Source organism: Alteromonas profundi (assembly GCF_010500865.1).
Classification (GTDB): Bacteria; Pseudomonadota; Gammaproteobacteria; order Enterobacterales; family Alteromonadaceae; genus Alteromonas; species Alteromonas profundi.
On the sequence record NZ_JAAAWN010000006.1, the window covers coordinates 57,513 to 172,855 of the forward strand.

Sequence of the window (115,343 nt, forward strand, 5' to 3'; positions counted from 1 at the left end):
ATCGAGATCAGGAGGCGCAATATATAATGCGCCAATCACGCCTAAAATTAATGCGATAACAGCAACAACACCAACAACAACTCTTTGATTCATAAACTTAGTGGTACATAGTGATCTAAAAGTAATACCACAAACAATAGCATGAGATGGAGAATTGAAAACTTAAAAGTTTGCATAGCCGTTTGCGCTTTTGCTGCAAATTTTAGTTTAATCGCGTAATACAAGAACCCGGCATTTAACACACTTGAGCCTATTAGATAAATGATGTCACTCATACCTATTAGGTAAGGTAGTAAACACACTAAGCTTAACAGCACGGTATAGAGCAATACCGAGGTTTTTGTAAAGGCCACACCGTGGGTAACGGGCAGCATAGGCACTTTTGCCTTGGCATAGTCTTTTTCTCTATGGATAGCCAACGCCCAAAAATGCGGGGGGGTCCAGGTGAAAATGATCAGCACCAATAACAATGCATGGGCGTGAATCTCGCCTGTCACAGCTGTCCAGCCAAGTAGCGGAGGTGCTGCGCCCGCAAGACCTCCGATAACAATGTTCTGTGGGGTCGCACGCTTTAGGTACACTGTGTACACCACGGCATAGCCCACCAAACTGGCTAAGGTTAACCAGGCCGTGAGCATATTTACAAACAAACATAAAATAGCAAACCCTACTACGCCCAGTACGCCAGAGAACCATAACGCCCGGCTAATGCTTACCTTACCCTTTGCTACTGGGCGGTTAAACGTACGTGCCATCACGCTATCAATTTGATGATCGACCACATGGTTTATCACCGCCGCCGAGGCGGACAACATGCCAATACCCAACATGCCACTTATTAATACAGTGGCATCTACCCAACCAGGGGTGGCCAGACACATGCCCACCAGCGCAGTAAGTAACAGTAACATCACTACATTGGGTTTGGTTAATTCATAGTAGTCACGCCATGTGGAATTTTTACCCTGACGAACGCTTGAAGAAATAGACAAAGATTTAGCCATAGTGGCCTCCGTGGGTAGTAGAGTGAGATACCCGTTGTTGAGCGTATAAAAGTGACCAAGTTAACCAGACGAGTGTAAGTAATAGTGCTGCAGCAACGCCATTGTGTGCGACGGCAACCAGCAAGGGTAAACTCAACACCACATTGCTAATGCCAAGAGCTACTTGCAGACTTAGCACTGCAAGCATAACCATAACGCCCCTTTTTACTCGCTTGGTCAGCGAATGCGTACGTAAACAATAGACTGCGACAAACACTAAGTATAAACAGGTAATTACAGCGCCTGCTCTATGCATAATGTGCATTGTCATGCGTTCATTATAATCGTGCGCCCCATACTCGTAGTTTTCTGCTTCAGGTACACTGTAGGCGCCAGAGAAATCAAGCCGTTGCTGCCACCCCTCTTCGCAAATCGGCATCTCGGTACACGCTAGCGCGGCATAATTGGCAGAAGTCCACCCTCCAAGGGCAATTTGCCCCACCAGCACTACAATACCTATTGCGGCAATAGGCAAAATGCGGGAGTGAGGTTTCGCTAAGGTACTGCGAGGCAACGAACGCTCACCCGTTAACTTTAGATATAATAAGAATAGACAGGCAAGGACACTAAATCCACCTAATAGGTGCCCCATCACCACCACCGGCAGTAAATTCAACGTAACCGTCCACATGCCCAGCGCCGCTTGAAATATCACTAACCCTAATAGCAATATGGGTAGCTTTACCGGCGTACCTTTATGTCTATTGCGCAGTGCAATAATGGCAATGGCAAGAATGCACAAGCCCAAAGCGCCTGCAAAGTACCGGTGGATCATTTCATTCCACGCTTTACCTGCTTCAACTGGCCGGTCTGGATAGGCCTCATTGGCGGCCAGCACTTTTCCTTCTGACGTTGGTACTGTTAGGTTACCATAACAGCCCGGCCAATCAGGGCAGCCAAGACCTGCATCAGTCAGGCGCGTATACGCGCCTAGAATAATCACCACCATGGCTAGGAATAAACTAAACGCGACCAGTTTTTTCATTACTAACTCCTAACCTATACGGGATAACTTGAGCAGTTTTTTTATGTCTGCCAACATGTTCCTACTCTCTAACACTGCCACCTCGCGATCACTATCCACCTGATAAAACAACATGGCATTATTGAGGGTATCCACAATATAGACGCTTTGCGATGCAAGCATATTGGTAGCTTCACCGTCTACTTCTTGCGTACGCACGTTTGGATAAGCATCTAACGCGCTAAGCGCTTGCTTATCGCTGGTGGGCGTAACTAATACTAACGGCTCGGCTCTGTCCGACTCTTTACCTAGTGCTAACCACACCTGATTAATGCTGAACAATGCATTTTCACATGTTTTGTCACACGTAGAAGGAAGTACATACATAAGCCGCCATTTAGGCTCGTTACCCGCTCCCTCACTGCCCACCAATAAAGAGGAAACATTCAGGGTGGGTGATAGCAAGTTTCCCTTGTTAGTAACGCCTCGATTAAACCAGTCATGATCTAACGCTAATTTAGCTAAAACCACAGGGAGCACGAACACGATTACCATCAATATGAGTGTTTTTTTAGAGGCGTTATTGGTCATGAATTATTCCCTTTTTTAAAAATTGCTACAGATCCAATTAGCGCGGCCGCAATAGCCAAACCAAACCACACCATGGCATACCCCAGGTGTTTTTCTGGCGGCATTACCACCGGCTGATAGTCGCGTAAAAAAGTGTCATCTTGGTCGGTAAGATAGATAACGTATGGCAGTAGCTTATGGTTTAAAATGTCGGTTAGATGGGTAAATGAAATTTCTTGTATAAGTGCAGGAAAAGCAGGATCTTCCGCTAGGGTCTCAGTGGTTAAAGGATTGCGGCTTGGCACGCTCACTACACCATTAAAACGCTGCATGTTATTCGATATATTAACGCTAGGCAGTGTTCGTCTTAAATCGGGGGCCGGCAGCCATCCATAATTTACCAGTAACCAACCCGCGTTCGTGCGTACCGGTACAATAACGTCAAACCCTACTTTGCCGCCTTGCACTTGGTTATCTAATAACAATACATGCCCATTATCGGGTGTTCCGTTAAATGTTATGGCAACATCGCGAGGCTCATCTAGTGCTAACGCTTCTAATAGTTGTAGGCTTTCATTCCCTTGCTTTTGCGTTATGCTAGATAAACGTTGCTGCTTATGGACCATACGCTGTAACTGCCACACACCCAGCCCGCTCATTGCCACTACAGCAATGATGGTGACGCTTAAAGCGAATAATGTGGTGGTGTTAACTCGCGTCATATTAGAAACCAATGCAGCCTAAAAAGAGGTTTATATGCTAATAAAAATAATTCTACTTGCTTTGGTGATCTACATGATTGTAAACCTGTTTATGGCCATGCGAGTCATGATGAAAAACGACCCTAAAGATGGCCCTATGAGCAAATATATTGGTCGAAGGGTGCTAACATCAGCCATTATCGTTATATTAATTTTATTGGCTGTAGGCACCGGATTAATTACGCCAAACCCCCGACCTTATTAGGGCTTGGCGCTTATCAATTACAAGACGTAAACAAACAGATAAAGCATTACCCACACCACATCTACAAAGTGCCAATACCAACTACCGGCTTGAAATGCAAAGTGATTTTCGCCCGTAAAATGGCCTTTAAGGACACGTAAAAACAGTACCATTAAAATAATGGTACCCAGGGTCACGTGCATACCGTGAAACCCGGTTAGCATAAAGAATGTATTGCCATAGATACCCGACTGAAGGGTAAGTCCTAAATCTCTATAGGCATGCACATACTCTTCTACTTGTAAAAATAAAAAGCCAATTCCCAACAATATTGTGATGCCCAGCATTACTGTAAGCTGCTTTCTTTTGTTCTGCTCTAGCCCAACATGAGCGAAATGTAAGGTTATCGATGAGATCAACAAAATAATGGTATTAATTGTAGGTAAACCGGCAGCACTCATTTTTTGCGTAGTGATGCCACCTGGCGTAGATACCAAGGGCCAAATAGCTTCAAAAGATGGCCATAACACGGCATTGGTCATCTCGTTATTTGATGCGCCTCCTAGCCAGGGGACCGAGATAAAACGGGCGTAATAGAGAGCGCCGAAAAATGCCGCAAAAAACATCACCTCGGAAAAAATAAACCAACTCATGCCCTGCCTATAAGAGCGGCCAAGTTGTGCGCTGTAAAGCCCAGACATTGATTCATCGATTTGGTTTTTGAACCAGCCAAATAGCATGACCAGCAATACCACTATTCCGGCGGCTAAAATATGGCCGCCATAGCCAGGTTCGCCTTTTGTAGATTCAATAACAAAATTACCTGCGCCAACGGCGATAAGAAACAACGCCACTGCGCCGACAATGGGCCAAGGGCTTTGGGCGGGCACATAATACTTTTCATATTCTTGCTGCATACTTTCTCTCCTTATCCTACAACCTGTTATATATCGCGGTTAGGTTGAGGGACCATAAAGGGATTCGGTTTTGTAGTTAAGTCAGACGCTCTCGCGGTGACATCGTATAAGGTGTACTGCAGGGTAAAATAAGTAATCTCTTCGGGTAGTTGTGGGTCGACATAGAACTGCATTGGCATGTAGGCTTCATCACCTGCATCAAGTGGCTGCTGATTAAAACAGAAACATTCTGTCTTATTTAAATACAGCGCCGCCGTACCTGGCGAAACAGACGGTATCGCTTGTGCCACGATATCGCTAGATGCTGGGTTTCTGACGTAAAACGACACCGTAGTGAGTTCACCCGGGTGTACCTTTACCCGTGCAGTCTGCGCTCTAAATTCCCACGGCATACCCGTATTGGTACGCGTAATAAACTCAACGGTTATCTCGCGGCTTTCGTCTATTTCGATATACTCATAACTTGCTGCGCTATTTTCGGTTTTTCCATTAATTCCTGTTACATCGCAGAACACATCGTATAGCGGCACTAACGCAAACCCGAAACCAAACATGCCGACAACAATAACCAGCAGCTTGACCACCATTTTATTATTCGCCTTGCTGTGTGACATCGGGCTCGCCTCCTTCGCGCTTTACTTAACGACCGGTGGTGTCTCAAACGTATGGTAAGGAGCGGGTGAGGGAATTTCCCATTCCAACCCCTCAGCGCCTTCCCATACCTGGCTCGACACAGGATCACCGAGTTTCTTGCAAGCCTTAATGACTAACGCAAGGAAGATTAATTGCGATAAACCGAATGCAAAGCCCCCTACACTTATCCATTTATTAAAATCGGCAAATTGCAGGGCATAATCGGGTATACGACGAGGCATACCCGCTAAACCTACAAAATGCATAGGGAAGAAGAGTAAGTTCACTGATACCAGAGAACACCAGAAATGCCACTTTGCTAATGTAGTGTCGTACATTTTGCCGGTCCATTTAGGTAACCAGTAATACACCGCGGCCATAATGGAAAATATAGCGCCAGTCACTAATACATAATGGAAGTGAGCCACGACGAAGTAGGTATCATGGTATTGGAAATCCACCGGGGTAATGGCCAACATAAGCCCAGATAGCCCACCAATGGTAAATAGCACAATAAAGGCAATAGCAAACATCATGGGCATTTCAAAAGACAAGGAACCGCGCCACATCGTTGCCACCCAGTTAAACACTTTAACGCCAGTGGGCACCGAAATGAGCATGGTGGCAAACATGAAAAACATCTCCATGTACACCGGCATACCGGTAGTAAACATATGGTGGGCCCACACCACAAAAGATAGCAAGGCTATTGCCCCTGTGGCATAAACCATAGATGCATAGCCGAACAGTCGTTTGCGGGAAAAGGTAGGTACTATTTGCGAGATAATACCAAAGGCGGGCAAAATCATAATATACACTTCGGGGTGACCAAAGAACCAGAATATATGCTGGAACATAACAGGGTCGCCACCGCCTGCGGCATCAAAAAAGCTCGTGCCGAAGAATTTATCGGTTAATACCATGGTAACCGCACCGGCTAACACCGGCATTACCGCAATTAATAAAAACGCAGTAATTAGCCATGTCCATACGAACAAGGGCATTTTCATCCATGTCATACCCGGGGCACGCATGTTGAATATGGTCACAATGACATTAATTGCCCCCATAATGGATGAGATACCCATGATATGGACGGAAAATACGAATAATCCGGTTGAATCGCCACTATAGGTGGTGGACAACGGCGCATAAAAGGTCCATCCAAACGCGGGGCCGCCACCTTCCATAAACAACGAGCTCAATAGAATTAAAAAGGCGCCCGGCAAGATCCAAAAGCTCCAGTTATTCATGCGCGGCAACGCCATATCAGGCGCCCCTATCATCATAGGAATAAGCCAGTTTGCCAACCCAGTAAAGGCCGGCATAACGGCACCAAAAACCATGATAAGGCCGTGAACTGTGGTCATTTGGTTAAAAAAGTTAGGCTCCACTATTTGTAAACCTGGCTGGAACAACTCAGCCCTTATTACCATTGCCATGGCGCCGCCCACTAAAAACATAATGAACGCAAACCATAGGTAAAGCGTGCCTATGTCTTTATGGTTGGTGGTAAATAGCCATCGGGTAATGCCCTTAGGTATATGGTCGTGATGTTCGTGATCTTGTGGCGCCACTGCATCTGGCGTCATTATTTCTGTTGCTTTACTCATAATGCGCTCCTAGTTACCATTGGCGACAGCATAAACGTCTTTCGCTTGAACCATATCACCCGTGTTATTCCCCCACGCATTACGTTCGTAGGTAATAACCGCCGCAATATCTTTCAGGCTTAGCATCTTGCCAAAGGCCTGCATGGCTGTTCCTGCTTTTCCATGCAGTACTATGTCAATGTGCCCTGGCATATCTTCAAGGGCCATTTGACTGCCTTTAAGAGCAGGGAAAACGCCCGGCAAACCTTCGCCATTAGGCATATGACACGCTGCACAGGTAGCGTTGTATACCCGTTCCCCTTCTCTCATCAATTCATCCATAGACATATTCATTGACAACAGACGCTGTTCTTCTTCTCTTGCCTCTTTGGCAATGGCTTCTTGCGCATTCATCCACGCGTCAAATTCGGCGGGCTCTTTTGCTATAACCACTACTGGCATATAACCATGGTCTTTACCACAAAGCTCTGCGCATTGGCCCCGGTAGATACCGGGCTCATTCACTTTAGTCCATGACTCATTAATAAACCCTGGGTTAGCATCTTTTTTCACCGCAAAATCGGGCACCCACCATGAATGGATAACATCGTCAGAGGTAATTAAAAAGCGCACTTTCTTGCCTGTAGGGATAACCAGCGGCCGGTCAACTTCTAAAAGGTAGTTGTCACCTTTGTCGAAAATGTTTTCTATTTGCTCGCGCTGAGTCGCTAGCAATGAGTAATACTCGACGTCTCTGTCCATGTACTTATAATGCCACTTCCATTGCGACCCCGTTACGACAACGGTTAAATCCGCTTCGCTGGTGTCTTCCATAGCAATTAAAGTTCTTGCAGCAGGTACAGCCATAAATATAAGGATAAGGAAGGGTACAATGGTCCACGCAATTTCCACTTTTACGTTTTCATGGAAGTTAGCCGGTTTTGCCCCTCGTGATTTGCGATGTAAATACATAGATGTAAACATCACACCAAAAACCAGCACCGCAATTGCTACGCAGATAAAAAACATCAGCATATGTAGGTCATAAACCTGCCCACTGATGTCTGTGGCGCCTTGGCGTAGGTTAAGAGAAGAAGCTTCTCCTGCTGTTGTGTCAGCAAAAAGCAAAGAAGAAAATAGCATAAAGGGTAAATGCCACGCCCACTTTGCGACCTGTGTTGTTAGTCGTTTCACTCAGCACCTCCGTAATGGCAGACCCCTTCGCGCTATAAGAATGCGCGTAGTCGCTACCTAGTGGTTTCCTGTTACAGACTCTTACAACACTTTCTTACACATTCATGTAAACACAAGTTAGAGTCATTGTTATTATTTTGTTATAACTTGTCTAAGAATTGCGCAATAAAATGGCTACGTCTAGTCTTTTCTTATAAAAAACCTGTAAATAGAATGTATTTAAACCATTCGTTTGGTTATAAAGTACTGGAGGAATAGGCTGAATGGGCCGCCATACGGCACTTTTGTATGTGTGTTTCAAACACATATTTTGAACATTGCGCAAAATTATTGCAGTGGAAGTTAATTCGTTAATTCAGTGAGTAACAAGATGAATTGACTAATTTTCAAACAGCAAGATGAATGGTAAAAAACGTTCCGCAGAAAACAGCCATAGAAGTTTAAAGCGCCCTAGTGACTATCGGGCTATGCAGTATTCAGTAAGTCTATTTTGCGTTCTGTAGGCAACATTGACGTCATTATCCCTTATTAAAGACACAAAAAAACGGCCTATAGGCCGTTTTTTCTTTAAAGCTCGCGAATTTACATCCAATCGCCGTTTCTAATAACGCCAACCGCAATACCCTCAATAGAAAAGGGTTCAGAGGCTAAATCTACCTTTATGGGAGAAAACTCTTCGTTTTCCGCATGCAGTAGCACCTCTCTTCCGCGCTTTTCTAGGCGCTTGACGGTAACATCTTCATCTACTCGGGCTACAACTACCTGGCCGTTATGAACGTCGGTGGTCTTATGAACAGCTAATAAATCGCCGTCTAAAATACCAATATCTTTCATACTCATACCGCTGACTCTTAGCAAAAAATCTGCTTGCGGCTGAAACAGCGCAGGATCAACTTTATAGTGAGACTCGATGTGCTCCTGAGCCAAAATAGGTTCGCCCGCAGCCACGCGGCCAATAAGCGGCAGACCATCTTCTTCAGATACTTCATCTTCAAGAGGTATGTTTAGCTTAATGCCCCGAGAGGTACCTGGCAGAATTTCAATCACACCTTTTCGCGCGAGAGCTTTCAAATGCTCTTCTGCCGCATTAGCAGAGCGAAACCCCAAATGGCTGGCTATTTCTGCACGCGTAGGGGGCATACCCGTAGCTAGCATGTTCGATTTAATTAACTCTAGAACTTCGGTTTGTCGAGCAGTGAGTGGGCGCATAAAAGACCTGTGTGTCTATACAGTTCCTGTGATTATATACACCTACAAGTAAATGACAAGGGCGTATCACCGCTTTTATGTTTATTCAAACTGCTAACAACTCACGAGTATAAAACACGAAATGAAACTTTTTTTAGGTTGGCACCTTATAAACCAAGAATGCCTACTTAAGGAGGGACTATGTTAGGAAAATCATATTTAGTGGTAGCTAATCGTTCTGAAGCTAAAATTTTACTTGAGAAAGATGGCGCCAATGATCTTGAAAGTGTGACCACCTTGGTAAACGATGATGGTCGAGCGTCTGATGGTGATTTAGTTACTGACCGACCGGGCGCAGTATCAGGCGCGAGTGGTTCAGTACCAGGGGTTGATGCTATGAGCCGCAAAGACGCCTCTGATACCGAAGCTGACCGATTTGCTGGCACCGTAGCTGACTGGCTAGATAAACGTCGAACAACAGACAAACTGTATCATGTCGACATTATTGCCGCTCCCAGCTTTTTAGGCCGACTGCGAGGGAAAATGAATAAACAGTTAACAGATCTTGTTCGCCACGCAATTAATAAAGATGTGGTTAATGAAGATCAACAACAATGGGTAGACTACCTAAAAGACGCGCCTAAAAGCGCAAACAGCTAAGCGTATCCCAACAATCACTGTTAAGTGAAGTACATAGCCAAAGCTATAGGTGCCTAAACGGGTGTTTGGTGTTGGCTTTACAATCTAAGCTTAAAAATGGCCAGTTACTACTGGCCATTTTTCGATGGAAATAGCGGTTAAAACTGATATTGCAGGCTAAAGCGGGCGTTTATCGGCGCGCCAGTGGCAATATTGTTGTCATTATGCGCCGACGGGAAATAGCCTTCATCAAACAAATTTTCAATATTAAGCTGTAACTTTAGGTTCTCGCTATAGTTATAGTATACCGCAGTGTCTATACGGGTGAAGTTTGGCAAGGATACATCGTTGCTAAGCGATGCATACTGCTGTGATTGATACACAAGCCCAAGCGCTACACGCCAAGTGTCGTTTATCTGGTATTGATTCCAGATTGTTAGCATGTGCTCGGGTAGTTGAGCTAAGTCACGATTAGCTAATTCGCCGTCAACAACGCGTCCCATTTCTTCGCCATCAAGGTTACTGTAGCCAGCATTGATGCGCCATTTTTCACTCAGCGCACCTACTAACTGAAGTTCAAAACCTGTGGTTTTTGTGCCTGTTAATATTGAAGCTTCAGGGTTATTAGGGTCTTGGGCTGTACCGTTTTCGCGCTCTACCTCAAACGCCGCTGCAGTAAAACTTAAGTTATCGCTAAGATTCCACTTAACACCCACTTCTTTGTTTTCAAATTCTTCAGCATCCAACGCCTGTGCGCTTAATGACAGCGTTAAAAATTGATCGCCTGAGCGGGGTAAGAAGGATTGACTGTAGCTTGCGTAAAACGACATTGACTCAGACGGCTTGTAGATTAAACCTGCGCGAGGGGAAACTTGAGCGTCAGAGCTCGCTAGCAAGCCATTGTTGCCATCGTCAGCTCCGTTATTCACTTCAATAGTATCGACAACATCAATGTCAAAGTTATCGTAACGGGCACCTGCAACCACAATCCAGTGTTCATTTAGTTTAATTTCGTCTTGGAAAAAAACTGAAGTGAAGGAGACATCTGACGCTCTATCACGTACCGCATCGGTTAACGTCATTGATGGAATAACAAGCGGATCGGAAAAGCTGAAGGTAACTTGATCATCTTGCGAATCGGCAAAGAAAGCATCACGACGGGCATTTGTTGTGTCTTGGTTACCGTACTCGATCCCCGTAAGTAGTGTATGTTCAACGCCCCCCATTGTAACTTGACCAATGAGGTTAAGCTGCACTAAGGCGTTTTCTCGGGCCGTCGCATCTTGATAGCCATCTAGGGTTACCGTTCCCGCTTGATCATCAAAGTTTACCGGATAAAGATTCTGATACAGTTTATCGTAGTCAGCAAATTGAACCGTTCCGTTAAGGTTCCAATGTTGCGATATACTGTGATCGACACGAAGGCGTGCAATATGTGCTTCAAGGGTTGTGTTATTAAAGTCAGGATCGCCAAAGTAGGTATCTTCAGCATCCTGTAACGGTTGACCGTTTAACGAAGGTACACCTCTATCTACTACCCGATCATCATTTACGTATTCGTAAGATGCCATCACTGTAGTGTCATCATTTACGGCCCATGTATAGGTAGGGTTTAGCGCGTAGCGTTCGCCGTCTTTAAAATCACGGTGGTTATCTATGGTGTCGAACACGCCATTGAAACGGAACGCGTTATTCCCGTCTATCACGCGGTTAGTATCAACGCTCACCGAGGTTGCCGCGAAGGTATCAATGCCGGCTCCCATGCGAGTAAAGTCGTTGGTTAAGTCAGCAACTTTGGTCACACGGTTAACCACACCACCGCCGCCACCGCGACCAAACAATAACGCATTGGCGCCCCGTAAAATTTCCACACGCTCTAGGTTATACAAGGGTCTGAAGTATTGAACGTCATCGCGTAAACCATCTACAAAGAAGTCTGCGGTGGTGTTTTGCCCCCGTATGGTAATCTGGTCTCTATGATCTTCTCCTAAGCCGATGCTTACGCCAGGCGTGTATTGCATTACATCAGCAATACTGAAAAGCGCCTGCTCTGAAATTTGTTCGGCGCTAACGACAGAAACAGACTGGGGAACATTCACCAATAAAGTTGGTGTTTTCACAGCAGTTGCCACTTGTTGCCCAAAAAATGCACCGCGAACCGTTATCCGCTCTACACTTTCTTCCAACGTTTCATCAGGCTGGTTTGCATAAGCATTGCCGCCGTAAAGTGTGAATAACACAGCAGCTGATAGGGTGGTCGTAACAAATTTCAAATGCGTCTCCTTGGTATTTACGGCTATAGGAACACCATAGATATGTCTAAGCCTTTATTGATGACGCGAATGATAATTGTTGTTAATAGCAATTAAAAGCACTTTTAACTTATTTTGATTAATAAGTGTTAATAAATACACCGTGTAGCAAAATACAGGTAAATGGTTGTTCCAAAAATCTCCCCACTAGGTGTCAACTCGCACATAGTGACGCTGTGTTATAGTGAAGCGCGGGAGCGCCATGCTATGCTAGCCCCCTTTTAACCATTATGTGCCTATCTGAATATGCTACGTTTTATTGATTATGCGCCTACTTTAGCGCCCCATTTTCATCGTATAAATAGAGAGTGGATAACCGATATGTTTCGGCTTGAAGCTGTCGATGAAAACGTTATTGGTAACCCTCACAAGTATATTATTGAAACCGGCGGTCATATATGGTTTGCCGAGCACCCTACGCTTGGAATTGTCGGCACTTGTGCGCTTATGAAAAAGCAAACTGGCGTATTCGAACTGACCAAGATGGGGGTCGCTAGCGAGGCGAGGGGTATGAATGTAGGGTCATTATTGCTTCAGCATGTATTAACCCGTGCACCAGCAATCGCCTTCAATTGCTTGTTTCTATTAACCAATAAAAAATGCGAAGCTGCCATTCATTTATACGAAAAATACGGTTTTGTGCACTGTAAAGATATTATGCAAAGGTATGGAAGTGCCTATGAGCGCTGCGATGTGGCTATGCGCTATCAAAAGTAGACAACTGCCTGTCCCTTCAATAGTATCTGGCTAAGCAAAGTGTGATTGTGAGGCGTTATCATCTTCGCCTACAATGCCTGAAACTTCAGCGAGTGTGATATACTTAGCGCGTTTTCATTTCAAAGGATCAATACGTTCATGTCGTGGATGCGAAAAGCCCTTTTGTCGGTGTTTCATTATCCTGTTAAGTTGCTGGTAAAGTCTCACAGTATTCCTGCCAATGTTGAGGCCGAGCTTGGGATAGATAAATCCAAGCCCATCATTTATTTGCTACCAACCAACTCAGTCACCGACCAACTTGCGTTGAAAATGTCTGCCAAAGCGCTGAATTTATCCAGCCCCACAGACGCCATAACTCTCGCTGGCCGAGAATATCCTTCAACGCTGTTTCTGCGTAAAACCCAGCCTCTTTTTAGGCGTGCTGCCGATAACACCGGTATTGAGGATATTTTCACAGAGCTATTTCATTTACATCGAGACAACGCCAATCTCGACTTGCAAGTGGTTCCCGTCTTCGTTTCGTGGGGCAGGGCGCCAGGTAAGGGTAAACCCGGGCTAGGCGACCTTATTGCCGATAAAGCAGCCCCTAGCTGGTTGCGCAAACTGTTTATTGTTTTGTTCCTTGGCCGCGATAATTTTATCAGCTACTCCAAAGCGGTCTCCACCCGCACTATGGCCAATCAGCATGGAAGCGATCAACGCATTGCCCATAAGCTGGTTCGTGTAGCAAGCACCCATTTTCAGCGCAAACGCCAAAGTTTAACCGGCCCCACACTTCTTGAGCGTCAAGAACTAAACAATAGCGTTTTAGGTTCAGATGCCGTGCGCCGTGCTATGGCCGAAGAGTCGCGCAGTAAGAAAATTACGCATGAGCAAGCAAAGGCGAGAGCTCAATCTTATGTTACTGAAATTGCGGCGGATTACCGTGAGGGTTTGGTGCGATTTGGCGATCGACTGCTTACCCGTATATGGAATAAAATCTATAACGGTATAAGCGTGGGTCATGCTGAACGCATACGTGAACTTGCCGCCAATGGTCATGAAATTGTGTATGTGCCATGCCATCGAAGCCATATGGATTATTTATTATTAACCTATGTCATTTACCATGAAGGCATGGTAACACCTCATATAGCGGCTGGGATTAACCTAAACTTCTGGCCTATCGGGAAAATATTCCGTCGTGGGGGCGCCTTCTTCTTACGTCGCAGTTTCGCCGGTAATAAATTGTATACCTCGGTATTTAGAGAGTATTTAGAACTGTTGTTTAATAAAGGCTACTCAGTTAAATATTACCCTGAGGGCGGTCGTAGCCGCACCGGCAGGCTTATACCGCCGAAAACCGGCATGCTCGCCATGACAATTCAAGCCATGCTCAAAGGTGTTAATCGCCCAGTAAGCATAGTGCCCGTGTATATTGGCTATGAAAATGTGATGGAAGTAAAAAGCTACCTGAACGAACTAAAAGGTACAAAAAAGAAAAAAGAATCGAATTGGCAGGTATTCTCGGCAATTAGAAAGCTAAAGAATTACGGTCATGGCTATGTAAACTTTGGTGAGCCTATTCAACTCAACCAATTTTTAGAAAACCAGGTGCCTAACTGGCGCGATTGCAAAGATGCAGAGCCAGAAAAAAAACCGGCGTGGCTAACGCCCGCGGTAAATGAGTTAGCCAATAATGTGATGACGCGAATAAACCGCGCAGCAGCATTAAATGGAATGGCCCTTACCTCGTTATGTTTGCTTTCATCTAAAACTCATACTATGAGTGAGGCAGAGTTGAAGCAGTCGATAGGCGACTTTATGACGCTGTTTAAAACCGTGCCTTTTAGTGCCGATGCCACTATTCCTGATGTCAGTCCCGAAACCTTATTCAACGAAACCATGAGTTTAGGTAGGTTTGACATTAAAGAAGATGACTACGGGCGGCTAATTAGCCCGCAGCCTAAATCGGCTGTGTATTTAACGTATTATCGCAATAACATTCTGCACTTATTTGCACTACCGGGCCTTATTATGGCAAGTATATTTGCCCACAAAGGAACAACCAAAAACGCGATTTTGCAGCTTATTGCAGCCTTATATCCCCTACTTCAACGTGAGTTATTTCTGCACCTTTCTCAAGATGAAGCTCTCGCCCACACAGATGCGTTAATGTCTGCCTTACTAGAGCAGGGTTTGATACGTCAAAAAGGGGAAGAGTTGCTGCCACCAGAAGCCCAGCATAAGCAGTTTCATTCAGCCTGGCTATTAAGCCGCTGTATGCAAGAAACTCTGCAGCGCTACGCGGTAGTACTCACCATACTAGACAAAGAAAAAACCATAAGCCGAGGGGCGCTAGAGCGCACAAGTCGGCAAGTGGCCGAGCGCTTGTCCGTACTTTACGGGTTAAGCTCGCCTGAATTTTACGACAAGAATGTGCTATCTAGCTTTATCTCTGCCTTAAAAGACAACCATTGGCTAGATACCAATGAAGATGGGTGTTTAAAGTATTCAGAAGAATGTGAAGGTTTACGGGGCGATGTAATGGATCTTGTCTGGCCGGAAATGGCACAACATTTAGAAAACGTAACCCTAAACCATACTCAATAATGGCGATATCTTTGGCCCTAGGGTGGGGAAGATGGGCTTTATCTCGCCCCTAGTTAAGCCGAGGCTTAACCAGGAGCGAGGTAAAGCAAAAAACCGTATTAATTAGGTTGAGATAGAAAGAATTGATAGGCGAGGTTATCCGTCACTTCTTCCACTTTATAACCTAGTTTTACAACGTGCTCGTTGAAAGCTGCTCGGCTTTGCGGGGCAATGTCGAAACCTGCCAATACAAGACCTTCTGCGGCACCGTGATTGCGATAATGAAATAACGTGATGTTCCATTGCTCGCCCAGTGTGCTTAAGAAATTTAACAGGGCGCCGGGACGCTCAGGAAATTCAAAACTAAACACTTGCTCGTTAAGGATAGTGGGCGGTCGCCCTCCTACCATGTGGCGAACATGAAGTTTCGCTAATTCGTTATTGGTTAAGTTGAAACAGGCATAGCCTTTCTCTTCAAGGTCGCTCTGCAAGGACGCAAATTCCTGCTGCCCACCTTTAAGCTTCACGCCAACAAAAATATGTGCTTCTTGCTCATTGGCATAACGGTAGTTAAATTCTGTAATAGCTTTGGCACCCACACACTCACAAAATTGCTTAAACGCGCCTTTTGTTTCAGGAATTTTAACTGCAAATACGGCTTCTTTTTGCTCACCTAATTCACAGCGTTCAGAAACATAGCGAAGTGTATGGAAGTTAATATTGGCGCCACACAGAATACCGCCTAATTTCTTGCCGCTAAGATCGTGCTGTTTGGCATATTTTCGAATGGCGGCGACAGAAAGCGCACCAGCAGGCTCTGCAATAACCCGGGTGTCATCAAAAATATCTTTAATAGCACCGCAAATTTCATCATTAGACACAGTAATGGTTTCATCTATTAGCCTGCTACACAGACGAAAGGTTTCTTGCCCCATTACTTTAACTGCCACGCCATCGGCAAAAATACCCACGCTATCAAGCTCAGTAGGTGCGCCCATCTCTTGCGCTTTAATAAAGCATGCCGACTCTTCAGACTCTACGGCAACAATCTTTATACTTGGCTTAAGCTGTTTTAGGTAAACGGCAATGCCCGCCGCTAAACCGCCTCCGCCTACCGCCACAAACAAAATATCAATATTGGGGTTTTGCTCTAATAATTCTCGTGCCACGGTACCTTGTCCCGCGATAACATCTGGGTCGTCAAACGGCGGAACAAAGGTGTAGCCATGAGTTTCACACAGTGCTTTGGCGTGGCCGCTTGCTTGATCAAAGCTGGTACCGTGCAAAACCACATTCACGTTTTCACCGCCAAAGCGCCGTACCGCGTCAATTTTAATGTCTGGGGTGGTTTCAGGCATCACAATTGTTGCTTGAATTCCCTTCATTTTAGCGCTGTAGGCTAGCCCTTGGGCGTGGTTACCCGCAGACGCGCCAATGACCCCAGCATCTAGCTGTTCTTGGCTAAGTGAGCAAATACGATTATAGGCGCCGCGTAGCTTAAAACTTTTAACGGGTTGCTGGTCTTCGCGTTTTAAATAAATATCGTTGCCTAGCTCCGCAGAGAGCAAAGACATATAAGATAGTTCACTGGCCACTGCGACATCGTACACAGGAGCCAGTAGAATTTTTTTCAGGTAGTCGTGATCACTAACGGTCATAGGTTCTCCAGTTTAGTGACGTCACGTACTGCGCCTTTATCCGCACTGGTCGCCAATGCAGCAAACGTTTTTAACGAAGTTGAAACTTCACGAACACGGTTCTTCGGACGCCACGGCTTATCGCTGGCTTCCATTTTTGCCCGACGTTCAGCCAATTCTTCATCGCTGATCAAAATGTTGATTTTGCGATTAGGAATGTCAATTTCAATTTTATCGCCGTCTTCCACTAGTCCAATACCACCGCCGCTTGCCGCTTCTGGCGAGCAGTGACCAATAGAAAGTCCGCTGGTTCCACCACTAAAGCGACCGTCTGTAACGAGGGCACAAGATTTACCTAGCCCTTTCGACTTAAGATAAGACGTGGGGTAGAGCATTTCTTGCATACCTGGGCCGCCGCGAGGGCCTTCATAGCGGATAAACACAACATCACCCGCTTTAACTTCATCCCCTAAAATCCCTGCTACTGCATCGTCTTGGCTTTCGTAAATACGCGCTGTACCATTAAAGGTAAGAATTGATTCATCCACACCTGCCGTTTTTACGATACAGCCGTTTTCGGCCAGGTTACCATACAGGACAGCTAAGCCCCCTTCTTGGCTAAAGGCGTGGTCAATAGAGCGAATACAACCATTTTCGCGATCATCATCAGCAGTATCCCAACGACAACTTTGGCTAAATGCTTTAGTTGTGCGGATACCCGCTGGGCCAGCACGATAAAATTCGATAGCTTTTTCGTTTTGTGGATTGGTTATATCCCATTGGGCAATAACCTCAGGTAGTGACTTCCCTAATACGTGATTTACGTTCTGGTTAAGCAAGCCAGCTTTATTTAGCTCATTTAAGATACCCAATACGCCACCGGCGCGATGAACGTCTTCCATGTGATATTTAGGTGTCGATGGGGCGACTTTACAAAGATGGGGCACCTTACGCGAAAGGCGATCGATGTCGTCAATGGTAAAAGGAACTTCACCTTCCATCGCAGCAGCTAATAGATGCAAAATGGTATTGGTTGAGCCACCCATAGCAATATCTAGGCTCATGGCGTTTTCAAAGGCATCGAAATTTGCAATGTTACGTGGCAGTACGCTGTAATCATCGTCGCCATAATAACGCTTGCATAACTCAACAATTTGTCTACCTGCCTGTTTAAATAACTCTTCACGATCGGAGTGGGTAGCAAGCATAGAGCCGTTACCAGGTAAAGAAAGGCCTAATGCTTCCGTTAGGCAGTTCATTGAGTTAGCGGTAAACATACCTGAACAAGACCCGCATGTAGGGCAGGCAGAACGCTCGATTTCGTCAGTATCAGAATCGCTCACTTTGTCATCAGCCGCGGCGACCATGGCATCTACCAAATCTAGTTTAATAATTTGGTCAGATAGGGTGGTTTTCCCCGCTTCCATTGGCCCACCAGAAACAAAAATTACTGGTACGTTCAAGCGCATAGACGCCATCAACATTCCTGGTGTAATTTTGTCGCAGTTAGATATACAAACAATAGCATCGGCACAGTGGGCGTTTACCATATACTCAACGCCGTCAGCGATGATTTCTCGTGAAGGTAAGCTGTAAAGCATACCGCTGTGACCCATAGCGATACCATCATCAACAGCAATAGTATTGAACTCTTTTGCAACGCCACCGGCTTCTTCGACGCTGCGCGCTACAAGCTGCCCGAGATCTTTCAAATGTACATGGCCAGGCACAAACTGCGTGAATGAGTTGGCAATAGCAATAATAGGCTTTCCAAAATCGGAGTCTTTCATTCCAGTTGCTCGCCATAGGGCGCGAGCACCTGCCATATTTTTACCTTGCGTAGTAGTTGCAGAACGTAACTTGGGCATAAATCCTTCCGGTTAAATTTGTAGAACTTTAAAAATGCGCGTCACTGATACTACATGGTTTCTTTCATCTGATATGTAAAGAAACGCGCTAGCATCATCATGATGTCAGCTAAAACGCTTTGAGTACCTAGACGAATAGCACATGGCTCGAGATACCTCAAAACGCCTACAGTACCTTTGAATAATATTCTGTGTTATTCAAGCAGCAGGTTGACGCGAACATAGCAACATTGTCTTTTATCGTATAAGCACGAGGGCAAATAAAAGCGAGTGTACAATAATTAACCCATTGCTTTTATTGACTAATTTGACGAGCAATAACGAAATCCATGTGCTATTGCTTTAATGAATGGTTATTCTAGTGGGCTTATGGCTGATACCCAATTTTCGCACGGTAATAATAATACCGGTGGAATAGGCGAAATAAATAGCACAAACTAGGCCCCAAAATCAAGTATTTTGCGGTGTTTCCTCCGTATTTTCGTCTCGCAAGAGGCAATAGCAAGAGTATCAAGAAGGTTACATGATAGATTGGTTTCATTGGGCAAATTTAGCCGGCGTTGCGGTATGCGCCATCTCAGGCACCTTAATGGCGTACCAAAAGCGAATGGACGGCTTTGGGGTTATTGTGCTGGCCAGTGCTACTGCAATTGGTGGAGGCACACTTAGAGACATGATGTTAGATGTACCGGTATTTTGGATAGCGGATACCGATTATCTGTATACCACGCTAATTGCTGCCTTTATTCCTATTATTTGGTTAAACGTTAGCCCTCGTTTTCCCTTTCACTATTTACTTATCGCCGATGCCTTTGGTTTAGCATTATTTAACGTTGTGGGCATAGAAAAAGCGCTGGCAAACGACACCGGTATGGCAGTGGCTATTGCAATGGGCACCATTACGGGGGTGTTTGGCGGGCTACTACGAGACGTAATTTGCCGTGAAGTTCCTTTGGTACTAAACGGTGAGCTATATGCTATGACCTGCATAGTAGGCGGGGTGGCCTATGGTATTGCGTTGCAGTTAGGATTGGCTACCCAATGGTGTGGTGTATTAGCCCTTGCCACCACAGTGCTTTTTCGTTTAGGCGCCATGCGCTGGCACTGGCAAATGCCTGTCTTTAATAGGGAACAGTAAAAAGGTGGGGGCGCATATTCCCGCCTACAGTACAGTATTTATCCGCGCCAATGTTCATTACATTAGCTTTTCAGGAGGAAGCATGTATGAGTATGGCGGTAGTAAAAACCTTTGCAGGGCAGGGTGTATGGGCGCCCGAAGTAGCCGTTGAAGTTCATTTAGCTAACGGGCTACCCGCTTTTCAACTGGTGGGTATGGCAGAAACCAGTGTGAAAGAAGCGAGAGAGCGCGTGCGCAGCGCGCTGATTAATAGCGGCTTCGAGTTTCCAGCAAAGCGTATCACGGTTAACCTTGCTCCGGCGGATATCCCCAAACACGGCGGCCGTTTCGACCTGCCTATCGCGGTAGGCATTCTTGTGGCTTCTGGCTATTTACCCGACACCTGCCTGTACGACATCGCCTTCGTAGGCGAATTAGGTTTAAACGGCGAAATCAAGTCGGTTGGCGGCCTGATCCCAATTCTCATGGCCAGCGCTAAAGAAGGTTTGCCCCTCATATTTCCAGGCGTTAACGATTTAGATGCAGCCATAGTTTCTGGGGCTATACGCTACCCCGCTTTCGATTTACTTAGCGTGTATGAGCACCTCGCAGCCACTAAACCGCTAAAAAAAGGTGTACCGTTTACGTTGCCTGATTTACCTGACCACGTATTAGGCTGGGATGACATTATCGGTCAAGCGCAAGCGAAGCGAGCTCTTACCATTGCCGCTGCAGGAGCGCATAATTTGCTTATGGTAGGCCCACAAGGTACGGGGAAAAGCTTATTGGCCAGTCGCTTACTTAGCTTACTGCCGCCTATGAGTGAGGAGGAAGCGTTGGAAGTTGCTGCTATTGTATCGGTCAAAGGGGATGCGATTGTTGCCTCGCAGTTTACTACCCGCCCCATGCGCACGCCACATCACACATGTTCTGCCGTTGCGTTAACCGGTGGCGGTTCGCAGATTGTTCCCGGCGAGGTCTCACTCGCGCACCACGGCGTATTGTTTCTCGATGAGCTGCCCGAATTTGGGCGTAAAGCACTTGAAGTATTGCGCGAGCCTTTAGAGACCGGCGATGTTCATATCTCTAGAGCATCGGGCAGCGCAACCTACCCAGCTAACTTTCAGCTTATTGCGGCAATGAACCCAAGCCCTACTGGGGATATCGACGATAACCGTCTTACGCCCCAACAACAGCTAAATTATTTAAATCGTCTTTCTGGGCCATTGTTAGACAGAATAGATATTCAAGTAGAGGTTCCACGCTTAGAAAATTATGATTTAACGCCCCCCATAAATAACAGCGATGACTCAATACACCATGCTATTGAGCAGGTATTGGTCGCGCGCGCAATACAACTTGAACGCCAAGGAAAACCAAACGCACACGTAAACGGGGGCGAACTCGCCGCCTTGTGCCAGCTTAGTCAACAAGATTTAGCTTTTCTGCAAGCGGCAGCCAAACAACTTAATTTATCGATGCGGGTTTTTCACCGCACATTAAAAGTGGCCAGAACCTTAGCCGACTTAGACGCCGAGACTAAAGTTAACCGCCAACATCTTAGTGAAGCGTTAGGCTATCGTGCTCTTGACACGTTAATTAAACAACTAAGCACCCACTAACGAGCAGAAGCTATATCAAGCTTTAAAAACGCATCGATGAGTGGCTCGTGCTGCTTGGTTTGCAAACAACACAACCCTAAGGGGTAAGGCTCAATGTCTTTTACCGGAATTTGCGTCACCGAATTTGCCATACTGGAATGATCAAGAACAACCTTTGGCACAAACCCAATGCCACATTCTAATGCTACCATACTTACGATAGCCTCATTTCCCCCTACCGAGGCGTACACGTTAGGCCGTACACCATGTTCGGCAAACCAATGGTAAGCAATCCGCCGAGTAGGCCCATGTTCTGGCATTACCACTTGGTGCTGTGTCCAATCTATTTGAGACAATTGAGTAAGCCGCCACTCTTTTGGCGCGATAAGCACAAGTGGAACATCTTCTAAAGGGGAAAAGTAAAGGTCGGTAGGCATATCGGGCGTATGAATGGCAATCGCCAGGTCACATTCTTGTTGCTTTACTTTATCGATAGACAAAGCAGGGTCGCCGGTTACCAAGCGAATATCTACCCCCGGATGTTGCTGCCGAAATTGACGGAGTATGGCGGGTAAATGGCTTTGGCTTGCTGTAACTGAACAAAATAAACTGATCTCGCCCTGTAGCGCGTCTTCGTCTTCTTTCAGATTAGCTTTGAGTTGTTGCCACTCTTTTAACGCCTGAGTGGAAAAAGCCAAAAGCTTGTGGCCACTATGTGTTAAGGCAACTTTCCGGTTGTCTCGTTTAAACAGTGAACAGCCCAACTCGTCTTCTAACCGTTGAATAACGCGGCTTAACGTAGAAGGAGACACATACATAGCTTGCGCGGTATCGCCAAAATGTAAACTGGTGGCAAGGTGGTTAAATAACTGTAAGCTGCGAAAATCCATTACGTTTCACTATTTGCAATATTATCTTGCAAATATATCATTTTCCAAAACAAAAGAAATCCCTTAGTCTTCACAACAAGTCGTCATAGACGAGGTCATCAACGCCACGGTTGGTCGTTGATAGTGACGAAAATGAATGTTGTTCGGAAATTTTTATGGCTAATTATTTCAACACCCTGTCTCTTCGCCAGCAGCTAGATCAATTAGGCCGCTGCCGTTTTATGGCACGCGAAGAATTTGCTGACGGATGTCAGTTTTTAAAAGGTAAAAAAATCGTAATCGTAGGTTGCGGTGCGCAAGGCCTAAACCAAGGCCTGAATATGCGCGATTCAGGGTTAAATGTTTCTTACGCGCTGCGTCAAGCAGCGATTGATGAGCAACGTGACTCTTACAAGCGTGCAACCAGTAATGGTTTCACAGTAGGTACTTATCAGGACCTTATTCCTGATGCGGATTTGGTTTATAACCTAACTCCTGATAAGCAGCACGCAAGTGTAGTTGAAGCGGTTATGCCGCTAATGAAGAAAGGCGCAACGCTAAGCTACTCTCACGGTTTTAATATCGTCGAAGAGGGCCAGCAGATTCGTAGCGACATTACAGTAGTAATGTGCGCACCTAAGAGCCCAGGCTCTGAGGTACGCGAAGAATATAAGCGTGGTTTTGGGGTACCTACCCTAATTGCAGTACACCCTGAAAACGACCCTGAAGGTAAGGGCTGGGATACTGCAAAAGCCCTGGCAAGTGCTACCGGTGGTGACCGTGCAGGCGTACTAGAATCTTCATTTGTGGCAGAAGTAAAATCTGACCTTATGGGTGAGCAGACTATCCTTTGTGGTATGCAACAGGTTGCAGCAGTACTTGCCTTTGAAAAGATGGTAGATGATGGCATTGACCCAGGTTATGCCGGTGCGCTTATTCAGTATGGGCTTGAAGCGATTACTGAAGCACTGAAGATTGGTGGCGTTACGAATATGATGGACCGCCTATCTAACCCAGCTAAGCTTAAAGCTTATGAGCTTTCTGAACAATTGACCGACCTTTTGCGTCCATTGTTTGAAAAGCATCAAGACGACATTATTAGTGGCGAGTTTTCTCGCACTATGATGCAAGACTGGGCGAACGGTGATGCAAACCTTCTTAAATGGCGTGAAGAAACCGGTGAAACCGCGTTTGAAAATGCGCCAGCGTATGAGGGTGAAATCAGCGAGCAAGAATTTTTTGACCACGGTATCTTATTAGTTGCCATGATCAAGTGCGGTGTAGAAGTTGCCTTCGACGTAATGGTTGAAGCAGGTATTTTACCTGAGTCGGCTTACTATGAATCGCTACACGAAACACCACTTATCTCAAATACTATTGCGCGTAAGCGTTTGTATGAAATGAACGTGGTAATTTCAGATACTGCAGAATATGGAAACTATTTATTTGCTAACGCAGCAATTCCAATTTTGCGTGAAAAGTTTATGCCTGCTATCGACACAACTGTAATAGGTAAAGGCTTGCCAGCTACTTCTAATCAAGTAGAAAACAAGCGCCTTGTTGATGTTAATGAAGCAATTCGCTCACATGGTGTTGAGCAAGTAGGCAAAACCTTGCGTGGCTACATGACTGACATGAAAGCCATCATAGGTTAGGACAGTTTCTGTCGTTAGGTGCTTAACTAAGCCCTCTTGCCCGACCATTTTGGTCGGGCTTTTTTATGCCTGATAAAAAACTCACTGCCGTTTGAAGGCGTAATGCTTTTCCACCTTCAAACCTCTTAATCGCTGGCCCGTACCTTTTCCGCATAGGCTACAGCGAGATAAGCTAAACAGAAGAAGATTAAGAAGCCCACCCCGATAGGAAACAAATTTCCATCCAAAAAGCTATCCACTATCAGCGCGATAGGTACAGAAAACAAACTCGAAAGAGAGCCAATAATTGCCGCACCTAGCCCCGCCATTTCACCTAATGGCTGCATCGCCATTGAATTTAAGTTGCCAAATAAAATACCGACAAAGAAAAAGCCAGCGAACATAGTTATTAAGGTAGGTAGTAGTGGCGGCAAACCGTCAAAAGCAACAAGTAACCCGAAGTACACCACCGCAAATACGTTTACCCCTTTTAACGCAAATCGACATAATCTACGCATGCCAAATTGCATTACCATCTTGCCGTTAAAGTAAGACGCTAATCCTATAGAAAAAGCTAATAGTGCAAAAATATAGGGAAACAGATCGCCAACACCATAAAACACCTGAAAGATCGTTTGAGAAGCACTTAAATAGGCCAAGAACGCTCCGAATACACAGGCCATGGAAAAGGTATAGCCCATAACTTCTGGGTGGGTAAGAATATATTTAGACGATACGAACAGCTGTTTCCATGCGAAAGGACGACGCCTACTTCTTACTAACGTTTCTCCTTGTCGCGCAAAAAACCATATGCCTGAGAGGGTAGCCACCAGCAAAAAGAAGCTAAAAATATGAAACCATGAAAATAGGTTCATTACCGTTTGCCCGATAACAGGGGCCAGCATGGGTACTAGGATAAACACCATCATAATAAAAGACATTACGCGAGCCATCGCATCGCCCACATAGAGGTCGCGGATAATAGCCATAGACGCTATTCTGGGCCCAGATACCCCGAAGGCCTGCACAACCCGCCCCACCAGCATGGTTTCTAAATTCGTGGCCGCCATACAAATAAATGTGCCAAGCGCAAAAATACATAGGCCTACTAAAATGGTGAGTCTGCGCCCCCTGGCGTCTGAAAACGGGCCAAAAAACAATTGCCCAAAAGCCATACCCACAAAAAATACGCTGACGATAAGATGAGTATGGTGTGCCTCTTCTACATTGAGGGCTTCACCTATTTGCAATAGTGCCGGCAACATTGCATCGATGCTAAGCGCCACCAAAGACGTCATGGTGGCCATTAAGGCAACAAATTCAAAAATACCAAGCGCCGGCTTTTTGCCATGCATAATGACACCAGACGTAGTTTCGTTTGAATGTGACATAGAGGTTTTTCCTACAAAAAGGGCTTATCCCTTAAATTTTATACCCTTTTCCACCTTATACCTTTAAGGTTGGTGGTTCAGATAAATGGGGGAGCGTTCAGTATGCGTACTAATTAAGCGTATATTAGTTGCGAGCATATTAACCCACTTACAAACAAAAAGCCGCCAGTATCACAACCCACCCTGGGATTCATTGGCTTGTACATCGAATACGCCCGCTTTGTTTTGTATAGCCTTTTTGCCTTCTAGACCAAGTATATTCGCGCTTTCATGGGGAAATAATCCTATCTGGCGATGATCCTTTTTAGGTCATTTTACCTTAAAAACTATGCGGCCGAGTAAGTACACAATGATGAGAAAACCGAGATCAGCCGATGCGTATTCATATTGAGAATGAAGATTCGCAGATGATTAAGGGTTACTCACCGCATATTCTCATTTGTAACGCGTAGGAGCGCTAGGGTGTGTTGGTCATTGTGCTATCATGGCACCATATGTACGGCGCTATTTTTCAAATACTCGAAGGAATAGCCAACTACACCGCTTATTTTAATTTCGTGCTAAAAGGATTCGCATTTTTCAATGCCACCGCTTTTTTTCTTGTTATTACATCTAAAGCAACTTGTGCGCTTCTCGGCGCTATTACGTTGGCAAGCCCGCGGATTAAAAACGTTGCTCACTGTGGGGCTATTGTCAGTACTAAGTATTTCTCAAGCCTACGCCGTCTCTTATACAATCAAAGGGGTAAAGCAGGATAAGTTAAAAAATAATATTCGAATCCATTTGGCAAATTTAGATGTAGATACAGAGTTACTTTTCGACCCTTTTTGGCAAGACGAAGTAAAATCTACCGTAGCAACGGCAGTTGAACCATTTGGTTACTATAATAGCGAGGCCACCGTAACGGTAGAAGATGACAATGTAGTGGTGTCCGTTACCTTACATTCCCCATTAATTGTCGCTAATATCACCCGCGAAATTATCGGCGCTGGGCGTAGTGACCCCAATTTCAGACAGAAGTTTAATGCCTTTCCCTTAAAAAAAGGCGACGTTCTAATACAACCCGAATACTCTTCCTTTAAGTCCTCAATGTTTAACTATGCGTTGGCCCACGGTTACTTTGACTTTCATTGGCAAGCAACACGGCTTGACTTAGTGCGAGAAGAAGACGAAGCCAACATTCTACTTATTGCACAAAGCGGCCCTCAGTATAATTTTGGCAAACTTAAATTTGTGGGCGAAGATAAGGCGAGAAGCATTATTGCACGCCTCACCCCCTTTGAAGAAGGTGAACCCTACTCCTCCGCAAAATTAACAGATTTCAACCGTAGACTAAATCAATCTGGGTATTTTAACCGGGTTATTGCGCGGCCAGTGGTTAGTGAAGCCGAGGGGCTAAACGTACCTATAGAGGTAGCCTTATCACACCGTCCCACCGACACCTATAATGTCTCGTTAGGCGCAGCCACCGACACTGGCCCTAGAGTAAGATTAGGCTGGGAGCGACCTTGGGTGAATGATAAAGGCCACTCAATTAGTGCCGACCTTTTCGTTTCCGAACCCGAACAATCTCTCACCGCAGATTACCGTATTCCAATGCGCAACATCACCCGAGACTATGTAAGTTTCGAGGCAGGCTATCAGTTTATTGAGTACCCCAATACATCAATAGAAAGCGAAACCTTATCGCTTTCTACCCATCGATATTGGCAATATGACGAATCGCCTTGGCAGCACGACTTTTCACTCACATATTTAAAGGAAACCTATGATGACGGGGATGCTAGCGAAGCCACCACCTCGCTAATTATGCCCGGCTATTCGTTAACGTTTCTTGAAAAAGACGATGAACTCAACGTACAAAATGGGCAATATTTTCACGTTTCAACGCAACTAGGCAGAGACAACTTTGGCTCAGATATCAATATCGTTAAGTCAGTACTTGAGGGCGCGCTGATACATACCTTTGCGGATAAGCACCGAGTGACTGTACGCGGCGAACTTGGTGCGATTAAAACCAATGACTTCTCCCAAGTTCCTACCTCTATCCGTTTTTATGCAGGGGGTGACCAAAGTATTCGAGGGTTTCAATACCGCGATATCTCACCGAAAGCGAGTGTAATAGACCCGGATACTGGGGAGAGTGAAATTGAGTCGGTGGGTGGAAAATACCTTACCACCGCCAGTGTTGAGTATGCCTATCGCGTGGCTGACAACTGGCGAATTGCCGGGTTTACTGATGCAGGTACCGCCACCAATGACACCAGTACCACCCTAACCTACAGTGTGGGCTCTGGCTTTCATTGGTTATCACCTATTGGCCCTGTAAGGGTTTATGTTGCACGAGGTTTTGCGCCTGACGAAACCACGTGGCGCCTGCATTTGATTCTAGGGCCTGAGCTATGAAAAAGCGTACTATCTCAGCAATTGTTTTGGCGCCTGTGTTCTTGTTGGTTTTCCTTTATGCGCTACTTATCAGCCCTTTGGGCGGACCTACTATTGCCTCTATTGCCAATTTTGCCGTGTCAGGGCTTAGTATAGATGACATAGAAGGCGGATTCGCTGAAGCGTTCACCGTGCGAAAACTGCATTGGCAAAATGAACAATGGCAGGTTAGCCTAGATGAAGGTGATTTCGACATTACTTGGCGCTGCTTGTTCGAACCTAGGGTCTGTATAAATCATCTTTCCCTGCGCTCATTACACGTTAAGCAATTGGCTGCGTCCGAAAGTGAAGATGAACAACAGAGCTCGCAAGAATTTTCATTGCCGTTACCGTTCGATGTTACCCATGGCGAGCTTGAAGACTTTCGCCTTTCATTATTAACTCAAGACATTCACCTAGCTGCGCTCTCGTTAAACGAACTACAGGGGGAGCAAAAAATAGAGCTAGGCGAACTTAACGTAAACGCCCTTACGATTAGCATGGAAGCAGCGCCGGCAAGCACACAAGCGACCACGACGAACCAACTGCCCAAAAGCTATGCCATGTCTTACACGGCCCCTGAATTGCCGACTATTGCCAGCCCAATTCCAATTCTGCTGCACAATTTTTCATTGCGCGAAGCAACACTCGTTCAAGGCCAAGATGAGCAAACCGTTAGCCTATTAACATTTGAACATCTCTCGTTTGAAAAAAGCGCATTTTCATTATCAAATGTCACCATTGTACACCCCCAAGGCCGCGTTGAAGGCAACATAGGTGCCACATTAGAAGGCACATATCCACTGGAAGTGAATATAACTGGCGCGGTGAATATTGATGGTGGGGAAACCCCACAACGTTTTGACGTTGACGCCTCGGGGTCATTGGCCGCCCTTCAGCTTGGTGTAGAAACGGATGGAATGTTTAATGGTGTTATTCAGTTAAATGCCAATGTTCTTGATGACAGTTTGCCGATGTCGTTTACCGCCCGCTGGCGCGAACAACCGCTACCATCGATGCCTTCTGCTACCTTACATGAGGGGACTATTTCACTGAAAGGAGAAATGGGTGACTACCTATTAACGGGAAATAGTGCAGCAACCGTACCAGAGATGGGCAAAGTACCGGTAGATCTAAACGTTATTTTAAAAGAGAAAAACATCTATGTTACTCAGGCGCAAATTAGTGCCCTTGGGGGCACATTAAGCAATACAGGCACCTTATACTTAGATCAAGCCATTTCCTGGCAAGGTAATACAACACTTAGCGAAGTGTCGGCCACCCAGTTCTCTCGCTATGCACCAGAGAAAATTTCAGGTCAGTTTGATAGCGTTATGCAATGGACACAGCGCGGTCTAGAAGTCAGCATTCAAGATGCTGCGCTTGATGGTGTGCTCCAAAACAAGCCACTTAAAGTGCGCGGGGCGTTGGTCTATTCACAGCCCAATGACTTAGCAGTTGCCAATTTAAATGTGGAGCAACAGCAGAATCAAATTACCGTTACTGGGCAAGTATTTAATAATCGCTATTTGAATGCCGACATCAACATGAACATAGCGGCTATCTCTAGTTTATACCCAGATGTTAGCGGGGCCATTAACGGTAAGATTAAGGCTAATGGCCCATGGCAAAACCCCAATGCCGAAGGCAAAATTCTATTTTCAGATGTCGCCGTATCAGAACAGTTATCTGCCGCTGTTGCTGAGCAAGGGCCCTTTAAGGGATCTTTGGCGATTGACGGTGCGTATACTGGCCACAGGTTAGGTATTGACGTGGCCTCAAGCGAGCATGATGTCCAATTAACCCTTGATGGAAAATGGCAGAACAATACGTGGGAGGGGCAAATAGAAAGTAGCCGTTTAAATGTAGCCCATATGCAATGGAATTTGCAATCGCCGTTCTCTTTAAGTGTAGATACCACCTCCTTTAATACCAGTGTTGGCGACCACTGTTGGTTGTCGCGACGTGAAGGTGAGCTGTGCATTGATAACATCGACTATCGCGACAGTAATGCGCAATGGGCGCTTTCTGCCTCAGATTTACCCCTTGGACTGTGGGCCCACGAGCTTCTGCCCGAAGTTGTTTCTAAGGCATCAGAGGCAACCTTGTCATTTTCAACGAAGGGCAAATATTCCCCGCAAAACCCAATTGACGCTACGTTTAATGCGCAAGTATCGCCCGCTCAGTGGCAGTTAGGCACACGTCGACCGCTCACCATTAATATTAGCGATGTGCAAACTACCGGCGCATTCAACAATGGCGTTTTAACCACACAGTCAGTGATTACCAGTGACGACTTAGGTCATGTGGAAGTAAACCTTAAAAGCGAATTACTTGAGGAGAACACCCCAGTTTCTGGCCAAGTCGTGCTAAACGATATTGACGTGGCGCCCCTTAAACCATTGTCTCCCGCCATTAGAACCTTAACAGGGGTATTAAACGGCAATATTTCAATAAACGGCAATGTTGCCTCGCCGAAATTAAGCGGCAACATGTCCATTTCTAATGGCGCCATTGATATTGAAGATACGCCAGTATCGCTAGAAGACTGGCAACAAACGATTACGTTAAACGGCCAGCAAGCAGAATTTGATGGGCGCTTTATTCTTGGCGGTGGTGAAGGCTCACTCGATGGTAGCTTCTCGTGGAACGACCAACCTACTGCGTCGATAAATGTGAAAGGCAAAAACTTCGAAGTCAGGCAGCCGAATATGCGTTTGCATGTATCGCCAGACATTTCTGTGGCAGCTACCACCGAAAAAGTGGACGTCACGGGCAGTGTTAATATTCCTTGGGCACGCATTGAAATAGAATCGCTGCCAGAAAGTGCAGTATCACCCTCTAAAGATGTACATTTGCGCGGAGAACCACCTAAAGAGGAGCCGCTGGATATTGTTCATGCTTCAGTAATGGTGGGAATTGATAGAAAGAAAACCGGCGAAGTGCAATTTGAGGCCTTCGGCTTAAAAGCCAGTCTGCATGGTGGTATAAGAGTGAACACCCAACCCGCGCTTGTCGGCTATGGTGACTTACAAATTTTAAACGGTCGTTACAACGCATATGGCCAGCAGCTTGTTATACAAACTGGTGAAGTACAGTTTAATGGCCCTATAGACCAGCCTATGTTACTGGTTGAAGCCATACGCGATCCAGATAAGACCGATGACGATGTTATCGCCGGTATACGCATTGATGGAGCTGCTGACGCGCCCAGCATTAACCTATTTTCAGACCCTGCAATGGACCAACAAAATGTTCTTTCTTATTTACTCACTGGGGAAGGCGCAGACTCTTCATCGGGCAGTCAAGATCCAAACTATGCAGCTTTATTATTAGGGTTTGGTCTATCAAACACGAAAACCCTTACCGGCTCGGTGGGCGAGGCCATTGGTATCGATGACTTTAGTTTAAGTACAAATGAATCGAAATTGTCAGTAAAGGGGCAAATTAATGATCGCTTGTCTGTGGAGTACAATGTAGATGTAGGGCTTAGCAACAATGATACAAACGCCACCCTTCGTCGCCGTCAAGCGCCCCCCGATTTAGCGCTTAGATACCGCCTACTTCCTCGTTTGTTCTTAGAAGCGGTACAAACCACCATTGAAGATCAATCTGAATTTGCTTTAGACCTCTACTATGAGTTTTTCGTAGGCGTTGAAGATGAAGAAAAAAGAGCGAAGCGCAAGCGGCGGGCAAAAACAGATAATGAAGATGATGAAGAATAAATGAAATAGACAGTAGATGGGGCGCGATTATCGTGCCCCTTTTCGTTTAACGTATCTCTTGCATTTCTCGTAAACTGCGCAGTTTTTCTTGCAGTCGTTTTTGCCGCTTATTGGCCAATACATACCACACCGCCATACCCCCACTTATTGTTAGAACAATAAATATATTTCGGATTATTTTCTCATCGCTTAGGGCACCATAAAAATACCGTTCAGTGAAAAACAAACACATGCAAAGGGATGCAAGCCACGTTGAGTGCTTAGTGATAAAAGCAATGCGAACATTGTTCTCGATTTGCTTAATAAGATGCGTTACATGGCAGTGGGTTTGGTCTGCGCGATAAAACGCTGCAATTCGCCGCAGCCATAACTGGTATACCAACATGGGTAAAGCGACCGCCAACATAATAGCTTGAAATGCTTGTGAAGCGGGGGAAAAATCATCCCAAAAACGGTATAGCACATACAGTAGGGGTAGCACTGCGCTGCAATCCAATAACATGAAAAGACGTTGCTTGCGCCTTTCACTGACTAAACTTTGTTTTATCTGTGCGAGATCAACAGAAGCAACAGGCTGCGCTTGCCATAATTTAGCAAGATCACGATTTTGATTATCCACGAGAAGCTCCTTGCATTACGCTCTTCTTAGCGCGCTTTAATATTACCCCCACATGACTTTTGCTAAGCCCGCATACGTCGGCTATTTCATCGTAAGATAGCCCCTCTAGCGAAAGCGTAAGTACTTGGCGAGGTTTAAGGGGCAGTTGCCTTACTGCCTCTAAAAGTTGCTGTAGTGACTGATGTTGACTGGTTACCGTTTCAGGCGAATGCTGGGTACTGATATAACTATCACTCGAGTCATCATAGTGCGCCGTATCTACACGCTTAACTTGGTTTGCTACATGGGTTACGGCACGGTTATGGGCGATACGCAAGATATAGGTTTTCACGCTACTACTGCCTTCGAAACGTGATAAACCTTGCCACACTGCAATTGCTATTTCCTGCAATAACTCTTGTTGCATTGCATCATTCGCTTCGTAACTATTGGCTACCCGGCCTAGCAAGGCGCCATATTGTGCGAAGACTGCTTCGAACTCCTGTCCCACTCATTTTCCTTTTTATTGCTAAATCGCTATCTAAAGTTCGAACTTTAAAGATAGGCGTAAAGCGCTACGGGATTACCCATCATTCATAATCAATTAGTCAGATGAAACAATAAAATATTACCAACTCGGTGTAATTTATTTTAAAAACCGAAGACTGAAGGAGTGGATAGCGCACTATTTGGAGGCAAAAAATGGCGACTCTCAGTTTGGTACTGTTAATGACAAGCGTGGTATCTATCGCGTTGCTAGCAAGTTACTTAGATGCAAAGTTTCAATGGCATCCAGTTCGATTACAGGAACAACTGAAGCAAAAAGATACGCAAATTGCCTCTCTACAGGCACACATTGAAATACTAGAAGCTAGCATCACCGAACTGGATTACCCGCTAAACAACAACCATTAACACGCGGTAGTTTATGCTGTAATAAAGTTGTTTAAATGTTTAACCACAATATCGAGCAATCGTTGCCGTGATGCCAACGCGCCCCAAGCGTTATGAGGAGAAATCAGCAAGTTAGGCAGCCGTGCTTGCATTAATGGATGATCTTTCGGCGGGGGTTCAACACTGAGGACATCAAGCCCGGCGCCCCCTATTTGTCCTTGTTTAAGCGCAGTTAACAACGCATTTTCATCAATTAACCCGCCCCGGGCCGTATTTACAAGAATACTGCTAGGTTTCATTAACCCTAATGTTTGAGAATTGATAATGTGCTTATTGTCGTCGGTTAGCGGGCAATGCAAAGTCACCACATCAGCACTAGGTAGCAATGATGCTAAAGAAGGGCGAGGATCGTCTTTTTTGCCAGGGCGCGCAGCGATACTTACTTGCATACCTAGCCCAGTTAATAAATGCTCAACGCGCTTGCCCAATTCACCATGACCTAATATCACCGCATGTTTGTCGGCTAGCTGGGTAATGGGAAAGTCTAATAAGCAAAAATGAGAAGATGTACTCCATGCACCTTGTGTAACCTGCTGCTGATAACGGGGAAATTGGGTAGCCAAATTCAAAATAAGCATAAGGGTATGCTGGGCCACGCTGTCAGTGCCATAACCTTCGACATTTTGAACTTTGATATTGTTTGCGTTACAAAAATCCAAGTCGATATTGTTCATGCCGGTGGCGGTTACGCCAATATACTTTAGGTTTACAGCCGTTTTAAGTGCCGCTTCATCAAGGACTACCTTATTAACTAAAACAAAGTCAGCGTGCTCGATTCGCGACTTAACCTCCTCAGGCCCCGTAGTTGGATAGCAGGTAAGAGAAACCGCGAGTTGATTTAGCGCTGTGCAGTTAAGTGAGTCTAACTGTAAGGTTTCTGCATCAAGAAATACCCCTTGTGGCTTAGACATTTTCAATACTCTCATCAAAGATAGACATTAAAGCCTGCTTTGTATGGGCCGGAATGGGAATAGCGCGGTCTGTACGCCGGTCAACAAATACATGTACAAACTGTCCATGTGCCACTCGACGTTTGCCCTCGCCAGCATAAACACTTAGCCCATAAGTAACCGAACTTCTACCAACCTTAATTACCCGTAGCCCCACATATATAGTATCAGGGTAGGAAGCGGGTGAGATATATTGACACTGACTACTCACCACATACGCCACTGCATTGCCATCATGAATATTCAACCCGCCTTGCTCTATTAAGAAACTGTTTACTGCCGTGTCGAAAAAGCCGTAATACATGACATTATTAATATGGCCATAGGCATCGTTATCCTGCCAACGTGTAGAGATGTCAATGTGGTAGGGGTAGTCGTTCAAAGAAGGAGTAATGTCTGTCATATGTGGCCGTTTCCTATGATTAGTTAAATGAGTACCAAGTCGTCACGATGCACCGCAACACGCGTCGACTCGTAGCCAAGTACAGCGGCTATATCCGCCGATTTTTTACCTTTTATCTGTAACAAATCGCGGCTGTTGTAGAGCGAAAGCCCTTTTGCGACAACCTGGTTGTTACAGCAAATCTCTACTGCATCTCCTTGGTTAAACTCACCCTTTATCTGCTTAATTCCCGACGGCAGCAATGATGCTCCTTTGTGGGTTAGCGCGTGTTTCGCCCCTTCGTCTATGTGTATTACACCACATGTTGTTAGGGTGTGGGAGAGCCATAAACGACGTGCTTTTTTAGGCGACCCATTAGCAGTAAATAAGGTACCAGGCACTTCACCACGTAGTAATGCGTCGAACGTTTGCCCTTTTTTCCCATTAACGATAAGGGTTTGAATTCCACTTTGGGTGCTTTTCTGCGCCGCTTGTATTTTAGTGCGCATGCCGCCGGTACCTACCGATGTACCTGCGCCACCTGCGAGGGCATAAATACTATCATCAATATGTTCGACCTTAGGGATCAGCTTTGCGTCGCTATTTTTACGCGGATCGGCTGTAAATAAGCCGTCAATGTCAGAGCAGATAATAAGCGTATCGGCTTGCGCAACTAGTGCGGTGTAGGCGGCTAAATTGTCATTGTCACCCACCTTTAATTCATTCACTGCTACTGTGTCATTTTCATTCACAATGGGCAATGCATGATGTTTAAGAATTTCTCTCAACGTGTTTTTGATATTCACATAGCGGGTTCTATCGCGCAAATCATCCGCGGTTAGCAATATTTGAGCACAGGGGAAATCGAAAAAACGTTGCCAGTTTGCCATCATTTTCATTTGGCCAATAGCAGCCATGGCCTGCTTTTCCGCGATAGAGGCGGGATGGTGGACGGTGACTTTACTGCGGCCAGCGGCAACGCTACCAGATGAGACTAAAATCACCTCTTTCCCAGCAAGGCGGGAAGCAGTAATAAATCGAGCAAGTTCAAGCAGATATCGGCCGCTGCATTGATCCCCTTCAGGTGCGATCAATGCACTTCCTACTTTAATGACAGCGCGCTGCCACGAAAAACAGTTCATAGGTAATTCAAAGAAATGAAGAGTACAGCAAGAATACGACAGTTAAGGCGCGAAACAAACGGTCTGTTACACTTTTTTTGCGCCCAAACAGGGGTAGTTTACGTTCAAAAGCTAGGATTCGATAAGTGACGCTTATATACTATGAGGCTTATTTATACTAATAAGTAGATAGGAAACTGCATGAGAAAGCACAAACGACACCTCCTCTGGGTTGCCCCCGTGTTGTCAATGCTGATTTATTTACCCTTCGCTAGCGCCGCTATTAAACAAACAAAAGGCGATTTTGAAGATAAATTCCGTCAGCTTGATGAAGTACTTCCCACCCCGAACGTATATAGAAATGCTGCCGGTGAGCCAGGTCACGAGTACTGGCAACAGCAAGTAGATTATAAAATTGATGTTAAGCTGTTAGAAGGCAAACGTCGCATTGAGGCAAGTGAAACAATCACTTACCACAACAACTCTCCAGATACCCTAAAGTATCTTTGGATACAGCTAGACCAAAACAAATTCCGTGACGACTCAATGTCGGCGCTTACAACCACATTTGGTGGCATCGGAAACCGTGGTCCAGCGACACAATCTGCTAGCGGTAGTAAACCAGCTAAGCTAAGTATGGGCGCCCTTCGTCGTCAGCAGTTTGTAGAAGATAATGAACTGGGCTACACCATTTCTCGCGTGGAAAATAAATCTGGCACCGACCTTCACCACGTAGTGGTGGGTACCTTAATGCGTGTGGATTTAGCTACGCCGCTTAAGCCTGGTAAAAAAGTTACCTTTGACATCGACTTTGCCTTTAACATCGTAGAAGAAGATGCCGTATCTGCCCGTGCAGGTTATGAGCACTTCCCAGATGACGAGCGTGAAGGCGGCAATGATATTTTCTTGCTAGCACAATGGTTCCCTCGTTTAGCTGCGTATACCGATTATGAAGCGTGGACCAATAAAGAGTTTATTGGCCGAGGTGAATTCACCTTAGAATTTGGTAACTACGAAGTCGATATTACAGTACCTGCGGATCATGTTGTTTCAGCTACTGGTGTTCTGCAAAACCCAAGAGATGTATTGACTAAAACTCAACGCGATCGCTTGAAAAAAGCAGAAACGGCAGAGCGTACCGTTTTTGTTGTTACCCCTGAAGAAGCCATTGAAAACGAAAAAGAAGGTACAACTAAGCTTAAAACATGGCGTTTTAAAGCCGACAATGTACGTGACTTTGCGTGGGCTTCATCGCGTAAATTTGCATGGGACGCGCGCGGTTATCAGCAAGGTGGCGACACGCAACCTCTCGTTATGGCGATGTCATTCTACCCGAAAGAAGGGGGTGAGCTTTGGCAGAAGTACTCTACTGAGTCAATTATTCACACCATGGATGTATACAGCCGTTTCAGCTTCGATTACCCCTACCCAGTAGCCCAATCGGTGAATGGTCCGGTAGGCGGCATGGAATACCCCATGATCACCTTTAACGGCCCGCGTACAGAGCTTCGTGATGACGGCTCTCGTACTTACTCACTGGCTGAGAAACGTTTCCTTATTGGCGTAGTTATTCACGAAGTAGGTCACATCTACTTCCCTATGACAGTAAACTCTGATGAACGCCAATGGACGTGGATGGATGAAGGTCTAAACAGCTTCCTTGATGGCGTAGCAGGTCGAGAGTGGGATCCAAATATTCCATGGGGTGTTGAGCCACGCGATATTACGGGTTATATGAAATCACAAACCCAAGTGCCAATTATGACACAGTCTGACTCTGTGCTTCGTTTAGGCCCTAACGCCTATACTAAGCCAGCTGTGGCACTAAATATCTTGCGTGAAACTATCTTAGGTCGTGAGCTATTCGATTTTGCATTTAAAGAATATGCACAACGTTGGATGTTTAAACGTCCTACACCATCTGATTTTTTCCGCACTATGGAAGAAGCATCAGGTGTTGACCTTGATTGGTTCTGGCGCGGTTGGTTCTATACCACAGACCACGTAGATATCAGTATAGATAGCGTATACAAGCTTCGTTTAAACACCGAAGATCCAGATATCGACTTCGCCCGTGAACGTGCCGCTGAACAGGATAAGCCTAAGTCCCTAACTGTTACTCGCAATGAAGAGGAAGGCAGAAGACTATGGGTTGATCGCTTTGAAGATATCAGCGATTTTTACGACGAAAACGATCGCTACACAGTAACTAACAAAGAGCGCAATAAGTATAAGAAGTTCTTAGAAAAGCTTGAGCCTTGGGAGCGTGAAGCCTTCGAACGTGCAGTACGTGAAGACAAAAATTATTACGTACTTAACTTCAGTAACCTAGGTGGTTTGGTAATGCCTATTATCCTAGAACTTACCTATGAAGATGGCACTAAAGAAGAAATGCGTATACCTGCTGAAATTTGGCGTCGTACGCCTAAAGCAGTGAGCAAGCTTATCGTTACCGAAAAGAACAGAGAACTGGTTAGCGTAACGGTTGACCCTCACTGGGAAACAGCGGATGTGGATGTGGAAAACAACCACTATCCTCGTCGTATCATTCCATCGCGCGTTGAAGCTTATAAGTCTAAGCCTCGTAACACGTACGAATATCGCGATTTGATGAACGATGTGAAAACTGAGCTAGATACCGATGATGAGGAAGGTGATGACAACTAAGTTATCAACTTCTACGAAGCAGCTGAGCATTTTTGCTCTGCTGCTTTTCACCATCGCGTTCAGCCTACTTAATAGTGCTGCTCAGGCGCACCAGATTAAAGCGGCTATTACTACTGTGCTGTTTAACCCTCGCACAGAGAACATTGAGGTTATGCATCGCTTTAATTTGCATGACGCCGAACATGCCGTTAAAGCCTTATTTAACAAAAGCGCTGATATCATCGACGATGAAGAAACACAGGCTGACTTTGCTGACTATGTCGCCAAGCACTTTGCTCTTTTAAACAGTGAAGAAGAAGCGCTTGATTTAAGCTTAGTAGGCTACGAAGTTGAAGGTAAGCATTTTTGGGTATACCAAGAAACCGCTCAACCGCCTGCGCTTGATGGGCTTAAAATCCGCCATGACGCATTACGTGATCTTTGGCCATCACAAGTTAACACCATTAACGTAGAAGGTAACGGGCCGTTAAAAACCCTTACTTTTACCGATAATGTAACCTTGCTTGAAGTGGGTTTTAACAACGACCATCATTAAGTCTGTAAGGTGACCACAGTGCGTCACCTTGCTTCTTTTCTTATCTATCCTTTTTGTTATCTAGTCCTGAAGTCTTATTTTATTTTCTTGTTTCTTTTCCTAATGTAGTAAGAGTTAACGACAAAAAGCGACTTCGTATGCCAAACAATACACCTGTAACCCCGACTATAAACCCTAACCAAATTATCTGGGTGCTGTTAAGCGGCGCGATGGCGCTTACCTTTATCGTAATGTTATTTCTTCCACAAAGCGGCGCTGGAGAAGGTATGGTAGCTACTTACTCCTCAATGCTATGGTGCGGCATATTTGGTGCTACATTAATGCGATACCTAGCTCGTAGTGGCTGGGTGGGCTTCGCCATGGGTAGCGCACTTGGTTTCTTCATCCATCTGATATCGCAAGTTTTTTAATAATTACCAAATAAAACGTATACATCCACTACCCGTGCAGTTACGTATAAGTAACCATTACTGACGTTCTAAGAAACCATAAAATTGTGCCTATGAGTGAAGACAATGACGATAATCGTAAAGGCGAGAAGCCTTTACGTAAAAATAGCGCGGTACCTTCCTCTCGGTTTCGTAGGGTAAGTAGGTTAGGCGCACTGGCCACGCAAGTAGCGGGAAATGTGGTTGCGAATGGGGCAGGGCAATGGCTCAAAGGGCAGCGACCGGCGTTATCCTCACTTATCCTTACCCCCAAAAACATCTCCAACATTGCCAATCAATTGGCGAGTATGCGCGGTGCTGCTATGAAGTTAGGGCAGCTAATATCAATGGACAGTGGCGACTTTCTACCGCCAGAATTGGCCAGTATTCTTGCGCGCTTAAGGGATGATGCGGACCCTATGCCGAAAAGCCAATTAGTAGACACCTTAGATGAAGCTTGGGGGGCCGACTGGCAAAACACCTTACTCTACTTTTCGTTCGCGCCTGTGGCCGCTGCTTCCATCGGGCAAGTGCATAAGGCCATAACATTAGACGGCAAAATACTGGCTATTAAAGTGCAGTATCCAGGCGTAAAAGAAAGTATAGATAGCGATATTGATAATGTCGCCAGCCTAATAAAATTATCTGGGTTAGTGCCGGCTTCGGTAGATCTCAATACCTTGCTCACCCATGCTAAGCAACAGCTTCATGAAGAAGCCGACTACCAAAGAGAAGCAAAGATGCTGGTGCGCTATAAACAGGCACTCGCGAAAGAACACGCCAAGGTTAATTCGCTGTTTGTCGTACCAGAGGTTTACGCGCCATTAACCACTGCAAAGGTACTGGCCATGGATTTTGTTAATGCCGCTCCCCTTGATGTATTACAACAAGAAGATCAGCAAACCCGAGACATAGCCATGACCGCTCTAATGACGCTATTCTTTAAAGAAGTCTTCGATTTTCGCTTATTGCAAAGTGACCCAAACTTAGCAAATTACCAATTTGATACAAAAACCAAGCAATGGGTGTTGTTAGACTTTGGCGCCACCCGCGAAATTCCTGAGGCAATAGCTGAAGCTTATCGTAAGTTGCTTATTAGCGCTGCCCATAATGACACATCCGCCATGTTAAAAGCTGCGCTATCTATCGGCCTTGTAACGCAAAAGCATAGCGACACACAACAACAGGCAGTGGTTGATATAGGGATGGAAGCCTGTGAAGCAATAAGGTGGCAGGGGCCTTATGATTTTGGCCAAACCGACTTAATATTACGGCTCCATGAAAAGGGCATGGCGCTGACCGCAGAGCACGATTTTTGGCACACGCCCCCTGCTGATGCGCTTTTCATACACCGTAAACTTGGCGGGCTATACTTACTGGCTAAGCGCCTTCAAGCTAGGATAGATATGCGAGAGGCAGCCAAACCATGGTTGGTAGAACGTGGCTAAGGCTAATAAGGCAATGTCATGCTAAAGGGCAAGGCCATTTGCTCAAGGCTTTTAGGGGGGTTGCCAATCATTTCGTCATAGGGCGTATCGTGCTTCATGACCGCGTTTTTTACGTGACAGTGGGCAAACGCTTCGCGAATATGGCCGGCGCTAAAAAAGCGCATTGGTGTACCTTTGTGCTCGTCATAGAGCATACCGCTGTTGCCGCCTATCTGAAGAAAAATCAAATAAATATTCATCTCATATGACTGTACTTCGAGATAGTCAATGGTGGTAGATGCCTTACTGATATCGCCGAACTTAAACTTGTGCATCGTCATTTTATGCAGTCTCAGTTTTTTGTTTAAATACGCGAAGCCCAGGTTTCAGGTTCAACAATGGTTTAACACAGCGAGAGGGTAAAAAGAAAATGGGTTATCAGAAACATAGTGCTCTTTATAGTTGTGATTATTGCTTGCCTTGATAGTGTTATAGCTGAGCGCCAAAAATAGGGTTAAGTGGCTATAATTAAAGTAAGAACCGATCGAAAAGTGACACCAATACGTTTAAATAACGTCTTAATAAAGGAAATACGCGGCAAGTAGTATATTTCTCTTGCTTGATATTCAAATATTCGGTGTTATCTCTGATAGTATTAAGGAAAGGACAAATTTTTCAGCGGAGACATTATGAGCGAAACGTCAGAAAAACGTACGTTAGTTCCCCACTTTGTAATTATTGGGGCAGTTATTGTGGTCATATTGGCCATCATTTTTTGGCCTTCCGAAGAAGAAACGCCGGTGGCGCCAGAACCAGAAGTGGTTCAGCCTGAACTTGAAGTTCCTGAGGAGCCAGAGGTATTTGAACCCCGTACCACACCCCCGCCTGTAGAGCTTGAGGAAAAGGATGAAGTAGAGCCTCTTCCTGAGCCAGAACCCTCAGAACCCGAGCCACTTGATGTAAGCGACCCTGCGGTAAAAGCATCGTTGCGTGATATTTCTACCGCCGACGACAATATGGTAAACCGTATTATTGTTAATGTAGGCTTACTACAACGCTTTGTGGTTACTGTGACTAACCTGGCAAATGATGAAATGGCGCCAAACCAATCGTTATTAACACCGCCAGAGCAATCTTTTAGGGTATATTCCCAAGCGGGGAAACAATGGATTGATGCAGCAAGTTATAAACGCTACACCCCCTATGTGGATATGTTGGAGTCCTTCGATAATCAGGCGTTACTTAGTGTATACAACACCTACAAAGAAGATGTACAAGCTAAGTTTGCTGAAATAAGCGATAGCCCTAACAGAGACTTTAATAGTGTACTGCTTGAAGCCATTAACCAGTTACTCGATACCCCTGAGGTACCGGTACCTGTAGAAGTGTATACTGACTCTGTAGCCTATAAGTACTCTGATGCCCGCTTAGAAAATTTAAACGAGCCACAGAAGCAACTGCTTCGCACCGGGCCCGACAACATGCGCAGAATTAAAGCGAAACTGCGCGAATTGAAAGCGTTAATTGAATCCGATGGATCTCAATAGATTTCAACAACAACTTAAGGGCACGTCGGATGCGGCGCGCCCTCTTCCGCCAGTTGATAAGTGGGATCCCCCGTTTTGTGGCGATATTAATTTGACTATTGCGCTGGACGGACGTTGGTTTTACGAAGGCAGCCCTATAGGAAGAATAAGTTTAGTACGTTTATTTGCATCGGTGTTAAAGCGTGAAGGTGATAATTACTACCTTGTTACTCCGGTAGAAAAAGTAGGCATTAAGGTAGAAGATACGCCATTTTTGATTACCGAGTGGCATAAAAAAGATGACACCTTGGTGCTTGTTACACAAACAGGGGATGAGATCCCATTGACCAGTAGCGCGCAACTTGAGCTACGTACTCCACCACCTGCTATCAGCGATGACAAGGCCACGCCCATCCCCTATATCTGCGTACGACGTAATTTATGGGCGCGCTTGCACCAAAATACCTACTATCAACTATTATCCCACGCCAACGAGGCCCACACACAACAGGCAGAAGGTGGCGATATTACCCGCTTTACTATCCGCTCTGGCCAGCAGGAATTCGTGATTGGCGAAGTCGCTGACTAAGGCTAATTTTACTCCCCCGTTTGATAGTTTCAATAAACACCTGTTAGCACAGAAAAAGAGGGTTTATTTGCGTTCCCCTTGCCGCTCTTCTACATTAACTGTTCGTCTATTCACCAATCAAAAGAAAAATATCATGAAAAAGACACTAGTTACATTAGGCGTGGTGGCGGTTTCTACAGCCCTTGCAATAACGGCCCAAGCCGCAACACTTATTCACGCAAAAGACGTATTTACTGGCACCTCGGATACCCTTAGATCTACCGTCACCATTGTGGTTGAAGGGAATAAAATTAAAGCCATTGAAAATGGTTTTCTTCAACCTAGCGATGGCGATACCGTTATTGATTTAAAAGACGCCACTGTTATGCCGGGGCTAATGGATATGCATGTTCATTTATCTACCCAATTTGGCGGGCCGCAAACTTATTTAGATCGTTATTCGCTTAATGAGGCTGACTTTGCATTACGCGCTGCACACTATGCAAATACTACACTACAAGCGGGTTTTACTACTGTACGCAACCTAGGGGATGGGCATTATGAAACTGTCGCCCTACGCAATGCTATTAATCGAGGCTACGCGACCGGGCCGCGTATCTACACGGCGGGAAAGTCTATTGCAACCACAGGTGGGCATGCCGACCCTAGCAACGGCATCTCCCACCTTCTGCGCCCAGATGTAGGCCCTAGAGAAGGCGTAGTAAATGGAGAAGTTGATGCCCGTGAAGCCATTCGCTCGCGCTACCAAGATGGCGCAGATCTTATTAAAATCACCGCAACCGGCGGCGTGCTTAGCGTGGCAAAAAGTGGTCAAAACCCCCAGTTCATGGCTGATGAATTAAGCGCCATTGTAGAAACCGCCGACGACTATGGCATGACAGTGGCTGTACATGCCCATGGCAAAGAAGGGATGAAACGGGCGATAGTGGCAGGGGTTGATTCAATTGAGCATGGCACCTATATGGATGATGAAATTCGTGACTTGATGAAACAACACAGTACCTACTATGTACCTACCATTATGGCTGGAAAGTTTGTTGCCGATAAAGCAAAAATAGATGGTTACTTCCCCGATCTTGTGCGCCCCAAAGCCGCAGCAATAGGGCCACTTATTCAAAACACCTTCAAAAAAGCACATAGAGCGGGCGTAAAAATTGCTTTTGGTACTGATAGTGGTGTCTCAGCGCATGGCGATAATGCACAGGAATTTGCTCTTATGGTAGAGGCGGGAATGTCTCCCGCCGATGCGATATTAAGTGCCACCGTAAATAGCGCAGACCTACTAGGCATAAGCGATACACTAGGAACACTAGAGCCCGGGAAGCTTGCCGACATAGTGGCAGTTAAGGGCGATCCATTAAAAGATATAGGGTTGCTTGAGCAGGTATCGTTTGTAATGAAGGATGGCAAAGTTTACAAACAATAGGTAAAAGGGTTACATGGCACTGGGAAAAAAGCTAAAGCGAAAAACACGCCAACTGGTTGACTCAAAACACATGCTAACGGGTATGACCCTAGCTTCATTTTTAGAATCAACCATTGTTCCCGTGCCCTTAGAGGCCGTAATGGTGCCGCTAATGCAAGCGAGACGCGACTGCTTGTGGCGAATTGCGCTTGTCGCCACCCTAGGGTGTATTTTAGGTGCTGTTTTCGGCTACGCCTTAGGCTATTACCTCTTTGACTTAATCGGTGAGTGGGTAATAGATACCTTCTTTAGCGAACAACAGTTTGATAACGTAAAACAGCAGATGCAGAACCAAGGTTTTTGGTTTGTAATGACCCTAGGAATAGCGCCCATACCATTTCAAGTCGCCATGTTGGCCGCTGGCGCCACACAATATTCTTTAGGGCTGTTTTTATTAGCAACTGCGATTGCGCGGGCCATCCGCTACTTCGGCTTGGCCATAGTTGTGTATTACACCGGTGAACGCGCCGAACAACTCATTAAACGTTATAAGATGCGCGCCATTCTCGCGCTATCGCTATTAGTTGTACTAATCTGGTGGGGGGCAAATCAATTTAGCGGTTAAATTGAGGGTCTCGATAAAATGCATCGTTTTTTTGAACTTTACATTTGATAATGATTCTTATTTGCACTAATGTAGTATTTAGGAGGTGCAAATATGAAAACACACCATTTATGTCCCGTTTATCGCAAGTGGTTACAGCTTAACCCTATGATTGCCCGGGCGCATCGCAGTGCCCTGCAAAACCAGACACAGCAGGCACATATAAAAGGCGATACGCAGGAAGCGAAGCGTTTAGGCTATCAAACCTTTGAAGCAGCGAAGGTTATTATAACTGCGCTTCAGCCGGTATTGCCGGATAGGGTTAAGCCCATACATGAAGATATTTTAGCCTTCGGTACCATGGGCATGTACTTGGCCACCTTGCTTATTAAGAATGATGAAATTAAAGAAGCTCACCGTGTTCTTCAAGAATCTCAGCAACAGCTACTGGCTATTTTGCCTTTGCATGCCACAACCCCCACGGTATGTAGGCTAATTGCCACCCTACAGCAATCTCTTGAAACGGGTAGCCAACACCTTCTTAGCAAAAAGCGTCAAGGACAACTCCCTTCAATATGCCCCCAGCTTGCTTCTGCAAACGTACATTAGTAATACAACGAGGATGCAAAAAATGGCAACTAAATCGAGCGTTAACAGTAACGATTTCATATCAGTCAACGTAAAAGCCTCGGTGCTTCGCAAAATGTTAAGTGGTCGGAATATTCATCTCACCGATATCCACTGCTCGTGCACCCATAGCAAACAGCAGTTACAACAACTGCTATTACAAGCCTTAAGCGAAGAAGAGCACTAACAGAAAATTTACGCTGCAATGGACTAAAGTGGTTTAAATCTTGATTACCTAATAACGTATTTATTATTAGGAGAAGAGGAATGTCGTCATCCACAAATTGGCTAAATGTGATTGCTAGCGTGGGCTACAGCGCGAAAACCGTGATGTATTCACTGCTTGGTTTGTTCATCCTTTCCTCTGTAATAACTGCCGCTGAACGTGAAAAAGCCACACAGAAACACGTTTTTGAAACCCTCCAATCCCAACCTTTTGGCAAAGCACTATTATTTGGCCTTATTGTCGGGCTAGTTTGTTATGCATTGTGGCGCTGGCTACAAGGCTTTTTAAATACCGAGTCGTTACAAATGGACAAGGCGAAAGACATCGTGATGCGAGGTTTTTTGTTTATCTCAGGTTTATTTTATTTTGCGGCGGCTTACCTAGGAGTAAGAGTCCTGATGGGCACCGACCAGAAAAGTGGTGGGTCGAGCAGTGAGGATGTAAGTCAACATCTTATGCAGTACGAATGGGGAATATTACTCGTCGCCGCAATAGGCGCAGCTATTATTACGTTCGCCTTTATACAATTCAAACACGCCTACACGGCAGATTTTTTGAAAAAGTTTGAGCAACACCGGTTAACAGGAACGCATCGACAAGCGACGAAAACGGCTGGCCGAATAGGCTATTTCGCGCGTGGGGTAGTGTATTTATTCGTGGGCAGCTTTTTCGCGCTTGCTGCGTATCAAAGTGACCCATCTGAAGCTGGAGGGTTACAAAAATCACTGACCACATTAACCCAACAGCCCTTCGGGTTATACCTTTTAGCTGCCGTTGGTGCAGGGTTCGTCATGTTTGGGGTTTATTGTGGGTTTGAAGCCAGGTATCGTCGAACGTAGCCTACGCAATTGGCGTAACCTTGCGTACACCTTGTAGAAATAGATATAAAAGGGCGTTAGCTAACGCCCTTTTTAATCACATATTGATACGGCATGTTTTCGGTTTGTGCGGCAATAAGGGTGTGCTCCATAAACCGACAAAAACTAGGAATGTCCCTAGCAGTAGAAGGGTCGTCTGCCACCACAGATAAGGTTTCACCTTCTGCTAATTTGCGTATTTCAAGGCGCACCATCATTACGGGTTCAGGGCATCGTAAACCCAGCGCATCAAGATGCGCGCTGGCGTCATCAAATAACGTTTGAATATCAGATGCCATAGCTCTCACGGTATGCGTTAATTCCGTTAATTTGCTCCTCGTGACCGCCTTTTTCCTTAAGGTAAGCCACTACGTCAGCAAGCGACACAATAGCGATAACCTGAGTATCAAAGTCGCGCTCTACCTCTTGAATTGCCGACAGTTCACCCTTGCCACGCTCTTGTCTGTCTAGCGCTATTAGCACACCTGACAAGCTAGCTTGTTGTTGCTCGATAAGCGCCATAGATTCACGAATAGCAGTACCGGCGGTAATAACATCGTCCACCAGCATTACCCTGCCGCTAAGGGGGCTTCCCACTAAATTGCCACCCTCGCCATGAGTTTTCGCTTCCTTACGGTTGAAACAATAAGGTACGTCTTGGCCGTGGCTATCGGCTAACGCTACCGCTGTAGTGGTAGCAATAGGTATACCTTTATAGGCCGGGCCAAACAATACGTCAAATTCAACGCCCGCATCAACCAAAGCATCTGCATAAAAGCGACCTAGCTTCGCCAAATCGCCCCCACGGTTGAATAAACCTGCATTGAAGAAATACGGGCTAACGCGGCCAGACTTTAACGTGAACTCACCAAATTTAAGCACCTCTCGGGCTATCGCAAATTCAATAAAATCGCGCTGGAACGCCTTCATGCTAACTCCTTATGCCAATGCTGCTTTTTGAATGTCGAACAATTCACGAAGACCGTGCTTCGCGATAGTTAGCATTTCATCTAGTTCTTGGAAATCAAATGGTTCGCCTTCAGCAGTACCTTGCACTTCGATAAGCTTACCGGTTTCCGTCATAACGATATTCATATCCGTTTCTGCTTCAGAATCTTCGGTATATTCTAAATCGGCAATAGGCGTGCCTTTGTAGATACCTACCGACAAGGCCGCGATCATATGTTTAAGGGGGTTAGCCTTCAGAATACCTTTTGCGCGCATGTAAGTAAGCGCATCAACTAACGCCACACAGGCTCCGGTAATAGACGCAGTACGTGTACCACCATCTGCCTGAATAACATCACAATCAAGCGTGATAGTATTTTCGCCAAGTAGCTTCAAGTCGACCGCTGCACGTAAAGAACGGGCTATTAAACGTTGAATTTCTAAAGTACGACCACCTTGCTTACCACGGGCCGCTTCACGACCGCTGCGTGTATGAGTAGCGCGAGGTAGCATACTGTATTCAGCGGTAATCCATCCTTTGCCTTGGCCTTTCATGAAGCGAGGAACACCTTCTTCAACCGTTGCGTTACATAGCACTTTGGTATTTCCGAATTCCACCAATACTGAGCCTTCAGCATGACAGGTATACTGACGAGTAATAGTAACTGGACGAATTTGACTGGCGGTTCTGCCGCTTGGACGCATAGTGTTCTCCACAACGTAAATGCATTAAATAGGGCATGTACATATACGCAACTGCGCTGCGTAAATGCCATAGGCCTTATGGTATTAAGAGACATAGTATACCCCACTAAGCGCACCTGTTAAAAACGAACTTTTAGCCTATTAACATAACGGTTTTCCCTAATTGTGCGCTACTATATGAAGAACGAGAACACCTGCCCGATCTGAACTAACCACAATGTGCACTGGCCCGTTGTTTTTGCAGGTTTTCACAATTTAATTTAAGGACACTTATGATTTACAGCATGACAGCGTTTGCCCGCGTAGAGACGAAAAAAGACTGGGGCTCTGCGGTTTGGGAAATCCGTTCGGTAAACCAACGCTTTTTAGAAACCTATTTTCGTTTGCCAGAACAATTTCGTTCACTAGAGCCTGTATTGCGTGAACGTTTTAGAAAAAAACTGGCCCGCGGAAAAGTAGAATGCGCGCTTCGCTTTACGGCCAACGATGCCGCTGTCACTAAACTAAGCCTTAATGAAGCACTCGCAAAACAAGTATTGCACGCCGCCGACTGGGTACAAGCCCATGGTCAATCCACCGGCGTAAACCCCCTTGATGTACTACGCTGGCCAGGCGTTATTGCTGCAGAAGAAGCAGACATGGACACCATACACACAGATGTAATGGCAGCGTTTGACCAAGCCTTAACCGATTTTATTAGTGCCCGCGCCACTGAAGGCGAAGCGTTAAAAGACATGATTATACAACGTTTAGATGCGATTGAAGTTGAAGCAGAAAAAGTAACTGCTCGGATGCCAGAAATAATGCAATGGCAAAGAGACAAAGTGCAAACCCGTTTTGAAGAAGCAAAGGTAGAGCTAGATGCGGGTCGTTTTGAACAAGAAATGATTATGCTAGCGCAAAAGGTAGATGTCGCCGAAGAGCTCGATCGCTTAAATACTCACGTAAAAGAAACCCGCAATATTTTGAAAAAAGGCGGGGCAGTGGGCCGCAGGTTAGATTTCATGATGCAAGAGTTTAACCGCGAGTCGAACACGCTAGGGTCTAAGTCTATTAGCACAGACATTACCCAATCAGCTGTTGAACTCAAAGTTTTAATTGAGCAAATGCGAGAGCAGATTCAAAACATCGAATAGGTTCCTGGGTAGAAAGTCACCCGTCCAAGAATGTCTTAGAAGCCCTGTTATTTGCTTGTAAATAAAGGGCTTTGTAATTTTTCCCGTCCAAATCGGTTTGCAGATGTCCGTGCAGCAAACGCCTGCACCTCTTCACGGAAGTGTTCAAAATCGAATTGAATCAACGGCACTCGCTCAACGTCATCATTATCGAAGTATTTTAACATCAGCTCAAAAGGCTCTGCCTATAGATCACTGTAGGTGGAATACGCCTGAAAGGACGTGGCGCTGATCTCAGCACGGCTTGAAATTGATCTGAGAGCTTGGCGTGCTTGAGCGTTTAAATACCCATCCAGACGCTCGAATTTATAGTATTGATATTCGCTCACGATGACCTTGCTATGTATTTATTGTGAATTGAAAAGTTTGTTTTAATAAAGGCAGTACCTGTACCGCTCTACCAACAGGTTTCGTGTTAAAATAACGTCTTGGGTCAATGGTCACAAACCCCCAAAACTGCAAAAATCGCTCAATAAATCGTGCTTCAATGAGCATGCTTAAGTTTCTTTCTGGCGAGAAGTAATCATCCGTAGGGAATGCCAGCAATAGATCAGGGAATGCTGTCATCACCTCTTTCACAAGCTGATCCACACTGTTGTGGCTTTGGATACGCCACAACATAAACAGCCAAAAGGTTCGCAGGTCGGCATCAAACTCAAAACCGTCCAAATAGCCCCAGTTATATTTGCTGATGGCAGCCTCTAACATAGGTTTGAAAAAAGTCTGTATGCCTAAAGCTTGATACTGCTTTTGCGCTGATTTTTTTACATGGTAGCGACCACTGCGCCGATAAATAATACCGCTAATTTCGGCAAGCACTCGGGTGTAATGCAAGGCATTAAACTTGTCTTCGTTGCTGCCGGCAAACTCACTGATGCTTATATCACGTTCGAATTGGGCAACAGCAAACTCAGGCAATAACTCACTGGCCTGTTTGACTAATTTAGCCGGTAAGTTACCTTTACTTGTGGCTTTGAAGGAGCCTTCTTGGGCCATGGCCTCATCAAGAATGAGCGCTAAATAGCGCATGACTGGGCTGGCTGCAAGGCTGTCTGGCGTACTGATTGTGACCCACTGTAATTCAGCAAAAGGCGCATACAGCCAATTGGCCATTTGCGTTGGCGTTACGCCACAAAAATCGGGATGAGGTTGATTATTGCGATCGTGCACTTTGTGCTGCAAGGCTGCGTTGAGTTCATCAATACTCAAATTTCGGTTCATTGCCAGCATGGTTTCAACATCATCGAAAACTTGGTCATGTTGCTTGGAAGCGCTGCCCATACAACAACGTTTAAATTTTTTACCACTGCCACAATGGCAAGGATCGTTACGACCGAGCTTCATAGCTGTCCCTTCTTATTGTTATAGAAAAAGCGCTGCATTTTCCTGTTTGCGCTGATCCAATGTCTTAGCAATCGCAGACACTGTTGTTTTACTGATCCCTTGCTGCTGTGCCAGATACGTAAATTGGCTGATGGCTTCTGCAACTTCTTCAATGACTTGCCTTGCCTTGCATCATTCCAATTCGAAAAGCCTGCACTGGTAGCAAGTTTTTGCATTACCTTAAGCGGTGGCGCTTTGCCATAACCTCCGAAAGCAGTGGCGTGTTCGTTGAATGGATGTGGGCTGTAGGTAACATCGTAAAAAGGTGCAGGCTCCCATTGACCGTCATCCTCGAGCAAAAACACCTTGGCGATTTTGCGCCAAGACCCCTACAGAAACCTGTTCACCTGAGCTTAACGTACGAGTTACAGTGAGTTTTTGAATGGGTTTAAAACTCATCTTTTAGCACCTCATCAATGCTGGTGGGCATAGCAGTGCGTTCTTTGCTCGGCTGTGTGAGTTGAAAGAGCCTATCTAGCGAATCAAGCGTCTGCCAAAGCAACAACAATTGGCGAAATGAAATTTGCCCAGTTAGCTCAAATTTCTTAATGGTGGCCGCAGGTACACAGCTTCGCTCAGCCAACGCAGCTCGTGATAGCTTTGCCTGCTTTCGTAACTCCCGTAAATAAGCCGCATAAGCTTGGCTTACATCGGTATCATCAAGTAAGGTAAAATTCATCCGCAACAACCAAATGGATACAATTATGTCCATTATAGCGCAGGAAAGCTAAAAATGGATATTATTGTATCTATTAGTGGATGGGGCGTTGAAAAAATTACTCAATAAAGCCCTTCAAAACTGCTATTTTTAGACCCTAACAGCAGCATAAAAACGGCACAGTTTTTCCGTAGTTTTAGCCAAGAAGCACCACTAAGATTTAGTAAAAGCCATAGGCAAATGGTGGGCAGTTTGGAGGGCAAACAGCCATTTTTGAACGGTTTCTTTTCGGTAAGCTATTGGGTTTATTATGGTCTAGGCCACTACTCAATGAGCAGATCCAGAATATTGAATAAAGCTCACTAGCGCTCAAAATAACTTACAACCAACTAAAAAACCTCGTTTTATAGCGAGGTTTTGTTTTTTATCGTTCCGTATTTTTTCATTCTGTTTCATCCAGTGGGTGAGTATTGTGGAGAGAACTTTTCCTTCCTTGTCTAAAACTACCTCTCGTAGAGACGCCGTTGACGCCCAACAAATTTAGCGTTATTCGTAAACTGAGTAGGTCAACTATCTGAAGTCTACTTTATGGGTAACAATCTGTAGACCTTAATGTCTACCATTTGAAGCTCAGGCTTTCCCTTCTATCAGAAAGTGATTGCTGATAGTACCCGCTTGGCGTGCGTGTAAATGGGGGAGATAGTCGGGGTCAGTCATAAACGACTTTGCTGATGCAACAGACGGCCATTCTATTATCGCGCGCACGGCGTCTTGGTTACCCTTACCTTCAAGAAATTCGTAATCATTGGAATTGGCTAGGTAAGTGCCGCCGTACTTCAAAACTATCTCACCTACACTTTCCATATATGCTGGTATCCAGCTGTCATCGTTAATGGTTACCTCTAACACTGAGTAAGCTTTCATTTGGCGGCGCTCCTAATAAATAATAACGTTAAGTAGAAACGCAAAGACTAACAGCTCAATGTATTTTGATAATATACCTTATTATTGAATGAGTTTTTTGTTTTACGCGATAATTACGCTCTGCTATTAACTGCTAAATACTTATCTAAAAACGCTTGATGAGAAGGTAACCTTGATACCTGTATATCTACCTGTTGCTTCAATCCCATCATAAATCGTTCTAATTCCGCTTCAGACATCTCATCGGCCACCTTATGGTATTGATTAGGTGTTAAACCTTGCCCCAACATTACTTGTGTCCACGAATCTACGCGAAAAATATCACCATCATCTAGGAAAACTCGCCCTGTATCTTTGAACAAATTGAGCTTGTGGGTGAGGGAAGGGGGAATAGGCATGTTTTTACAGTGCTGCCAAAAAGGTGAGTCTTCTCTATTGGTCACCTTGTAGTGCATAACAATAAAATCGAGAATAGCGGCCATTTCACTGTCGTATTTGGTGTTGTATTCGTCTATGGCCGACTGGGTAACCCCATCGAATGGGAATAACCGCATTAGCCTGACGATACCTGTCATAATGAGATGAATACTGGTGGACTCCAAAGGTTCGATAAACCCACTGGCAAGGCCAAGCGCCACACAGTTTTTATTCCAGCCTAACCGACGTTTTCCCGGTGTAAACTTAATAAAGCGAGCGTCGTTAACGGGTTCACCTTCTACCTGTTGCACAAGGGTCGATTTTGCCTCGTCATCGCTCATGTATTTACTGCAATACACGAGTCCATTTCCCACCCGATGTTGTAAGGGAATTTGCCAACGCCAACCCGCCTTATGGGCACTACTTTTTGTGTAGGGAACGGGCGCAGCAACAGTCTCAGTTTGCATTGCCACCGCGCTATCACAAGGCAAATAGTGGCTCCAGTTGTCATACCCTGTATGAAGGGCTTGTTCAATGAGCAAACCTTTAAACCCGGTACAATCGATGAAGAAGTCACCGTTTACTTCTTGCGACTCATCAACTTGTAAACTGGTGAGGTTACCAGTTTGCGAACACTTACTTACGTTAGTTATATTACCCACGATATGGTGAACGCCGGCCTCTGTGGCGAGCGTGCGAAGGAATCTTCCGTAGGCCACTGCGTCAAAGTGATAAGCAAAATTGAGTGGCATAGACTCATTGGTGAAAAACTTGTTGGCTTTAGCCGCCTGCAATTCAGGGCAATAATCACCAAACTCACCACCAAACCCTAACTTCTGGGCACGCAGCCAAAAATGGTGAAACTCGCCTGCCCAGCATTCTCTACCGGTTACCCCAAATGAGTGTATATAACTATGGTTTTCTTCGCGCCAGCCTTCAAATTCAATGCCCAATTTAAATGTTGCCTGCGTCGCTTTCATAAAGGCTTTTTCGTCAATATTAAGCAGTTTATGAAAGGTTCTAATAGGGGGGATGGTCGCTTCGCCAACACCAATAATGCCAATATCTTTAGATTCAACAAGGGTAATATTGAGTGATTTGCCTAATAGTTTGACTAGCGCAATGGCGGCCATCCAACCGGCAGTGCCTCCACCTGCAATAACTACGTTTTTCACCGGCGCTAACGTCGCGCTATCAAATGTGGACATGGTTATGCTCCTTATTACCCTTTTCTTCATGTAACCCACAAAGCTCATCAAGTAACGCTCTGTTACTTGGCAATGCATGTAAGTAGGCTTGTTTCATTTGTGTCATTTTGCTGCGTATTGCTTTCGCTTTTGAAAGATCGGCATCACTTAGCGCAATAGCGGGTAACGCCGTGTTATACCCCATACCATACAATACATATTGGTAGCTGGCTGAGGGAAATATTTCTTCGTTTTCAATTAGATCTAAGCGTGAAGGGGCCTGATATTTCCAAATTTCTAATAGTGTGGATAGCGAGGGTGGAGTGCGACTTTCATGACGCTGGGCAAGCCAGTAAGGTTCATTTCTTTCGCTCAGTACATAGTGAAGTTTTAAGAAATCCACCACGCGCTGCCAGCGATATTCAAATCTCTGATTGTAACGTTGACTAACATGCTCCATATGTTCTGCGTTGTGTGGGAAGGATTCGCACAACATACGTAGCCCTAATTCCACCATGGCAATGGCTGAGGCTTCTAAAGGCTCAACGAACCCTGAGGACATGCCTAAACTTAAGCAGTTCTTTACCCAGAAGGCTTTGCGATAGCCAGGTTCAAAGGAAAGGGTTCTTACACTTAAATCCTGCGCTTTGGCATGGCTTAAGCGTTGGCTTACTTGTTTGAATAATATGTCTATTGCAGCGTCTTCGTTGCAGAACTCACTGGCATAAACTAACCCCACACCACGCCTATGTTGTAAGCCTATATCCCATGTCCAACCCACACGTTGAGCAGTCGCTACTGTAGTACTGCTTATGGCTTGATCGTCGGGAGCATAGGGGGCTTGAACCGCCATGGCTCGATTGTTTAGCATGGTGGTTTCAAGTGACAACCAAGGTACATTAAAGTGTTGCTGAATGAGTAATCCGCTTTTGCCAGAACAGTCTATAAATAAGTCGCCTGATATTGCCTGACCATTATCGGTGAGGAGTTGGCGAATATATCCATTGGGGTGTTCTTCAACCATGCTGACATGGGCTGATACGTAATGTACACCAAGGGTTTCAAGGCAGTGTTTTTTCAGCAAATTCGCTAATGCCGTGGCATCAAAGTGGTAACCATAATTAAGCACATGAGCGTAATCTGGGGTGGTGGCTTGCTTTGGCGCCTTCCCTTGCGTGCACATCAGGCTTTGTAGAGAAAAACTGTTTTCGTAGCTTTCATGCTTCGCTATTGATTGCCAGCAAGCATGAATATCTAACTCATTGTATGCCGTAGGCACCGTAAAAGGATGGTGATATTGGTGGGCAAAGGTTTGCGAGTTAGCAGCACAAGCGCGCCAGTTGACGAATGAAGAGCCTTGCTTAAACGTGCCCTTGCAGGCCGTTAAAAATTCCCGCTCGTTAATACCAATGTCAAGTAGTGTGTCTCTAAGCGATGGCCACGAACCTTCGCCAACACCTATTGTGGGTACATTAGGTGATTCTATAAGGGTAACTTTGTAGTCAGGCTTTAGCTTTGCCGCCAGTATGCCTGCGCTTAACCAACCTGCTGTACCGCCGCCTACAATAACAACGTGTTTCACCAATTTATTCATAACACCGCGTGGTTTATCATTTATGGCTTGTTTCACTATGAAAAAAAACCCGCCCAAGTGCAATAAAAATACACGAGAGCGGGCTAACACACCCTACATCTAAAACTGGTATCTAACGCCTAATGCGTAACGGGCACCAAGTTCATCTAACTTCCATAGCATGGCACTGGTTCGTCCATGTCTACGAATGTTTTCATCGGTAATATTGATACCTTCAAAAGACACAGTTAATGCATCCGAAATATCATAGGAAACACTAAAGTCTATTTGGGAATAGGCTTCTGTGTAACCCGGTTCGTTTACGTACTGAGAAGTGGTATCTAGGAACTTGTCTCGCCAGTTATAGGCGATACGAGCTTGTAAGCCTTCATTTTCATACATGAGCACAAGGTTCGCCGTATCGCTTAAACCCACTAAAGCAAACTGTGTGATGGAAGGGTCGGCGTCATTGTCAAAGCCAATATCCCCCGTGACTGTGGTGTAGTTACCCAAAACACCAAAACCGGTATCACCAAAGAAGTGCTGTGCGGCAAGCTCGAAGCCATAAATGTTGGCACTTTTGTTATTCACCGGTTTAGAGTTAATGAACGTAAGCGTTGGGTCGTCGCCATTTGGTAAAACATCGTAAGCCGCTTCAAATTGCTCATCGGTCATCGAGTCGTAGTCAACACCATTTTCCATGGCTGCAACCATGTTAAATAATGACGTATCGCTGATGGGTATACCTCGCGCTTCAAGCTCTTCCATTGCCGCTTGTGCTCTAGGCCCGGCGGTGGCATCACGTAAGTCGTAAATACTTTCTTCAACCTGCTCGTTACCAATAAAATTTTTCACGCGCTTATCGTAAAAACCTAACGATACATAACTGGTTTCATCAAAGTAGTATTCTACTGAAACATCTACGTTGTCCGATTCTAACGGCACTAGTGTTGGGTTACCTGAACTGGCAGTAGCTGTAGCGCCATCAGTTAATAATGTTGGACCACTCGGTGTATTCACCGTTGCTGCCGCACTTAAGCTGTTGTAAGTAGGTCTAGCAATGGTTTTACTGTAGGAGAAACGGGCAATCACGTTTTCAACTACTTCAATATCAAAGTCTAGCGCAGGAAGAATGTGGTCGTAACTCGACTTAACTTCCACGTCTTCCATCGCGCTACCAAAACGAACGTTAAAGTCGTTGTTGCCTTCCCATGCAATACCACTGGGCAAGCTGATGTTGGCGATAGACGTCACATCGGTATTTTCGTAACGTAGACCTGTTAGTAGGTTATATTCCATCCCGTTTAGTTCGCCAGAAAGGTCGAGTTCGAAATACAGTGCCGTTATATCTTCTTCTATGGTTCTATTGGTTGCATAGGGGTTATCCGCCACCAAATTGAAACCGTAGGTTTGCGCGGCGAATGCGCCAATTTCTGCCACGCTTCCTGTAAAGCCTTCTGAGTACATGCCATCAGTATTGAAATCGCTAAATTCACTCGCAAAATCTAACGGTGTTAGAGAACCTGCTGGCAATTCACCCGGGTTTTCAATACCCCAGTTACCCATAGTGTGGCGGGTAAGTGACTGTAATGAGGTACTTTCCATTGCGCGCGATTCAATACCGAAGTTAATGCTGCCGGTGTCTAAAACATAGGTTCCATCAATTCTGGCTTGGGTAATTTCGGTATCTTGCGACGAGAAGTTCATGTCTAAGATAGACGTACCCACATCATCTTGATCTAGCATGCCATTTCCGTTGAGGTTATCTCTTGCGGCATCATCGAAATCAACGAGCATGATGGGGAAGTCGCCGGTGAAATCGACACCCTGACCCTTAACCACGTTTGCCCCTAAACCTAAGTTTGTCCATGTTCCATAAGGGGAATCAGGGCGGCCTTCAGCTGATGAATTGTGTAAGTCAAAGATCAACGTGAAATCATCGTTTACAAAGTACTCAATGTTTAAACCCACAGACTTGTTTTCATTAACTTGGTTCAGCTCTTGTAGGGCTAATCCCAAGTCTCGTGGCAATAAGTCACGTCTCTCTTGCGTGATTAAAACAGGCGTTTTTACATTCTCATTGTCAAAGGTTAACTCGGTGAAATACCTGTCATCCATCCAAATTGACTGCTCTGCACGTGCTTCGTAAAGATCCTGCTTAGAGTAGGTATAATCTAGCGTAGCAACGAGGTTTTCACTCGGTGCATATTGGAATGTTAATTGTGCATTTGTTCTTTCACGCTCTCTGTCTGCCATGTAATAACGTAAATCGGAAGGGATCGCGAACAGCTGCCCCATTGCTGGCGCATTATTTAAAACAATAGGGTCGCCGCTATCTGGGTTAGCAGGGTCTGGGGACTGTGGAATACTGCCGTCAAACGGGTTCACACGCCACTCGTTTACAAAAGCACCTTGAGCTGCGCTGTCTCTTTGTTGAAAAGACCCAGTAAAGGTCACACCAAATTTTTCATCATCGGCAAGATAATTGAAGTAACCCGAGACCTCGGGGGTAACATCACTTCCTACACGGTTAGTGGTATCATGCAGCGCTTTTGCACCTACACTTGCCATAAAACCTGTTTCAGGTGCGTCGAAGGGGCGTGCCGTGCGGATATTGATAGTAGCACCAATACCTCCCGTTGCTATGCTCGCTCTTCCCGTTTTATACACTTCTACAGCACGTACACTTTCAGAAGCTAAGTCGGAAAAGTCATAGGCTCGCGAATTAGGTGTACCACCGCCGCCAGGCAGTGCCGAACCTGGCATGGTTCGCCCATTAAGGGTAACCATGTTGAAATCTGGTCCAAAACCCCGCGCCGTTACTTGGCTACCTTCACCGTTATTTCTGCTGATTGAAATACCGGTAATACGCTGAAGCGACTCAGCAAGGTTGGTGTCAGGGAACTTACCTATGTCTTCAGCAGAAATAGCATCTACCACCCCAGCTGAATCTCGCTTAATTCCCATGGATTCTTGCACACTACTTCGTATACCCGAAACCTGTATTACCTCTACATCTTCCGGTGATTCCTGCGCATTAACAGGGAATAGCAATCCAGTTCCCAATATTAAAGACAGACTCTTAGCAATTTTCGATTTGTTTAAGTGTATGTGTGTCACTGTCTTTCTCTCTTTGTTGTATTGAGTGATTTTCGTCTCTTTCAAGAAAGGGCTTTCTCTCTTTACTAAAAGCAAATGCCCTACATAAGAAAGCGCTTTCTCAAAGTTAAGTCAAAACAACTACAACTTCAACATATATTTTACACTTAATTTACACTCAATCAGTTAATGGTCTGCAGATTATAAAAATATAAAGGAATAGCAGGCACTTATTATAGTAAAGAAAAACGAGCGATCGCAGAAAAAAGAAATATAAAATTTACATAAAAATAAACAACTTCGATAAAAGCCGGCTAATTAATCTGGGAAAGCGCTTTCTCAAAAAGCCTCTGTTGTGCTATAAATCAGTCACTATATGTACGCTTAAGAAATTAAAGGGCGCAAATTGCACGGATAATCTTTGAGCAAAATGCCTAAATAGGAAAATCAGTAATGACTAAAAAAATATCGCTTTCCTCTACTAGCCCTATGCTGAAACCTTCATTTTTATTTGGTACCGCTACGTCGTCTTTTCAGATAGAAGGTGACGCAGAGGGCCGATTAGAATGCATATGGGATGTATTTTGTCGACAAGAAGGCGCTATAGCGGATAAATCAGACGGGCTACATGCTTGCGAGCATATCAAGCGTTGGAAAGAGGATGTCGTACTTATAAACAGCCTCGGCGTAGATGCGTATAGGTTATCACTTTCCTGGCCTCGTTTAATGCAAAAAAATGGTGAAATAAACCAACAAGGCTTGGCATTCTACACCATGCTACTTGATGAACTTAATAGCCTAAATATAAAGCCTTTCGTTACGCTTTATCATTGGGACTTACCCCAATACCTGGAAGATGAGGGAGGATGGCTAAATCGTCAAACCGCCTACGCGTTTGAGCATTATGTTGATAAAGTTACTACCGCGCTAGGCGATCGCGTGTATTCGTATGCAACCTTTAATGAACCTTTTTGTTCTGCATACTTAGGTTACGAAATTGGCGTTCATGCACCTGGCAAAGTGGGGAGAAAAAAAGGCCGTACTGCAGCCCATCACATACTCTTAGCGCACGGTTTAGGTATGCAGGTATTGAAGAAAAATGTACCTACGGCGCTAAACGGTATTGTTCTTAATTTTACGCCTTGCTACAGCGCAACTGAAAAGCCTGAAGATATTGCTGCAGCAGAAAGAGCCGATGAATATATAAATCAGTGGTACATGCAGCCCGTAATGGAAGGGTGCTATCCCGATGTTATTAATAAGCTAGATGACAATGACAAACCGCCTATTCAACCAGGCGATATGGACATCATTTGTCAGCCACTCGACTTTTTAGGTGTTAACTTCTATACACGTTTACACTACTCAGCAGCAAAAAAAACCGGTGAGCTATACTTTGAACACCAACACTACCCCCCCAAAACCGACATAGGATGGGAAATTCATCCACCCGCACTCACCCAGCTACTACTATCATTACACCAAAGGTACAAACTACCGCCTGTTTACATTACGGAAAATGGCGCAGCGATGGCCGATGTTGTTGTGGACGGTAGGGTAGAAGATAATGATCGTATTGACTATTACCAAAACCATTTATTAGCGGTAGAAGAAGCCATGAATCTTGGCGTGAAAGTGAGTGGTTACTTCGCTTGGAGTCTCATGGATAACTTTGAATGGGCCGAAGGGTATGAAAAGCGATTTGGTATTGTTTATGTAGACTTTAACAATCAAGCTCGCATATTGAAAGATAGCGCGAAAGCATTTAAAGCCCTACTGGCTCAACGCAAATAATAACAAGGTAAAGGCGTCTGGCATGGAACAGAAATTATCGTTATCAGAGAAGATTGGATATGGCTTAGGAGACGCCGCGGCTAATTTAGTGTGGCGAGGCGCGCTCGCCTATTTAACCGTTTTTTATACCGACACATATGGGTTAAGTGCTGCAGCAGCCGCTATGTTATTCCTTGTTGTGCGGCTCTCTGACGGTGTTACCGACATTATTATGGGTATGATTGCCGATAGAACGAAAACTAAAATGGGGAAGTTTCGTCCCTGGATATTAGGCTCAACACCGTTTTTAGGTCTGTTCATGGTACTTTGTTTCACCACGCCTAATTTGGGTAATGTAGGGTTACTTGTGTACGCCTATCTTACTTATATAGGGCTAACGCTCGCCTATACCGTTAACAATGTTCCTTATTCTGCACTTATGGGCGTAATAACCAGTGACGATAGGGAACGCACCAGCCTATCAGGGTTTAGGTTTGCAGGAGCGTTTTTAGGCGGGTTATTGGTTATGGGGTGCCTACCTATGATGGTTTCTTACTTTGGCGAAGGAAATGATGCCAAAGGTTATCAATATACTATGTATGTCTTCGCGACTTTGCTCGTCACCTTAATGCTAATTACAGTCTATTCTACTAAAGAGCGTGTACCCGTTGCTATAAATAGTACGGCTCCTTTGAAACAGGAGCTTATAGACCTAAGTAAGCATTTACCTCTTATACTTATCCCCCTTGCATCAATAACTGCATTTTTCTATTTTCGTAACCTTCTAAGTGGAACTATCTTCGTTGCAGTAATGGGCATTAGTGCAGTGTTCGTGAAAAAGCTACTTGCCCGCCCAGAATCGTTAAACAGCCGTTCTCAACAAGACATCGTCGACTTACTGACAAACAAACCTTGGTTAATACTTTTAGGCATGGGGTTTCTCACTATGATGTTTAACGGCATTAAGTACGGTGTTATTGCTTATTATTTTAAATATTACATTGGCGAAGAACGCCTTATTGGATACTACTTTATTTGCCTATTGGTAGTTTCTATTTTCGGCGCACTGGCCACCTCTTGGTTATCTGAAAAATTTGGCCGCAAGCCGCTATTTATTATTTCTTTATTAGCGAGTAGCTTATTTACCCTTGCCATTTTTTTCGTACCCCTAGGTTCAACAGTTGGCATCTTTACCCTTGGCTGCGCGGCGGAGTTTTTCGCTGCGATAATGCCAACGCTATTTTTCTCAATGCTAGGAGATTCGGCAGATTATAATGAATGGCGCACTGGCAGACGGGCTACGGGGCTTATTTATTCTGCAGGTTCCTTCGTTCAAAAAACCGGGGGCGGTTTTGCTGGCGCCTTGGTACTCATTGTCTTAGGAAGCTATGGCTACGATGGCATGCAGCCTGCCACTATAGGGCAAAGTTTACCCGGCATGCGCGACTTAATGAGTTGGATCCCAGCCTGCTTTGGCTTTGCTGGTGCGCTCCTCTTCTTGCTCTACCCATTAAATGACAAGAATCAACAAGAAGTCACCGAAACCCTACTAAAGCGTCGTGGCGTACCATCGACAATAACGGCATAATGATGGATTGAAAAATTCAATGGTCTTTCACCTATAGGAGCAGTAATTCGTGGCTACCATATATCAAGTTGCAGAACGCGCGGGGGTATCATTATCAACGGTATCGCGGGTGTTAAATGGGAAAACCACAGTTAATGCTACGTTAAAAGCGAAAGTTGAAAAGGCCATGGTGGAATTGAACTACCGTCCAAACTCGGTAGCGCGCTCTCTCGCCACTAGCCGTTCAGATAGTGTAGGAATATTGGTATCTGAATTAAATACGCCTTTTTTCGGCGACTTAATGCAGGGGGTTGAATCTACACTTAGGGCTGCGGATAAACACGTTATTATTACGGTAGGGCACAACAATTTAACCACTGAACAAGACGCGGTGGAGTTTCTTATTAGTAGAAACTGCGATGCCCTTATTATGCATGCAGAGGCAATGAAAGATGAAGACCTTATTGCGCTCAACGAAAAACGTTTACCTATATCGTTGGTGAACAGGCAAGTAAAAGGGTTAGAGAATAATTGTATTGCGCTTGATAACGAAAAAGGCGGCTATCTGGCTACTACGCACTTACTTGAGCTAGGCCATCGTGACATTGCTTATATCTCTGGCCCGATGAAAATTCGTGATGCCTGTCAGCGTTTAAAAGGACATAAACGGGCCTTAGAGGAAGCCGGCGTAGCCTATAATCCTTTTCTTACTTTTGAAGGGCATTACGAAGAAGAAGACGGGAAAACAGGGTTATTGGAGCTCATGTCTCGCGATACGCCATTTTCTGCTCTTGTATGTGCAAATGATTGGATGGCCTCTGGCGCAATGAGTTGCGCGCGGGATCTTGGCATGGATTTACCCCATGATTTATCCATTGTGGGGTTTGATGACGTGGTGTTTGCCCACCATGTTTATCCCCGGCTCACCACAGTCAGTAACCCTATAGCTGATATGGCCAAAATGTCAGCACAGTATATTCTCAATACGCTCTATGGCCACACGCATAATGTGCAGCGCCTTTTCGAACCTACCTTGGTGGTGCGAGAATCAACCATGGCTTACGAAAGCTAACGCTTAACCCTAAAGTGTGTATAGCAACGTCTTTGAGATTTACCCCCAAAAGCAGTTATGCTGGGGCAAATAATAATATAAGAAAGGGTTTATATATGAAGTATGTGATGCTAGGTGTACTGGTGTTTGTAACACCACTAAGTTGGGCTAAACCAGACGATAAAACAGCTATCAATGATGTATTAAACCAGTTACACGCACACGCCTCAGCGGCTAACTTTAATGCTTACTTCGCCTTATACGCTAAAGAGGCTACTTTCATTGGTACCGATGCAAAAGAAGTATGGGATATCGAAGAGTTTAAAGCCTATGCAAAACCTCATTTCGATAAGGGAAGAGGCTGGACTTACCACCCAAGCGCCCGCCACATTTATTTGTCCGCTACTCAACAGGTCGCTTGGTTTGACGAGTTACTGGATAATAACAGTTTTGGGGAAACGCGCGGTACGGGAGTGTTAGTACGTCAAAACGGACATTGGAAAGTCGCCCAATATCATCTTGCTATTCCTATCCCTAATGCTTTGGCCGATGAAATCTCTCGGCAAATAAAGGCTTTTAAGCCGCAATAAAAACGCCGCATAAAGCGGCGCTGTCATCGACTAAATATAGCTTAGGTATTCGACTGTGTTAACGGTTGAATTTCCAGTTCTACTCGACGGTTCATAGAACGGTTAGCATCGCTACTGTTAGGTACCTTAGGTGCATATTCCCCCATACCTACAGTAGTAATTCGTGTCGGGTTTACCGAATAGTTAGTCAGTACATTTTTAACCGCGCTCGCTCTGCGTTCCGATAATGCTTGGTTATATTGCTCTGACCCCGTATCGTCAGTGTGTCCTTTGATCATTAGCACGGTTTTTTCGTAGTTATTCACTACCTTTGCTACATCTTGTAATACAGGGTTAAAGTTCGGGCTGATAGTAGAGCTATCGGTAGCAAAGGTAATATCCCCAGGCATAATCAAACGCAGGTTATCCCCTTCGCGTACTACCTGAACGCCAGTATCGGAAAGTTCACTGCGAAGCTCTTCTTCTTGTTTATCCATATAGTTACCAATAGCACCACCGGCTATGGCACCTACGGCCGCGCCCCATGCGTAACGACTCTTATCGTTATCTCCGGTAGCCTTACCTAATAACGCCCCTACAACTGCACCAATGGCGGCGCCTTTCTGCGTATTATTCGGATCGTTAGCACAGCCCGCAACTGTTAATGATGCGGCAATAAAACTTACGGCTAATGTCTTTTTCATAAGATCTTACTCCATTTTCAATTTAGCTAATACACGTGCCTACGATATCGAAGCTACGTGTAAAAACAGCCGATATCTATTCATCTGCTTTTGCGCGAAGAATAGCTAAAGTATATTTCTCGTTTGGCGCATTAGGTAAAACGTAATAGGCCTAATATGTGTTCATAACTCATAGGGCAGTGCGTAATAAAACGCTACTGGCTATTCACTGCTGAATTGATCTAACGAGTTTTCTGGCTCGTTTTTTCAATGCATATTACGCTTAATCTGCAATTTGTATTCCACAAAACAACCTTTTACTGCTTTGTGCGTCTATCGCCCCGCATTAAGGGCTACAGAGCGAGCATACATAAACAAAGATGAACCTAAGCTAAACAGACGACTGAAAAAACGATATGGAAAGGAAAATGCTACAGGGAAGCGAGTAAGATCTCTCTTTGCGTCGCTAATTAACGACAGCGACGCAATGTTAGCCGATAGAAACTGAGCGTTCGAAAAACGCATTCACATCTATTTTATAATCGGTGGCTATCGCCGCTTTAACTACTTTCACGTTCTTTTCTGCCGTAAGATTTAAATCTTTAGGTTCCAGAAAGTGACTATTTCTTACTGAGTAAAACACCTTAACAATAGGAGATAGCGGGGAATTAGTTTGCTCTATCACCATGGCTAAACGTTCATTGGACAGTAGTACTAAGCTTCCTACGGGGTAAATTCCCATGCATTTGATAAACTGCTGTACTAAATGCTGGTCGAGGCGGGAAGGCGCGTCGTTCATTAAAATAGAAAACGCTTTTTGGCTAGACATACCCGCTTTATACACCCTATCCGCCGTTAGGGCATCGTACATATCTACAATGGCCAGCATTCGCCCTTCATAGCTTATTGCATCGCCCTCTATGCCTGCGGGGTAACCTAAGCCATCTAAACGTTCATGATGCTCACTAATGACACGGATTAACTTGCTGTCTAAATCAGTTGTCTCTAAATAATCAACGCCGTGTGTTACATGCCCCTTCATTACTTCCATTTCTGCGTCGGTAAGACGCCCGGGTTTATGCAGTATTTCATCGGGTATTAGAATTTTACCTAGATCGTGTAAAAAGCCTGCGTAGGATAGATCGTGAACTTTAGCCTCGGACATTCCCAAAAAGCGCCCAAAGTTAGCCAGTAAGATTGCAACATTCAGTGAGTGCTCGAGCAAGTAGTCATCTTTTTCACGAATTTTAGTTAAGCACAAAAGCGCATCGGGGTTACGATCTATGGAGGACACCAAAGCACGAGAGAAGGTTTTAGGAATACTTGTATCAAAAGGCTGCTCTTTCTTCACACTATTAAGCAACAGTTTTTGAATAGCTTTACCTTGCTTATGTAAGTGTGTAGCTCGGGTTAGCTCATTTTCTAACGCTACTTTTTTACGCGGCTCGTCGGCTTTTGGCTCGCTTTTGCTTTCTGCCACTAGGTTACCTTCAGGCTCAGTGGCAAACGCTTTTGAAGTATCAATTACTAAACTTTTAACGCCTTTCTTTTTAAGCGTATCCACAATGGCCTGGGAGGTTACTCTGCCTTGGCTCTTTACCGACAATTGACCTTTTTGCTCGACAATTTGGTGTACATACATACCCGGCTTTAAATCATTTATTGTTATTTTTTTTAGCACTGATGTGGTCATATTATCTCTAAACGTTTTTTCTACTCATGCCCAACACATTGTTAAGCGTAGATTTAATACTCAAGTTTTGCCAATAGCGTATAGATGTCAGGCTGCCAAGCGTATATAGACATATTAACTTTGTTTTTGCGTATTACAATGCCTTCAGCCATTAAACGTTGGCATTGCTCTTGCGCCTGTAGAGAGCCTGCTGGAAAAGCAATTTTCCCATCGCTTCTAACTACTTTGTGCCAGTTAATAGGCTCTTCGGCTTGCTTTAGGTACTTACTTACCATGCGAGCACGTTTGGGCAACCCTGCTAAATCGGCTAGCTTTCCATAACTAATAACCTGACCTTTTGGAACGAGCGCAAGGGTATTTAGAATACGCGATTTTACCGTTACCTCGGCCAAAGTACACACTCCTTTAAGGGGGCAGTTATCTACTCAAGTTCGATTACTGCAAAATTACTTTTACTGGGGTTAATATAACGAGAAAATACCTTCGGAATATTTATACGAGAATGTCATGCGACAATATTGTAACCGATGTAGCTATCCTCAGAAAACCTGCGTGTGTAAACATGTTACCAAGGTAACCCTTCCTATTGAGGTGGTCATTATCCAACACCCAAAAGAAGCCGCCCACGCTAAGAATACCGCACGCCTTATTGGCCTATCTACGGCGCAAGCGCGCATTGTAAATGCAGCAGATACAGAGCAAATGGCGCAATTAAAAGCATGCTTACAGCCCTATGCAAGCATTTTACTCTATCCAAATGATGGCAGCGAAGCGTTGGAGGCAGTAGAGAAACAAACCCGTGCTAGGCTACAACAGCTTTTTGTTATTGATGGAAGTTGGAAGCAGGCTTATGGGATTGTAAAACAACATACTTGGCTACAGTCGATACCTGCATATCACTTCTTACATGCCCCTAGCACCCGCTATCGCATTCGACATACAGATATTGAACAGGGGCTGTCCACTCTAGAGGCGTCAGCATATGCGATGCATTGCTTATATGGTATCGACACCGGCCCCTTTATCCGTCTACAAGCGGCCATGCAGGATAATTGGTTAGGACCATCGCACCATCAACGAAAGACAGTTAAGTAAATGTAGATATTATGCCTGCATGGGAATAAACCTAGGCTGCGCCTCTACCAGCTTTATCCAATTTCTTATTGCAGGGTAAGCCGATAAGTCGAAACCACCCTCATGCGCTACGTGGGTATAGGCAAACAAAGAAATATCTGCCAACGTTAGATAGTTACTGACAAGAAAAGGCGAATTGGCTAAGCGGGCTTCCATTACCGCTAAAGCGCGATAGCCACCTGCTTGTTTTGCAACATATTCAGTACGATGAGTATCTGGCATTCCTAGATACAAATTGATGTACCTTGCTACTGCAATATAGGGCTCATGACTGTACTGCTCGAAAAATTGCCATTGAAGTAAGACCGCCATGTCAAACTCAGTGGTGGGCATAAGATTAGAACCAACAGCTAAAAAATGCATAATAGCATTAGATTCTGAGATAACGCGGCCATCGTCTAACTCTAGAATAGGGATCTTGCCGTTCGGCGATAGCTGTAAAAACCCATCGGTTCGGCTTTCCCCTTTTAGAATATCAATATCTTCCCACTCACATTGCTTGTTTAAAAGAGCAAGAAGTAACTGCAATTTATAGCAGTTTCCAGAACGTCTATCGCCGTAAATTTTCATCTTACCCAGCATTCCCATTCGTTAGTGTACGCCGTTTTATATTTACAATAGCTTACCTAGCCCTAGATGTAACCTAAATGGCCTGCTATCCGCTTTAAGCGGCGCTAAGCAATTAATATGAGGGGGATGCAACCACCCATTCCAGCAGTTTCACCAATGTCCAGGATAGTGGAATGCTGCTTAAGCAGGCAGCTAAACGGGTTTGATCGCTAATATTGATAATTCGGGTCGATACACCTTCTACCGCTTCTCTTTGGTTTTCAAGCTGCTCAAGGTCATAGGCAACTTGCACCTCAGTTTGGTTATTATAACCGGCAATCGCGGTAGCAATTTTACTGTTTAAACTATCTAACACACGCACTTTGTGTTGTTTAAATTGCTGTATTAATTTGAACACTGGCCAAAACAGGTACAAGGCTAAGCTAAACGTAAACAGCGATAGAATAAACACATCAATGGTGGGAATGTCTTTTTTAAACCAGAATATAGGCAGAAGCGCGATAGCCCCCATTGAGAAAATAGCATTAGTGAGCCCAAGTTTAATCAGTGATACCAAGGCGTCTAAATGATCAATTTCGTTTTGGGCGTCGGGTAACACTTGCTTAATAATGTAGCGAGTATTTGAGGTTACCTGAAACAAAAAAAGGAAACAGAAAAACCAAAAGGGTACTGCGGCAGCAGTAAGTATTACCACCTGCACCTCTTGGGTAATAGATAGCAAATTTTCAAATGCGCAATACACAAACGTAACCAATAAAGCTAAAAAAGCAGCATTAAAAATGTGATGTTTAAACTCGACGGCTAAGCGTTCTCGATGAGAGGAAAACTGGCCAAGCTGGTTCGTTTTAACTAATAGCGAAATAAGACTACTTGCTACATTTTGGTGTAATACCCGTAAAGAAAACCACAAGTAACCGGTAATAGATGACATTGCTATAGCAGAGTTAAAGTTACGTTGGGCATCTACATCGCCTTGGGCAGGCCAATGTAATGCACCTGTATAGAAGTGCAAACACAACAACAATAGTGTGACAAGTAAAGGGTATATACCAATACTTGAGTGGTGTTGCGGTTCTTTATAGGGATTAAGCTTCATGATTTATTTTAATTATTATCACACGTTCAACGTACTTTTGAATACTGTGTGGGGTGATGATGCTGTTAGTAGTCTAATTCGCCACTCCCAATAAGCCAATCGTAAACTATCGTTTTGTAAAGATTAGTTGTAACTAATCTTGTCTAACAATTTATCTTATTAATAGACATAAAAAAACCCGCGTGATGCGGGTTTTTATTTATTGCTGCTCGCTTATTTACGTAACTTCTGAATAAGACGAAGTTGCGCAATTGCTTCAGCCAGCTCATGAGCGGCTTCGGCATAATTAAAGTCTGCGCCTGGGTTGGCGATGTGCTCTTGTGCACGTCGTTTGGCTTCTTGTGCCGCCTGCTCGTCAAGATCGTCAGCTCGAACTGCAGAATCAGCTAGCACGGTGACGTTGCCAGGTTGTACTTCTAGTACACCACCAGCAACATAGATAAGTTCTTCTTCACCGAACTGTTTAACCAAACGCACCATACCAGGTTTAATAGCAGAGATAAGTGGCGCGTGACCAGGGTGTATACCCAGCTCACCTTCGCTACCTGTCACTTGAATCGTTTCTACTAAGCCAGAGAAAATTTGTTTCTCTGCACTTACTACGTCCAAATGTACTGTCATTGCCATGTGAACCTCCAGAATAGGTACGTTAGCACTACTAAGGGGTCAGCCGAAACTGACCTCTCAATTATGCTTTATTGGCTTTCTCTTGCGCTTCTTCAATCGAGCCAACCATATAGAAGGCTTGCTCTGGCAGATCGTCATACTCACCGTTCAGGATACCTTTAAAGCCACTGATAGTGTCTTTAAGCGATACATATTTACCTGGAGAGCCAGTGAATACTTCTGCTACGAAGAAAGGCTGAGATAGGAAACGCTGAATCTTACGAGCACGTGATACCACCTGCTTGTCTTCTTCAGACAATTCATCCATACCTAGAATAGCGATAATGTCTTTCAACTCTTTATAGCGCTGAAGTACAGTTTGCACGCCACGTGCTACATCATAGTGCTCTTGACCGATAACTAGCGGGTCAAGCTGACGTGAAGTTGAATCTAGTGGGTCTACCGCAGGGTAGATACCAAGAGAGGCGATATCACGTGAAAGAACAACGGTTGCATCTAAGTGAGCAAAGGTTGTTGCCGGAGATGGATCCGTCAAGTCATCCGCTGGTACGTATACCGCTTGGATTGACGTGATTGAGCCCGTCTTCGTTGATGTAATACGTTCCTGAAGTACACCCATTTCTTCTGCAAGCGTAGGCTGATAACCTACCGCAGATGGCATACGACCAAGAAGTGCAGATACTTCAGTACCCGCTAGGGTATAACGGTAGATGTTATCTACGAAGAAAAGAACGTCACGACCTTCGTCACGGAACTTCTCAGCCATAGTTAGACCGGTAAGTGCAACACGTAGACGGTTACCCGGTGGCTCGTTCATCTGACCGTAAACCAACGATACTTTATCAAGTACGTTAGAGTCGTTCATTTCGTGGTAGAAATCGTTACCTTCACGAGTACGCTCACCCACACCGGCGAATACAGAGAAACCACTGTGTTCGATAGCGATGTTACGGATAAGCTCCATCATGTTTACCGTTTTACCAACACCAGCACCACCGAATAGACCTACTTTACCACCCTTAGCGAATGGGCAAACTAAATCGATTACTTTGATACCAGTTTCTAGTAGTTCAACCGAGCTAGACTGATCTTCGTAGCTTGGCGCTGCGCGGTGAATAGACATACGGTCTTCTTCACCAATTGGGCCAGCTTCGTCGATTGGGTTACCCAATACGTCCATGATACGGCCTAGTGTAGCTGTACCTACTGGAACCATAATAGGGTTACCGGTGTTTTCTACGTCTAGTCCGCGACGCAGACCATCAGTAGAACCTAGTGCGATGGTACGAACAACACCGCCACCTAATTGCTGTTGCACTTCCAGGGTTAGCCCTGACAAGTCACCTTCGGTAACTCGTAGTGCGTCATAAACTCTTGGTACCGCTTCTTGTGGAAATTCAATGTCCACAACGGCGCCAATGATTTGGACGACCTTACCTTGACTCATAATTAGTCCTCGTTATCTTTTTTAAACCTTTGCCTACACCGCTGCGGCACCGCTAACAATCTCACTAATTTCTTGTGTGATTGCAGCTTGACGCGCTTTGTTATATACCAGTTGCAACTCATCAATAAGGTTGCCGGCATTGTCGGTTGCTGCCTTCATGGCAACCATTCGCGCAGCTTGTTCTGACGCCGCGTTTTCTACAACACCCTGATACACCTGAGACTCAATGTAACGTACCATTAATGACTCCAAAATTTCTTTTGGGTCTGGCTCGTAAATGTAGTCCCAACGATGTTGGTATTCTTCGTCTTCAGACTTTGGCAAAGGCAATAACTGATTGATCACTGGGCTTTGTGTCATGGTGTTAACGAAGTCATTAAATACCAAGAATACTCGGTCTAATTTACCTTCGTCGTACGCTTTTAGCATTACACGTACTACACCAACAACATCACTCACAGACGGCTTATCACCCAACCCAGATTCAGCGGCAAGCAAAGTGCCCCCAAAGCGGTTAAAGAATGAGCACGCCTTTGAACCTAATGCAGCGAAATCAACCTCTACATCTTGTTCACGCCATTTTTTGACGTCCTGAGTGACTAGCTTAAATTCATTAGAGTTTAAGCCACCACATAAACCTCGGTCAGTAGATATCACTATGTAACCGACACGCTTGATTTCACGCTCTTCCAAATAAGGATGGCGATATTCAAGATTACCGTTTGCAATGTGACCAATCACTTTAAGCATATTTTGTGCGTATGGACGACCAGAAGCCATGCGTTCCTGCGCCTTTTTCATCTTAGACGCGGCAACCATTTCCATCGCACTGGTAATTTTTTGAGTATTTTTAATACTCCCAATCTTACCTTTTATTTCTTTACCGCTGGCCATGACTATATCTCCGATTACTCAACGTGTTGCCGGTGGTGTGAAACACATCACCGGCTGCATTGATTACCAAGTTTGTGTCGCTTTAAAGTTATTTAGAGCGTCAGTCAACTGAGAGGCAATCTCGTCGTTGTAGTTACCTGTTTCGTTGATAGTCTTCATCAGGTCAGCATGTTCGCTGTTCATATAAGAATGAAGTGCAGCTTCAAAATCTAGGATTTTGTTAAGCTCAACATCCTTAAGGAAACCTTTTTCTACCGCGAACAGGGATACACCCATATCAGCAATTGAAAGTGGTGCGTATTGCTTCTGCTTCATCAGCTCTGTAACGCGCTCACCGTGTTCTAGTTGCTCACGAGTGGCTTCATCAAGGTCAGAAGCAAACTGCGAGAATGCCGCAAGTTCACGATACTGTGCTAGTGCAAGACGAATACCGCCACCTAGCTTCTTGATGATTTTCGTTTGTGCTGCACCACCTACACGAGATACCGATACACCCGCGTTAACGGCTGGACGGATACCTGCGTTGAACAAGTCAGTTTCTAGGAAGATCTGACCGTCAGTAATTGAGATTACGTTAGTAGGTACGAAGGCTGATACGTCACCGGCTTGCGTTTCGATAATTGGAAGCGCAGTCAATGAGCCCGTTTTCCCTTTCACTTCACCGTTGGTGAACTTTTCAACGTACTGCTCGTTTACACGTGCTGCACGTTCAAGTAGACGTGAGTGAAGATAGAAAACGTCACCTGGGTATGCTTCACGGCCTGGTGGACGCTTAAGTAGCAATGAAATTTGACGATAAGCAACAGCTTGCTTAGACAAATCATCATAAACTATTAACGCATCTTCACCGCGGTCACGGAAGTATTCACCCATGGTACAACCAGAGTAAGGCGCTAGGTATTGAAGCGCTGCAGACTCAGACGCAGACGCAGCTACGATAATGGTATGCGCTAGCGCACCATGTTCTTCTAGCTTACGTACTACGTTGGCAATAGTTGAAGCTTTCTGACCAACCGCTACGTACACACACTTAACGCCTGTACCTTTTTGGTTGATGATAGCGTCAACTGCCATAGCAGTTTTACCACACTGACGGTCACCGATGATAAGTTCACGCTGACCACGACCTACTGGGATCATGGCATCAACTGACTTATAACCAGTTTGAATTGGCTGGTCTACTGATTGACGTTCAATTACGCCAGGAGCAATTTTTTCAACTGGCTCAAAGCCCGCTGCGTCAACCGCACCTTTTCCATCAATAGGTTCACCTAGTGTATTTACAACACGACCTAGAAGCGCATTACCTACTGGTACTTCAAGAATACGGCCAGTAGATTGTACTTTATCGCCTTCTTTAAGATCCGCGTACGGACCCATTACAACAGCACCTACTGAGTCGCGCTCAAGGTTTAGTGCAATTGCGTAACGACTTCCAGGAAGCTCGATCATTTCACCTTGCATTACATCGGCAAGGCCATGAATGCGGATAATACCGTCAGTAACTGCGACGATAGTACCTTCATTGCGTGCTTCACTGCTTACATTGAACTGTTCAATTCTTTTCTTGATCAGTTCAGCAATTTCAGTGGAATTAAGTTGCATGCTCATATCCCCGTTATGCTTGCAACGCGTCTGCGAGACGGTTCAATTTCGATTTTACGGAACCATCAATAACTGTATCGCCGGTTTTTACAACCAATCCAGCAATCAGGGCAGGGTCCACGTTACAATTAAGCTTCACTTTACGTGCCAAACGTTTTTCCAACGATGCAGCCAATTCGGCTTGTTGTGCATCATTCAGCGCAGTGGCTGAAGTTACGTCTACTTCTACTTCTTTGTCGTACTCTGCTTTAAACGCATCGAACATAGTAGAAATTTCAGGTAACACGGCTAAACGTTTATTTTCAGCCAATACCTTAACTAGGTTTTGACCATGATCATCGAGTTGCTCACCACATACATTAGTAAAAATGTCTGCCAATGTGTCTGCGGCAACAGCACCAGTTAACAACTGGTGCATTTCTTCGTTTTCCGCTACTGCACCAGCAAAGGTCAGCATTTCTTGCCATTTCGCAACGGCTTGTTTCTCGACGGCGAAATCGAAAGCTGCTTTAGCGTAAGGGCGAGCTACGGTTGTCAATTCAGACATGGCTCATCTCCCTCTTAAAGCTCAGCGACAAGTTTTTCAACAATGTCGTTTTGTGCGTTAGCATCAATTTCACGTTGTAAGATTTGCTCTGCGCCAGCTACTGCTAGTGCAGCAACTTGCTTGCGCAAATCTTCTTTGGCACGATTGCGTTCAGCTTCAATCTCGGTATAGCCAGAAGCAATAATCTTCTCGCGTTCTGCATGGCCTTTCTGCGTTTCTTCGTCAACCAACTGGTTGGCGCGCTTCTTGGCTTGCTCGATAATTTCGGCTGCTTGCGCTTTCGCATCTTTCAATTGCTCAGTGGCTTTCGCTTGAGCAAGTTCTAGGTCTTTCTCTGCGCGTTCAGAAGCTTCTAGCCCATCAGCTATTTTCTTTTGACGCTCTTCAATCGCTGCCATCAGCGGTGGCCACACATATTTCATGCAGAACACCACGAATACAGCGAAGGCGATTAATTGACCGATAAAAGTGGCGTTAAAATTCACAATCGCCCCTCCTCTTAAAGTTCGCTAAAAAAGTGTTTAGTAAAATTAGGCACCAACAGCGAACAATAGGTATAGAGCGATACCAACACCGATCATCGCGATGGCGTCGATAAGACCCGCTACGATAAACATCTTAACTTGTAGTTGAGGTGCTAGTTCAGGTTGACGAGCAGCAGATTCTAGGAATTTGCCACCTAGTAGACCGAAACCAATAGCGGTACCTAGGGCACCAAGACCGATCAGTAGTGCAACAGCGATGTATAACATGTACGTCTCCGATTTAAGTTAAATTTAAAGTTAATGTTAAAAGTAGAACTCGGTTATCAACCGTGCCGATAATTCCAGGTTATACCGACACGGGTTAATGCTTATTAATGGTCTTCACACGCTAAGCTTAAGTACACGATGGTTAACATCATGAAGATAAACGCCTGTAGCGGAAGTACCAAAATATGGAATACAGCCCACATAAAGTGCAGTGGTAGCTGGAAGTACCCAATGGTAGCAATCAGAATAAAGATTAGCTCACTGGCGTATAGGTTACCGAACAAACGTAGCGCCAATGATAATGGGCGAGCCAGCAAGGTGACGGTTTCCAGAATAAAGTTCACTGGAATGAAAAGCGGATGACCGAAAGGCTGCATAGTCAGTTCTTTTGCAAAGCCAGTAATACCCTTCATTTTAATTGAATAGTAAATAATGAGTACAAAAACACCCGCTGCCAGCGCAAACGTTAGGTTAATGTCGGTAGTAGGTACCGCTTTGATGTAAACATCGTGGGGGTCCATACCAAAAACATTAGAACCGACAAGACCAGCAATCCATGGAATTAAATCTACTGGTACTAAGTCCATCAGGTTCATAAGTAAAACCCAAACAAATATGGTTAGGGCTAACGGTGCAATTAGGGCATTACGGCCATGAAAGGTGCTCTTAACGTTGTCATCAACAAAGTCGACAACTAACTCTACAAACGCCTGCATTTTACCAGGTACGCCTGTGGTTGCTTTTGAAGCTACGCTTTTGAACAGCGCTAAAAATAACACGCCAAGTCCGATGGAAAACGCCAATGTATCCACGTGCCATGTCCAAAAACCAGCATCGGCACACGCTTTGTTAAACGCGATCCCGTTGTCGGTTGAGCACATGGTGGCATTGGTCAAGTGGTGCTTGATATATTCTGAGGTAGTGTATTCAGATGCCATTGTTTAACCTAAGTTGTAAAGTGTAAAAATTGGTGACTGGTTCCAGTTCATATTCACTGCAAGACACATTCATATTCGTTTTCGTTGTTATTTTGCGCCATATTGGAACATGGCCAGTGCATGACTGGCTGTTGTAATGACAAAAGCCACAAAAACTTCAAGTGGCGCGGCACCTAAGCCTGCGAATGTCACTACAAATAAAATGATTGTCAGCGCCAGTTTCAATTTCGACCCCTGGCTAAAGCTTCTTGCGACAAGTGCGTTTTTACTGGCCCCTGCATAACGAAATGCAAAGGCGGAAAACACTAACGTAGGAATAATGCTAACTAGTGCCCCAGCTGCTGCTGACATTGCAGAATGACTCCCACCTGCAACCGCTGCGATAACTAAAATAACCAAGGCTGTAATAATCTGAAAAAGGAGACCTTTCTTCGCAAGGTTAATTCCCTGTCCAGCCAACTTATTCTTCACGCTGTCTCGCTACTTGTTCACGACTAACAAAAAGCGTCAGAAGTATACTGTTTTAACGATAATTTTCAACAGTACATCGCTTTTTGAAAGTTATTCTGAAAATTTTCTATTCCTATAACCGGAAAGGAGACTGTCCGCTTTGGACGTCGCAGCACCGAGGTAGTAGCAAATAGGGTAAGCATAACACCTACTAAGTAAAATATAACCTATTGAATTTTAGATAAAATTCCATCTAATTGCTGAAGATCACTAAAGCTAATTACCAGCTTTCCTTTGCCTTTTGCATTGTGATCAATGGATACTGGCGCGCCTAAATTTTCTGACAGTCGTGTCATAAGATTTTGCACGTCTGGGTCGATAGGCTTATCTTTTTTCGGTTTCGCCGGCTCTAACAGCTTTTTAACTAACTTTTCCGTGTCTCTTACTGTTAAGCCTTTACCTGAAACCACCTGTGCGGCTTGTGATTGGTCGTCACCTTCAAGTGCAAGTAATGCGCGGGCGTGACCCATTTCAATATCGCCATGTTCAACTAGCAATTTAACATCGTCGTTAAGGTTATTAAGACGGAGTAAATTAGTCACTGTGGTACGTGATTTACCCACAGCTTCGGCAACTTCTTGGTGGGTTAGCGCAAATTCATGCATAAGGCGGTCTAAGGCTTGCGCCTCTTCCATTGCATTTAAGTCTTCACGCTGAATATTCTCAATGAGCGCGATGGCCACAGCTGCTTCATCGGGCACATCTTTAACTAAACAGGGCACTTCATCGAGTTGCGCAAGTTGAGACGCGCGCCAACGGCGCTCACCGGCAATAATTTCAAAGCGATTTTCATCAACTTTACGCACAACAATAGGCTGAATTACGCCTTGGGCACGAATAGATGACGCCAGCTCTTCTAACGCTTCTGGCGACATATCTTTACGTGGTTGATATTTTCCAGGCACTAAATATTCAATAGGCAATTTACTAAGTTCGCTTTGAGTGGCGTCAACCGAGGCTGACTCCCTATCTTTTTGCGATGACGACTGGCTGGTTGCTAGTAAAGCATCCAATCCGCGACCTAGCCCTCTTTTTCGTGCTGACATAATACCCTCAATGGCATGTGCTGATGCATTCAGCTTATTCTCGTTTAACCTACTTTTGCCTGTGCTGGCGCTAACTTATCGCGACGGCGCAGAATTTCACCCGCTAAAGCTAAATAAGCTTTGGCGCCCGTTGACGATTTGTCGTAATACATGGCGGGTGTACCGAAACTAGGTGCTTCGGCTAAGCGCACGTTGCGGGGAATAACCGTTCTGTATACTTGTTCACCAAAGTGCCGTTTTAATTGTTCTGACACGTCGTTGGCAAGCCTATTACGCGGGTCGTACATAGTACGCAATACGCCTTCAATCTTCAATTCAGGATTCACCACAGAGGCTAATTTTCCGATGGTGTCCATTAGGGCGGTTAAGCCCTCAAGCGCATAATACTCACATTGCATCGGCACCATTACAGAATCAGCCGCGGCAAGTGCATTAACCGTTAGCTGGTTCAGTGAAGGCGGACAGTCGATAAATACAAAGTCATAATAATCTATTACAGGCTTAAGTGCGTTGCGTAAACGTACCTCCCGGGCAAACATTTCCATCAACTTAATTTCTGCTGCGGTTACATCACCGTTAGCCGCAATTAAATCGTATTTTCCCGAGGTATTTTTAACAATAACGTCGTCTATAGGCTTTTCTTCGATCAGAAGTTCAAAGGCAGTGGCATCAACCTCGTATTTATCCACGCCACTTCCCATGGTTGCATTTCCTTGCGGATCAAGATCGATAAGCAGTACTTTACGTTTTGTTGCCGCCATCGAGGCAGCTACATTTACAGCAGTGGTGGTTTTGCCCACACCGCCTTTTTGATTCGCTATCGCGATTACCTTTGCCACAATGAATCCTGTTATGCTTTTTTAATCCAAACCAGATGTCGTTCGCCCACCAAATTTGGCACAGTGAGGTTTTCCGTTTTGATTACTTGGTAGTAATCACTCACTTCTTCTATTTCGTCTTGTGGGAACTGACCCTTAAGCGCCAAAAATTGCCCTTCTGAATCTACCAGATGCTGGCACCAGTGCAACATATCTTTTAGCGAAGCGAAAGCGCGACTTAGCACAATCTCATACGCTTTTTCAGGTGTGTGCGCCTCTACTCTGCTCTGTAGCGGAGTCACGTTTTCTAATTTTAACGTGTGAACGCACTGAGTCATAAACCGAACGCGCTTCCCTAAACTATCGAGTAGGGTAAATTGTTTGTCTGGAAACGCAATGGCAAGTGGCATCCCCGGTAAACCAGGGCCAGTACCTACGTCGATAATATTATGCTGGGGTAAATAAGGCATGATGGCTAGTGAATCGAGAATATGCTTCACCATCATTTGTTTTGGACATCTTACCGACGTAAGGTTATAGGCTTTATTCCATTTATCCATTAGTAACACATATTCAACCAGTTGGTTTTTTTGATGTGTACTAAGATCAACGCAAAGGGCCTCGATACCTGAGGCCAATATATCATGCAGTTCTTGCTGTAAGCTCATTTAGGGGGCTCTAATTAGGCACTAATTTTATCTGATTTTCTCAGCATGCCGTGCTTTTTCAAATAGACTAAAAGCAACGAAATAGCCGCTGGGGTGACACCTGAAATACGCGATGCTTTTCCTATGGTTTCAGGACGTGCTTCGGTCAATTTGGCAACCACCTCATTTGATAGGCCAGAGATTTTAGCAAAATCCATGTCCATTGGCAGTAGTGTATTTTCATGACGTTGCGTCTTTGCAATCTCATCCATCTGACGCGCAATATACCCCGCGTACTTTATCTGAATTTCTACTTGTTCAGCAGCAATAGGATCCTCAATACCCGGGCCAAGTGCTTCAACCTGCATTAACTGTTGATAAGTCATTTCCGGTCGACGGATCAGTTCTTCAAGGGAATGTTCGCGGCTAACCGGGTTTTTAAGCATACCGTTTAGCTGTGTGGTGGCCACGTGATCAGGATGAATCCATTGACCCCGTAATCGTTGCAGTTCAGTTTCAACCGCTTCTTGTTTTTGATTAAACGCGTTCCAACGTTCATCATCTACCAAGCCAATCTCTCGGCCAAGGGCTGTTAGACGACTATCGGCATTGTCTTCTCTTAACAACAAACGGTATTCAGCGCGGCTGGTAAACATGCGATAGGGTTCTTTGGTGCCCATTGTTGCCAGATCATCAATCAATACCCCCATGTAAGCCTGATCGCGGCGAAGCAGTAGGGGATCTTTCTGTTGAACCTGGAGGGCAGCATTAGCACCTGCCACAAGCCCTTGCGCACCCGCTTCTTCGTAGCCGGTAGTACCATTAATTTGACCGGCAAAGAACAAGCCATTAATAAACTTCGTTTCCAGCGTCTGTTTTAAATCTCGCGGATCAAAGAAATCATACTCTATGGCGTAGCCCGGACGAACAATGTGTGCATTTTCGAAGCCTTTGATTGATCTTACAAGATCAACTTGCACATCAAACGGTAAGCTCGTTGAAATACCATTAGGGTACACCTCAATGCTGTTAAGGCCTTCTGGCTCAACAAATATCTGATGCGATGATTTATCAGCAAAGCGGGTAATTTTATCCTCGATACTTGGACAATAGCGTGGCCCGATCCCTTCAATAACCCCAGTAAACATAGGCGAACGATCTAACCCGCCGCGAATAATATCATGCGTTTTCTCGTTCGTATGAGTGATATAACAAGGGATCTGCTGAGGATGCATTTCGCGGTTACCCATAAACGAAAATACCGGCGTAGGGCTGTCACCCGGCTGAGCTTGCATTACTGAAAAATCCAGTGAACGTGCATCAAGACGTGCAGGTGTACCCGTTTTTAAACGATCTACGCGAAAGGGTAGAGCGCGTAGGCGGTCTGCCAATGCTATCGACGGCGGATCGCCAGCGCGACCGCCACGGTAATTTTCAAGGCCTATATGGATGGTTCCACCAAGAAACGTGCCTACCGTGAGTACCACAGCTTTAGCTTTAAATTTCAGCCCCATTTGGGTAACAACGCCAGTTACTCGATCATTTTCAACAATAAGATCATCAACACTTTGTTGGAACAACGTTAGGTTCTGCTGGCTTTCAACGATGTTGCGAATAGCATGTCGATACAAGGTGCGATCTGCTTGTGCGCGAGTAGCACGTACCGCTGGTCCTTTGCTTGAATTTAAGGTTCTAAACTGGATACCACCTTGGTCGGCTGCTAATGCCATAGCACCACCAAGGGCATCGATTTCTTTAACCAAATGTCCCTTTCCGATCCCACCGATCGCAGGATTACAAGACATCTGTCCGATAGTTTCGATATTGTGGGTCAACAGCAAGGTATTAGACCCCATACGCGCAGCAGCCAATGCTGCCTCGGTGCCAGCATGCCCACCGCCTACAACGATGACATCAAATGCTTGGGTATAAAACATGTAAAACCTCACAATTAACGAAAAACGAAAGTTAAATTTTTCTTCAGATTGGTCTGAAAAAGGGCGCGTATTTTAGCTGACTTATTGGTGAAATAAAATGGTTAAATTTTCTTCAAAGCTTTTTGTGCTTTTGGCTCGATCGCTTTTAATGATCTTAAGATCTCTTTTAGATCTGTTTATTTTTACTTTTATTAGGATCGCCTAGATCTGTGGGTAAGCCACTAAAGCATATTCAGATCATAATGTTACACGATCAACAACCTTGGGAAACACAGATCCATAACCGTGTTTAATCTTGTGCATAAACCCCCTATTTATCCACAATCGAATTTGTGGATAAAGTTATGCCATTCACGATCAGAGCTTATACACAGTGGTTTGTGGGATCCTATCCACAGGAGTGATCAAGATGTGATCGGTCTGGGGATAAAATGTTTGCTATTTACTATGCAAGATCGTTAACAAGGCTATTTATATGGCCCATAGGGCGATCTTGCTGTGGAGGAGATCTTTCCACAGATTGACGCATGATCACCTGATCGCAAAGAAGTGATCACTGAAATAAAGGGAACTATTTTTAAATTTTTTATACTTTTTTAATTTTTGAAACAAAAAAAGGCCTAACTGATAGGCCTTTTTCTTTGATTAAACGCTGATCTTACCAAGTACGATCTTAACTTACCGTACTTGGTTCGGTTGATATCGAGGTGGCACACTCTGGGTTTCTGCTTCATCTTGGATCAAACCTTCACGCCTGCTTGGCCCTTGAAAGCGCACTTTATAGGTGTCGTATTCCTTTATGGATTCAAAGCAATATCGTCCTAATGCATGTTCAAGTTCGCTTAAACTGTGGTTTGTAATGATGATACAGTTCTTTTTATTAACAAGGCGCTGACGTAATAAATTGCCCAACCAGCTTTGGGTATTCTTTTTTAGCACCGTTTCATTAACGCATACTTCATCAAGAATTAGCAGATCCACATCCAGTAATTCCTGACTGGCTTCTCTAAACTTCTGCCCTACGTGGTCTTTCGCACTAAAGTCATAAGAGAAATACCGCATCTCTAGTAACGTAGAAAGCTGTCGGTAAAGCACAGATATCTCGTATTGTTCGATAAGTTGATGGGCTATTGCGCCTGCTATATGCGACTTTCCACGGCCGTAATCACCATAGAAAAGCATCATGTGAGAGCCGCTTTGACGCCACGCTGGATCATCGTGGGCAGCGATAAACGATTGAGCAATGGACACAGCTTCAATGACATCGTCACTGTCTTCTACTAAGTTGGAGAATGTCCACTTAGGGTTTAGGTCTGAGCGTCCGTGTATGGCTTGTACGCGGGCTTTCTTGGTGCGTTGCTGTAGTTGCGAGATCTCTTGATTTGCTTGCGCTTCGTATTGCTTGCGCAGGGTTTTATAATCAATGTACTCGTTGTTAGGATCTACCGGCTTGTGTAGTGCTTTAGCTAAATTAGCAATTTTATCTGTGATGCGATCCATAAGCTTAACTCTTCTTTGATGACGTAGCGTATTTTTCTACCAGCTTTCTTGCATTATCATCCGCTTCTATGCCGGCTGCAACTTTGACGTGCTGATTTCCCACTTTTCGTACTGGCTCGTAGCCAGATGCAAGTCGCTTACGCTTAATATTGTAGGCAAACTTTTGGGTCCATTGGAATTCACTAAATACAGTGCTAGGTCTACCTAACCAGTAGGCAATAAATTCACCAATATCATTATTATCATATTCAGCGTCGATAATACCTAATAGCTGGGCCATCTCCTTAAACAAACTTGCATTGGGTTGCCAAGACGCAGACATAGAAAAATGGGATTTGTGCAAGGCGCTAAAACTATTCTGCGTTTCGCTAATAAGCGGTAGCAGTAAAATTTTACCGTTAACGGAATGGGCTAAGTCTACGGCGTCAGGTAAGGCCACCAACCCGTTTTGTTCGAGCTGTCTTAGTAGGCTATTTATTTGTCTACCCCTTTGATATGGGGTGTCTTTGTCATCGCCATTTAAGAGAACCAATAATGCTTTATAGTCGATTGGCGCAGAGGTTGTGGTAGCACTATTTGCATTGGGCCTTAGCCCTAACATGTACAATACGCGCGCATCATTAGACAGTGATGAAGTTAATGCTGCTAGTTCTGCATGCGTAAGCATATGGCTCATGCGTTATCCAGTGTGGTTTCAAACCACGCTACGGCTTCATCTTCTGGAATAGGGTGTTCTAATACATCAATATGCAGGGCTGGGGAAAGCATGTTAGCGCCTTGCGCTTTAAGCAATGTTTCCATTTCTTTTGCACCGTAACAGAAGGTGTCGTAGCTGGTATCGCCTAACCCTATAAGGTAAAAATTCACCCCCGTAAGGTCTGCGTGTTGCACAGACTTTGCAAATGCTTGAATATTATCAGGTAGTTCACCTGCGCCGTGGGTTGATGTGCATACTACCCACGTGGCTTGTTTATTTATTTCGTCGAGTTGTGGTTCACCGTGAATACGGGTTGAGACGCCCCGTTGTGCTAATGCAGCAGCTATTGCATCTGCAACATATTCAGACGCCCCGAGCATAGTGCCCACTATAATTTCAAAATGGTTTGTCATTACCTATTTACCAATACAGAATGAAGAAAATATCTTACCAAGCAGATCGTCCGAGGTGAATTCACCGGTAATCTCGCAAAGCGCCTGATGGGCTAACCTCAATTCCTCGGCAAGTAGTTCACCTGCTAGGGCATCATGAAGTTGTTGATGTCCTGTTACCACATACTGATAGGCTTGTTCTAGCGCATCAATATGCCGACGACGGGCGATAAATTGGCCTTCGGTGGTGGTATCGAAGCCCATGGTTTTCGCCAGATGGGCTTTAAGGGTTTCTACTCCATCGCCTTCTTTCGCTGACAGATTAATCACCGAAATATCGCCATGAGCAGTTGTGACAGTGGCTAACCCTACATCTAGAGTACTTAGGTCGGCTTTGTTACGAATCACGGTTACCGGCATCCCTGGGGGGAGTTTAGCCATAAATTCAGGCCAAATATCGTAAGGGTCGGTACTTTGCGTGGTGGTTGAGTCGATGACAAACAAAACATGATCCGCCTCGCCAATGGCTTGCCAAGCGCGCTCGATACCAATTTGCTCTACTTTATCTGGGCTTTCTCGCAAACCAGCAGTATCGATAATATGTAAAGGCATACCGTCAATATGAATATGCTCTTTTAGCACATCTCGGGTGGTACCAGCGATATCGGTTACTATAGCGCTTTCTCTTCCCGCGAGTGCGTTTAGCAAACTCGATTTTCCGGCATTAGGCCTGCCTGCGATAACCACCTGCATACCTTCACGTAGTAAGCTGCCTTGCTTTGCCTGAGTACGAATTATCTCTAAGCTTGCTAATATCCCGTCGAGATCGGTAGATACTTTACCATCAGATAGAAAATCTATTTCTTCCTCAGGGAAGTCGATAGCGGCCTCAACGTACATACGTAAATGCACAATCTGATTTGATAGTTGGTTAATTTGTTGAGAAAACTCACCCTGTAAAGAACGCAATGCACTACGGGCTGCTTGTTGGGAGCTTGCATCGATAAGATCGGCAATGGCTTCGGCTTGGGCCAAATCGAGTTTATCATTTAAGAATGCCTGCTCACTGAATTCCCCTGGTTTAGCCAGTCGCGCTTTCCCGGTGGCAAGTATGGCATCTAGCAGCATGTCCATAACAACTTGTCCGCCATGGCCTTGTAGCTCGAGCACATCTTCCCCAGTGAAAGAATTTGGGCCAGCAAAAAAAAGCGCTATGCCTTGATCGATTACATGTTTCTTGGCGTCTTCAAACCGCGTATAGGTAGCCATTCGAGGTGTGAGTGGTTGTGGTACAATTGCTTGCGCAATATCCTTAGCATGGGGCCCAGAGACGCGCACAATACCTACGCCACCTCTGCCTGGAGCGGTAGCTTGTGCGGTGATGGTATCAGTAGTTAGGGTGAGGTTTTCCATTAATTAATCACGAAAGTTTTTGTATTGAAAAGGTTGCCCAAGATCTGATGATTTTACCAAACTAATAACCTGCTGTAGGTCGTCACGCTTTTTGCCCGTTATTCGTAGCTCTTCACCTTGAATAGCGGTTTGTACTTTAAGCTTGGCGTCTTTAATCAGTTTTACAATTTTCTTCGCCATAGGTTGCTCTATGCCTTCTTTAAAGGCAATGGTTTGGCGATAGGTTTTACCATGGGCATCGTAGGGTTTCACGTCTATTGCAGAGGTATCTACCCCTCGCTTTGCACACGCGTTCCTAAACATGCTTTCCATCTGTTGAAGCTGAAATTCGGCTTCTGCTTTCATCACAACGGTTTTTTCTTTGTACTCGAAGCTGGCTTCAACACCACGAAAATCAAACCGCGTAGACAGTTCTCTACTTGCGTTTTCGGTGGCGTTTCTCACTTCTTCCATATTAATTTCTGACACAATATCAAATGAAGGCATTTAACTTTTCCTCTTTAGACAAAACAGCCCGCAAGGGCGGGCTGTTTTATTAGTATTGCTAGTAGCTTATTTGCTACTTATTCCCCGCTTCTCCATAGAAGCATATATCATTTTGGCCTGCACCAAGGTTATTACGTTACTCACTAACCAGTAAAGTACTAATCCGGCTGGGAACCACAAGAAGAACACACTCATAGCGACCGGCATAAACTGCATTATCTTTTGCTGCATAGGGTCGGTAATGGTGGTGGGCTGCAGTTTCTGTAGCAGGTACATACTCAAACCGGTCAAGATAGGGAGTACAAAGTAGGGATCTTTCACTGACAAATCAGTTATCCATAGAACGAAGTCTGCGTGGCGTAGTTCTACACTTTCCATTAATACCCAGTAAAGCGCTAGGAAAATTGGCATTTGTAGAAGTAACGGTAGACAACCGCCCATAGGGTTAACTTTTTCTTTGCGGTAAAGCTCCATCATGGCCTGCGACATTTTTTGTCTGTCATCACCAAAACGGTCTTTAAGTTGCTGCATCTTAGGGGCTAGGTTACGCATGCGAGCCATTGACTCGTATTGCTTCTTGGTGAGCCAATACATGGCGCCTTTTACTACAACAGTAATCAAAATGATGGCCACACCCCAGTTGTTCACTAAGCTATGCAAGAAAGTAAGCAAAGAGAATAACGTCTGAGAAATCCACCATAAAATACCATAGTCAACGGTAAGGTCGAGTCCACGGGCAATCTTAGCGAGTTCATCCTGATCTTTCGGACCCATGTAAAGGGTAGTCGAGATAGTTTTGGTTTCACCAGGGGCAATGGTATCAGCCGGAGGCAGCACACCTATGACAGCAAACTGGTTGGCTAAATTGCGAGAATAAAGGGTGTTCTCTGCAGTTTGGTCGGGCACCCAGGCAGATACAAAGTAATGCTCAAGCATGCCTACCCATCCGGCCTTTGTAGATTCTTTTAAATCATCGTCGCCAATATCGTCAAAAGAGTATTTGGTGTAACGATCTTCTTCTGTAGAGTAGGCTGCTCCCCGGTATGTAGGCATAAACATATTGCCGTCATCTTCGGCATCAATGATTTGCTTTAACTGCGCGTACTGCTGCACGTTAGCAGTGGCGCCAGTTTGGTTGTCTACGGTGTAACTTACGTTCACATCATAGCGGCCTTTAACGAAGGTAAAGGTTTTCGTTACCGACAAACCTTGGTCATTTTTCCAAGTAAGTGGAACGATAAGGGTATCACCGTCCATTTCATAGCGATTGTTTTGCGCGCTGTATACAGGACGGCCTTGGGCACTGCCATCAGGCCCCTGAGGACCCGTTAATCCACTTTGAGCAACATAGAGGTTTTTTCCAGAACGCAATAAGCTGTAGGGCTCATCCGACCCTTGTACTACCGGAAACTTCAGTAAGTCTGCAGTAATTACGTCACCGCCAAGTAAATCAATACGAAGGTCTAACGTATCTGTTTTCACTTCAATAATGCGGTTGGCGTTAGCACTTTGTTGCATAGGGACAGCGTTTGGCACACTATCGCCAGTGGGGACATCTTGTGTTTGCTTATCGTCAAACGATGGCACACCTTGTGACACTTGTGATGTCTGTTGCGCTTCAGTGGGCTGTGTTGGCTGCGGCCCATATTCATCATGCCATTGTTGCCAAAGCAAAAAGCTGACAAGCGCTAAGCCAATTATCAGAAAACTACGTTGCGATTCCATATAGGTCTCTTTATTGTGAGTGTTTATCTTGTTGTTTTTCCGGTACTGGATCATATCCACCGGCATGCAAAGGATGGCATTTTAATATGCGTTTGATGGATAACCAACCGCCTTTTGCCAATCCGTGTGTTTTTAATGCCTCAATGGCATACCAAGAACAGGATGGGTGGAATCGGCAGCGTTGTCCTAATACAGGAGATATAAACCATTGGTACAGTTTTATCAGTACCAGAGGGAACGCAATTAAGATGCGTTGCAACGCTTGGTTAACTTTTTCCATAGCTTATCCAAATTCGCATACACTTCTTGGTTACTAAGTTTATCAGCGCCGGTTTTGCCAATTACTATGATATCCACATTTGGTAAATCATGTTGCTTGTGACGAAAACTTTCGCGAATTAAACGTTTCAACCTGTTTCGGTCGTGAGCTTTGCGAATGCGCTTTTTGGCAAGGGTAATGCCTAAACGTGAATTATTTCGAGAATTGGTTCTAGCTAGGATAGTAAAAGAAGGGGATACGGCTGGTATTGCATTATCAAACACATAGGTAAAGTGGGTGGGAGTTAACAGACGTAACTCCCTCGAAAAATGATTCTCGCCCACTTTAGTGTCTTTCAAACTTAAGCTGAAAGACGAGCACGGCCTTTTGCACGGCGAGCTGCTAGTACTTTACGACCATTTTTAGTCGCCATACGTGCACGAAAACCGTGAGAACGCTTACGCTTTAGATTGCTCGGTTGAAATGTTCTTTTCATGACCAAAGTCTCACTTATATTTAGTTAAACATAGGCGTTTTTGGTATGCACGTTTCTCTGTTGCCAGAGTCATGTGGTGTTCATCACCAGAAAAGCCCATCGAAAAAGGACGCTGAATTCTAGAGATCTCGGGGCCTGCTGTCAATGAATAATGCACTATTTCGGTAGAAAAACTGAACAAAGTTCAACTGTGCAAAGGTAAGCTTATTTGAATACTGGGGTTAAACTGTGCATAACGCGATGCAGCTACTGTATTTATCCACAATTGATATTGTGATCGCGCTAGATTAGCAGCAGCAATCTTGCGATCTGGTCTGTTTATATAACAGGTTTAGGCCGAAATTGATGACAATAAGGTGAAATTGGAATAAAAAGTAAGTGTATATAATTCAGTTATTTATGAAATTGATCCTAAAGATCGCACAAGATCGCCATTTACTTTTTGTTGATAAAATAAGATAATCCACAGCGATTAAAACAAATAACAACTTTCTTGCTGCTACCCAACAAATTTATCCGCCTTTTTCTTTATGGCGCGCATCTCGGTGCCTAATTATCTTGTGTTGTGGGTTTCTTAAGTGAGTTATCGGAGCTAAGTACCTGCCATGTCATTATGGAATCAATGTCTTGAACGTTTGCGTCAAGAATTACCGACTCAACAATTTAGTATGTGGATTAGGCCCTTGGTTTGCCAAGAAGAACAAGGGACTATTGCACTGTATGCCCCTAATAGGTTTGTATTAGACTGGGTTCGCGATAAGTATTTAGATAGCATTATTGCATTATTTAAAGAGTTTGCAGGCAGCGATGCACCTCAACTTCGGTTAGACGTTATGAGCCGTGAATCGCTAAGCCGTTCAAGAGCCGCTAATACGAACAATAGTGCGCCTTCGGAAAACCGGGGGCATGAACCGGCTCAGCCTGTCCGTCAAAACCACGGTGGATCATCATCTTATAGCACAAACAATGGATCTCACTCTAGCCAAGGGGGATCGCAAGCGCCATCTACTTCCAATGGATCGCATCAATACGCTAACTATCAACAACCGCAAGATCACAAAAATAATGCGCCTGTGGAACCTTTGCGATCCCGCCCATCGCCACCTAAGGTGATCCCGATCCCTGAGGCGATGAAGCACAAGAGCAACATTAACCCTACCTATCAGTTTGACAACTTTGTAGAGGGTAAATCTAACCAGTTAGCCCGCGCCGCTGCTACTCAAGTAGCAAACAATCCCGGTGGTTCCTATAACCCGTTATTTATATATGGCGGTACCGGTTTGGGTAAAACCCACTTATTGCATGCGGTAGGTAATGGCATTGTAGCGAATAACGCTGACGCGAAGATTGTTTACATGCATTCTGAACGTTTTGTTCAAGATATGGTAAAAGCACTGCAGAATAATGCGATTGAAGACTTTAAACGTTTTTACCGTTCTGTTGATGCCTTGCTTATCGATGACATCCAGTTTTTTGCTAATAAAGAACGTTCTCAAGAAGAGTTTTTCCATACCTTCAATGCGTTACTAGAAGGTAATCAACAAATTATTCTTACCTCTGACCGTTATCCTAAAGAGATTGATGGGGTAGAGGATAGGCTAAAATCTCGTTTTGGTTGGGGCCTTACTATTGCGATAGAGCCGCCTGAGCTTGAGACTCGCGTTGCAATTTTGATGCGTAAAGCAGCGGAAAATAGAATACACCTGCCAAATGAAGTTGCTTTTTTTATTGCCAAGCGGCTACGCTCAAATGTGCGTGAGTTAGAAGGGGCGCTTAACCGTGTTATTGCGAATGCCAATTTTACTGGCCGCCCTATTACCATCGACTTTGTAAGAGAAGCGTTACGTGATCTTCTCGCTCTACAAGAAAAGCTTGTTACGGTAGATAATATACAGAAAACTGTGGCAGATTATTATAAGATAAAAGTAGCTGACATTTTATCTAAGCGAAGAAGTAGAAGTGTAGCTCGACCGCGCCAGGTGGCCATGGCCTTAGCAAAAGAACTAACCAACCATAGCTTACCTGAATTAGGTAATGCATTTGGCGGGCGTGATCACACCACCGTTCTTCATGCTTGTCGCAAAATAGAGCAGCTTAGAGAAGAAAGTCATGATATAAAAGAAGACTATAAGAACCTCATTCGGACTTTGTCTTCCTAATAAAAATGACCTAGAGAGGCGGGATAGCACAGCGATGAAATTTTCGATAAGCCGCGAACAGTTTTTACAACCATTACAATTAGTTTCGGGAGCGGTAGAACGCCGCCACACACTGCCGATACTATCAAATATACTGATTAAAGTTAGCGAAGACGCGCTTTGGTTAACCGGCACAGACTTAGAGGTGGAGTTAATCTCAAGTGTGAAGCTGGAAAGCGATTATACCGAAGGTGAAATTACCGTACCTGCGAAAAAGCTATTCGATATTATTCGTGGTATATCTGAGGGCACCGACATTCACTTTAGTGTGGATGGAAATAAAGCGCTTATCCGAGCCGGCCGCGGCCGTTATACGCTATCAACGTTATCAGCTAATGACTATCCTAACCTAGAAGATTGGGAAGGCGAGGTAGAGTTCGAACTCACCTTTAGTGATATGAAGCGTCTAATCGATGCTACCAGCTTCTCTATGGCTCAGCAGGATGTGCGTTATTACCTAAATGGTATGTCTCTAGAAACCGAAGAGAACGTAATTAGAACCGTTGCCACCGATGGCCACCGTCTTGCTTTATGCCGATTGAACTATGAGTCTAGCTTACCCGCGCGTCAGGTTATTATCCCACGCAAAGGTGTACTAGAGATTTCTAGGCTAATTAGCGAAGATGATAAATCACTGAAAGTACAAATAGGTGCGAACCATCTACGCATATTTTCAAACGATTTTATTTTTACATCTAAATTGGTAGATGGGCGCTTTCCCGATTACCGTCGTGTGTTACCACAAAACGGTGACAAAGAAATTACGGCAAGCAAGGCAGTGCTTAAAGACGCTTTTTCTCGTGCAGCTATATTGTCTAATGAAAAATTTAGAGGCGTAAGACTTAACCTTTCCTCCGGTGAGTTAAAGATTACTGCCAATAACCCTGAGCAGGAAGAAGCGGAAGAAATTGTTGATGTTCAATATCAGGGCGACGATTTAGAAATTGGCTTCAACGTAGCGTATTTGATTGATGTATTAAACGCTTTGGGATCAGAAACAGTTAAAATAAGCCTGTCTGATTCTAATGCAAGTGCGCTTATTGAAGATGATGCCGACGATGCAGCTTTGTACGTCATTATGCCCATGCGCTTGTAGATCGTTTGTTTCCATTCTATAAATATTCAGTGATGTTACTAAGTGACATCACTGGATACATTTTGTTAGATAGAGTTCCTTTATGAAACTGGACCGTGTCCAGCTTACCAATTTTCGAAATATAGAATCTGTTTCTATTGTTCCGTCTTCTTCTTTATCTGTTATTCGTGGTGTAAACGGTAGTGGTAAGTCATCTATTATAGAGGCTTTGTATTATCTTGGTTTTGGTCGGTCTTTTCGTACCGCCAAACATACATCTGTAATTCGACACCAAGAATCTGGGTTCAGTGTTTTTGCTTCTTGTACGAATGATGCAAATGAAAACGTAAAGTTAGGCTTTCAACGGGATAGGGGTGATGGCTTTGTTTGTAGTATAAATGGCAAACATAGTAAAAAATTAGCGGAACTCGTGAGTTTAGTGCCCACACAATTGTTCACACCGCAAAGCACAGATTTAATTATTGGTTCGCCGTCAGAACGAAGAAAGTTTTGTGATTGGGGATTGTTCCACGTGGAACATGAGTTCCAAAAGCTAGCAATCCTCTATACGAAATTTTTAAAGCACCGAAACGCTTTGCTGAAACAGCAGGCCGATTTACGCAAGGCTGAGCATCTCTATTGGGAGCAAAGCTTTATAGCACACGCTGAAGATCTGACCAATAAACGCCAAACCTACATTGAGCAACTTACACCTATATTTGTACGATACGCGAAAGAGTTTCTACCAGAATTTGAGTTTTCGCTGAATTATTACAAAGGTTGGGAAAAAGATGCCTCTTTAGCAGAAAGCTTAGTTAAAAAAAGTGAGTATGATGTTAAAATGGGGCATACAACATCAGGGCCTCATAAGGCCGACATAAGGCTAAGAGTTAATGGGGTTAATGCCCAAGAGCTTCTTTCCAGAGGTCAGCTTAGAATGGCGGTTGCGGCGCTGCAAATGGCACAAACAGAGCTATTTACGTTGCTTACTCAGCGTAAGAGTATATTTTTACTCGATGACGTTGGGGCAGAATTAGACGCCGATAAGCGAGAACGATTTATTGACGGGTTGTTATGTATGGATACGCAGGTTTTCGTTACTGCAATTGAATCTTCACAACTCGAATTTATACAAAAATATAACGAAAAGAAAATGTTTCACGTGGAACATGGAAGCGTGAAAGAGGAGTAAAAGCTAGTATGTCAGAACAGAACAACTACGACTCGTCCAGTATTAAAGTACTTAAAGGATTAGATGCCGTACGAAAGCGTCCCGGTATGTATATCGGTGATACAGATGATGGTACGGGGCTACACCATATGGTGTTTGAGGTTGTCGATAACTCTATCGATGAAGCGTTAGCTGGGCACTGCACAGATATCGTTGTGCAAATACATTCTGATGGCTCGGTTTCTGTCTCTGATGATGGCCGGGGTATACCAACAGAGATACACGAGGAAGAGGGAGTATCTGGGGCCGAAGTTATTATGACTGTACTGCATGCTGGCGGTAAGTTTGATGATAACTCCTACAAGGTATCTGGGGGTCTACATGGCGTCGGTGTTTCTGTAGTAAACGCCTTGTCGAGTAAACTAAAGCTTATGATTCGCCGCAATGGTAAAGCTCACGAGCAAGAGTACCAACATGGCGTGCCGCAGGCGCCGTTAGCTGTGGTAGGTGAGACAGATAAAACTGGTACCACGATTCGTTTTTGGCCCAGTGAAGATACCTTTACCAACACACTTTATCACTATGATATTCTGGCCAAGCGCCTACGTGAATTATCGTTTTTGAACTCGGGTGTATCTATTCGCCTAAAAGACGAGCGTGATGGTAAAGAAGATCACTTCATGTATGAAGGCGGAATTAAAGCCTTTGTTGAGTATCTTAATGATAAGAAAACGCCTATCCACCAAAAGGTCTTTCACTTTACTAGTGAGCGAGAAGACGGAATTTCAGTAGAAGTGTCTATGCAGTGGAATGATGGATTTCAGGAGAATATCTTCTGTTTTACCAATAATATTCCTCAGCGTGACGGCGGAACTCACTTAGCTGGATTTCGTGGCGCGTTAACCCGTACGCTGAATAACTATATGGAAAAAGAAGGCCTAAACAAAAAGGCCAAAACTAACGCTAGTGGTGATGATGCCCGTGAAGGTTTAACCGCGGTTATTTCAGTGAAAGTGCCCGATCCTAAATTTTCTTCACAGACCAAAGAAAAATTAGTTTCATCAGAGGTTCGTCCGGCTGTTGAATCTGCTATGAATGAAAAGCTTGCAGAATTCCTGTTAGAGAACCCTGCTGAAAGTAAAATTATCGCCGGTAAAATTATTGATGCTGCCCGAGCAAGGGAAGCTGCACGTAAAGCAAGAGATATGACTCGCCGTAAAGGCGCCCTAGATTTGGCAGGCTTACCAGGTAAGCTAGCTGATTGTCAGGAAAAAGATCCTGCGTTAAGTGAACTATACATAGTGGAGGGTGACTCTGCTGGCGGTTCTGCTAAGCAAGGTCGTAATCGTAAAAACCAAGCTATTTTGCCCCTTAAAGGGAAAATCTTGAACGTGGAAAAAGCACGTTTTGATAAAATGCTTTCTTCTCAAGAAGTAGCCACTCTAATTACAGCGTTAGGCTGTGGTATCGGACGCGATGAATATAACCCTGATAAACTGCGTTACCACAGCATTATTATCATGACAGATGCGGACGTAGATGGTTCTCATATTCGTACGTTGCTATTAACCTTCTTTTACCGTCAAATGCCGGAGATTATAGAGCGTGGCTACGTATATATTGCGCAACCACCGCTGTATAAAGTTAAAAAAGGTAAGCAAGAGCAGTATTTAAAAGATGATGATGCCCTTGTTAACTACCTTACTTCTATCGCAATTGATGGTGCTTCACTACATACTAGTGCTGACGCTCCGGGAATAAGCGGTGTTGGTTTGGAAAATCTTGTGAAGCAATACCAAAGCGTTGAAAAAATGATTGCTCGCATGAAACGAGTAATGCCTACCGCAATTCTTTATCGTATGCTTTATACACCGACGCTTAATTTGGCCGATCTGAAAGACGAAGACGCGCTTTCTCATGTTGCAAAGCATTTTGTTGAGCAGCTTACAGAACGAGAAAAAGACGGTGCCACATATCGTTATGAAATTCGTCGCGATGCAGAGCGTAGCGAGTTCTTCATCACTATCATTATGCGTATGCATGGTATCGACTATGAATACAATATCGGCCATGACTTTATAGAATCTTCTGAGTATCAGCGCCTGAAAGCATTGAACATAGAAATTAACGACATGATGGGTGATGGCGCATATATTCAACGTGGTGAGCGTAAACTACCTGTTGAAGCCTTTAAAGAAGCGCTAGATTGGTTGATGAGCGAAGCTAAGCGTGGTCAATATATTCAGCGCTATAAAGGGCTAGGGGAAATGAACCCTGATCAACTTTGGGAAACCACAATGGACCCAGATAGTCGCCGTATGTTACAGGTAACTATTGAGGATGCCATTGGCTGTGATCAGTTGTTTACAACACTGATGGGCGACCAGGTAGAGCCTCGTCGTGAGTTTATCGAAGCCAACGCATTGAATGTTGAAAACCTCGACGTTTAATCGTGATTAAAAATGCCAGATAATAAAAAACCGACATATTATGTCGGTTTTTTTATATCTACATCTACTAACCTCACCAGTACACCTTTTCTTTAGGCTACTGGAGTTAGAAGGTTAGGTGCGCGTTACTTTGATCGCCACTTCATCACTACCAATACTGGTAATAGAAAAACGATAGGTTCCTGTATTTGAAGGGGTGAATTGTAGCGTCTCAGAACCCTGCTCACAGGTAAGAAATACCTCAGTATTAACCATTACGGGCTGGCCTTTATATTTACCGCCACAGCTTTGTGACGGCGTCCATTGGCTATCTGATAGCTTGAAGTCATAAGGTTGGCCATCAGCAATCAATTCCACATTTACATGCCAGCTTTCTCCGTCCTGTTTAAATCGGTAGGCGGGTGTTGCTTCCCACCAATTAAACACCCCTCTTAAATACAAATCTTGAACAGCGATATTGGGTTTAGGCTCAGGGAGTTGGGGAATAGTAATGCCCCCGCGACTCGAGCAGGCACTCAATAAAGTGCTGGCCACTAATACATATAAAAGCTTTTTCATACATCCTCCTTCAACAAAAAAGCCCAACCTAAGTTGGGCTTTTTCTTACCTTTTTACGTCACTACATTGAGTGTGTTAATTAACCTGACTTACGCCTTTGTTAATAACGACACATCGGCAGTGGTAAGGAAAAGCTGCCTTAGCAACGATAATAGGGCAAGCCGGTTTATCTTCGTTGCCTCATCGTCTGACATTACCATAACATTGTCAAAGAAGTTGTCTATGTCATTTCTTAAGGTAGCTAGCGTGGTCAATATCTGCGAATAGTCTTGTGTTTTAACTGCATTCTCAACAACTGACTCGGCGGGTTTAAGCGCGCTAAATAGTGCTTGCTCTGCGGGCTCGGTAAGCAAACTCTCGTTTACCGATTGACCTGACACTAAGTCACCTTGTTTCGCGAGAATATTTGCAACACGCTTGTTCGCAGCGGCTAATGCTTCAGCTTCATCTAGCTGCTTAAACGATGCTACCGCTTTAATACGTGCTAAATAGTCAGCTGGCTCAGTGGGGCGACGGGCCGAAACAGCTTGAATAACATCAATAGCCACACCCTGGTCTTGAAGGAGCGCCACAAACCGCCCAAGTACAAAGTCTACAACTTGTTGCTTGTACTCTTTATTAGATAATTTATCTCCATACACTTCACCTGCCTTACTCACCAAGGTTTGTAAATCTAGTGGAAGGCTTAGCTCAGAGATAATGCGTAACACACCGATGGCAGCACGGCGAAGCGCAAACGGGTCTTTATCTCCCTTAGGTAATTGACCTATACCGAATATACCAACCAAGGTATCTAGTTTATCAGCTAGCGCCACCGCAGCGCTCACGCCGGGTTGTGGTAATGTATCGCCAGCAAAACGAGGTAAATATTGTTCGTACAATGCATCTGCAACGGATGTATCTTCACCGTCGTTTAGGGCATAGTATTTACCCATAACGCCTTGTACATCAGGAAATTCCATCACCATATGGGTCATAAGATCGGTTTTAGCTAACAGGCCAGCACGCTCAGCCAATGTTTCATCTGCGCCTATTTGTTTCGCGATAAACCCAGATAAGCTAGAAATTCGCGTAGACTTTTCTTTCAAAGTGCCCAATTGCTTTTGAAACAATACGCTATCTAAACTATCTAAACGACTTGCCAGTGTTGTTTTCTTGTCACTATTAAAGAAAAACTCGGCATCTGCGAGACGGGGGCGAATAACCTTTTCATTACCCGAAATAACCTGCGAAGGGTCTTGGCTTTCTATGTTGCTTACAAAAAGAAACTGATTAGAAAGGTAGCCATTACTATCAAGTAATGGCACATACTTCTGATCGTCTTTCATCGTATAAATAAGTGCTTCTTTAGGCACGTCAAGAAAACCTTTTTCGAAGCTTGCTTGCATCACTACAGGCCATTCTACTAACGAGGCAATCTCTTCTAGAAGATCTTCATTATAGTCAGGGGTAAGGGACAAGTTAGACGCAGCATCTTCTAACTGCTGGCGTACATTATCTTTACGCGCTTGGAAATCGGCAACCACATATTGTGCTTCAAGCGCAGTGGCATAGTTGTCAGCATGATCAAGCTCAAAGCGTGCTTCACCATGAAAACGGTGGCCCTGTAGGGTACGACCGCTTGTCATACCTAGCGCGGTAAGATTAACAACTTCACTACCATACAGTACCGTTAGCGTATGTACTGGACGTATAAACTGGGTAGTATAACTTCCCCAGCGCATAGGCTTAGGAATGGGAAGTTTACTAATGGCCTGGTTTAATAAAGACTCTAATAGCGCAGTTACGCTTTGCCCTGGAACATGTGCTTTATGCAGTAACCACTCACCTTTATCGGTAACTAAACGCTCGGCATCTTCAACGGCTATGCCATTACCGCGCGCCCAGCCCATGGCGGCCTTAGTGGGCGCACCTTCGCTATCAAAGGCGGCAGATACTGCGGGGCCACGCTTCTCGACAATTTTATCAGCTTGACCTTCGGCTAATTGTGATACATAGACAGCTAAGCGACGGGGCGCGGCAAACCAACTAACCGTATCAAATTGTAGGTCTGCACCCAATAACGCTGATTCAAACTGAGTCGCAAAGGCTTGACCTAACGATTTGAGCGATTTCGGCGGTAATTCTTCTGTACCTAATTCAATTAATAAGTTTTCAGTACGCACCCTTAAGACTCCTTATTACACAGCGGAAAGCCTAAGGCTTCTCGTTTTTGGTAGTAACTTTCTGCACACGCTTTAGCTAAGGTTCTTACACGAAGAATATAACGTTGACGTTCAGTAACTGAAATTGCATGCCTTGCGTCTAACATATTAAAAGCATGAGAGGCTTTCATGACTTGCTCATAGGCAGGAAGCGGTAAGCTAGCCTCGATAAGTTTTTCGCTGGCAGCTTCACATTCATCAAACGTTCTAAATAGGGCTGGCACGTCAGCGTGCTCAAAGTTAAACGTGGATTGTTCAACTTCGTTTTGATGAAATACATCGCGGTAGGTTACTTTACCTAATGGCCCATCTGTCCAGACTAAGTCGTAGATACTATCCACCCCCTGAACGTACATAGCTAAACGCTCTAAACCATAGGTGATTTCGCCTGTTACTGGCTTACACTCTATACCGCCTACTTGTTGGAAGTACGTAAACTGAGTTACTTCCATACCGTTTAGCCATACTTCCCAGCCTAACCCCCACGCACCGAGGGTAGGAGATTCCCAGTTATCTTCTACAAAGCGAATGTCATGCACTAACGGGTCAAAACCTAGCTCTTTTAATGAGCCTAAATACAACTCTTGAATATTGTCAGGAGAGGGCTTTAGCATTACTTGAAATTGATAGTAATGTTGAAGACGGTTTGGATTTTCTCCGTAACGGCCATCGGTTGGGCGTCGACATGGTTGCACGTAAGCGCTACTCATTGGCTCTGGGCCTAATGAACGAAGGAACGTCATTGGGTGGAAAGTACCTGCACCCACTTCCATATCGAGGGGCTGAATAATGACGCAGCCCTGACGCGCCCAATAATCCTGAAGCGCTAGGATCAACCCTTGAAAGGTTTTAATATCGTATTTCTGCATACATCCGCTGCTTATTGGTTAACTGACTCTATAAAGGTGGGATAGTATACAATTAGTGACGCTGAGTATGTAGGTGTAAAGCGTTAAAAATCGCCGATGAAACTACGCCAGAGCGTATTTCACCACAAAATAGTATAGGGGGCGTAATGACGGCCAACTCAACACCGCGCTGCGGATGGGTTTCAAACGATAGAATCTATCAAGATTACCACGATAAAGAGTGGGGACGTCCTGAACTTGATAGCCGACTTCTTTTCAAAAAACTGTGTTTAGACGGTCAACAAGCTGGACTGTCGTGGATAACCATATTGAAAAAACAGCCGCATTACGAAGCGGCGTTTCATCAGTTCGACCCTCATAAAATAGTAAATATGTCGGACGAGGAAATTAATCGGTGTTTAAATAATACTGGCATTATAAGAAACAAGCTGAAAATAAAGTCTATTATAAAAAATGCGAGAGGCTTTTTGGAAATTGAAAAGGAACAACCTTTTTCCGACTTTATATGGCAATTTACCGATGGCAAAACTATTGTAAATCAATGGACGGATTTTTCGAAAGTGCCCACCTTTTCGCCGCAATCTGTAGCCATGGCAAAGGCACTTAAAAAAGCGGGGTTTTCGTTTGTGGGAGAAACAATATGCTATGCATTTATGCAAGCGGTGGGGATGGTAAACGATCATGAAACAGGCTGTCATTGTTATGAAGAGGTATGCCAGCTTGCAAAGCGTTAGCACTATATAGGCGCATTAAAAACCTCGCATTAAAAAGGGAGGCTATTTTAATGGCCTCCCTTTCTCTTGTTACTAACACCCATTAAGGGGCGTTAACTATCATTACACACCTAATACACGCAACGCGTATTAACCTAAACTAGGCGATAGTTCACTACAGTACATCTTCAAGCCTTCAAGCTCGCTAAGCACGCGGCTTTCATGCTCGGCTTCTATTTGCTCCCGCGCAATATCTTGTTTTCTACGCTCAGCTTTCGTTAGCTGTTGACGTTTTTCAAGAATTGCGAAGCCACTGACTTCTATAAATAATGCATGAATGTGCGGAAATTTACTTTTATAGTTCGGCGGTGCCTCTAGCGGTAGGGCATCGAGTAAATTAACTATTCTAATTACGCCTTCAGAAAGGTCACATTGCTGCTGCTCCATCGCTTTAGCAATTGTAAAAACGCTTTCGGTAATGGTTTCAATGCGTTCATCTTTCGCTTTTTGCTGACGTTTATTTTGCTGTTTTAATAAAAACAATAAACGCCCCGCATAAAAGCCTAGCGCCAAGATAATACATAACGCTGCTATTATTAATGCCCAAGCCATAGATTAACGAATACCTATACTACTTTTTAAAATCATTGATATCGATAGCGTCTAAATCGTCAAAAGGATCGTTTTCGTCATCGTCATCATCGTCTTCAACAATACCGAGCAAATCGCATAACACACGATGACGTGCCATTTTTTCATTCACATAAGCTTGTTCAGCTTTTGTAATGGTTTTATCGTCGTCTAACTTATCTAATAACACCGCTAAACGTGTATCAGCTTCTAATGCGGCTAACTCTTGCTCTGGTGTAGCATATTTTCTCTTTAGCGCTGGCGTAGGCGTAGGTACAGCCTTCGGTGCCTGCTTCTCTAATGAGATGGGTTTCTTACTACCATGACGTGGATCTTTATTTTCCTGACGGTGGCTGCCGCTAGAAGATTGTGACTCTACATTGTGGCGCGAGCCTGCTGGCTTACCCTTGCGCTTTTTAGGGCGTGGAGCTTCGCTACTGCGATGTTTGCTTGGCTTAAAGTCAGGATCTTTACGAACTCCAATAAGTCCAACTTTACGCGTCTTTTTTGATCGTCCCATAAATTACAGTATCAAATTTGGTTAATAGAAAAACCATATTATAGCGCGGATTGACTAAAGCTTCTTCATCAAAACCACATCATTGGTGGGAAATTCAACACTAAAACCATCGCGCAGTGCTAGATACCGAAAGGTTGCTTCACTGAAAAAGCTTACGTGGGTGGGGTCGTTCTTATAATGCCATGAAGCAAAACGTTGCTTGTCGATAACACGCTTGGTCATAATACCCAGTATACCCTTAGGTTTAAGTATATTAAGCCAACACTGCCATTCAATGCTAGGGGTGTGAAAATGCTCAATTGCTTCAGTACAGGTTATAATATCGTACCCTTGGTCTAAATTTTCTGGATAGTGGGCGAAAAAAGGGTCGTATAGCTTTACGTTCATTCCTTTTTTAGCCATTAATTCACCCAGCACTGGGCCAGGTCCACAGCCAAAGTCTAATACGTCCATATTAGGTTCAAAGTATAGAGACAGAGGGCTAAGAAGTTTATCAAGAAACCTTATATAACCTTCATCGTGGCTACTGTTTTGGTGTAGTTCATATTCAGCCTTCTCTACGTTTGAAGCGGGAAGGTAGAGAGGGTCAACGAAAACGAGTTGGCAACGCAAGCACTGATGATAGCGGCGTCTATTATCCTGATGATAAAGGCTAGGGGAGTTAGAATAATCGCAAAGAGGGCAATTCATTAGCTAGTGTCGATATGTGTGGCGCAAAGGTCTATAAAAAGAAAAAAGGTGATGACTTTCGCCATCACCTTACTTTGTATGAGTGTCTAAACGACACCTCTCCCGTTATTTACACCTCAATGTGCAGTTAGCTTCCCTAGCTTTGCTACTCTTCTTTTTATTGTTATTAACAGAGTGTCTTTTTGTTCTTGGCCTTCTTGGCGCTTTATCCAAATCATCCTTGGAATAGTGTATTTTATTATTCTTATTATCGTTCTTATTCTTGTTGTTTTATCTGAAAACTTTCATTGTCGCTTTCAGAATGTGCAACAAGAGTACACGAAAATAATTAAAATACAACTAAAGTCGTAACAAAAATTTAACAAAAGAGTGCTTTTTTAACGGATTTTAATGTAAGCCTGCGATATAGTTAGATAAAATTTCGATATCTTCATCGGTTAATTTCATCGCAATATCGCGCATCATACCATTCATATCGTTATGACGTTGTCCTGCGCGAAATGCTTTTAGCTGCGCAGCTGTGTATGTTGCATGCTGACCGCTAATAGTAGGGAAGCCAGCTAAGCCCATGCCTTTACCACTTGGGCCATGGCACGCGATACAAGCTGTAATGCCTCGAGACTCGTCACCGCCTTGATAAAGTGCGCGTCCAGCCTCAACATATTGCTCAGGTGTTTCGCCTGCTTTTTGCGTTTGGCTAGAAAAATATGCGGCCAAGTCTTTCATGTCTTGCTCAGAAAGAGGCGCTGCCATACCGTTCATCACAGCATTATTACGGCCTTCTTCGCCGCCTGTTTGTGATGCCAGTTTAAATTCCATCAACTGTTTAACTAGGTACTTTTCGTGTTGACCTGCAATTTTAGGGTTCATATCAATCATGCTGTTGCCATCAGGCCCATGACAGGCTGCACATACGGCAGACTTAGCTTTACCTGCTTCAGCATCACCTTCTGCCATAACAGAAGTAGACAAACCTAAAGACATACACACCAACAAACAAAGTTTTTTCATAATAAATCTCTTAAATGGATCTAACGGCTCGCGTGACATTGTGACATACGTGATATCATGCGTATTTTACACATTTAACGCGTCAGAAAAACCTATTCCATGATAAAACTATGGTTTTTAGCAGGTTTAGATCATTAAAAGACTTTAAATCTTAGGTAATGACGCATGTGGAGGTAAGTCTAGATGTCGTATTACACCAAAGCAAAGTTCTCAATGAGCGCCCCAGATATTCGTCATTTAAAAGATGATACTGGGATAGAAGTCGCATTTGCCGGGCGTTCAAACGCGGGAAAGTCAAGTGCGCTAAATACCCTAACACGTCAGAAAAACTTGGCAAGAACCAGTAAGACACCAGGTCGAACGCAGCTAATTAATATTTTTGAATTAGAAGAAGACCGTCGTTTAGTGGATTTACCGGGGTATGGCTTTGCACAAGTGCCTATTGCCATGAAAAAGAAATGGCAGCAGTCATTAGGGGAGTATTTACAAAAACGCCAATCTTTGAAGGGGATTGTTGTGTTAATGGATATTCGCCATCCATTTAAAGATCTTGACCAAGATCTTATTCACTGGGCCGTCGACTCTAATATTCCGGTATTAGCGTTACTGACCAAAGCCGATAAGCTAAAGTCGGGAAAACGTAAGGCTCAGCTACTTATGGCGCGAGAAGCTGCACTGGCTTTTATGGGCGATGTTACCGTACATACCTTTTCTTCGCTTAACCGACATGGACTGCCCGAATTGGAAGGGGTATTAAACGGATGGTTACAGCTGGAGAAACCACAAGAACCAAGCGCTGAATAAAAGAAAACCCCGCAAAAAAGGCGGGGCTTAAAAGAGAGAAAACACATTAAAACCGTATATATAGAGCGCGCAATGGGGCGGGAGTTCAATAAAAAGTAAAAATATCTGAAAATAAATCTTAACTCTATGTTTTATAGGGGTTATTACTTTAGGTGTTCGCGCTATAGGTCGGAGCTTTTAATCGTTGCACACAAAATGAAGACATAAAAAAACCCCGACAAATCTGTCGGGGTTAAAGCAAAGGTTTGAAAACAGCTTTCTCACCTCTGTACCCTACGCGGGTAAGAGTACAACAAATGACGAAAAAGGCAAGTCTTTATGTAATTTACTTACCGAATTTTCGTCATTTTCACTGTTAAAACCTAAAATACTGTAATCTAATTACCAATTAGTGCGCTTCATCCCAGTTTTTTCCAACCCCAGCTTCAACAACTAAGGGAACGTTTAATACTGCCGCCTGTTCCATTAAGCTTACAATATTGCGCATATGTTCCTCTACATGGGCTTCTTTAATCTCAAATACCAGCTCATCGTGCACCTGCATCATCATTGTCACTTCATCAGAAACCGAGGTAGTGATCCAATCATCAACCTTAATCATCGCCATCTTTATAATGTCGGCAGCCGTTCCCTGCATAGGTGCGTTAATGGCTGCGCGCTCAGCGCCTTTTCTGCGAGCCCCATTGCTTGCTTTAATATCGGGCAAATAAAGGCGACGACCGAATACAGTTTCTACGTAGCCCTTTTCTTTCGCGACTTCCCGCGACCTATCCATATACTCAAGCACACCAGGGTAGCGCTCGAAGTAAAGATCCATATATTTTTGCGCTTCATGACGTGGGATATTAAGTTGCTTAGCAAGGCCAAACGCACTCATGCCGTAAATCAGACCAAAGTTAATGGCCTTAGCACTACGACGCTGATCACTACTAACGTCTTCAAGGCTAACCCCAAAAACTTCACTTGCGGTAGCCTTATGCACGTCTTTACCCTGCGCAAAGGCGTCTAGCAAACCTTTATCACCAGACAAATGAGCCATAATTCTTAGTTCAATCTGCGAGTAATCTGCAGCTACAAATTTGTAGCCATCTCGTGGTACAAATGCTTGTCGAACGCGGCGGCCTGCTTCGTTACGAATTGGAATGTTCTGTAAATTAGGGTCGGTAGACGATAACCGGCCTGTCGCCGTCACCGCTTGATGATAAGACGTATGTACCCGCCCAGTGCGATGATTGATCATCTTAGGCAGTTTATCTGTGTAAGTGTTCTTTAGTTTCGTTAACCCACGGTACTCCATAATTTTATGTGCAATACTGTAGTCAAGCGCGAGTTCTTGCAGCACATCTTCTGAGGTAGAGGGCGCGCCTTTAGGCGTCTTCTTAATAATAGGCAAAGCCATTTTTTCAAATAAAACATGCTGAAGCTGTTTAGTAGAACCAAGGTTAAAGGCTTCACCGGCTTCTTCATGTACTTCTTTTTCAAGCTCTGAAATACGGGTAGCCAAATCTTGGCTTTGTTGGGCAAGTTGTTGGCTATCTATTAATACACCTTGTTGCTCCATACGTGCCAATACATTGGCCAGAGGTACTTCAACATCAATTAATAACTGTTTAAGTTCTTCGATGTTATTGAGTTTCTCCCATAGCACCTTATGTAAGCGTAGGGTGATATCAGCATCCTCGGCGGCATAAGGGCCAGCCTCAGCTAAATCAATCTGATTAAAGGTAAGTTGCTTTGCGCCTTTTCCTGCTATGTCCTCAAAGTGAATTGTCTTGTGGCCTAAATAAGACAGCGCTAATGAGTCCATATCGTGGCGTTGTGCGGTACTGTTTAACACATAGCTTTCAAGCATGGTGTCAAACCCAATTCCGTCAAGTGTTATACCGTAATTCGCCAGTACGTTCTTATCGTACTTAATATGTTGCCCTACCTTAAGGTGTTTTTTCGACTCTAAAATAGGTTTTAATGCAGAAAGTACTCTATCCCGATCTAGCTGTTCAGGCGCGCCAGGGTAATCATGAGCAACGGGCACGTAAGCAGCTATTCCTGGTTCGATACAAAATGAGATACCTACCAGTTCAGCATCCATATAGTTAAGGCTGGTAGTTTCAGTATCAACCGCGAACAGCGCGGCCTTATTTAACTTTTCCACCCACTGATCAAACTGCTTCTCGTCAAGCACAACTTCATAGGCCGACTTATCAATAGTCAAAGCGGTAGGGCTATCGCTACTATCTTCATTTTGCTTGCTTGCGTCACTGCTATCGCTGTCATTGCTATCACCAGCGCCTGTGAGTAATGCGCTAACTTCACTATGCCAGCGTTTGAACTCATACTCGGCGAATAAGCGTTGAAGTTGTTGATTGTCTGGGGTCTTGGGACGAAGTGCATCAATTTCGTAATCAATGTCTAAGTCGATGCTAATGGTAGCTAGTGTATAGGAAAGGCGAGCCTGCTCTTCGTATTCTTGCATCTTAGCGGCCATGGATTTACTTCCACGAAACGATAGATCAGCAATGCTATCGAGATTTTCATAAATAGCATCGATGCCGCCAATGCCATTTAATAGCGCTTGAGCGCTTTTGTCGCCTACGCCTGGAACGCCAGGAATATTGTCTACTTTGTCGCCTTTAAGCGCGAGAAAATCAATCACCAATTCTGGCGGGATACCAAACTTAGTATTAACACCCTCTATGTCCATGATCTGGTTTGTCATGGTATTGATTAAGGTAACATTCTCATTAACCAGCTGTGCCATATCTTTATCGCCGGTGCTGATCAGCGTATCAATACCATGTTCGGTAGCACGACAGGCTAAGGTTCCGATAACATCATCAGCTTCAACACCCGGTTCAACAATAACCGGTAAGCCCATGGCTTTAATAATAGTGTGTAGTGGTTCTATTTGGCTGCGCAACTCTTCCGGCATAGCCGGACGGTTCGCCTTATATTCTTTATAGATCTCATCGCGAAAGGTTTTCCCTTTGGCATCGAAAATAACGGCCATATGGGTGGGGTTATATTGCTTAATCAAACTTTTAAGCATATTAACTACGCCATAAATAGCGCCAGTGTCTTGACCTTTCGAGTTAGTGAGGGGGGGTAAACCATGAAAGGCTCTAAATAGATAAGAGGATCCATCTACGAGTATAAAAGGGGGCTTTTTTGAATCTGTCATCGCCGTGCTATTTACCATGCTTAGAATGAGTCGCAAGGATGCCACAGGCAAGGCTTGATCGCCATAGAACGAGAAAAGATTAATATGATCTTGTGCTGTGGATAAGTTTGTGATCTATAGGCGCAGACATGCTGATCATCACGATCTTTGTCAAGGGAAAGATCATGCTCTAAGTCTTAGAAAATAGGGGCAGTAAACGCAGCTCCTCGGTTTACCTCGTTGCAACACTAACTTCCATAAAGTGTGGATAACTTGGTGTATGGGTTTTTTTAGGTTAACCCAACTGGTCGAATAATGTAGCATAAGAAATTAGCAATACAGCACGTATTATTAAGATTTTTTTTTATACTATTGACTGTTTTATAGCCAAAATAAGCATAAGTCAGTTTTTTAAAGGTCTAGGGAGTCATGATGAAAAAAGTAGCAGTAATTTTAAGCGGCAGTGGCGTTTTTGACGGAACGGAACTGCATGAAGCCGTACTCACGTTACTTGCCATTGAACAGGCTGGCGCATCTTATCAATGTTTTGCACCGAATAAGCCTCAGCTGCATGTTATTAACCACCTTACTGGTGAAGTGGCAGAAAATGAAACACGGAATGTACTGGTAGAGTCGGCGCGCATTGCCAGAGGAGATATTAAACCTGTCACCGAATGTGATAGCGCAGACTTCGACTATCTTATTTTACCGGGTGGTTTTGGTGCAGCTAAGAATTTATGTACGTTTGCAGTAGAGGGTGAAAATAGCCAACCTGACGAAGAGGTTTTGGCTGTGTGTAAAGCTTTTGCGAAAGCTAAAAAGCCTGCAGCGTATGCGTGTATTTCACCCGCGCTGGCAGTGAGTGTGTACGATAAAGGGGTTAGACTAACTATTGGTAACGATGAAGACACGGCTACCGCCATTAATGCAATGGGCGCAAGCCACGTAAATTGCAACGTCGATGAAGTGGTAGTGGATAATGACGCTAAACTCGTTACAACTCCAGCGTACATGTTGGCGCAAAATATATCGCAAGCCCATGCGAGCATCAGCAAGATGGTTGAGACAGTACTTTCAATGAAATAGGTAATAGGGGCAAGTTGGGTTTTCCCTCTTGCCATTATCGCCTTATAATCAAGCTCAGAACAGGCAATTGACGTCCAAAACGCGCCGGTAAAGTAGCGGGTTTAATAATAACAAAAGGCATAGAGAAGCATGCACTACCGTGCGATTGTACGTATTTTAGGGTTACTGATTGCGCTATTTAGCGTAACCATGATACCACCAGCGATTGTTTCACTTATTTATCAAGATGGCAGTGGCTTGCCATTTACGCTTGCTTTTTTTCTCTGCGTTTTTGGCGGGCTTGCACTTTGGTATCCCAACCGCGCGGAAAAACAAGACCTTCGCGCCCGTGAAGGGTTTCTTATCGTTGCGCTGTTTTGGTCTGTACTGGCCAGTGTAGGTGCAATACCGCTGATATTGTTAGAACAGCCCACAATGACAGTGACTGACGCATTTTTCGAGTCTTTCTCTGGCTTAACTACCACGGGGGCTACCGTCATTGAAGGTATCGACTTTCTACCTCACTCGGTGCAATTTTACCGCCAACAGCTTCAATGGCTCGGTGGTATGGGTATCATCGTATTGGCGGTGGCGATACTTCCCATTTTAGGAGTGGGGGGCATGCAGCTGTATCGAGCAGAAACACCAGGCCCGGTGAAAGACAACAAAATGACACCGCGTATTGCCGATACAGCAAAACACTTGTGGTACATTTATTTGTCGCTAACTATTGCCTGTGCGGGTGCCTATTGGCTATCGGGTATGCACCTGTTTGATGCTATTTGCCATTCGTTTTCTACCGTTGCCATTGGTGGCTTTTCTACCCATGATGCAAGTTTAGGCTATTACAATAGTCCACTGGTCAACGTGGTTTGCACGGTCTTTCTTCTTATTGCGGCATTAAATTTTTCTCTGCACTATGCCGCTGTAAGTTCGCGCTCGGTAAAAGGTTACTTTAAAGATCCTGAATTTAAAGCGTTCTTCTTTATTCAAGCAACACTGATAATTATTTGTTTTTTGGTATTGGTTCTGTCTGATTACTATGCGTCTGCAGAGACAGCTTTCGATCAAGCAATGATTCAAGCCGTATCTATAAGTACCACCGCCGGCTTTGCCACCACCGACTTCTCTGTGTGGCCTACCTTCTTACCTATTTTACTTATCTTTTCGAGTTTTATTGGGGGGTGTGCCAGTTCCACCGGTGGAGGTTTAAAAGTAGTTCGGGTTTGCTTATTGTTCTTACAAGGTAAGCGGGAAGTCGATAGGCTTATTCACCCTAAAGCCGTGTATGCAGTTAAGCTTGGCGAGCGGGCTATGCCTGATAGAGTAGTGGAAGCGGTATGGGGCTTTTTCTCTGCTTACGCGGTTGTATTTGTAGTAATTATGGTGAGCCTTATAGCCACCGGTTTAGACAACTTAAGTGCGTTTACCGCCACAGCCGCTATGCTTAATAACTTAGGCCCGGGCCTTGGAACTGTGGCGTCAAACTATGCCGAAGTAACCGATGCAGGTAAATGGATTTTAGTGGTAGGAATGGTCTTTGGCCGTTTAGAAGTATTTTCTTTACTGGTCTTGTTTTCGCCTACCTTCTGGCGTAGTTAAGCCCTTAGCTGGGTGTGTGTAGCCCTTAGCTGGGTGTAGCCCTTAGCGGGACTTTACATAGCCATCGATGGTTATTTGCCTAATAGGCTATCCGAAAAAGAATGCGCTTGGCTGGAAAAGCTTTTCTACATCACTAATGTACTTTTTATCAACGAGGAAAAGTATAATGTGATCGTTGGCTTCAATTTTAGTATCACTGTGAGCAATAATTACTTGGTCGTCGCGCACCACAGCACCAATTGTTGTGCCTGGTGGCAGCTTGATATCTCCTATTTGGCGGCCCACAACCTTTGATGTATTTTCATCGCCGTGGGCAATAGCTTCTATCGCTTCTGCAGCACCTCTGCGCAATGAGTAAACATTAACAATATCTCCGCGCCTTACATGGGTGAGTAGGGCAGATATAGTGGCTTGTTGAGGTGAAAACGCAATATCAATTTCACCGCCTTGAACAAGATCTACATACGCACTGCGCTGAATGAGCACCATCGCCTTCTGCGCACCCATTCGTTTGGCAAGCATGGCCGACATAATATTCGCTTCATCATCGTTAGTCACGGCGATAAAGGCGTCTACTTGCTCAACGTTTTCTTCGCTTAATAATTCTGGGTCGGAGGCATCGCCACTAAAAACAATGGTTTTGTCTAGATGGGCCGATAGGTATTTTGCCCGTTCATGGCTATATTCAATAAGCTTTACATTGTGTTTATGCTCAAGCTTTTTCGCTAAACCTGCGCCAATAAGACCGCCGCCGGCAATCATAATGCGCTTATAGCTAGACTCTAGTTTCTGTAGTTCACTCATCACCGCTCGAATATGCTTAGTGGCGGCGATAAAAAACACTTCGTCGTCGGCTTCAATTACGGTAGTACCTAACGGGCGGATAGGGCGGCCACGGCGATAGATCGCAGCAACGCGGGTTTCGACATTTGGCATATGATCTTTCAGCGCTGAAAGCGCATGGCCGACCAATAACCCACCGTAATAAGCTTTAACAGCCACTAAGCTTGCTTTACCGTCAGCGAACTCAACTACCTGCAGCGCGCCCGGGTAATCAATCAAGCGTTTAATCGCTTTGGTTACCAGTTGTTCAGGGGCAATAATATGATCAACAGGAATGTCTTGCTGTTTATAAAGCTGCTTTTGATAAATAATGTACTGTTCAGAGCGAACTCGAGCTATTTTCGTCGGTGTTTTAAATAAGCTAAACGCCACTTGGCACGCGAGCATGTTACTTTCATCGCTATTGGTAACAGCGATAAGCATATCGGCATCTTCGGCACCTGCTTTGCGAAGTACATCTGGGTGAGAGCCTACCCCTGTAACTACCTGTAAATCCAACCTGTCTTGCAGCGCGCGAAGCGTTATTGGATCTGAGTCAATAACAGTGATTTCGTTTTTCTCGCCTACTAGGTTTTCCGCTAGGGTTCCACCTACTTGGCCAGCGCCCAAAATGATGATTTTCATCGATGTTTATGTGCCTTTTGCTTTATTCGCCCGCCGACTTTACCAGTCTCGCATAATAGAAACCATCCATTTGTTGCTCGCCTGGCAATATTTGACGGCCGGGATTTTCAATCGTTTCTGTTTTAACAATTGGGCTAAGCGAAGCGTCGTCCGTGGACGCTAAAAATGTACGAATTTGTTGTTTATTTTCCTGCGGTAATATGGAGCAGGTGGCATACAATAACGTACCCCCAGGCTTTAAAATTGTCCACAGTGCATGCAAGATAGTTTGTTGCAGAGCAGCAAGGTTTTCGATGTCAGTCGACTTCCTTAGCCAGCGAATATCTGGATGACGACGAATAACGCCCGTGGCCGAGCACGGCGCATCTAACAATATGCGGTCAAATTGCTCGCCATCCCACCACTCACTTGGGTTGGCCGCATCGCCCTGTTTTATAACCGGAGCATGTCCAAGGCGTTGCATGTTTTCATCTACTCTTTTTAGGCGCTGGCCGTCGGCATCAAGGGCTAAACAATGTGCGATACCCGGAGTACGTTCAATAATGTGGCCAGTTTTTCCACCCGGAGCTGCGCAACAATCTAACACTCGCTCATTATCTTTTGCCCCTAAATAGTGGGCAGCTAGCTGTGCAGCGCCATCTTGTACGGCAAAATAGCCGTCGCTAAAACCAGGTAGCCCAGTTACCTCTTCGCGTTTTTCGAGTATAAGGCCATCTGCGTGCTCTTTACTTAGCGAATAAGCAATCTTCGCTTCATCTAGCATAGCCGTATACTGTTGCAGTGACACTTTGCGGCGGTTTACCCGCAGCCAAATAGGCGCCATGGCGTTCGTTGCGCTGCGTACGTCATCGGCCCCCGCTTCATAGGCGTTATCAATGGCTTTATACAGCCACTTTGGCAGGCCACTGTTGATTATGGGGTTATCTATCGGTGCGTCGACAAGCGACTGACGCGTGAAGTTACGAAGTACTGCATTTACTAGCCCTTTTAATGCGGTACCGCCTAAATAGGGCGCGGCATTTACGGTTTCACCTACCGCTGCGTGTTGGCTCACTCGGGAAAATGCCAGCTGATATAGGCCCAGCATAATAAGATGCTCAATAATTTTTTTATTGCCCTTAAGCGGGTTATCAAGCAGCGTGCGTAGCCAATGTTGCAATAGTGGCAAGCGGCGCATTACCCCTAGTGACATTTCTTGAATCCAAGCATTGTCCCGTGGGTTATGGCGTCGCTGAACGCGTTCTAAACAATCTCTTGAAGACTTACCATTCTCGAGAATTTGGTATATTACCCACGCGCAATCTGCGCGTAGGTTTTTTTGTTTTGGAAGAGGTGTGGGTTTCAAAGTTATTCCGAAGTGGCAAGAGAAGTACCAGGGGTGAACCAGGCCTGACGCGCATTAACCACATCAGCCGCTGGCAGCGCTTTTTTACCGGGTATTTGTAAGCTATTTATGCGTAATCCGCCATCGCCAGTAGCAACAACAATGCCCTGCTTATCTGCCTGAACAATAGTACCTGGCTGGTGGGTTGAAGGAAAATCGGCGAGCGTTTGTGCCGACCAAATCTTAATGTTTTGACCCTCTATTTGAGTCCAAGCTACAGGCCATGGATTAAAGGCACGAATATTTCGCTCTATCTGAACCGCGCTATCTGTCCAATTGATAAAGGCTTCTTCTTTAGAGAGCTTTTTAGCATAGGTTGCTTCATCGTTATTTTGTGGTGTAGGGGTTATAGCATGAATGTTATTCACCACATGAAGCAATGCTGTTGGGCCAAGTTCAGCGAGTTTGTCATAGAGGGAAGCGCTAGTATCACAATGGGTAATAGGAATAGACGCCACGTGCAACATATCGCCTGTGTCTAATCCTTCATCCATCTGCATGATAGTCACCCCAGTTTCGCTGTCGCCTGCCCAGATCGCTCGTTGTATAGGCGCAGCACCACGCCACTTTGGTAAGATAGACCCATGTACATTCAAGCAGCCCAAGCGTGGGGCCGCTAATACCGTTTTAGGCAATATTAGGCCGTAGGCCACTACTATCATTATGTCAGCGTTTAATTCAGCTAGCGCATGTTGCGCATCGTCGTCTCTAAGCGAACTAGGCTGATATACGGGAATGTTGTGTTGTAGCGCTACGTTTTTTACTGGGCTAGGAGTAAGTTTTTTACCACGACCGGCGGGGCGGTCGGGCTGAGTATAGGCTGCTATAACTTTATGCTCACTATTTATAAGTGCGCCAAGGTGTTTGGCTGCAAAGTCGGGAGTACCAGCGAAAATAATACGTAATGGTGTTGTCACAGATAACCTTTATGTCGTTAGGCACGCGCAGCTAAGCGAGCTTCTTTTTCTAATTTTTTACGAATTCTCTGGCGCTTCAGCGGAGAAAGGTAGTCGATAAACAACTTTCCTTTAAGGTGATCGAGTTCGTGTTGAATACAAATCGCCAATAATCCTTCAGCGTCCAGCTCAAAAGCTTCGCCGTTTTGGTTTAGCGCTTTGACTGTAATGGCTTCAGCACGTTCTACTTTTGCGTAGTTGCCAGGCACAGATAAGCAACCTTCTTCGCTAATGGTGCTGCCTTCTTTACGGGTGATTTCAGGGTTAATAAACACCCTGGGTTCATTTTGATCTTCTGACACATCCATTACCACCACTTGAACGTGGCGATCTACCTGCGTGGCAGCAAGTCCAATACCATTCTCGTCTTTCATGGTTTCAAACATGTCTGAAACCAATTGTTTTATTTCGTCGTTCACTTCTTCTACCGGTTTGGCCACGGTACGAAGGCGTTCATCGGGAAAACTCAATACGTCTAATATAGCCATGTTTCGCTTACTTAACCTTTTCGCTGTATAAATTCATATACGATCTAATAGCCTGTACGCTTTACAGTGCTTATTGAGCTATTATTCTAACGTATATCATGTCATTTCGTGCAGTTTTTTCAATTGCACTACAGTTTCAGACTTTCGCCTTGTTATAGTGTCATTGTCTGAAATTTCAACAGTGAATGACAGCGGAAAATTTATGGATGGTCAATTTGAAAAAGCGATTACAACGTCTAACGCGTACCCTTCTGCTCACGGCACTTATGCTGGTGGTATTGCCATCTTTCGCTCAACAAGCGATAAAGTCTGACGCACCAACACGTTACACAGTTAAAAAAGGCGATACCTTGTGGGATATTGCGAACGTTTTTTTAAATGAACCTTGGCTTTGGCCAAATCTATGGCGCACGAATACCCAAATTAGCAACCCGCATCTTATCTATCCAGGTGACGTTATTACGGTGGGCTTTTTCGAAGGTAAACCTGTTTTAGCTATTGAGCGTGACAAGCCAAGTTTAGTGTTGTCGCCAACATCTTCGCGCCGTGAGAAGGTCAAAGCCATAGATATTTTGCCCTGGGCGTCCATTGCTCCGTATATAAATCATCATACTTTGGTTGACGATGTTACGTATAAATCCCTCCCTCATATTCTGGGTAATCACCACGGTAATGTACGTTTTACCAGCGACCACACGGTTTTGAGTCAGACGAAAAACACGTCGAACGATCAGTATAAAGTAGTAAGAAAGCAATCTACTATTTATTCACTGGATGGAGAACCACTGGGGGTACAGCTTACGCATATCGCCGATACTCAAACGGTGGCTAAGCAGCAAACACGAGAAGTGAAAATGCTTGAAATCACCCACTCCTATCAAGAGGCTAAGCGAGGCGATAGGTTGCTGGCGCAAGGAATGTTTGCCGCTGAAGACTTAACATTAACCGCCGCTATTGAGCAGAGAGGCTACGTGGTGGGCGATCTACATGATCACAATTTACTTGGTAAGTACGATGTAGTCATTCTCGATGTAGGAGCAGCTGATATAGCAGCCGGAACCGTTATGGGAATTTATAGGGCAGGGCCTGACATTATTGACGGCGACATTCCTCGTTATATAGATGAACCTGGCGCTTCAGTAGGTGCCAATTTATTGGCCACAAAAATTGCGCAGCCAGCGATAAAAGTAGGCGAACTTATCGTTTTTAAAACATTCGCAAAGGCTAGCTATGGTCTTATTTCTCGCGCTAACGAAGGCATACAACGCGGCTTTATCGTAGCAAGCCCTTAAGCTTTTTATGAGTTGCCGTTTAATTAAGGAACGGCTATGAACAACAACTCCCACGATTCATCTCATATGGCGTGGTTAACCCTTGCTTCTGCAGTTAACTTAGCATCGAGTAAATGGTTTAAGGTTTTTGAAGCGTTATCACTTAGCGCGGTTGATGTGGTAAATGCGTATAACACCGCAACGCCGCTCCACCCAGTTGTTACCCCCTTATATGAGGCGATTAACCCATACCTTATTAAACGGGCACTAAGCTGGCTTGCCAGCGATCCGCAACACCATATTGTGAGCTATCAGTGCCCGCATTATCCACAACGTTTAAAAACTTTAGATAACCCGCCGCTAGTATTATTTGTTCACGGTAACCCCGAGGTGTTAAATCGACCACAAATTGCCATAGTCGGAAGTCGTCGGGCAAGTCATCAAGGTAAGCAGATTGCCACTGAATTTGCAGCGACCTTAGCGCGCAATAAGATTGTTGTAATAAGTGGCCTTGCTGCCGGTATAGATACAGCAGCCCATCGAGGGGGAGTAATGGAGGTTGGGGGTACAATAGCGGTGATGGGGACTGGACCTGATACCGTATACCCATCACGCAACGTGCAACTCTACCGCAACATTATTGATGAAGACGGGGCCTGTATAACCGAATTCTTTCCTGGCATTAGTGCGAAGGCTTGGCACTTCCCTCGGCGGAATCGTATTATTGCGGCAATGTCGCTAGGAACCTTAGTAATCGAAGCAAAAATAAAGAGTGGCACCTTGATAACCGCAAATTTGGCCGCAGATATGGGGCGAGAAGTATTTGCAGTTCCCGGTAGTATATCTCATCCTTACTCTGAGGGTTGTCATTGGTTAATACAGCAAGGCGCTAAGCTGGTAACCTGTGTAGATGACATTTTCGATGAAATTGCAGTGCAACCTTGTCTTATTACTGACAAGGACGAAAAAATTAGCGAAAAAAGTGAAGTGATTAACTTGGCAACCGATAGATTATTAGATAGTGTGGATTACGACATCACCACTATAGATGTTATAGCGCAGCGCTGCACCATGTCTGTTCAGCAGGTTATGGTGGAATTATTACAATACGAGTTGCGTGGTTTAGTAGCTGCTATCCCTGGCGGTTACATTAAATTGAGGGGGAAATAACATGTTCGACATCCTCATGTATTTGTTTGAAAACTTTATTCATAGTGAAACGGAAATTCGCGTCGATCAGGACGAACTTACTGAAGAGCTTGTGCGTGCTGGATTTCATCATGATGAAATCTATAAAGCCCTCGCATGGCTCGAAAAGTTAGCCGCACTGCAAGAAACCGATATTACCCCTTATTTTTGCAAAGGGATAAGCACTAGCTTAAGCAGAATATATACTCACGAAGAGCAAATGCGTCTTGACGTAGAATGCAGGGGGTTCTTACTGTTTCTTGAACAGGTTGGTGTGCTAGATGCATCCACCCGAGAAATGGTGATAGACAGAGTTATGGAAATAGACTCCACTGAATTTTGTCTAGAAGACCTTAAGTGGGTAGTGCTAATGGTATTATTTAATGTACCGGGCAAAGAGAAAGCCTATGCACAAATGGAAGATCTATTATTTGATGAGCCTGATGGCGTATTGCATTAGTGGGTGCCCCGGTTGTTTGAGCAT

107 protein-coding genes and 2 pseudogenes (1 of these 109 only partly in view) are annotated in these 115,343 nt (G+C 44.6%); 38 read left to right on the forward strand and 71 right to left on the reverse strand.

The features are described from left to right. The 5 genes in view from GTH32_RS06230 to GTH32_RS06250 are tightly spaced (at most 9 nt apart) and all read right to left on the reverse strand, a layout consistent with a single transcriptional unit that may run on beyond the window. Positions 1–93, reverse strand: the start of a protein-coding gene (locus GTH32_RS06230; protein ID WP_163084386.1) for an SCO family protein. Its footprint begins 555 nt before the window's first position; only the first 93 of its 648 coding nucleotides appear in the window; its start codon is at positions 91–93; its stop codon lies off the left edge, out of view. Continuing rightward, complete coding sequence (cyoE, locus tag GTH32_RS06235; RefSeq protein ID WP_163084387.1) at positions 90–1,004, reverse strand: heme o synthase; 915 nt, start codon at positions 1,002–1,004, stop codon at positions 90–92. The genes GTH32_RS06230 and cyoE overlap by 4 nt, the downstream gene beginning before the upstream one ends. Continuing rightward, positions 997–2,028 (reverse strand): COX15/CtaA family protein, encoded by a 1,032-nt coding sequence (locus GTH32_RS06240; RefSeq protein WP_163084388.1) that lies wholly within the window; start codon positions 2,026–2,028, stop codon positions 997–999. Before GTH32_RS06240 ends, cyoE begins: the two co-directional genes overlap by 8 nt. A 9-nt stretch (positions 2,029–2,037) precedes the next feature. After that, positions 2,038–2,598, reverse strand: a complete 561-nt coding sequence (locus GTH32_RS06245) for a hypothetical protein (protein ID WP_163084389.1) — start codon at positions 2,596–2,598, stop codon at positions 2,038–2,040. Beyond that, positions 2,595–3,299 (reverse strand): SURF1 family protein, encoded by a 705-nt coding sequence (locus tag GTH32_RS06250; protein ID WP_163084390.1) that lies wholly within the window; start codon positions 3,297–3,299, stop codon positions 2,595–2,597. The genes GTH32_RS06245 and GTH32_RS06250 overlap by 4 nt, the downstream gene beginning before the upstream one ends. Before the next feature lie 34 nt (positions 3,300–3,333). On the opposite strand from GTH32_RS06250, the gene GTH32_RS06255 reads away from it, so the two are divergent. Continuing rightward, positions 3,334–3,543: a DUF2909 domain-containing protein gene (locus GTH32_RS06255; protein ID WP_163084391.1), complete on the forward strand. Its 210-nt coding sequence runs from the start codon at positions 3,334–3,336 to the stop codon at positions 3,541–3,543. Positions 3,544–3,560: 17 nt separating this feature from the next. On the opposite strand, the gene GTH32_RS06260 is transcribed toward GTH32_RS06255, so the two are convergent. The 5 genes from GTH32_RS06260 to lexA all read right to left on the reverse strand — a co-directional run bounded on the left by GTH32_RS06260 (position 3,561) and on the right by lexA (position 9,067). After that, on the reverse strand, positions 3,561–4,439 hold the full coding sequence (locus GTH32_RS06260; protein WP_163084392.1) for a cytochrome c oxidase subunit 3: 879 nt from the start codon (positions 4,437–4,439) through the stop codon (positions 3,561–3,563). Between the two features lie 26 nt (positions 4,440–4,465). Next, positions 4,466–5,053: a cytochrome c oxidase assembly protein gene (locus GTH32_RS06265; RefSeq protein WP_163084393.1), complete on the reverse strand. Its 588-nt coding sequence runs from the start codon at positions 5,051–5,053 to the stop codon at positions 4,466–4,468. 21 nt (positions 5,054–5,074) lie between these two features. Then, on the reverse strand, positions 5,075–6,685 hold the full coding sequence (gene ctaD / locus GTH32_RS06270) for a cytochrome c oxidase subunit I (RefSeq protein WP_163084394.1): 1,611 nt from the start codon (positions 6,683–6,685) through the stop codon (positions 5,075–5,077). A gap of 9 nt (positions 6,686–6,694) precedes the next feature. Beyond that, positions 6,695–7,858, reverse strand: a complete 1,164-nt coding sequence (gene coxB / locus GTH32_RS06275; RefSeq protein WP_343033393.1) for a cytochrome c oxidase subunit II — start codon at positions 7,856–7,858, stop codon at positions 6,695–6,697. Positions 7,859–8,440: 582 nt separating this feature from the next. Further along, positions 8,441–9,067 carry a transcriptional repressor LexA gene (gene lexA / locus GTH32_RS06280; RefSeq protein ID WP_163084395.1) on the reverse strand — a complete coding sequence of 209 codons (627 nt, stop codon included), beginning with the start codon at positions 9,065–9,067 and terminating at the stop codon, positions 8,441–8,443. Positions 9,068–9,247: 180 nt separating this feature from the next. On the opposite strand from lexA, the gene GTH32_RS06285 reads away from it, so the two are divergent. After that, positions 9,248–9,706, forward strand: a complete 459-nt coding sequence (locus tag GTH32_RS06285) for a host attachment protein (protein WP_163084396.1) — start codon at positions 9,248–9,250, stop codon at positions 9,704–9,706. A 137-nt stretch (positions 9,707–9,843) separates the two neighbouring features. Here the strand turns inward: GTH32_RS06285 and GTH32_RS06290 are convergent, their stop codons facing one another. Next, positions 9,844–11,958: a TonB-dependent receptor gene (locus GTH32_RS06290; RefSeq protein WP_163084397.1), complete on the reverse strand. Its 2,115-nt coding sequence runs from the start codon at positions 11,956–11,958 to the stop codon at positions 9,844–9,846. A gap of 285 nt (positions 11,959–12,243) precedes the next feature. Between GTH32_RS06290 and GTH32_RS06295 the strand changes: the two genes are divergently transcribed. Further along, entirely contained in the window at positions 12,244–12,714 is a 471-nt protein-coding gene (locus tag GTH32_RS06295) for a GNAT family N-acetyltransferase (RefSeq protein ID WP_246223167.1), read from the forward strand. 138 nt (positions 12,715–12,852) lie between these two features. Continuing rightward, on the forward strand, positions 12,853–15,306 hold the full coding sequence (plsB, locus tag GTH32_RS06300) for a glycerol-3-phosphate 1-O-acyltransferase PlsB (protein WP_163084398.1): 2,454 nt from the start codon (positions 12,853–12,855) through the stop codon (positions 15,304–15,306). Between the two features lie 98 nt (positions 15,307–15,404). Here plsB and ilvA read toward each other — a convergent pair whose 3' ends face one another. Beyond that, positions 15,405–16,943, reverse strand: a complete 1,539-nt coding sequence (gene ilvA, locus GTH32_RS06305) for a threonine ammonia-lyase, biosynthetic (RefSeq protein ID WP_163084399.1) — start codon at positions 16,941–16,943, stop codon at positions 15,405–15,407. Next, complete coding sequence (gene ilvD, locus GTH32_RS06310; protein ID WP_163084400.1) at positions 16,940–18,790, reverse strand: dihydroxy-acid dehydratase; 1,851 nt, start codon at positions 18,788–18,790, stop codon at positions 16,940–16,942. The genes ilvA and ilvD overlap by 4 nt, the downstream gene beginning before the upstream one ends. Positions 18,791–19,313: 523 nt before the next feature. Between ilvD and GTH32_RS06315 the strand changes: the two genes are divergently transcribed. Further along, complete coding sequence (locus GTH32_RS06315) at positions 19,314–19,928, forward strand: trimeric intracellular cation channel family protein (protein ID WP_163084401.1); 615 nt, start codon at positions 19,314–19,316, stop codon at positions 19,926–19,928. A gap of 86 nt (positions 19,929–20,014) precedes the next feature. Beyond that, complete coding sequence (locus GTH32_RS06320) at positions 20,015–21,529, forward strand: YifB family Mg chelatase-like AAA ATPase (RefSeq protein ID WP_163084402.1); 1,515 nt, start codon at positions 20,015–20,017, stop codon at positions 21,527–21,529. Here the strand turns inward: GTH32_RS06320 and ilvY are convergent. Then, on the reverse strand, positions 21,526–22,398 hold the full coding sequence (gene ilvY / locus GTH32_RS06325; protein ID WP_163084403.1) for an HTH-type transcriptional activator IlvY: 873 nt from the start codon (positions 22,396–22,398) through the stop codon (positions 21,526–21,528). The two genes, GTH32_RS06320 and ilvY, sit on opposite strands and share 4 nt — an antisense overlap. Positions 22,399–22,553: 155 nt before the next feature. Here ilvY and ilvC point away from each other — a divergent pair, with 155 nt between their 5' ends. Beyond that, positions 22,554–24,032, forward strand: coding sequence for a ketol-acid reductoisomerase (gene ilvC, locus GTH32_RS06330; RefSeq protein ID WP_163084404.1), 1,479 nt, complete (start codon positions 22,554–22,556; stop codon positions 24,030–24,032). 125 nt (positions 24,033–24,157) lie between these two features. Here ilvC and GTH32_RS06335 read toward each other — a convergent pair whose 3' ends face one another. Further along, the gene (locus GTH32_RS06335; protein ID WP_203565392.1) at positions 24,158–25,402 is read right to left on the reverse strand and encodes a multidrug effflux MFS transporter; all 1,245 of its coding nucleotides are present in this window, start codon (positions 25,400–25,402) and stop codon (positions 24,158–24,160) included. 582 nt (positions 25,403–25,984) lie between these two features. Between GTH32_RS06335 and GTH32_RS06340 the strand changes: the two genes are divergently transcribed. Then, on the forward strand, positions 25,985–27,808 hold the full coding sequence (locus tag GTH32_RS06340) for an autotransporter assembly complex protein TamA (RefSeq protein WP_163084405.1): 1,824 nt from the start codon (positions 25,985–25,987) through the stop codon (positions 27,806–27,808). After that, positions 27,805–31,551, forward strand: a complete 3,747-nt coding sequence (locus tag GTH32_RS06345; protein WP_163084406.1) for a translocation/assembly module TamB domain-containing protein — start codon at positions 27,805–27,807, stop codon at positions 31,549–31,551. The genes GTH32_RS06340 and GTH32_RS06345 overlap by 4 nt, the downstream gene beginning before the upstream one ends. Positions 31,552–31,597: 46 nt before the next feature. Here GTH32_RS06345 and GTH32_RS06350 read toward each other — a convergent pair whose 3' ends face one another. Continuing rightward, the gene (locus GTH32_RS06350) at positions 31,598–32,170 is read right to left on the reverse strand and encodes a hypothetical protein (protein WP_163084407.1); all 573 of its coding nucleotides are present in this window, start codon (positions 32,168–32,170) and stop codon (positions 31,598–31,600) included. Next, positions 32,163–32,660, reverse strand: a complete 498-nt coding sequence (locus GTH32_RS06355) for a sigma-70 family RNA polymerase sigma factor (protein WP_163084408.1) — start codon at positions 32,658–32,660, stop codon at positions 32,163–32,165. The genes GTH32_RS06350 and GTH32_RS06355 overlap by 8 nt, the downstream gene beginning before the upstream one ends. A gap of 191 nt (positions 32,661–32,851) precedes the next feature. Between GTH32_RS06355 and GTH32_RS06360 the strand changes: the two genes are divergently transcribed. After that, complete coding sequence (locus GTH32_RS06360) at positions 32,852–33,064, forward strand: hypothetical protein (RefSeq protein ID WP_163084409.1); 213 nt, start codon at positions 32,852–32,854, stop codon at positions 33,062–33,064. Between the two features lie 11 nt (positions 33,065–33,075). Here GTH32_RS06360 and GTH32_RS06365 read toward each other — a convergent pair whose 3' ends face one another. Genes GTH32_RS06365 through proB form a run of 3 tightly spaced genes read right to left on the reverse strand, consistent with a single transcriptional unit; the run spans position 33,076 to position 35,577 of the window. Beyond that, positions 33,076–34,014 carry a D-2-hydroxyacid dehydrogenase gene (locus GTH32_RS06365; RefSeq protein WP_246223168.1) on the reverse strand — a complete coding sequence of 313 codons (939 nt, stop codon included), beginning with the start codon at positions 34,012–34,014 and terminating at the stop codon, positions 33,076–33,078. Then, positions 34,007–34,456, reverse strand: coding sequence for an acyl-CoA thioesterase (locus GTH32_RS06370; RefSeq protein WP_163084411.1), 450 nt, complete (start codon positions 34,454–34,456; stop codon positions 34,007–34,009). Before GTH32_RS06370 ends, GTH32_RS06365 begins: the two co-directional genes overlap by 8 nt. 23 nt (positions 34,457–34,479) lie before the next feature. Further along, positions 34,480–35,577 (reverse strand): glutamate 5-kinase, encoded by a 1,098-nt coding sequence (gene proB / locus GTH32_RS06375; RefSeq protein ID WP_163084412.1) that lies wholly within the window; start codon positions 35,575–35,577, stop codon positions 34,480–34,482. A 180-nt stretch (positions 35,578–35,757) separates the two neighbouring features. Between proB and GTH32_RS06380 the strand changes: the two genes are divergently transcribed. The 4 genes from GTH32_RS06380 to GTH32_RS06395 all read left to right on the forward strand — a co-directional run bounded on the left by GTH32_RS06380 (position 35,758) and on the right by GTH32_RS06395 (position 40,634). Continuing rightward, entirely contained in the window at positions 35,758–38,223 is a 2,466-nt protein-coding gene (locus GTH32_RS06380) for a M1 family metallopeptidase (protein ID WP_203565393.1), read from the forward strand. After that, positions 38,213–38,758: a DUF6702 family protein gene (locus GTH32_RS06385; RefSeq protein WP_163084413.1), complete on the forward strand. Its 546-nt coding sequence runs from the start codon at positions 38,213–38,215 to the stop codon at positions 38,756–38,758. The genes GTH32_RS06380 and GTH32_RS06385 overlap by 11 nt, the downstream gene beginning before the upstream one ends. 137 nt (positions 38,759–38,895) lie before the next feature. After that, a complete protein-coding gene (locus GTH32_RS06390; protein WP_163084414.1) occupies positions 38,896–39,168 on the forward strand; it encodes a hypothetical protein in 273 nt (90 codons plus the stop codon). Between the two features lie 92 nt (positions 39,169–39,260). Further along, entirely contained in the window at positions 39,261–40,634 is a 1,374-nt protein-coding gene (locus tag GTH32_RS06395; protein ID WP_163084415.1) for an ABC1 kinase family protein, read from the forward strand. Between the two features lie 2 nt (positions 40,635–40,636). On the opposite strand, the gene GTH32_RS06400 is transcribed toward GTH32_RS06395, so the two are convergent. Then, positions 40,637–40,948, reverse strand: a complete 312-nt coding sequence (locus GTH32_RS06400; protein ID WP_163084498.1) for a DUF6482 family protein — start codon at positions 40,946–40,948, stop codon at positions 40,637–40,639. Between the two features lie 354 nt (positions 40,949–41,302). Between GTH32_RS06400 and GTH32_RS06405 the strand changes: the two genes are divergently transcribed. The 7 genes from GTH32_RS06405 to GTH32_RS06435 all read left to right on the forward strand — a co-directional run bounded on the left by GTH32_RS06405 (position 41,303) and on the right by GTH32_RS06435 (position 46,429). Beyond that, the gene (locus tag GTH32_RS06405; RefSeq protein ID WP_163084416.1) at positions 41,303–42,160 is read left to right on the forward strand and encodes a DUF3014 domain-containing protein; all 858 of its coding nucleotides are present in this window, start codon (positions 41,303–41,305) and stop codon (positions 42,158–42,160) included. Continuing rightward, the gene (locus GTH32_RS06410) at positions 42,147–42,728 is read left to right on the forward strand and encodes a DUF1285 domain-containing protein (protein WP_163084417.1); all 582 of its coding nucleotides are present in this window, start codon (positions 42,147–42,149) and stop codon (positions 42,726–42,728) included. The genes GTH32_RS06405 and GTH32_RS06410 overlap by 14 nt, the downstream gene beginning before the upstream one ends. Before the next feature lie 133 nt (positions 42,729–42,861). Next, a complete protein-coding gene (locus GTH32_RS06415; protein WP_163084418.1) occupies positions 42,862–44,154 on the forward strand; it encodes a metal-dependent hydrolase family protein in 1,293 nt (430 codons plus the stop codon). A gap of 13 nt (positions 44,155–44,167) precedes the next feature. Further along, positions 44,168–44,758: a YqaA family protein gene (locus GTH32_RS06420; protein ID WP_163084419.1), complete on the forward strand. Its 591-nt coding sequence runs from the start codon at positions 44,168–44,170 to the stop codon at positions 44,756–44,758. A gap of 93 nt (positions 44,759–44,851) precedes the next feature. Beyond that, complete coding sequence (locus tag GTH32_RS06425) at positions 44,852–45,346, forward strand: hypothetical protein (protein ID WP_163084420.1); 495 nt, start codon at positions 44,852–44,854, stop codon at positions 45,344–45,346. A 22-nt stretch (positions 45,347–45,368) separates the two neighbouring features. Next, positions 45,369–45,551 carry a hypothetical protein gene (locus GTH32_RS06430; RefSeq protein ID WP_163084421.1) on the forward strand — a complete coding sequence of 61 codons (183 nt, stop codon included), beginning with the start codon at positions 45,369–45,371 and terminating at the stop codon, positions 45,549–45,551. 80 nt (positions 45,552–45,631) lie between these two features. After that, positions 45,632–46,429, forward strand: a complete 798-nt coding sequence (locus GTH32_RS06435; RefSeq protein WP_163084422.1) for a DUF1206 domain-containing protein — start codon at positions 45,632–45,634, stop codon at positions 46,427–46,429. A gap of 56 nt (positions 46,430–46,485) precedes the next feature. Here the strand turns inward: GTH32_RS06435 and tusA are convergent, their stop codons facing one another. From tusA to rph, 3 genes are read right to left on the reverse strand one after another with little or no spacing between them, the layout of a single operon-like run. After that, complete coding sequence (gene tusA / locus GTH32_RS06440; protein ID WP_163084423.1) at positions 46,486–46,746, reverse strand: sulfurtransferase TusA; 261 nt, start codon at positions 46,744–46,746, stop codon at positions 46,486–46,488. Next, positions 46,736–47,377 (reverse strand): orotate phosphoribosyltransferase, encoded by a 642-nt coding sequence (gene pyrE / locus GTH32_RS06445; protein WP_163084424.1) that lies wholly within the window; start codon positions 47,375–47,377, stop codon positions 46,736–46,738. The genes tusA and pyrE overlap by 11 nt, the downstream gene beginning before the upstream one ends. Before the next feature lie 9 nt (positions 47,378–47,386). Beyond that, on the reverse strand, positions 47,387–48,100 hold the full coding sequence (rph, locus tag GTH32_RS06450; RefSeq protein ID WP_044058578.1) for a ribonuclease PH: 714 nt from the start codon (positions 48,098–48,100) through the stop codon (positions 47,387–47,389). 272 nt (positions 48,101–48,372) lie between these two features. Here rph and GTH32_RS06455 point away from each other — a divergent pair, with 272 nt between their 5' ends. After that, positions 48,373–49,236: a YicC/YloC family endoribonuclease gene (locus GTH32_RS06455; RefSeq protein ID WP_163084425.1), complete on the forward strand. Its 864-nt coding sequence runs from the start codon at positions 48,373–48,375 to the stop codon at positions 49,234–49,236. A gap of 110 nt (positions 49,237–49,346) precedes the next feature. On the opposite strand, the pseudogene GTH32_RS19710 reads toward GTH32_RS06455, so the two are convergent. The 8 genes and pseudogenes from GTH32_RS19710 to GTH32_RS06495 form a co-directional block, all read right to left on the reverse strand. Then, positions 49,347–49,604 (reverse strand): annotated as a pseudogene (locus GTH32_RS19710) (hypothetical protein); the annotation flags it as partial. Between the two features lie 10 nt (positions 49,605–49,614). Further along, complete coding sequence (locus GTH32_RS06465; protein WP_163084426.1) at positions 49,615–50,619, reverse strand: YecA family protein; 1,005 nt, start codon at positions 50,617–50,619, stop codon at positions 49,615–49,617. 18 nt (positions 50,620–50,637) lie between these two features. Further along, positions 50,638–50,960, reverse strand: a pseudogene (locus tag GTH32_RS06470) (type II toxin-antitoxin system HipA family toxin); the annotation flags it as partial. 86 nt (positions 50,961–51,046) lie between these two features. After that, positions 51,047–51,337 carry a helix-turn-helix domain-containing protein gene (locus GTH32_RS06475; protein WP_163084427.1) on the reverse strand — a complete coding sequence of 97 codons (291 nt, stop codon included), beginning with the start codon at positions 51,335–51,337 and terminating at the stop codon, positions 51,047–51,049. 609 nt (positions 51,338–51,946) lie between these two features. Next, a complete protein-coding gene (locus GTH32_RS06480; protein WP_163084428.1) occupies positions 51,947–52,240 on the reverse strand; it encodes a DUF1330 domain-containing protein in 294 nt (97 codons plus the stop codon). A gap of 113 nt (positions 52,241–52,353) precedes the next feature. Next, positions 52,354–53,865 (reverse strand): tryptophan halogenase family protein, encoded by a 1,512-nt coding sequence (locus tag GTH32_RS06485; RefSeq protein ID WP_163084429.1) that lies wholly within the window; start codon positions 53,863–53,865, stop codon positions 52,354–52,356. Then, positions 53,852–55,438 (reverse strand): tryptophan halogenase family protein, encoded by a 1,587-nt coding sequence (locus GTH32_RS06490; RefSeq protein WP_163084430.1) that lies wholly within the window; start codon positions 55,436–55,438, stop codon positions 53,852–53,854. The genes GTH32_RS06485 and GTH32_RS06490 overlap by 14 nt, the downstream gene beginning before the upstream one ends. 99 nt (positions 55,439–55,537) lie before the next feature. Beyond that, positions 55,538–58,537 carry a TonB-dependent receptor gene (locus GTH32_RS06495; RefSeq protein WP_163084431.1) on the reverse strand — a complete coding sequence of 1,000 codons (3,000 nt, stop codon included), beginning with the start codon at positions 58,535–58,537 and terminating at the stop codon, positions 55,538–55,540. Between the two features lie 432 nt (positions 58,538–58,969). On the opposite strand from GTH32_RS06495, the gene GTH32_RS06500 reads away from it, so the two are divergent. The 4 genes from GTH32_RS06500 (at position 58,970) to GTH32_RS06515 (ending at position 63,497) form a co-directional block, all read left to right on the forward strand. Continuing rightward, positions 58,970–60,310 carry a GH1 family beta-glucosidase gene (locus GTH32_RS06500; protein WP_163084432.1) on the forward strand — a complete coding sequence of 447 codons (1,341 nt, stop codon included), beginning with the start codon at positions 58,970–58,972 and terminating at the stop codon, positions 60,308–60,310. Positions 60,311–60,332: 22 nt separating this feature from the next. Next, positions 60,333–61,877 carry an MFS transporter gene (locus GTH32_RS06505; RefSeq protein WP_163084433.1) on the forward strand — a complete coding sequence of 515 codons (1,545 nt, stop codon included), beginning with the start codon at positions 60,333–60,335 and terminating at the stop codon, positions 61,875–61,877. 49 nt (positions 61,878–61,926) lie between these two features. Next, positions 61,927–62,928: a substrate-binding domain-containing protein gene (locus tag GTH32_RS06510; protein WP_163084434.1), complete on the forward strand. Its 1,002-nt coding sequence runs from the start codon at positions 61,927–61,929 to the stop codon at positions 62,926–62,928. A gap of 95 nt (positions 62,929–63,023) precedes the next feature. Continuing rightward, the gene (locus GTH32_RS06515; RefSeq protein WP_163084435.1) at positions 63,024–63,497 is read left to right on the forward strand and encodes a nuclear transport factor 2 family protein; all 474 of its coding nucleotides are present in this window, start codon (positions 63,024–63,026) and stop codon (positions 63,495–63,497) included. A 41-nt stretch (positions 63,498–63,538) separates the two neighbouring features. On the opposite strand, the gene GTH32_RS06520 is transcribed toward GTH32_RS06515, so the two are convergent. The 3 genes from GTH32_RS06520 to GTH32_RS06530 form a co-directional block, all read right to left on the reverse strand. Further along, positions 63,539–64,180, reverse strand: a complete 642-nt coding sequence (locus tag GTH32_RS06520) for a YiaD family glycine zipper/OmpA-like lipoprotein (protein ID WP_163084436.1) — start codon at positions 64,178–64,180, stop codon at positions 63,539–63,541. Between the two features lie 469 nt (positions 64,181–64,649). Further along, a complete protein-coding gene (locus GTH32_RS06525; protein WP_163084499.1) occupies positions 64,650–65,840 on the reverse strand; it encodes an HD domain-containing phosphohydrolase in 1,191 nt (396 codons plus the stop codon). A gap of 65 nt (positions 65,841–65,905) precedes the next feature. Next, positions 65,906–66,244 (reverse strand): MGMT family protein, encoded by a 339-nt coding sequence (locus tag GTH32_RS06530; protein WP_163084437.1) that lies wholly within the window; start codon positions 66,242–66,244, stop codon positions 65,906–65,908. Positions 66,245–66,359: 115 nt separating this feature from the next. Here GTH32_RS06530 and GTH32_RS06535 point away from each other — a divergent pair, with 115 nt between their 5' ends. Then, complete coding sequence (locus tag GTH32_RS06535; protein ID WP_163084438.1) at positions 66,360–66,947, forward strand: tRNA-uridine aminocarboxypropyltransferase; 588 nt, start codon at positions 66,360–66,362, stop codon at positions 66,945–66,947. Positions 66,948–66,956: 9 nt separating this feature from the next. Here GTH32_RS06535 and GTH32_RS06540 read toward each other — a convergent pair whose 3' ends face one another. From GTH32_RS06540 to rpmH, 24 genes are all read right to left on the reverse strand, one after another. Continuing rightward, positions 66,957–67,556, reverse strand: a complete 600-nt coding sequence (locus GTH32_RS06540) for a glutathione S-transferase family protein (RefSeq protein WP_163084439.1) — start codon at positions 67,554–67,556, stop codon at positions 66,957–66,959. A 112-nt stretch (positions 67,557–67,668) separates the two neighbouring features. Beyond that, positions 67,669–68,652: a hypothetical protein gene (locus tag GTH32_RS06545; protein WP_163084440.1), complete on the reverse strand. Its 984-nt coding sequence runs from the start codon at positions 68,650–68,652 to the stop codon at positions 67,669–67,671. Positions 68,653–68,865: 213 nt separating this feature from the next. Next, positions 68,866–69,279, reverse strand: coding sequence for a F0F1 ATP synthase subunit epsilon (locus GTH32_RS06550; protein ID WP_163084441.1), 414 nt, complete (start codon positions 69,277–69,279; stop codon positions 68,866–68,868). Between the two features lie 61 nt (positions 69,280–69,340). Further along, positions 69,341–70,726 (reverse strand): F0F1 ATP synthase subunit beta, encoded by a 1,386-nt coding sequence (gene atpD / locus GTH32_RS06555; protein ID WP_163084442.1) that lies wholly within the window; start codon positions 70,724–70,726, stop codon positions 69,341–69,343. A gap of 33 nt (positions 70,727–70,759) precedes the next feature. Further along, positions 70,760–71,620 (reverse strand): F0F1 ATP synthase subunit gamma, encoded by an 861-nt coding sequence (gene atpG / locus GTH32_RS06560; RefSeq protein ID WP_163084443.1) that lies wholly within the window; start codon positions 71,618–71,620, stop codon positions 70,760–70,762. A 63-nt stretch (positions 71,621–71,683) separates the two neighbouring features. Further along, complete coding sequence (atpA, locus tag GTH32_RS06565) at positions 71,684–73,225, reverse strand: F0F1 ATP synthase subunit alpha (protein WP_163084444.1); 1,542 nt, start codon at positions 73,223–73,225, stop codon at positions 71,684–71,686. A 13-nt stretch (positions 73,226–73,238) separates the two neighbouring features. Further along, entirely contained in the window at positions 73,239–73,772 is a 534-nt protein-coding gene (gene atpH / locus GTH32_RS06570; RefSeq protein WP_163084445.1) for a F0F1 ATP synthase subunit delta, read from the reverse strand. Between the two features lie 14 nt (positions 73,773–73,786). Next, positions 73,787–74,257 carry a F0F1 ATP synthase subunit B gene (atpF, locus tag GTH32_RS06575; RefSeq protein ID WP_163084446.1) on the reverse strand — a complete coding sequence of 157 codons (471 nt, stop codon included), beginning with the start codon at positions 74,255–74,257 and terminating at the stop codon, positions 73,787–73,789. 45 nt (positions 74,258–74,302) lie between these two features. Beyond that, positions 74,303–74,524, reverse strand: a complete 222-nt coding sequence (atpE, locus tag GTH32_RS06580; protein WP_012520222.1) for a F0F1 ATP synthase subunit C — start codon at positions 74,522–74,524, stop codon at positions 74,303–74,305. 104 nt (positions 74,525–74,628) lie between these two features. Further along, positions 74,629–75,462, reverse strand: a complete 834-nt coding sequence (gene atpB / locus GTH32_RS06585) for a F0F1 ATP synthase subunit A (RefSeq protein ID WP_163084447.1) — start codon at positions 75,460–75,462, stop codon at positions 74,629–74,631. 87 nt (positions 75,463–75,549) lie between these two features. Continuing rightward, a complete protein-coding gene (locus GTH32_RS06590) occupies positions 75,550–75,933 on the reverse strand; it encodes an ATP synthase subunit I (protein WP_163084448.1) in 384 nt (127 codons plus the stop codon). A 206-nt stretch (positions 75,934–76,139) separates the two neighbouring features. After that, complete coding sequence (locus GTH32_RS06595) at positions 76,140–77,018, reverse strand: ParB/RepB/Spo0J family partition protein (protein ID WP_163084449.1); 879 nt, start codon at positions 77,016–77,018, stop codon at positions 76,140–76,142. A 44-nt stretch (positions 77,019–77,062) separates the two neighbouring features. Next, positions 77,063–77,857 carry an AAA family ATPase gene (locus GTH32_RS06600; RefSeq protein ID WP_163084450.1) on the reverse strand — a complete coding sequence of 265 codons (795 nt, stop codon included), beginning with the start codon at positions 77,855–77,857 and terminating at the stop codon, positions 77,063–77,065. A gap of 11 nt (positions 77,858–77,868) precedes the next feature. Then, positions 77,869–78,504: a 16S rRNA (guanine(527)-N(7))-methyltransferase RsmG gene (rsmG, locus tag GTH32_RS06605; protein WP_163084451.1), complete on the reverse strand. Its 636-nt coding sequence runs from the start codon at positions 78,502–78,504 to the stop codon at positions 77,869–77,871. Between the two features lie 14 nt (positions 78,505–78,518). Further along, on the reverse strand, positions 78,519–80,420 hold the full coding sequence (gene mnmG, locus GTH32_RS06610) for a tRNA uridine-5-carboxymethylaminomethyl(34) synthesis enzyme MnmG (RefSeq protein ID WP_163084452.1): 1,902 nt from the start codon (positions 80,418–80,420) through the stop codon (positions 78,519–78,521). 678 nt (positions 80,421–81,098) lie between these two features. Beyond that, complete coding sequence (locus GTH32_RS06615) at positions 81,099–81,920, reverse strand: ATP-binding protein (RefSeq protein ID WP_163084453.1); 822 nt, start codon at positions 81,918–81,920, stop codon at positions 81,099–81,101. Between the two features lie 4 nt (positions 81,921–81,924). Then, complete coding sequence (locus GTH32_RS06620; protein ID WP_163084454.1) at positions 81,925–82,596, reverse strand: DnaT-like ssDNA-binding domain-containing protein; 672 nt, start codon at positions 82,594–82,596, stop codon at positions 81,925–81,927. Next, on the reverse strand, positions 82,593–83,030 hold the full coding sequence (gene mioC, locus GTH32_RS06625; RefSeq protein ID WP_163084455.1) for an FMN-binding protein MioC: 438 nt from the start codon (positions 83,028–83,030) through the stop codon (positions 82,593–82,595). Before mioC ends, GTH32_RS06620 begins: the two co-directional genes overlap by 4 nt. A 3-nt stretch (positions 83,031–83,033) precedes the next feature. Continuing rightward, positions 83,034–84,422 (reverse strand): tRNA uridine-5-carboxymethylaminomethyl(34) synthesis GTPase MnmE, encoded by a 1,389-nt coding sequence (gene mnmE / locus GTH32_RS06630; RefSeq protein ID WP_163084456.1) that lies wholly within the window; start codon positions 84,420–84,422, stop codon positions 83,034–83,036. 3 nt (positions 84,423–84,425) lie between these two features. Then, the gene (locus GTH32_RS06635) at positions 84,426–84,908 is read right to left on the reverse strand and encodes a YajQ family cyclic di-GMP-binding protein (RefSeq protein ID WP_163084457.1); all 483 of its coding nucleotides are present in this window, start codon (positions 84,906–84,908) and stop codon (positions 84,426–84,428) included. Positions 84,909–84,974: 66 nt separating this feature from the next. Next, complete coding sequence (gene yidC, locus GTH32_RS06640) at positions 84,975–86,633, reverse strand: membrane protein insertase YidC (protein WP_163084458.1); 1,659 nt, start codon at positions 86,631–86,633, stop codon at positions 84,975–84,977. Positions 86,634–86,643: 10 nt separating this feature from the next. Further along, a complete protein-coding gene (gene yidD, locus GTH32_RS06645; protein WP_163084501.1) occupies positions 86,644–86,892 on the reverse strand; it encodes a membrane protein insertion efficiency factor YidD in 249 nt (82 codons plus the stop codon). Further along, on the reverse strand, positions 86,877–87,236 hold the full coding sequence (gene rnpA, locus GTH32_RS06650; RefSeq protein WP_163084500.1) for a ribonuclease P protein component: 360 nt from the start codon (positions 87,234–87,236) through the stop codon (positions 86,877–86,879). Before rnpA ends, yidD begins: the two co-directional genes overlap by 16 nt. A 17-nt stretch (positions 87,237–87,253) precedes the next feature. After that, entirely contained in the window at positions 87,254–87,388 is a 135-nt protein-coding gene (gene rpmH / locus GTH32_RS06655) for a 50S ribosomal protein L34 (protein ID WP_014290886.1), read from the reverse strand. Positions 87,389–87,993: 605 nt separating this feature from the next. On the opposite strand from rpmH, the gene dnaA reads away from it, so the two are divergent. The 4 genes from dnaA (at position 87,994) to gyrB (ending at position 94,282) form a co-directional block, all read left to right on the forward strand. Further along, a complete protein-coding gene (gene dnaA / locus GTH32_RS06660; RefSeq protein WP_163084459.1) occupies positions 87,994–89,547 on the forward strand; it encodes a chromosomal replication initiator protein DnaA in 1,554 nt (517 codons plus the stop codon). 34 nt (positions 89,548–89,581) lie between these two features. Beyond that, positions 89,582–90,682: a DNA polymerase III subunit beta gene (gene dnaN / locus GTH32_RS06665; RefSeq protein WP_163084460.1), complete on the forward strand. Its 1,101-nt coding sequence runs from the start codon at positions 89,582–89,584 to the stop codon at positions 90,680–90,682. An 82-nt stretch (positions 90,683–90,764) separates the two neighbouring features. Further along, positions 90,765–91,853 (forward strand): DNA replication/repair protein RecF, encoded by a 1,089-nt coding sequence (recF, locus tag GTH32_RS06670; protein ID WP_163084461.1) that lies wholly within the window; start codon positions 90,765–90,767, stop codon positions 91,851–91,853. An 8-nt stretch (positions 91,854–91,861) separates the two neighbouring features. Further along, entirely contained in the window at positions 91,862–94,282 is a 2,421-nt protein-coding gene (gene gyrB, locus GTH32_RS06675) for a DNA topoisomerase (ATP-hydrolyzing) subunit B (protein WP_163084462.1), read from the forward strand. Positions 94,283–94,396: 114 nt separating this feature from the next. Here the strand turns inward: gyrB and GTH32_RS06680 are convergent, their stop codons facing one another. The 3 genes from GTH32_RS06680 to glyQ all read right to left on the reverse strand — a co-directional run bounded on the left by GTH32_RS06680 (position 94,397) and on the right by glyQ (position 97,913). Beyond that, positions 94,397–94,840 (reverse strand): hypothetical protein, encoded by a 444-nt coding sequence (locus tag GTH32_RS06680; RefSeq protein ID WP_163084463.1) that lies wholly within the window; start codon positions 94,838–94,840, stop codon positions 94,397–94,399. 89 nt (positions 94,841–94,929) lie between these two features. Then, positions 94,930–97,005, reverse strand: coding sequence for a glycine--tRNA ligase subunit beta (gene glyS, locus GTH32_RS06685; protein ID WP_163084464.1), 2,076 nt, complete (start codon positions 97,003–97,005; stop codon positions 94,930–94,932). Positions 97,006–97,007: 2 nt separating this feature from the next. Beyond that, the gene (gene glyQ, locus GTH32_RS06690; RefSeq protein WP_163084465.1) at positions 97,008–97,913 is read right to left on the reverse strand and encodes a glycine--tRNA ligase subunit alpha; all 906 of its coding nucleotides are present in this window, start codon (positions 97,911–97,913) and stop codon (positions 97,008–97,010) included. Between the two features lie 146 nt (positions 97,914–98,059). Between glyQ and GTH32_RS06695 the strand changes: the two genes are divergently transcribed. Then, positions 98,060–98,647, forward strand: coding sequence for a DNA-3-methyladenine glycosylase I (locus tag GTH32_RS06695; RefSeq protein WP_163084466.1), 588 nt, complete (start codon positions 98,060–98,062; stop codon positions 98,645–98,647). Between the two features lie 129 nt (positions 98,648–98,776). Here the strand turns inward: GTH32_RS06695 and GTH32_RS06700 are convergent, their stop codons facing one another. From GTH32_RS06700 to GTH32_RS06715, 4 genes are all read right to left on the reverse strand, one after another. Then, on the reverse strand, positions 98,777–99,238 hold the full coding sequence (locus GTH32_RS06700) for a DUF2489 domain-containing protein (protein ID WP_163084467.1): 462 nt from the start codon (positions 99,236–99,238) through the stop codon (positions 98,777–98,779). A 19-nt stretch (positions 99,239–99,257) separates the two neighbouring features. Continuing rightward, positions 99,258–99,776 (reverse strand): Der GTPase-activating protein YihI, encoded by a 519-nt coding sequence (yihI, locus tag GTH32_RS06705; RefSeq protein WP_163084468.1) that lies wholly within the window; start codon positions 99,774–99,776, stop codon positions 99,258–99,260. Positions 99,777–99,830: 54 nt separating this feature from the next. After that, the gene (locus GTH32_RS06710; protein ID WP_163084469.1) at positions 99,831–100,466 is read right to left on the reverse strand and encodes a class I SAM-dependent methyltransferase; all 636 of its coding nucleotides are present in this window, start codon (positions 100,464–100,466) and stop codon (positions 99,831–99,833) included. Between the two features lie 387 nt (positions 100,467–100,853). Then, positions 100,854–101,477: a c-type cytochrome gene (locus GTH32_RS06715; protein ID WP_163084470.1), complete on the reverse strand. Its 624-nt coding sequence runs from the start codon at positions 101,475–101,477 to the stop codon at positions 100,854–100,856. Positions 101,478–101,660: 183 nt separating this feature from the next. On the opposite strand from GTH32_RS06715, the gene yihA reads away from it, so the two are divergent. Beyond that, entirely contained in the window at positions 101,661–102,281 is a 621-nt protein-coding gene (yihA, locus tag GTH32_RS06720; RefSeq protein WP_163084471.1) for a ribosome biogenesis GTP-binding protein YihA/YsxC, read from the forward strand. A gap of 388 nt (positions 102,282–102,669) precedes the next feature. Here the strand turns inward: yihA and polA are convergent, their stop codons facing one another. Continuing rightward, the gene (gene polA / locus GTH32_RS06725; RefSeq protein ID WP_163084472.1) at positions 102,670–105,459 is read right to left on the reverse strand and encodes a DNA polymerase I; all 2,790 of its coding nucleotides are present in this window, start codon (positions 105,457–105,459) and stop codon (positions 102,670–102,672) included. 411 nt (positions 105,460–105,870) lie between these two features. On the opposite strand from polA, the gene elbB reads away from it, so the two are divergent. Together elbB and GTH32_RS06735 are read left to right on the forward strand one after the other, a co-directional pair. Continuing rightward, complete coding sequence (gene elbB / locus GTH32_RS06730) at positions 105,871–106,524, forward strand: isoprenoid biosynthesis glyoxalase ElbB (RefSeq protein ID WP_163084502.1); 654 nt, start codon at positions 105,871–105,873, stop codon at positions 106,522–106,524. A 129-nt stretch (positions 106,525–106,653) separates the two neighbouring features. Next, on the forward strand, positions 106,654–108,105 hold the full coding sequence (locus GTH32_RS06735; protein WP_163084473.1) for a TrkH family potassium uptake protein: 1,452 nt from the start codon (positions 106,654–106,656) through the stop codon (positions 108,103–108,105). A gap of 87 nt (positions 108,106–108,192) precedes the next feature. On the opposite strand, the gene trkA is transcribed toward GTH32_RS06735, so the two are convergent. The 4 genes from trkA to def are packed head-to-tail and all read right to left on the reverse strand — an operon-like array spanning position 108,193 to position 112,400. Then, entirely contained in the window at positions 108,193–109,572 is a 1,380-nt protein-coding gene (gene trkA, locus GTH32_RS06740; RefSeq protein WP_163084474.1) for a Trk system potassium transporter TrkA, read from the reverse strand. Between the two features lie 22 nt (positions 109,573–109,594). Then, a complete protein-coding gene (gene rsmB, locus GTH32_RS06745; RefSeq protein ID WP_163084475.1) occupies positions 109,595–110,917 on the reverse strand; it encodes a 16S rRNA (cytosine(967)-C(5))-methyltransferase RsmB in 1,323 nt (440 codons plus the stop codon). A 2-nt stretch (positions 110,918–110,919) separates the two neighbouring features. Continuing rightward, positions 110,920–111,873: a methionyl-tRNA formyltransferase gene (gene fmt, locus GTH32_RS06750; protein ID WP_163084476.1), complete on the reverse strand. Its 954-nt coding sequence runs from the start codon at positions 111,871–111,873 to the stop codon at positions 110,920–110,922. A gap of 17 nt (positions 111,874–111,890) precedes the next feature. Next, a complete protein-coding gene (gene def, locus GTH32_RS06755; protein ID WP_163084477.1) occupies positions 111,891–112,400 on the reverse strand; it encodes a peptide deformylase in 510 nt (169 codons plus the stop codon). Between the two features lie 206 nt (positions 112,401–112,606). Here def and GTH32_RS06760 point away from each other — a divergent pair, with 206 nt between their 5' ends. Genes GTH32_RS06760 through GTH32_RS06770 form a run of 3 tightly spaced genes read left to right on the forward strand, consistent with a single transcriptional unit; the run spans position 112,607 to position 115,319 of the window. Then, positions 112,607–113,692 (forward strand): LysM peptidoglycan-binding domain-containing protein, encoded by a 1,086-nt coding sequence (locus GTH32_RS06760; protein WP_246223169.1) that lies wholly within the window; start codon positions 112,607–112,609, stop codon positions 113,690–113,692. A gap of 36 nt (positions 113,693–113,728) precedes the next feature. After that, entirely contained in the window at positions 113,729–114,841 is a 1,113-nt protein-coding gene (gene dprA, locus GTH32_RS06765) for a DNA-processing protein DprA (protein ID WP_163084479.1), read from the forward strand. A gap of 1 nt (position 114,842) precedes the next feature. After that, positions 114,843–115,319: a DUF494 family protein gene (locus GTH32_RS06770; RefSeq protein ID WP_163084480.1), complete on the forward strand. Its 477-nt coding sequence runs from the start codon at positions 114,843–114,845 to the stop codon at positions 115,317–115,319. The last annotated feature ends 24 nt before the right edge of the window (positions 115,320–115,343 follow it).

What these genes read in the sequence shown, in the direction of transcription:
- cyoE (WP_163084387.1), bottom strand. Translation starts at nt 1,004, where the DNA reads ATGGCTAAATCTTTGTCTATTTCTTCAAGCGTTCGTCAGGGTAAAAAT.
- GTH32_RS06240 (WP_163084388.1), bottom strand. Translation starts at nt 2,028, where the DNA reads ATGAAAAAACTGGTCGCGTTTAGTTTATTCCTAGCCATGGTGGTGATT.
- GTH32_RS06245 (WP_163084389.1), bottom strand. Translation starts at nt 2,598, where the DNA reads ATGACCAATAACGCCTCTAAAAAAACACTCATATTGATGGTAATCGTG.
- GTH32_RS06250 (WP_163084390.1), bottom strand. Translation starts at nt 3,299, where the DNA reads ATGACGCGAGTTAACACCACCACATTATTCGCTTTAAGCGTCACCATC.
- GTH32_RS06255 (WP_163084391.1), top strand. Translation starts at nt 3,334, where the DNA reads ATGCTAATAAAAATAATTCTACTTGCTTTGGTGATCTACATGATTGTA.
- GTH32_RS06260 (WP_163084392.1), bottom strand. Translation starts at nt 4,439, where the DNA reads ATGCAGCAAGAATATGAAAAGTATTATGTGCCCGCCCAAAGCCCTTGG.
- GTH32_RS06265 (WP_163084393.1), bottom strand. Translation starts at nt 5,053, where the DNA reads ATGTCACACAGCAAGGCGAATAATAAAATGGTGGTCAAGCTGCTGGTT.
- ctaD (WP_163084394.1), bottom strand. Translation starts at nt 6,685, where the DNA reads ATGAGTAAAGCAACAGAAATAATGACGCCAGATGCAGTGGCGCCACAA.
- lexA (WP_163084395.1), bottom strand. Translation starts at nt 9,067, where the DNA reads ATGCGCCCACTCACTGCTCGACAAACCGAAGTTCTAGAGTTAATTAAA.
- GTH32_RS06285 (WP_163084396.1), top strand. Translation starts at nt 9,248, where the DNA reads ATGTTAGGAAAATCATATTTAGTGGTAGCTAATCGTTCTGAAGCTAAA.
- GTH32_RS06295 (WP_246223167.1), top strand. Translation starts at nt 12,244, where the DNA reads ATGCTACGTTTTATTGATTATGCGCCTACTTTAGCGCCCCATTTTCAT.
- plsB (WP_163084398.1), top strand. Translation starts at nt 12,853, where the DNA reads ATGTCGTGGATGCGAAAAGCCCTTTTGTCGGTGTTTCATTATCCTGTT.
- ilvA (WP_163084399.1), bottom strand. Translation starts at nt 16,943, where the DNA reads ATGACCGTTAGTGATCACGACTACCTGAAAAAAATTCTACTGGCTCCT.
- ilvD (WP_163084400.1), bottom strand. Translation starts at nt 18,790, where the DNA reads ATGCCCAAGTTACGTTCTGCAACTACTACGCAAGGTAAAAATATGGCA.
- GTH32_RS06315 (WP_163084401.1), top strand. Translation starts at nt 19,314, where the DNA reads ATGATAGATTGGTTTCATTGGGCAAATTTAGCCGGCGTTGCGGTATGC.
- GTH32_RS06320 (WP_163084402.1), top strand. Translation starts at nt 20,015, where the DNA reads ATGAGTATGGCGGTAGTAAAAACCTTTGCAGGGCAGGGTGTATGGGCG.
- ilvY (WP_163084403.1), bottom strand. Translation starts at nt 22,398, where the DNA reads ATGGATTTTCGCAGCTTACAGTTATTTAACCACCTTGCCACCAGTTTA.
- ilvC (WP_163084404.1), top strand. Translation starts at nt 22,554, where the DNA reads ATGGCTAATTATTTCAACACCCTGTCTCTTCGCCAGCAGCTAGATCAA.
- GTH32_RS06335 (WP_203565392.1), bottom strand. Translation starts at nt 25,402, where the DNA reads ATGTCACATTCAAACGAAACTACGTCTGGTGTCATTATGCATGGCAAA.
- GTH32_RS06340 (WP_163084405.1), top strand. Translation starts at nt 25,985, where the DNA reads ATGCCACCGCTTTTTTTCTTGTTATTACATCTAAAGCAACTTGTGCGC.
- GTH32_RS06345 (WP_163084406.1), top strand. Translation starts at nt 27,805, where the DNA reads ATGAAAAAGCGTACTATCTCAGCAATTGTTTTGGCGCCTGTGTTCTTG.
- GTH32_RS06360 (WP_163084409.1), top strand. Translation starts at nt 32,852, where the DNA reads ATGGCGACTCTCAGTTTGGTACTGTTAATGACAAGCGTGGTATCTATC.
- GTH32_RS06365 (WP_246223168.1), bottom strand. Translation starts at nt 34,014, where the DNA reads ATGTCTAAGCCACAAGGGGTATTTCTTGATGCAGAAACCTTACAGTTA.
- GTH32_RS06370 (WP_163084411.1), bottom strand. Translation starts at nt 34,456, where the DNA reads ATGACAGACATTACTCCTTCTTTGAACGACTACCCCTACCACATTGAC.
- proB (WP_163084412.1), bottom strand. Translation starts at nt 35,577, where the DNA reads ATGAACTGTTTTTCGTGGCAGCGCGCTGTCATTAAAGTAGGAAGTGCA.
- GTH32_RS06380 (WP_203565393.1), top strand. Translation starts at nt 35,758, where the DNA reads ATGAGAAAGCACAAACGACACCTCCTCTGGGTTGCCCCCGTGTTGTCA.
- GTH32_RS06385 (WP_163084413.1), top strand. Translation starts at nt 38,213, where the DNA reads ATGACAACTAAGTTATCAACTTCTACGAAGCAGCTGAGCATTTTTGCT.
- GTH32_RS06390 (WP_163084414.1), top strand. Translation starts at nt 38,896, where the DNA reads ATGCCAAACAATACACCTGTAACCCCGACTATAAACCCTAACCAAATT.
- GTH32_RS06395 (WP_163084415.1), top strand. Translation starts at nt 39,261, where the DNA reads ATGAGTGAAGACAATGACGATAATCGTAAAGGCGAGAAGCCTTTACGT.
- GTH32_RS06400 (WP_163084498.1), bottom strand. Translation starts at nt 40,948, where the DNA reads ATGCACAAGTTTAAGTTCGGCGATATCAGTAAGGCATCTACCACCATT.
- GTH32_RS06405 (WP_163084416.1), top strand. Translation starts at nt 41,303, where the DNA reads ATGAGCGAAACGTCAGAAAAACGTACGTTAGTTCCCCACTTTGTAATT.
- GTH32_RS06410 (WP_163084417.1), top strand. Translation starts at nt 42,147, where the DNA reads ATGGATCTCAATAGATTTCAACAACAACTTAAGGGCACGTCGGATGCG.
- GTH32_RS06415 (WP_163084418.1), top strand. Translation starts at nt 42,862, where the DNA reads ATGAAAAAGACACTAGTTACATTAGGCGTGGTGGCGGTTTCTACAGCC.
- GTH32_RS06420 (WP_163084419.1), top strand. Translation starts at nt 44,168, where the DNA reads ATGGCACTGGGAAAAAAGCTAAAGCGAAAAACACGCCAACTGGTTGAC.
- GTH32_RS06425 (WP_163084420.1), top strand. Translation starts at nt 44,852, where the DNA reads ATGAAAACACACCATTTATGTCCCGTTTATCGCAAGTGGTTACAGCTT.
- GTH32_RS06430 (WP_163084421.1), top strand. Translation starts at nt 45,369, where the DNA reads ATGGCAACTAAATCGAGCGTTAACAGTAACGATTTCATATCAGTCAAC.
- GTH32_RS06435 (WP_163084422.1), top strand. Translation starts at nt 45,632, where the DNA reads ATGTCGTCATCCACAAATTGGCTAAATGTGATTGCTAGCGTGGGCTAC.
- tusA (WP_163084423.1), bottom strand. Translation starts at nt 46,746, where the DNA reads ATGGCATCTGATATTCAAACGTTATTTGATGACGCCAGCGCGCATCTT.
- pyrE (WP_163084424.1), bottom strand. Translation starts at nt 47,377, where the DNA reads ATGAAGGCGTTCCAGCGCGATTTTATTGAATTTGCGATAGCCCGAGAG.
- rph (WP_044058578.1), bottom strand. Translation starts at nt 48,100, where the DNA reads ATGCGTCCAAGCGGCAGAACCGCCAGTCAAATTCGTCCAGTTACTATT.
- GTH32_RS06455 (WP_163084425.1), top strand. Translation starts at nt 48,373, where the DNA reads ATGATTTACAGCATGACAGCGTTTGCCCGCGTAGAGACGAAAAAAGAC.
- GTH32_RS06465 (WP_163084426.1), bottom strand. Translation starts at nt 50,619, where the DNA reads ATGAAGCTCGGTCGTAACGATCCTTGCCATTGTGGCAGTGGTAAAAAA.
- GTH32_RS06475 (WP_163084427.1), bottom strand. Translation starts at nt 51,337, where the DNA reads ATGAATTTTACCTTACTTGATGATACCGATGTAAGCCAAGCTTATGCG.
- GTH32_RS06480 (WP_163084428.1), bottom strand. Translation starts at nt 52,240, where the DNA reads ATGAAAGCTTACTCAGTGTTAGAGGTAACCATTAACGATGACAGCTGG.
- GTH32_RS06485 (WP_163084429.1), bottom strand. Translation starts at nt 53,865, where the DNA reads ATGTCCACATTTGATAGCGCGACGTTAGCGCCGGTGAAAAACGTAGTT.
- GTH32_RS06490 (WP_163084430.1), bottom strand. Translation starts at nt 55,438, where the DNA reads ATGAATAAATTGGTGAAACACGTTGTTATTGTAGGCGGCGGTACAGCA.
- GTH32_RS06500 (WP_163084432.1), top strand. Translation starts at nt 58,970, where the DNA reads ATGACTAAAAAAATATCGCTTTCCTCTACTAGCCCTATGCTGAAACCT.
- GTH32_RS06505 (WP_163084433.1), top strand. Translation starts at nt 60,333, where the DNA reads ATGGAACAGAAATTATCGTTATCAGAGAAGATTGGATATGGCTTAGGA.
- GTH32_RS06515 (WP_163084435.1), top strand. Translation starts at nt 63,024, where the DNA reads ATGAAGTATGTGATGCTAGGTGTACTGGTGTTTGTAACACCACTAAGT.
- GTH32_RS06520 (WP_163084436.1), bottom strand. Translation starts at nt 64,180, where the DNA reads ATGAAAAAGACATTAGCCGTAAGTTTTATTGCCGCATCATTAACAGTT.
- GTH32_RS06535 (WP_163084438.1), top strand. Translation starts at nt 66,360, where the DNA reads ATGCGACAATATTGTAACCGATGTAGCTATCCTCAGAAAACCTGCGTG.
- GTH32_RS06540 (WP_163084439.1), bottom strand. Translation starts at nt 67,556, where the DNA reads ATGAAAATTTACGGCGATAGACGTTCTGGAAACTGCTATAAATTGCAG.
- GTH32_RS06545 (WP_163084440.1), bottom strand. Translation starts at nt 68,652, where the DNA reads ATGAAGCTTAATCCCTATAAAGAACCGCAACACCACTCAAGTATTGGT.
- GTH32_RS06550 (WP_163084441.1), bottom strand. Translation starts at nt 69,279, where the DNA reads ATGGCAATGACAGTACATTTGGACGTAGTAAGTGCAGAGAAACAAATT.
- atpD (WP_163084442.1), bottom strand. Translation starts at nt 70,726, where the DNA reads ATGAGTCAAGGTAAGGTCGTCCAAATCATTGGCGCCGTTGTGGACATT.
- atpG (WP_163084443.1), bottom strand. Translation starts at nt 71,620, where the DNA reads ATGGCCAGCGGTAAAGAAATAAAAGGTAAGATTGGGAGTATTAAAAAT.
- atpA (WP_163084444.1), bottom strand. Translation starts at nt 73,225, where the DNA reads ATGCAACTTAATTCCACTGAAATTGCTGAACTGATCAAGAAAAGAATT.
- atpH (WP_163084445.1), bottom strand. Translation starts at nt 73,772, where the DNA reads ATGTCTGAATTGACAACCGTAGCTCGCCCTTACGCTAAAGCAGCTTTC.
- atpE (WP_012520222.1), bottom strand. Translation starts at nt 74,524, where the DNA reads ATGTTATACATCGCTGTTGCACTACTGATCGGTCTTGGTGCCCTAGGT.
- atpB (WP_163084447.1), bottom strand. Translation starts at nt 75,462, where the DNA reads ATGGCATCTGAATACACTACCTCAGAATATATCAAGCACCACTTGACC.
- GTH32_RS06595 (WP_163084449.1), bottom strand. Translation starts at nt 77,018, where the DNA reads ATGTCAGCACGAAAAAGAGGGCTAGGTCGCGGATTGGATGCTTTACTA.
- rsmG (WP_163084451.1), bottom strand. Translation starts at nt 78,504, where the DNA reads ATGAGCTTACAGCAAGAACTGCATGATATATTGGCCTCAGGTATCGAG.
- mnmG (WP_163084452.1), bottom strand. Translation starts at nt 80,420, where the DNA reads ATGTTTTATACCCAAGCATTTGATGTCATCGTTGTAGGCGGTGGGCAT.
- GTH32_RS06615 (WP_163084453.1), bottom strand. Translation starts at nt 81,920, where the DNA reads ATGGATCGCATCACAGATAAAATTGCTAATTTAGCTAAAGCACTACAC.
- GTH32_RS06620 (WP_163084454.1), bottom strand. Translation starts at nt 82,596, where the DNA reads ATGAGCCATATGCTTACGCATGCAGAACTAGCAGCATTAACTTCATCA.
- mioC (WP_163084455.1), bottom strand. Translation starts at nt 83,030, where the DNA reads ATGACAAACCATTTTGAAATTATAGTGGGCACTATGCTCGGGGCGTCT.
- mnmE (WP_163084456.1), bottom strand. Translation starts at nt 84,422, where the DNA reads ATGGAAAACCTCACCCTAACTACTGATACCATCACCGCACAAGCTACC.
- GTH32_RS06635 (WP_163084457.1), bottom strand. Translation starts at nt 84,908, where the DNA reads ATGCCTTCATTTGATATTGTGTCAGAAATTAATATGGAAGAAGTGAGA.
- yidC (WP_163084458.1), bottom strand. Translation starts at nt 86,633, where the DNA reads ATGGAATCGCAACGTAGTTTTCTGATAATTGGCTTAGCGCTTGTCAGC.
- rpmH (WP_014290886.1), bottom strand. Translation starts at nt 87,388, where the DNA reads ATGAAAAGAACATTTCAACCGAGCAATCTAAAGCGTAAGCGTTCTCAC.
- dnaA (WP_163084459.1), top strand. Translation starts at nt 87,994, where the DNA reads ATGTCATTATGGAATCAATGTCTTGAACGTTTGCGTCAAGAATTACCG.
- dnaN (WP_163084460.1), top strand. Translation starts at nt 89,582, where the DNA reads ATGAAATTTTCGATAAGCCGCGAACAGTTTTTACAACCATTACAATTA.
- recF (WP_163084461.1), top strand. Translation starts at nt 90,765, where the DNA reads ATGAAACTGGACCGTGTCCAGCTTACCAATTTTCGAAATATAGAATCT.
- gyrB (WP_163084462.1), top strand. Translation starts at nt 91,862, where the DNA reads ATGTCAGAACAGAACAACTACGACTCGTCCAGTATTAAAGTACTTAAA.
- GTH32_RS06680 (WP_163084463.1), bottom strand. Translation starts at nt 94,840, where the DNA reads ATGAAAAAGCTTTTATATGTATTAGTGGCCAGCACTTTATTGAGTGCC.
- glyQ (WP_163084465.1), bottom strand. Translation starts at nt 97,913, where the DNA reads ATGCAGAAATACGATATTAAAACCTTTCAAGGGTTGATCCTAGCGCTT.
- GTH32_RS06695 (WP_163084466.1), top strand. Translation starts at nt 98,060, where the DNA reads ATGACGGCCAACTCAACACCGCGCTGCGGATGGGTTTCAAACGATAGA.
- GTH32_RS06700 (WP_163084467.1), bottom strand. Translation starts at nt 99,238, where the DNA reads ATGGCTTGGGCATTAATAATAGCAGCGTTATGTATTATCTTGGCGCTA.
- yihI (WP_163084468.1), bottom strand. Translation starts at nt 99,776, where the DNA reads ATGGGACGATCAAAAAAGACGCGTAAAGTTGGACTTATTGGAGTTCGT.
- GTH32_RS06710 (WP_163084469.1), bottom strand. Translation starts at nt 100,466, where the DNA reads ATGAATTGCCCTCTTTGCGATTATTCTAACTCCCCTAGCCTTTATCAT.
- GTH32_RS06715 (WP_163084470.1), bottom strand. Translation starts at nt 101,477, where the DNA reads ATGAAAAAACTTTGTTTGTTGGTGTGTATGTCTTTAGGTTTGTCTACT.
- yihA (WP_163084471.1), top strand. Translation starts at nt 101,661, where the DNA reads ATGTCGTATTACACCAAAGCAAAGTTCTCAATGAGCGCCCCAGATATT.
- polA (WP_163084472.1), bottom strand. Translation starts at nt 105,459, where the DNA reads ATGACAGATTCAAAAAAGCCCCCTTTTATACTCGTAGATGGATCCTCT.
- elbB (WP_163084502.1), top strand. Translation starts at nt 105,871, where the DNA reads ATGAAAAAAGTAGCAGTAATTTTAAGCGGCAGTGGCGTTTTTGACGGA.
- GTH32_RS06735 (WP_163084473.1), top strand. Translation starts at nt 106,654, where the DNA reads ATGCACTACCGTGCGATTGTACGTATTTTAGGGTTACTGATTGCGCTA.
- trkA (WP_163084474.1), bottom strand. Translation starts at nt 109,572, where the DNA reads ATGAAAATCATCATTTTGGGCGCTGGCCAAGTAGGTGGAACCCTAGCG.
- def (WP_163084477.1), bottom strand. Translation starts at nt 112,400, where the DNA reads ATGGCTATATTAGACGTATTGAGTTTTCCCGATGAACGCCTTCGTACC.
- GTH32_RS06760 (WP_246223169.1), top strand. Translation starts at nt 112,607, where the DNA reads ATGGTCAATTTGAAAAAGCGATTACAACGTCTAACGCGTACCCTTCTG.
- dprA (WP_163084479.1), top strand. Translation starts at nt 113,729, where the DNA reads ATGAACAACAACTCCCACGATTCATCTCATATGGCGTGGTTAACCCTT.
- GTH32_RS06770 (WP_163084480.1), top strand. Translation starts at nt 114,843, where the DNA reads ATGTTCGACATCCTCATGTATTTGTTTGAAAACTTTATTCATAGTGAA.